The following is a 115,343-nucleotide window of genomic DNA, read 5'->3' on the forward strand; positions in this document are numbered from 1 at the left end:
TATCCGGTGGATCTCCTTCTCCGTGGGTACTCGCTAGAACAAGCAAGTTTTGAATCTTTTTCAAATTGTTAGGTTTGAAGTCAGCCATCGAGGAGAGTGTTACCTGAAAACCTTGCTCTTCTAGCTTTTTGGACATTTTCTTCGCTAATCCTTGAGCTTTACCCGTCTGTGATCCGAAGAGTACGGTCACCTCTTTAGAGATTACCGGCGCATTCGCCGCCAAAGTCGCTAAGGGAGCTACAGGAGCTGCACCAGAAGTCGTCACGACAGCCGATCCCTGAAGTGCTGCAAGATACCCGTTCAGCCAGATTCGTTGTGATTCCGTTAGTGTAGGAAGTAATCGATTAAGTAATTCTACTTGTTCCTGATTAAAAGGACTGTTTGTTACTTGAAGTACCAAGAATATCCACCTCTCATAGCCTGCAATGATATTATTTCCTATTATACATTTTCGCATTATTTTCACTCTCTTGAAACTATCATGTATGTCGAAATAGGTCAATTAGAATGATCTTATATGATCTATCAGTAATACTGATAAAGGGGTAAAACCCCAGAAAAGTACAGACCGATATAAACAGTCATAGACGAACAGTATAGGATACAGGACTTAAGCAAGGGAGCTTCGCTAATGAGATTTGTAACAGAAACGAGATTAAAACGATTGGAAGAACTGATCCAATTGATTCCTGAGTATGAAGAAAGAAGCCACGCTCTTCATCTACTGAATTCGATTCGTAGTGATATCGATGATAACTATGCGGAAATTGAAAAACCGATCAGCTTAAGCGGCTTGAATCGACGGCCAAACGACCGGAAATAAGCCAAAAAAATAGCAAAAAAACGAACCTCTAGAATTGCTTCTAACGTTCGTTTCGCATGTTATTATTAAGCCAAGATTCGCGATTACATGGCGTCCAGTATGATACCAGCCGTTTCCTCAATAGCTTTTTCTGTGACATCGATCACGGTACATCCAAGCTGCTTATACAAGCCGAATGCATACTCCAGCTCTTCCGCCACTCTTTCTAATGCCGAATATTTAGCGCCAAATGGCAGCCCAACTGCTTTCAGCCGTTCCGTACGGATCTTCACAAGCTGCTCAGCGCTCATCGTCAATCCGATCATTTTGCTTTTGTTAAGCGTAAACAACCCTTGAGGCGGCTTTACTTCCGGCACCAAAGGATAGTTGGCTACTTTGTATCCTTTATGCGCCAAATAAATACTTAGCGGTGTTTTCGACGTCCTTGAAACGCCCAACAAAACAATATGAGCTTGTTTTAGAGCGCTTGTGTCTTTTCCGTCATCGCTTTTGACAGCAAATTCGATCGCTTCGACGCGCTTATAATAATCTTCATCCATTTGGTGCAGCAACCCTGCTTTCCTTTTGGGAGAATCATTAAACGTATCAATGAAAGCTTGCATGACAGGACCTAGGACATCAATGCTAGTCACGTTTAGGCGAATCGCTTCTTGACGCATCATCTCTCTTAATTCCGGAAGAACGAGCGTATAAACAACAAAACTGCCAAGTCGCGAAGCTTCCTCCATCATACTTCGGATTTCTTCCTCCGTACGCATAGTTCCAAAACGCCTTACATGAACTTGACTGGCGTTAAACTGACGAATTGTCGCTTGAACAACCGTGTTTGCCGTTTCCCCAACCGAATCTGAGCAAACGAATATCGTATGGACTTTCTCCTCCACCCGTGAATACCTCCTAATTCGCAGCTAGTTCCAACATTAATTTGGTCATGGTTGTTTTCGTTATTCGTCCAATAACGCCATACTGGTCTTGTTCAGAGTCCAAACTCACAACGGGCAGACTGTCAACTTGATGATGAATCATTTTGCGCGCCGCATCAATGACGTGGTCCTCCGGACTTACGGTAACGATATTCGGGTGTCTCGTCATCACAAGACTTATCGGCATGGAAGGAGCACCCGCATTGCCTAACGTTACTTTTAACAAATCTTTTCTAGATACAATACCAACTAATGCCCGATTACCGCTCACAATCATCAGAGTACCCACATTCTCAAGAAACAGTGAGACGACGGCATCATTCACCGTAGCTGTTTCTTGAAGAACGACAGGTAAACCCATAACATCTTTAACATAAATGCCATCAAGTTTTTTGTATGATGATTCTTCACGCTCCAGCGTTTTACCGAGAAAATAACCAACCTTTGGCTTCGCATCCAAATAACCTAGCATAACAAGCAGGGCAAGGTCGGAACGAATGGTAGGACGGGCGATTCCGAGCATTTCTGCTAAGTTTTCTCCGGTAATCGGAGCATGTTTTTTTACACGTTCAATGATTTCCATTTGACGGGATGTAAGTTCTATCGCATTTCCCTCCCCGAACTTTCATGTTCATCCCTATTTTAACCGATTTTCTCGCGTTATCATATGGCTTGAGGGACCTTTTGTTCACCGATAACACCATGCAAGATGAACGCTTGTGCCGCAGCTATTCGAGCCAAAGGAATTCGGTAAGGAGAACAGCTAACATAATCCAATCCGGTCAAGTGGCAAAAGAAAATCGACTCTTTATCTCCGCCATGCTCCCCGCATATGCCCGTTTTGAGGGACGGCTTAACGAGCCTGCCCGCATTCACGGCCAAATCAATCAATTGTCCGACTCCTTCTGTGTCAAGCACTTGAAACGGATTATGCGGAAGAAGCTTCTGATCAACATAGTGGGTTAGAAATTTACCCTCCGCATCGTCACGGCTATAACCATACGTCATTTGCGTCAAATCATTGGTGCCAAAAGAGAAGAAATCGGCATATGCCACAATTTGGCGCGCAGTTAGAGCCGCTCGTGGAACCTCGATCATGGTCCCTACTTTGTACGGACAATCCCGAAGTTTGTCTTTCCCAAGCACCTGTTCCGCAACAAAATCAACAAGCTCTCGCAAAATTTTCAGTTCATTGGCATGGCCTACAAGCGGAATCATGATTTCGGGAAGAACTCGGATGCCTCTGTCGATACAGCCTGAAGCTGCCCGGAAGATAGCCTCTATCTGCATATCATAAATTTCCGGATATACAATTCCCAATCTGCAGCCCCGCTGTCCGAGCATAGGGTTAGCCTCATGGAGACCCTGCACTTTGCGGAGAAGGTGAGCGATCTCTTCTCTTTCTAAGTCTGAGACACTTTTATTGTAAGTCAGCTCCGTATATCTTTTTTGCAGATCTTCAAGGTTGGGTAAAAACTCATGCAAAGGTGGATCCAGCAACCGAATCGTTACCGGAAGGCCATCCATTTCCTCGAACATGCCTTCAAAATCTGACTGCTGCATGGGAAGCAGCTGTGAAAGAGCCTGCAAGCGATCTTCTTTATCATCAGCCAAAATCATTCGTTGAACAACAGGCAGACGAGTTGACGAGAAAAACATATGCTCTGTTCGGCATAAACCAATCCCTTCGGCTCCTAATTGTCTCGCAATTTTCGCATCTTCCGGATTGTCTGCATTCGCGTATACCTTCAGCGTACGAATCTCATCCGCCCACTTCAACATGACGAGAAGCTCATCCGTCATCCTGGCTTCTCGCAATGGCATAGCCCCGACAATTACGCGTCCGGTTGCACCGTCGAGCGTAATCCAATCGCCTTCTTCTACGACTCTGCTTCCCGCCAACATCCGCTTCTCATCAAGCACAATTCGCACTTCTTCGCAGCCGCATACGCATGGTTTGCCCATTCCCCTTGCCACAACAGCGGCATGGCTCGTCATTCCTCCGCGGCTCGTGAGCACTCCTTCCGATGCGATCACGCCATGAATATCTTCGGGTGTTGTTTCGTTTCTTGCTAGAATAACTGTCTTGCCGGCGCGGTTCCATTCTGCAGCCGTGTCTGCGTCAAACACAAGCTGTCCAACCGCAGCGCCTGGCGAAGCAGGAAGTCCTTTGGCCAACACATCCTTTACAGCCTCTTCATCAATACCTCTGTGCAGCAGCTGATCAAGATGCGACACTTCGATGCGCTCAACGGCTTCCTGCTTAGTCAATAAACCTTCTTGGACCAAATCGACAGCAATCTTGAGCGCAGCTTGGGCGTTTCGTTTCCCGTTTCGCGTTTGTAGCAGGTAAAGTTTATTATTTTCAACCGTAAACTCGATGTCCTGCATATCTTTGTAATGCTTCTCTAACTGCTTGGATGCCGTGAACAGCTGCTCATAAATCTGAGGCATTTCGTTTTTCAGCGCGGCAATCGCCAGCGGTGTTCTGATACCTGCAACCACATCTTCCCCTTGTGCATTAATCAGGTATTCACCAAAAAATGTATTCTCACCCGTGGATGGATTTCTCGTAAAGACAACACCTGTACCGCAGCTGCTGCCCATATTGCCAAATACCATGCTCTGAATGTTAACAGCTGTCCCCTGTTCATCTGGAATCCGATTTATTTTGCGGTAAATCTGGGCTCTTTGATTGTTCCATGACTTGAATACAGCCTCAACGGCTAATCGCAACTGCTCATAGACATGCTGAGGAAAAGCTTGACCTGTTTTTGAAATAATACACTTTTTGTAATCTTCGATAAGACCCTTCCAACCGTCAGCTGTAACATCCTGATCTTGTTGGACGCCTTCTTTCTCTTTCAAACGGTGCAGCAGCTGCTCGAAATGATAGCCTTCAATGCCAAGCACCACGTTTCCAAACATCTGCATCAAACGACGGTAGCAATCATAAGCGAACTTTTCATTGTTCGTAAGAGCAGCCAACCCTTGAACCGTTACGTCGTTGAGACCGAGATTCAAAATGGTATCCATCATACCCGGCATCGAAGAGACAGAACCGGACCGCACGGAAACAAGAAGTGGATTGTTCGCATCCCCGAACGTTTGTCCCTTCTGTTTCTCTAACTGCTTAAGAGCTGCTGCAATTTGTTCAAGCAGTTCCTCTGAGATCCGATTGCCAACCTTAAAAAAAGCTAAGCAGGCCTCAGTAGTAATGGTGAAACCCGGTGGTACGGGAAGGCCGGCTCTTGTCATCTCAGCGAGATTAGCCCCCTTTCCTCCCAGTAAAGCTTTCATTGAAGCATTTCCCTCCTGAAAGGGTACCACTTGTTTCTGAGTCATTATTTGTTAGCCTCCTTATTTTTATCGATACATAGGGTTGAATTGCACAAACTATAGAATTTTTTATATCCGTCCGTAGGTAACGTTGCAATCACTTCATTACATGATTTACAAATGATAACACCCAGATCATACCGATGAATGGCCGCCAATGTTACATGGTTTGTGTTAGACATTTCGTTTCCCCCTTTAGTTGTGTGCTTTCAGCACGTGACATATGAGCTACTAAATCAATGACTCGGTTTGTGTAACCCCATTCGTTGTCATACCAGGCCAGCAGCTTGATTTGGTTTTCGTGCGTCATAATGCTAAGACCGTCTATGATGGCAGATTTCTCATTACCTATATAATCCGCAGAAACAAGCGGCAATTCATTGTAGTCAACAAAGGTTCCTATTTGCCCTGCAATCGCTTTTTTAATGGCGAACTTCACATCATCAACGCTAACTTTACGGCCGACCACCACTTGGAGGTCTAACAGTGAAACATCTTGTGTCGGGACGCGGACGGACACGCCTTGAATTTGGGATGCGAGATGAGGAATCACATCGATAAGTGCTTTACCCACGCCAGTCGAAGTCGGAATAATAGAATTGGTGCATGCCCTCGCACGTCGAAGATCTTTATGCGGGTTATCCATATGATTTTGATCATTCGTAAAAGCATGAACCGTTGTCATCCAACCCTGTTTAACAGAAAAAGCTTCATCTAGGATATGTAGCACTGGTGCGATACAGTTGGTTGTACATGAAGCTGCAGATACCAAGCGATGTTGCTTAGGATCATACTTCTCTTCATTCACACCCATGACAACTGTGAGGTCCATGTTCGTCCCTGGTGCTGTAATCAAAACCTTCTTGGCTCCAGCAAATAAATGTCGTTCAGCACCATGCCGATGATTGAACTTTCCGGTTGCATCCACAACCAATTGGGCACCATAATCCTCCCACGGCAATAAATCCGGCTCTCTTTCACAAATGACGGTAATCAGCTTTCCGTTAATCCTCATTAAGTTATCATTTAACACATCAATTTTCGCGTCCCATGTGCCATGAACGGAATCATATTTCAACAAATGGGCCAATACTTGAATGGGGCTTGTTGAGTTGATCACGTTGATTTCAAACTCCTGCTGCTTCTCGGATAATGCTTTTCTCAAAAAAAGTCTTCCGATTCTACCTGTACCACTAATTCCAACTCGCATCTCCATCCTCCAATTCGTTAAATCGTTATTTAGTATGTCATAAATGTATCATAAGGTTATTTAATGTACAATATATATTTTTAAGTTCACAAAAATATCATTATTTATCACTATTCTTGGGATTTATTTTATATATGACGTCATATATAACGTCATATATAAAACACAAAAAAGACCTCGGCACTTAACGGTCGGCTTCTTTCATAATTTCCTATACAATAAAAAACCGCCTTACGATGGTTAGTCGTAAGGCGGTAGTTAATACAGCATCAATTAATCATTCTATGAATTCCTCCATCAAATCCATACTCACACCCACAGCTGCTTTGCTGCCATCGGCCGCGGCATAAATTAACTGCGAAGGCATGAAATACGACGCATCCCCGGCGGCATATAAACCCGTAACTGAACTTCTTCCAAACTCATCTGTCCTAATTCCACCTAATTCCGTCATCTCGCAGCCCAAACTTTCCCCAAATGAACTTTTTTGCACAAATTTAGGAGTAACGAAGCCACCGGCTCTAAGGATATGAGTACCATCTGTAAATCGTACCTGCTCAAGCAATCCATTTTGACCGATAAAGGCCGCAATGGGTTGTTCCATGACCTTAACTCCCTTCGAGTGAAGCCATACTTTTTGCTGCTCCGACAATGACGCTTGACCGTTCGTGCATAGTACCACATCCTTACTCCAATTCAGAAGAAGTTTCGCCGTATGGAAAGCAGTCGGATACCCGGAGACAACAATAAGCGGTTGATCCCGGAGCTCCCAGCCATCACAATAAGGACAATTAAATAAACTTTTCCCATATAACGGATAAAAGCCTTCGATCTCAGGAAAAACCTCCTTCACACCCGTAGCCAAAATCAGTTTTCGTGCTTGAACGCCAACACCTGTTGAAGTGAACATCTCAAAACCGTATTCGGTTTTGTTAACAGATGTAACTTCAGTCTGCCAATGATTAACTGACGGATAACGCAGCACTTCTTCATAGGCAATACGTCGGAACTCGGCCGGTGCTATGCCATCTCTCGTGATAAATCCATGGGATGCGTGTGTTACGGCATTTCTAGGTTGATTATTGTCAATCAAAGCTACGCTTCTCCTTGCTCTTCCTAGTACCAGTGCTGCATTCAAACCCGCTGGTCCTCCGCCAATAATGGCACAATCATAAATCATGATGATCATCTCCTATTTAGAATTAGAATTAAGGTTATAACAGACTCTCAATATCTATAATTACTTTTAAAAAAACGACTTAGCTAAACTGAAGTTAACTTTGTGAGCTAAATCAACGAAACTCTATTATAGACTTAATATATCTATAATATCCATTGAATTAAGATGTGTCAAGAATAGCCATCTTCTTAAGGACTTGATCAAATAGAATCGCCCGGAAAGGATATTGGGATACGAAAAAAGGTAAAAATAGAGAGACGGGGACTATGCTTGGCCATTTCCCGGGCAATAATTGAAAGTGACAATGCACATATTTATCACTCAATGATTGTGCTTTCTTGTTTAAGAGTAAAATATAATGTTTAATGTTTACAGAAACGACTATTTTCTGAATTCGAGGCGAGTGATAGCGATGCAAATGGAAAAACGCAAAGATAAATGGAACGACCTCTTCGAACTGGCCATGTATGCGACTGCCGCAGTCTGCTTCGTTTATTTTTGGGTGAAAGGTATCCCAGCAAAAATGTTTCAGGCCGTTTTGATTGTTGCTGTGCTGCTGATTATTCGTTTCGTGGTCAAAATCACAAAGACCACGATGTTTGCAGCATTGCGCTTTTCCGTCTTACTGTTCATTTTTATCACCATGTTTTTGGCAAACGAATTTGGGTTTTACAAAGTTATCCCTTACTTGGATAAAATTGAACATCTCTTTTCAGGCTTGATCCTTTGCTTCGTCGGTTTAATGATTTATATGAAAGCAAGTGAAGGCGAGAAAGCGGCCGTACCGAATGCGAAGGTTGCCGTGTGGTTTTGCCTGTTCTTTTCCATCGCCATGGCTGGCGTTTGGGAAATATATGAGTATACGACGGATAGTCTGTTCGGTCTTCATTCGCAAAACGGAAGCTTGGTCGACACGATGACGGATATCATATGTGGAACCATAAGTGCCATAGTAACCAGTATCTATCTTGCATTCAAGGCGAAGCAAAGAAAAATGCCCCTGATCGACGTTCAATCCTGACCCGTGAACGGGGTATGTATTCTAACAAAAATAGACCAATCTAAAGTCTGATTAACTTAGATTGGTCTATTTGGCATTATTCTTTACTGCTATGCTCAATTCGTTAGACGTACCTGCAAATGAGCCAGTTTGTGCTACTCTCTTGAGTCCCAAATCGCCAAAGTTCTTGTATTCAGTTTTCACTTTGTGAATTCGAAGCATGAATCCTACTTCCATTGGATTAACTCCAATGGAAGTGGGGATTTGACAGCTTGGAAGCCAATTTCATTGGAACTATTCCAATGAAATTGCGTTTTTTGAAGTCTGAGAGTCGATTCCATTGGAAAATTTCCAATGGATGTTTTAATGTTATCCTTGAATACGATTCGAATGTTCCAGCTAATCTTATCGCTGAATCCCGATGGTAACAATTTCGCAAGGACCTGTCGGCAAAGACATTTGGCCTTGGGCATCAGCATCAATACTCGACCCGTGTACTTCCATAATCGTACTCTTATAGAAGGAGTACAGAGGTAGGTTGGAACTTAGCTTGAGCTCAGTGTTTTGGGAGCTCATGTTGTACCAACGGAGCAGCACATCGCCAGTTCCTTCATTCATTTTCATGGAAGAAAAGGCCAACTTATCGCCTTCCCAACAGAATGGTGCATACGTAGGTGAGATGCGCCCAGTGTGAATGCCCGTTTGACATAACGTCCACGGAATTTGGAACTGGTAGGCTTGCTCGTAAGCGCCGAATTGTTCGCCTTCGCCGCTATACGGAATGATGGTCATTCGGACGGTATGCTCGCCCAGACACTGAGCTTCCGGCGTCGGGAACAAGCCCCAATCGCCAAGCTCGCCAACCGCGCGAAGCAGCGTCACGGCAATCGTATTGCGTCCGTCCCGCAGAACTTCGTATTCGTTCAATCCGAGGTTAGCAACAACAAGACCAGCCTCCGCATCACTTACATCAATAAATGCCTGTTGATGCTGCGTATTGCTTGGATTTTCCCACTCAGCAGTCGGCGTGTTGTCACGCTGCGGAATTTCAAACATGGAGTCGACACGGTGAACTTGTGTATTCAGATCCGACGGGAACAACATCCGCAGACGATGATCTTTGGCCTGATTGTTGAAGGTGGCCTCGATCTCTACTCCTTTGCCGCCGCGGTTCAGACTGACAATGGTACGGATCTGCATAGGTACCATGCGAGCTGATCGCTGTGCTTTTCTGTGCGGATAGTAGATCAAATCTCGCTGCTCTTCCTCCAGTAATTCGTCCGCCGACTCGGGAATTTCCCAGTCGTGTACAATCTCAATAGATGCCTGATAAGGCGTATCCTTTAACACACGGATATGTGCAGCTAGATCGCGTGTTGTAAGCGGCGTCTCGCCATCCGGTTGTTTGTACATATATTCGTTGCCGATATCCCCGGTATTCTCATATACGCCTAAATCCCGGTAAGTTCGGCCATTCTTCTTGTCTGTCAACGTGAATGAACCGTTATTCACGATTTCGATCTTCAGCGAGTCATTCTCCAGCACCCGGTCTCCCGCTAGCAGCGAGGAAGATGAAATCTCATCTTCTCTCTTCACACAAGCGTACGTCTTCAGCCCTAAAGCAGGAACCTTCTCCGCTTCAAAGGTCAGCTTCACTCTACGACACATATACGGCTGACGGAACTTGTCGTCCGGCAAATCGTAACCAAATTGCAGTCCGAGATCTTCGATTGTGCAAGGAATAGCGTTCCCTTGCGCATCCACGAGCGTACGGCCTGAAAGATCCGCCGCCTTCGCAAAACTGCTTGCTTCTTCAAGCGTGTAGCCATCACGGAAGTACAAACGCAAGGCATCGAGCTCGATACTCACTACGCCGGTACGCTCCCAACCGGAGGTATTGAAAACAACGACCGGCAGGGCGCTTTCGCCCGCTTGCGCAAAGCTCGATGTATCGATCGCATCAGCAATCGCACGTTTGCTGTCATCGACGATCGATTCCGCTACATGCCGGCTTTTCTCGAAGCGAGTCACCATTTCGCGGTGTACTTCGTCTACAGAGCAGCCGCAAATGCTATCGTGCGGATGATTCTGCATTAATGTTTTCCAAGCATACGTGAACAAATGATGCGGGTATTTCTCCCCAACTTCGAGGACGTGCGCGAAAGCAGCCAACGGTTCAGCCACTTTCTCCAGCATCGCTTGCCCCAGCTGATTCATCTGCTTCAAGTAAACACGAGCGGATGCGGTGTTCACGAGCGTAGACCAACCGTCTGTCCGTTGACTGCGAAGCTCACCTTTTACCGTAGATAGTTCATGCTTCAAGGAACGCTGAACAGCCTGCAAGTAATCGATAAAATTCGAATGAACAAAGGTCGTATCCGGATACAGATCGCGCGCAGCTTGAATCGCCTCAGGCAAGTCCAACTGAACCGGCTGATGGTCGCACCCATTCATAAAGAGCAGCTCGCCAGTCGATGCGTATTTCTCCGCGTCCGCTAGCTTCCGCTCCCAGTACGCTTTCGCTTCTTCCCGGTCTACTGGAATTTCATTGCCGTTCGAATACCAGTTGGCGAAAAGAATGCCTAGCACTTGGGAACCATCGGGTCCTTCCCAAAGCAGTTCCGAGAATGACGATTCATAATCACCGTCAGACACGGTATTGTTAAAGCCAGTCGGCTTCACGCCACGGCCAAATAAAGCATTCGTGATTCCGGACTGCTGCATCAATTGCGGCGTTTGTCCTACCAGTCCGAACGTATCGGGAAAATAACCGATCTTCGATACGTCGCCATATTTCTTCGCATCTTGATGCCCAATCTGCATATTTCGTACATTGGCTTCACCGCTGGTCAGAAATGCATCCTGCAAAATGTACCACGGACCTATTAAAATACGGCCGTCCTGAATAAATTTGGTCAGTCGATCCTTTTGATCCGGTCGAACTTGGAGGTAGTCCTCCAAAATGATCGTTTGTCCGTCCAAAAAGAAGCTGCGATAATTCGGATCCTGATCCATTTTATCCAGCAGCGTATCTACTAGCTTAACAAGACGAACATGATGCTTCTCATAGGGTAAATACCATTCCCGGTCCCAATGCGTATGGGAAATGATATGAGCGGTTCTCTTGGTACTCATCGTTTAACTCCTTTCAATATGGACTGCCTCCGGACGGTACACGGAGATGAGATTGCCTTGGGCATCAGCAGCAAAGAGAACGGAACGCTCTTTCTCTAGTGTAAATGCATAAGTTGCCTCGCTATCCGTATCCTTCACTTCGACATCCACGTTCCATGCAAATTCAGATACGAATACATACAGGAAGCCGTTCTTAAAGCTTAACTTCCTTCCGTATACACCTGCAATATCGCCGCCTTGCAGCCATTCCAATCCGCTTTCACAGCCCGCGGCATCGATGGCATAACGATACAGGCGGGCGACCGTATCCAAGCGTTCGTTCAATTCAACCGGCAGCGGACTCCAAATGAGTCGGCCTTTGCCCAGCGGAATATCGACAACCGCATCGCTTGCGCTAGCAGACCCTGTTCCCGCGCCTGAATGTCCAGTCCGCACTTCTTTCACGACTTCGGCTATTCGACGCTTATCAAAGGATACCGGGAGCGCTGCACCTTGCAGCCCAAGCATTTCTTCGCGGCGTACGTTGTGAAGCTCCGCTTCACCTAGTTCATCGATCAGACGCGGTGTTTGTTTCCAATACGCATCAATGCTGATTGGACCTGTCGCAAGCAGCGTTGCACCCGTACGCTGTACGATATCTACAAGCTTTAACCAAGCTTGATCATCCAAATTATGCGCGCTCGGCAGCAGGATCAGCTTCGCCGGTTGGTGCTCCAGCGCATCCAAATGATACTCCGATGCCGCACGGAACGGCATCTTCAATTGATAGGACAGCACGCGCGTCATACTAGTCGTAGCATCAAATGCCAATTTCCGGTTGGAAAAATCGTTCGAATAAGGGAAAATCGCTACGATATCCTCCAACGCCCGATCCTGGAACAAATCTCTGATTTCAGCCATAAACCGCCCGAAATCGTAAGAGACATTAGCTTCTGGCTTCTCTGTGCCGTCAGCACGAAGCGCACCAATATGCGATTCGTTCGCATTATCCATATAAAAGTTAGTATTCCAGATCCAATGAATAGCACCGGCGCCTCCGGTAGCAAATGCATAGGCATATTTCCGCTCCAACAGGCTGCGCAGTTCGTTCTCCGAACGTTTAGCGCGTCCATCCGGTGTCTCCACGTACATGATGCCTGTTTCTTGAATAACATTTGGCTTATTCGCTGTTTTGGCAAAAATGCCGTCCCAAACGAGGTTATCGTTCAGCCACCACGAGTGTACGGTTGTATAGTCCACTGCCTCCTCATAAAACAAAGGAGAAGGCCGCTGTGCGCCAAGCGCTTCATCTTGACCGACCACAACAAGATGATCAGGACTGATCTCTTTAATCGTATTGTAGAGCTCTTTGGCCCAACGGTTATGCATCTCCATAGAGAACAAACAGTAATCCAGCCAGCGAGTTCCTTTCTTGCCCTTGTGCATATCCTGTACGTCAAAATTGATTTCTCCAGCCTCGGGAATAGCCGCCGCTTCAAAAGTCGGAAGCTGTTCAGGCGACATATTCCATTTCTCCTGAAGAAGCTCGATGCTGTTATGACGCTGCTTAAGCCACTCTACAAAAGCCTCCCGTTCGTAGATATCCCGAGTGGAACGCGGTCCCGCGGAAAAAATCAGTGCAGGATCAAACATAGATGGCTCGTTAATCAGATCCCAATCCACATGCGTCGTCGCACGGTGACGCGAAACAATGGAGCGGATAAACCGCTTCTGTGCCTCTACGCTTTGCGGATCGAGATAAGGGTTAACCCCTTCCCAAGTTTCTGGCGTAAAGGAGAAGAAGGTGAACGTTACCTGAAGATTGTGCTTCTTAGCCGTTAAGAAGAAAGCATCGATAGCTCTCAGAACCTCTTCGGAAGCATGTCCATCCACCTGCATGATATTGCGGTAAGCCGTCCAAATCCCTGTTCGGATCCAATTGATGCCGGCTTTGGCCATTTGGGCCATATCTCGATCCCAGACATCGCTATTGGGCAGGAACAAGAATTTGCGAGCGACATCGGAGGTCATATATGTCATGCCGACAATCGGCAGCGGGCGTCCGTCTTTGATGAAATAGTCGCGACCGCTTGTCATCGGTTGTCCCTCCGCGAGCAGCAAAGGATCGTGTCCCCAGAAGCCTTGGCGAAGCACGCGAAGCTCGCCATCCTCAGACGTTGCCGTGCAAGTCACACGGTATAAACCACGTTGTATGTCTAGCGGTACCGGGATGCGGACCACATTGAATTCTTTATTCACTTGAGCTGTCAAACGATGGGTCCACACGTCTTGTGCGCCACCCTCATGCGCTACACGAAGATCAAACGTCCATTGCTTCGAGGCAGCTCCAGCTTGGAGCCCTCCGATAAGCTGAGTTTGAAGCGTCAGCATCGCATGCTCTCCCGGCTCGAAGCTGGCATAATTCGGCTTAATCCACAGCTCTGTAACGCCATTAGCACAAAATGCTGCCCATGCCATCAATGCTTCGGCACCGCCTTCGCTCCAAAACGAAGGACTAAGCGGTACATTGACAAACATCCAGCGCGAACCGATAAACGTGCCTCGCGAGTTTTCCCAAAGAACGACAGGCGCAGCAACTTCGCGGCCGTCCTTACTGATGCTTTTCAATAGCGGATAAATCTGTGTGCTCATGGTACCCGCAGCGCCCATTTGATCAGGCAGATCGCTGTTGCGTGTCGTATGCGGAACCAGATTCCACGTATCTGCAAGCGCGAACATCGCTTCCTGCCCCTTAAGCAGAGGCAAGGTTTCTAACGCTGTATAGGAGCGCATGGGAACGGCTTCAACACGAAGTATTTCATGAATGTACAACTGCTGATGATAGGCGGTCTGCTCCGATTCTATATGCCAGCCATCAGCTTCTCGGCGCACCGGACGCTTGAAGGCTGCGCCGCCAATACTTAGCAGCCCGCCGCCGCGTTTCAAGAATGCCAGGATTTCCGGCCATGCGGACTTAGGGAAATACGGGGCATGCAGATTAACGAAGCATCCATCAACCGTCGACCAGAGAGCTTCTCCAAGTGCATCGGCGCCTACAACAACAGCACCTTGCTCCGCGAGTAGATCAACTTTCACTTCACAGGAATTGCTGATCGGAAATGTAGCATCATAGAATATAATGACCGGTTGACTCATAGCAAACCATCCTTCATCGCTTTATACACCAACTGGGAGAATAAACTGTTCGACCAGGCGAACCATTTCCGCGTAAAAATCGTTGGATCATCGACATGAAAGCCCTCGTGCATAAACCCGGTGTCTGCATCTGTTGCTTCAAGCATCGCGATCATCGCCAGCTTCTCTTCATCAGTGGAAGCCGTCAAGCCCTGCATGGACAAGGCCATATGCCAAATGTAATCGTCCGGCGTATGCGGACTTCCGATGCCTCTGGCAACTTTGCCTTCGAAATAAAACGGATTCTCTTTGCTTAACGCGAATCGTCTTGTGTTCTGATAGATCGGATCATCGGCCGATACATAACCCAGATACGGAATCGACATCAGTCCAGGAGTGCCCGCATCATCCATCAAGCAGTAGTTGCCGAAGCCGTCTGTCTCATACGCATAAATCGGTCCAAACGCGGGATGGCGATAGATACCATACAGCTGGATGCCATGGTCAATATCCGCTTCAAGGACTTTCAGGTCATGGAGGAAATCCATATCCCTGAACACCCATTCCGCAAATTCTTGCATATGGCGAAGAGCCACAACCGCGAACATATTCGCTGGAATATTGTAATGAAAGTCGCAGGCATCGTCACTTGAACGAAAGCCTGACCATACCATGCCTGTGTAATTCACCGGCATCCCCATCCCGTTATTGCGCAGTGAATCCGTCGGAATTCCGTTATTGCGAGTGAAACGATAAGGTGACTTTTCAAAGTGGTATTGCTCCGTCTTAAACAATTCATAGATTTTAAACATCGCTGCTTTAAATCCCGCATCGAAAATATCCGTTAACTCCGTTTCCTTCCAATACGCATAAGCCAGCCGCATCGAGAAGCATAACGAATCCAGTTCAAATTTACGCTCCCATACCCATGGCGACATTTCCGTTTGATCCGCCTTATTCCAGTGCCAGTCGTTCGCTGATTCGTTAAACGCATTGGCATACGGATCGATATGAATATATTGGATATGACGCTTGATTAAACCGCTAATGATGTGCTGCAAATCGGAGTCCTGTTTGACAAATGGCACATAGTGCATCACTTGTTCCACAGAATCGCGCAGCCATGACGCAGGGATATCTCCGGTGATGACGAAGGTCGTGCCATCCTCCATCAATTTGGTCGTCGTCTCTAATGTATTAGGAAAACAATTTTTAAATAGCTGCAGCAGCTTCGGACGATGCGCCAGCTTCTCTTCGGCTTCCAGCAATACTTCTTGAATGGCCTTTGGCAGCTCCAGTTTCGGCATCGGAATTTTCGGCAGTCTGAATTGTTCCACGGTAAGTCCTCCAAATTTTTCTAGTTTCGAAGAATGCATTTTTACGTTACTCTTTCACGGCACCAATCGTCAAGCCTTGGATAAAGTACCGTTGGAAGAACGGGTAAGCAAAAATAATCGGCCCGGTTGCCAGAACAACCATCGCCATACGGGATGTATCCTGCGGCAGCGATTGCAGTAAGCTCACGCCAACAGAAGGGTTGCTTGTATTCTGGAGCAGGAATTGCATGCTGTTCTCAATACGCATCAACATCGATTGTAAAGGCACTAGTTTTGGTGTATCGATATAGAGCAATGCATTAAACCAATCGTTCCAGTATCCCAAAGTACTAAACAAACCTATAGTGGCTAGTCCCGGAAGCGAGAGCGGCAGCACTAGTTTGACGAAAATCCCAAATTCACCGGCCCCGTCGATTTTTCCAGATTCAATAATGGCGTCAGGAACAGATGTGACGAAGAAAGTACGCATAATCATAATATAAAATGCATTACCGGCCAAAGGCAAAATCAAAGCCCAGACTGAATCTTTAAGTCCCATCAGTTGTGTAACAACGATATATGTCGGTACAAGTCCACCGTTAAACAGCATCGTGAAGAAAGCAAAAAAACCGAAGGCATTGCGGAATTTAAAGCTTTTACGTGAAATCGCATAGGCAAACGTAGCTGTGATCAGCAAGCTTACAATCGTCCCAATCACAGTTACAAGAATGGTAACGCCATAGGAAAGCAGCAGCTGATCCCCCGCTTTGAAGAGATAGCGATAAGCCTCAAGGCTCCATTTTTCTGGGATAATGCGGTATCCATTCGTACTTAACGACTTCTCATCCGTAAATGAAATAATGGTTACAAACAAGAACGGAAAGATACAAGCGAGCGCAAACAGCCCCGCTACAAGATTAAAAATTATATTCAAAGCAGGCGGCAATTTATGAAAGTCACGGCTTTTCATTGGTTTAGCAATCATTTGAAAATCCTCCTTTCCATGAAAATAGTTTAGAACAACGCATTATCTTTATCGAATTTTCTAACGATATAGTTCGAGGTCATAACCAGGATGAAGCCGATAACCGATTGGTATAGACCAGCTGCGGTACTCATACCGATTTCTCCGGTAGATTTGAGGCCACGGTATACATACGTATCAATAACATTGGTTACAGAGTACAGTGTTCCTGAATCTCTTGGCACCTGCAGGAACAATCCGAAGTCTGCATAGAAAATGCGTCCGATAGCCAGCAATGTCAGAATTGTCATAAGAGGCTTCAGCATAGGGAACGTAATGTGCTTGATTTGCTGCCATTTGCTCGCTCCGTCAATCATTGCGGCTTCATACAACGATTTGTCGATCCCCATGATCGCGGCCAAATATACCACACTGCTGTAACCAACCGATTTCCACAGATAAACAAAAATGATAATAAGGGGCCAATACGTCTTGTCGTTATACCAACGAATCGGATCGATTCCAAACCCGGACAGAATGTGATTCAGCATACCTTTATCGACACTAAGAAAACTGAACACGAAGTAGCCGACGATTACCCACGATAGGAAATAAGGCAGGAACATTCCTGTTTGATAAAGCTTTGCCAGTTTTTTATTGACGATTTCTGATAAGACAATCGCTAAACCTACAGAAAGAACAAGCCCTGCAATAATGAACACAATATTATAGAGCAGTGTGTTCCTCGTAATGATGTAGGCGTCATTGGTGCTAAATAAAAATTTGAAATTTTGCAGTCCTACCCATTTGCTTTCCATAATACTTGCCCAAAAACCGTCGCGGCTATAGCGATACTGCTTAAAAGCAATCACCATACCCGCCATCGGCAAATAAGAGAAGAACAGGAACCAAAGCGTCGCCGGCAATGCCATTAGCAGCAGAACTCTACTTTGTTTAACATCTTTAAAAAATGCTCCTATTCCTTTCATAAAATCACCCCTCTAGATCATTGTAGTGAAAAAGATCAGGCGAATGTTGGACATTCGCCTAATCAACCATGTTGAATTATTTTTTGTTAGCTGCTTTCCAAGCATCAATCTGACTTTGCGCTTCAGCCATGATTTTATCCAAACCAGCCTTTTTGAATTTTTCGTTGGCTAGCGGAATGTATTTATCCGGGTCAACAGTACCCGTCATCAATGTTGCCCAGAACTCTTCTTTTACGTTTTGAACCGCGGCGATTTCATTGATTACTTTGGATGGATCGAAGTTGAAGCCAAGCAGAGGTGCAGGTTTGCCGGTATCGTTAAACTTTTTGAACTCTTCCCATTTGTTCGCAGGATCTTTAACATCTTTATACGTCAGCAGAACGTTTCCGAGTGAGAAAGTCGGCATATCGTAGTTTTTGGATTCTGGTAAATTTTCCATTTTGTCGTTGTCGACTTTTTTGTAGTGAACACCTTCAATACCGGAATCGACCATATTACGAAGCACTGGATCGGTATTCAGCAAGTTCAGGAATTCCATAGCTTTTTCCGGATATTTGGAATTAGCAGATATCGCTTGCATGGAGCCCATTACGGACCAGTTGTAAATCAAAGCAGGGCTTGCCGCTTTGGAAACGACTGGATAGCCATAACTAGCTGACCAAAGGTTGTCCGCAAACGGTTGATTCGTCGCTTTATCCGCGAACCATTTGCCAGTTACTTGTACATCGTTAAGCGAGGAAAGCGTCGATGCTTCCGTAGGAACATATCCTGCTTTGTAGTATTTGTTCATGGTTTTAAGTGCTTGCTTCATTTCTGGCGTATCAAAAATGTTGACAACTTTGAAATCCGCATTGTTTACACTCACGGCCATCGGCATTTTCTCGATAATGTAATCGTAAGGCACATATGGCATGTAATTTTTATCAACAGCTAATCCATAAATGTTCGGTTCTTTTTCTTTAATCGTTTTGAGCAGTGGCTCCAAGCTTTCAAGCGTGTTCACATTATCTAGGCTAAGGTTGTATTTATCAGCCAGGTTTTTGTTGAAACGCCATACGTCTTGAGCTGGCAGCTCTTTATTGGCAGGTACGCCGTAATTGTGCCCGTCCACTTTGGAACCGTTAAGAAAAGCAGGATCTAGCGCTTTCACGATACCTTGTCCATTTTTTTGAAGAAGCTCGTCAATCGGCTTAAATGCGCCTTTACGCACGTTTTGCACGTAATCAAAAGCCCATGAAGACGTAAACATAATGTCCATCGGTGTGCCGGATGCCGTCATGACTTGCATTTTTTGTGCGTAGTCGCCCCAGTCCGCCATGTTCATTTTCACGGTAACGCCGATTTTTTCCGCGGTGTATTTACTCACTTCAGCCATGACGCGGTCCACGTCTTTTTGTGGTGTTCCGATTGTGTACCAGATTAACTCAACCGGTTTATTTGTCGTTTCATTCCCTTTCGCACCGCCGGCATCTTTGGTGCTGCCGCACGCGCTAAGAGCCATGGAAACGGCTAGCGTCAATCCTAGTGTGGTGACCAAGCGTTTTTTCATTTTTGTATCCTCCCTGTTAAATGCTCTATTGTTTACGCCCCGTTGGGCTACCTTTACAGTACCTCATGAAAGCAGTTACAAATAGACGATAAACTAAATGAACCCTGTCTAAAGTTAAGAAAAAAGCAGCTATTTATCCTTTCCGGCAAAAAAAAGACTGCTCCTCAGTTTTCCCTAGAGCAATCCTCTGTAATCCGTTGGGGAGATTCCCACATACTTTTTAAATTGTTTATAAAAGTAACCCAATTCTGAGTAGCCCACCTCATTAGCAATGACATGAACCTTCGAATTCGTTGTCTTTAGCATTTCCTTTGCTTTCTCGATCCGGTACCGATTGATATATTCCGTAAACGTCTCATTGATTTCCTTATGGAACAATTGTCCCAAGTAAACGGGGTGAATATGATAGTGCGCCCCCAGCATTTTGAGCGAAAGCTCTTCCGCATAAGACTGATGGATATATTTTAAAACCTGCTGCACGATCGGACTTCGAACGTCAGAAATTAAGAATCCGATTGTCGTATGGGCAATTTCGAGGATGGCCGTTTCCAGCTGTTCCAGCGTAACCGCGCTCCTGATTTGGTGAAAAGCATGATTATACGCATCAAGTTCCTCAGTATGGCGAATCGCTTTGATCTCCAGCTTGAAATGGATGATCATCTCAAAAGCGATATTCTGAAAATCGTGCGGCGTAATGCCAGGGAGCGCTTGAATCCGTTTGAAATCGTTTTGAATTTGCTCGCGCAAATTCTCTTGATCTTTAGCAATAATTAATTTCGCGTAGACTGGCCAGTCAATAATGGAGAAATCGACCTTTCGATTGTCTTGATTCATAGCAAGCTCCGTATAATCAATCATGATCAGTTCTGGATATACCAAGAAATACTCCTGCGCTTTCTTCGCGGCCGTATAGCTTTGTCCAGCCTGTTCAGGTAGAGGCTCTACACTGCCGATAGATATGCGGAGAGGACGATCCTGAAGATCAGCTCGAAGCTGCTCAAGCAAAGCCGTCAAATCCGTTCTGCCGCGGCCAGCATCATCTACAGCTGCAAGCAGAACGATATCGCCATCCATATCGAAGAATGCGGTGATCCAATCATAGGCTTGTACCTTATTGGAGATACATTCGAAAACCTCATCTGCATCGGATGCCACTCGGAGTACAGCAGCTATCATATAGGCACGATCAAGGTTCATGCCCAGAAGGTCCGCGCGTTCATAAAATTCCAAAGGCGCAATCTGATGGGTTAACCAACGATGAAGCGTGTTGTCTTTCAACACTTGTTTGCTATAGGCCTGAACTTGCCGATTCTCTTCAAACGTATTCAGCTTCTCGACCGTATTATGAAGCGTTGCCTTCAGCTCTTGGATATTGATGGGCTTAAGCAGGTAATTTTCGATACCGAGCTGCATGCCTTCTTTTAAATAGGTAAACTCATCGAAACCGCTGAGCACAATGACTTTCAAATCGGGATGAACCGTTCGGGCTTGGCGAATCAGATCCAAACCGGTCATCACCGGCATGGAAATATCCGTCAACAAAATATCCACCGAGGTTTCCTGCAGGGCATCTAATGCCTTCTGCCCATTGCTGGCATGTCCGACAATTTCCAAACCCGCTTCGGCCCAATCAATAATGTCATACAACCCTTCAATAATGAAAGGCTCGTCGTCCACAAGAAAAACCCTAAACATCCTAACCCTCTTTTCCGTCGTCCATAGGCAGCCATATATCAACTACCGTTCCTTTACCAGGTTCACTATTTAATTGTAAGCCGAACCTGCTGCCGTAGAGCAGCTTTAGGCGTTGATTGATGCTCCGCAAGCCGAAGGATTCGCCTTCGGTTTCCTCTGCTTGTAAGAAGGACTCCAGCTCGCTCAAACGCTCTGGCGTAATACCATTTCCGTTGTCTTCCACTTGCACATGAAGGAAATCTTCCGTTTGTTTCACGCGAATATGAAGCTCATTATCGGTGCTTTCGCTTCGCAAGCCATGAACGATATAGTTCTCAATTACAGGCTGCAGCGACATTTTCATAATGCGTGTAGATGCCAGCTTCCGATCCCACTCGATCGAATACGTGAACTTGTCCTTATAGCGAATCTGGAACAGCTCGAGGTATAAGCGGCAAGCTTCAAGCTCATCCTTCAGTGTATAAATCTTTTTCTGCTGTACCAGGCTGCGGAATAACGCCGACAAGCTGTAAATCATTTCGCCAACGTCATGAGCCCCATGAGAGATAGCACGCATACGAATAACCTCGAGTGTATTGTATAAAAAGTGAGGATTGACGCGTGCTTGCAGAGCCGTTAACTCTGTATGCTTCTGCTTAATATCCGCCTTATACACCCTATCGATATATTGATTCAGCTCTTCGATCATCTCGTTGAAGCTGCGAGAAATTTGTCCCAGCTCGTCCTCTCGCACATCTGGAATCCGTACATTCAGATCACCTTGTTTGACCTTCCGCGTAAAGCGAATGATCTGATTGGTGCGTTTAGAGACATTCATCACAACAAGAGAAGGAATCAAGATCGCGAAAAAGATACAGACCGCACTAATCATAAAGATCGTGCTGCCGATTCGCCTTGAGGATGCTTCAAGTTCATTCTTCGGAATGATCCCGACGACAATAAAATCCCCTTTACTCTGCGTCAGCTTCGTCACATATCCGCTTTGATTCGAACCAATATTCTCGTATAACGAACTAACTTGATTCATATAAGGATAAGGCTTGCCGTAATATTGATCCGAAGAATCAAACAGGACGCCTCCATCCGGTGATAGAACGAGAATCGTTCCCTTTAACTCTTCCTTATCATTCAAGAGAATCTTCCAAATGCCGTCTGAGCTGAAGTACACAACCTGTTGTCCTATATTTTTCAAGGTTTGCTTGTCGTTGATGGGGGTCCTAATCGAGTACAGATGGTTATCCCATTGACCTGCGGCTTCACGGACCCATATATTCGGCAAGGTAACGCTCTTGTTATCAAGCGCCATGACTTCAGGAATGTAGGAGTGGGCTGCATTCGTAGGCACGATCTTCAATTGCCGGTTACGATCAAGCACATATAAGGTCATCTGATCCACACTGTAAAGCATCAGACTGCGAATATCTTCGTCATCTTCCACCCGATTTTTAAAATATTGCAGACCGGCATTCCACGTGCTGTTACCGCCTAAATTGTATTGCTCCAGACCATGCTGCACATACTCTTGGAAAGGGTGCTGCAGCATGAAAGAGATGCCCGCGGCAAGCGAGCTATCCCGATATAAGCCGAACACGATAGACTGCGCTGAATCGTATTTCCCCCCCAAATAATTGTTCACATTCGTCATTGCCTTCTTCTGTATATCCAGCTCTCGATTGATATTCGCTTGCGACATCGAATGGTACATGAAGTAAGAAAACGAAATAATCGTAATGACGGTAATCAATGAGAACAGGAGAAGCAGCTTCATAAACAAGTTATTTTTTAAGTAATTTCGGTACATCTTGCGGAACCCCATCCTGCCATCAACTCCTGCTGTTAATCGGGTACATTATAGCATATCAGCATCCACACATGAATTCGATCCGTTTTTGCGTGAATATCTCAAAAAACTACGACGGACCAAATTAGCGCACACAGCTAATGAAACGAAAATAGACGTTTAACGGATCTGGATGCCGTTAATTGCCTATTTGGGGCGATTATTCCGAACTAACGGACTTCAGCGCCGTTATTCGGTTTCAATTTATCCTATTTTCATCATTTGAAGGAGATTAAGGGCTGTTGAGTCCATTAGATGTTCAAATTCAATCATTTTCGTGGAATAACGTCGCTCCAGTCCTTTAGCCGGGAGAGAGGAATCTGACGTTGATTTCGTACCCACTTTTGCTCAACTGCTCCGAGAGTGTCTTGGGTCGAAGCTCGCGCATGTGCCCGAGAAGCTGGCAATATGCCTCTCAGCTGACCGGCCGTACTGTTTTAAGCGCGTTTTTCTCGCTTATTCGTACATCCTTGAACAATTAAGCGCGAAAAACGCGCTTACAGTTAGAGCTTCTCGGGTCGAAGCTCGCCCTCTTTGCCCGAGAAATTTTCTGCATTTCCATTACAATAAAAATGCCTAAACTGATAACTATCAGCCTAGGCATTGCATTTATTTACTTTGTTCGAGCTGCTTTACAGCATTACCGAAATGATCATTTACTTGAACAAGCGCATCCAAAGCTTTCTCGCGGCTTACGCCAAACATCAGCATCAGAATCGCGACTCTTGCATCTCCCTTAGCTTCCATTCCGACGCGGCGAGCCGTATCTTCATCTGTGCCAGTCGCCTCTTGAATAATCCGCACGGTACGATCCCTAAGTTTCTTATTCGTCGCCTGAACATTTACCATCAGATTGCCATAAACTTTGCCCATTTGAATCATCACAGTCGTCGAGATCATGTTGAGAACCATTTTTTGCGCTGTTCCCGCTTTTAATCTTGTCGACCCCGTAATAATCTCAGGTCCGACAGGCACCTCGATCGGATATTTCACAACAGCACTGAGCTGAGTATCCCGATTACAGCTTATGCCGATCGTCAATAGACCCAACCGGTTAGCCTCTCGTATAGCGCCGATTACATAGGGAGCGGTTCCACTTGCTGTAATACCGATGACTACGTCACCAGCACGTGCAACATCTGCTATCGCACGCACACCAGCTTCTTCATCATCTTCAGCGTTTTCTACAGCTGCACGAATGGCAATTTCTCCTCCAGCAATAATGCCGTTCACAAGCTCCGGCTCAACACCGAACGTAGGTGGGCATTCGGATGCATCTAGAACGCCGAGACGGCCACTGGTTCCAGCTCCAATGTAGAAAAGTCGGCCGCCGCGAGTCATTGCTTCGACCACCGCCTCAGCTGCATCAGAGATTTGCGGTAAAGCTCCGTTTACAGAGAGAGCTACCGTTTGGTCTTCTTCATTCATTAAAGTCACGATCTCCCGAACAGTAAGTCGGTCAAGGTGACTTGACTTTGCATTTCTCTGCTCGGTAACCGTTTGATTAACTTGTTGTACCATGTTACCTTGCCTCCTTTTTATCAATACGCTGCTTTGCGTCTATTTACGGAAGTTAAATGCTGCTATCCGTTGTTTCATTACTTCCGTTAATTCAAAGCCCCGTTCCTGCAAGGCAAGAAGGTAAGCTCCAATCACGGGTGGCCGTTCGAGCAGCCGGACATCGAACATGCCGGACTGTATCAACGGTGTTTGCATAAAGCGATGCTCGAACATTTGATCTGAAAATAAGCCGCCTGTTATCACAAGAGGGATTGTATTTTCCGCCAAATCATGGCTATCGCTTTCCTTCATTGGTTGTTGTTTCTCCATGGAAGTTATAACCGTATTTACGAGCTCTTCTAGCTCCTGAATCGCTTCTTCCACGAGCTTAACAGCAATCGGATCCTCATCGGCTGCAGCCTGCATGACGAGCTTGGATCCATCCGCAATCGCGGTCCGTACATTGTCATGGCCATAAATGGTGTTGATCAATTGCCCAGGATGCTGTAAGGACCAACGTTCAAGAACTAACCCTGTCAAAGCTGTAGGCTCTCCTCGGCCGTCATACGCCCGCATAACAGCCACAAGCGCTTTCCGCCCAAGATCAAACCCACTTCCTTCATCGCCGAGTAAATAGCCCCAGCCTCCGACTCTTACAAATCCGCCCGTCGCCGGATCGAATCCATACGCGATGGAGCCTGTGCCTGAAATGAGCGCAATGCCCTTCTGTCCCCATGTACCAGCAGCCAACGCGGTAACTGCATCATTGTGGACGGTGATCGGAACACCTTCCGGCAATTCGGTTTGGAGCCAGTCGCCGATCCGTTTCCGGTCTTCGGGGCGGTCACTCCCGGCCAACCCAAGGAAGATCCCACCTAATTGGGACATTTCTGTACCCGATTGGTCTAATACATCCCGGATGAGTGTGAGCAGAACACGCTGAACATCTTCCCATGGACGGGACTTCACACTGCTTGATTCACCGCGGCTTTCAGCCAAAATGTTACCTTCCGCATCGCCGAGAATACATACTGTTTTGGTCCCTCCGCCGTCAATCCCAATATAATTAGTTTCAGCCATATTATTTCACCGCTCCTGCCGTCATGCCTTCCATAAACTGTTTCGACGCTAGGAAAAACATGACAATCATTGGCACTGAAGCCAAGGTTAAGCCGGCAAATAGCATACTTAAATCTGTAGAGTACTGTCCGAACAGTGACAGCATGCCAACCGGTATCGTCTTTTTCATATCGTCTTGGATAAAAATCAGCGGGAAGAAGAAATCGTTCCACGCCATAATAAAATTCATAATCATGACCGTCCCCAGTGCAGGGCGAATAAGCGGCAGCAGAACGTGCCACATGACACCGAAATCCGAAGAACCATCAATGCGCGCTGCTTCCTCGAGCTCCTTCGGCAGCGTTCTAAAAAAGCCAGTTAAGATCAGGACAGCAAGCGGCATTCCGATCGCCGTATACACGCTAACAAGCGACCAAACGCTATTCAACAGGGCTAGCTTCTTCATTAATAGGAACAAGGGTACGATCCCAAGCTTAATTGGAATCATCATGCCTAAGAGGAAAAAGAAGAACAGCGCACCATTCCAACGGAACGGATATCGTGCAATATAAAATGAAGCCAAAACGCCAAACAGCAAGATCAAAGCTACGGAAACAACACTAACCACGACACTGTTCCAAAAATATGTTCCAAACGGAATTTGATGGATTAGCTTACTATATGCCGTAAACGATATAGAAGTCGGAAGCGACATCGGGTTTTTCAAAATCTGGATATTCGTCTTGAAAGAGGAGGTCAGCATCAGAAAGATCGGATACAAACTGACCAGTGCACCCAAGTACGCAGCAGCGTATTGGAGCCCCCGAACGGATTTGTTGGTTTTCATGGTGTGCCTCCTTTCTTAATGCTGTGACGATTGGTTCCTTGTGAAGTACAGGAACAACGCGGAAATGGTTGCGATAATGAAAAATAGTACGACTGCCAATGCCGAGCCCAGGCCTAATGCGACCGAATCGCCGCCAGACGAGCCGCCAAAAGCAATCCGATAAAAGAACACAGCAAGCGTGTCAGTGGAGTTGTAAGGTTCCCCTTGCGAACCTTCCATGGCATAGATAAGTTCGAACGCTTCGAATGCATGAATAAAGGTAAACACCGTAATGATGATTAATGACTGACTCATCATCGGCAGAATGATGGAACGGATCAGGCGGAAGCCTTTTACTCCGTCCAATCTCGCCGCTTCGATGACTTCTGTCGATATAGCGTGCAAACCTGCAAGAAATATCAACATGGAGAAGCCTATGCCAAACCAGCTGTTGACGATTGTAATGGATGTTAACGCATAAGCCGGATCCCCGAGCCAAGGCTTAGCCCACGAAACAAGACCGATCTTTTTGAGCAGCACATTGACAATACCATTGTTCGGGTTCAACATAAGTTTCCACAAAAAACCTACGACGATGACAGAAAGCAGCCTCGGTAAAAAGTAAGCCATTTTCAGAAAGTTCGAACCCTTAAGCTTGCTGTAAACCAGATAGGCAAGTACGAACGCAATCACGTTCTGAACAGCCATTTCAACAGCAAAATAATAAAGATTATGACCGAACGCATTCCAAAATAAATGGTTGAACGGTTCTTTTGTAAACAGGCTCACAAAGTTGCCCAGCCCCACAAACTCCCCGCGGGTGTGACCTTTCCAGTCATAAAAACTGTAACCGAAAGCCGAAAGGATCGGATAGATCACGAAGAGAATGTAAACGGCGAGGGCAGGAACCGGGAACAGATGAACTGCTCCCTTTTTCCACCAAGACGATTTTGCAAAGTTATTCATGTGCCCCCACCCCTCTTCTTAAACTGAATTATTTCTTAGGCTTGAACCATGTATCTGCACTCTTTTGAACTTCTTCCGCAACTTGCTCCGGAGTCAATTTGTTCAAATACATGCCTTGAATTGAGTTTTCTAAAGTGGCTTTGGTTGTAGGGTTGCCTGCATTGAAATAGACAACGGATGCGTAAGGCGTAGAAATCGTATCCGCATTCTTAGCAATTTTGGCTACAAGCGGATCTTTCGCCGCGACACCTGGGATTGTGCTTGGTTTCTGCAGTTCATTAACAGCTAGCGCTCCGAACTCTTTCGTTGTCAAAAACTCCATAAATTTCAGAGCTTCCGCCTTATGAGCAGATTTCGCATTCACTGAGAAAGATCCGTCTACCCAAGTTGTAACTGTTGCTTTGCCATCGGCTTTCATTGACGGTACTGGGAACACATCCATTTGCAGATCTGGATTCGTTTTCTTCATAACAGCATATTCCCAATCGCCCATGACCATCATGGCTGCTTGCTCGGAAACAAACATGTTTCTCATATCGTCCATCCCGATCCCTACATAATTATCAGGGAAGTACGGAGTCAAATCTTTGAGCATTTTAATCGAGCTTACATATTCCGGGCTTTTGAAATTCGCTTCGCCGGCAAGAATCTTCTTAATGAAATCAGTCCCGTAAACGGACGGTGCAAGTGTACCTTGGGTCAGGGATAGAATCCAACCTTCTTTTGAGCCGAAAGCAAATGGAGTCACTTTATTTTTCTTTAAAGTATCCGCCGTTTTCAACAACTCATCCCACGTTTTAGGCTCTGTGAGATTATACTTTTGGAAGATTTTCTTGTTGTAAAATACTTGTGTCGAACTGAATACAGTTGGAACGCCGTAGACTTTACCATCTGATCCTGTAGCAGCCAACAAAGTATCTTTCGAGAATACGTCCATTCCCTTGAGGCTTGTCAACGGCTCTAAATAACCGGCATCTGCTAACACAGCACCTGCCGCATAAGGACGAAGATGAATAATATCAGGGCCATTCCCACTTTGCAGACCTGTGTTAAGGGCAGTGTTATATTCCGTATTTTTTATCGGCTTGAAATCAATATCAATGTTCGGGTTGCTTTTCTTGAATTCAGCAATGATTTTAGCGTAAGCATCCGCATCTTCCGTACGCCAGCTTCCCATTGTCAACTTCACTTTTTCCTGAGGTGCTGCCGATGGTGTTGTACTAGCTCCACCAGGTGTCGTGCTAGGAGTTGCGGTATTGCTGTTGCTGCAAGCGACAAGCATGGAAGAAGCAGCGACCATAGTTAATAATGCCCCACTGAATAAACGTTTCATTTAGAAAGCCTCCCTTTAATGTTTACTTATATATTTTAACCTCATGATTGAAATGAGGACAAAACCGTTTCATGCAAAATTGGACGCAGCTCCCGGATCATGTTGTTTCGACCCAAATGAACCGCATTGGTAAGAAATATGACGCTGATGCCCTGTTCGGGGGCAACCCACAAGCTCGTTCCGGTAAAACCAGTATGACCGAAGCTACCCGTAGGCCAGCTTTCTCCGCAGCTCAGAACATTGGCGGGATCATGCTTGACTTCCCAGCCAAGTCCTCGGTCGCCTACGGGAGCAGCTGTGGTTTCTCGCATCAGCGATGGTGGAACAATATCCCAGCGTTCCGGTTGCAACCACCATGCCGCATAGCGGGCTAGGTCGTCCGCTGTTGCGAATAATCCCGCACTGCCGGTAACACCGCCGAGGTGGAAACTCTTTTCATCATGAACTTCGCCGATGATGTAAGCTCCATCTACCTGTTCGGTTGCAGCAATACGATCTTGAAGTTCGGGCCTGGGGTTAAAAACCGTATTCTGCATCTCAAGTGGATCGAATATTTGCTGCTTAACAAAACGATCCAACGGCTCGCCAGACACTCGTTCTACAATAATCCCTAGGAGGATCATACCGAGATCACTATACAGCTTTTCCTTACCTGGCTGAAATAAAAGCTCTTGCGCCAAAATTTCCTCGATTAGGTTAGGCCGAGCTGCTTTGCGCGGAAAATATGGCAAATCCGGCGGCAGCCCGGACGCATGCATCAAGAGATGACGCAGTGTGACTTGCGAATGGCGGAATGCAGGCAAGTAAGCCTGCACGGAGCTATCCATCGACAGTTTCCCTTTGGCCACTAGTACAAGAATTGCCGGAAGTGTAACGGTTACCTTCGTAAGGGATGCGATGTCAAACATTGTGTTCAAACGAATCGGATGTTCCTTTGTGCCGTCGGAGAATGATCCATATGCTTTTTGAAATCGCAAGCGGTTCGATACAGTAATGTCGAGCACAGCGCCGGGTAAGAGCCCCTCTCGCACCCATCCTTCTACCAAGCGGTCCACTTTATCCATTGCGTTTCCCCACCATGACGGCTTGTCTCGTCTTTTCTAGAGATTTGATACTTTCCTCATAATGGCGGCCAGCAATTCCGGCGTACAAAATATCGATCACATTCAGTTGAGAAATCCTCGAGGCCATCGCCCCGCTGCGAATGCTCTTCTCTAAGGTGCTTATAAACAACTGTATATCCGCAAGCTCCGCTACTGGATTAGCTCCAAACCGGGTCAGTGTAATGACAGAGGCACCGTTATTCTTAGCTACAGCGAGAGCACGAATCATGTCTTCGGTTTGGCCTGAATAGGAAATACCGAAAACTACGTCACCGGGAATTAGATTTGCTGCAATGGTTGCTTGAGCATCAAACCCGGTGCCAATTTCACACCAGCGATTAATACGCGTTAGCTTTTGCATGAAATCCTTCGCGATAACCGCCGATGCGCCTACACCGAAGACACCAACTTTTCTTGCGCTGCTCAGCGAATGAATGGCTTTTTCCACACTTTCCGGAGAAAGTACCGTTAATGTATCTTGGATAGAAACAATATTGTTATTGGAAACCGATTTAATGAGATCTACGATAGATCCGTCAGTGCGGATTTCTTGGTACGATTCTGCAGGTAGGGACGATTGTGATAAATCACCTGCGATCCTCAGCTTCAACTCTTGAAATCCTTTACAGTGAAGGGAGCGTGATAGCCTAACAATCGTCGCTTCACTTACGTCAGCAAACTCTGCCAGCTTCTGCACAGAAAGGCTGACTACCTGTTCAGGATGCTCCAAAATATATTGTGCAGCCCTGCGCTCCATCGGCTTTAAGCTCCCTATAGCCGCTTCTATACTTACTAATCCACCTTTTAACATGGGAGTCACCCTCTACGGTTCATCTATAGTTTTGAACTTGCATATCCTTATTATAGAGTTTTATTTCACTTTGTCTATATGTTTCTGAAATTTTATTTCACATTTTGCGTTAGGTTAGGTCCTGATCAATCAACCTGATAACTAAAAAAAAGATCAAGTCTCATTTGATTGAGGGCTTGATCTTATCTTTATCCGTTCACCATTGATACCGTCGATTTATTCTTCCAATCTTGCTATAGATTGAGGTGTCTTAAATCGGGATCCATCGTCATATATGCTAAATTGAGGTCATTCTATCCATAAGTTGGTGCAATAACACCCAGATCGGCAGCTCGCTTTTTCATCTCATGACCTTCAACCATATCGATCCATTCATTTCCTTTCACAGCAACTTGCCATTCGCGCCCTTCATACGAAATAACTCCTTCTACCGTTCGAACAGTCATACCGATAAACGACTTCAATTTTCCTTCACGGTCGGTTACAGCTCTTAAGCCATTTGGAAATTGAAGAGTTACCACACCGTTCCTATAAACCACTGATTCATCCTTCGTATTGACCAGTTCAAATGTAATACCGTCGATAACCCGACTGTAAGCAGTCCCATTCGCAATCTCTTCACCATGATCAACCGCATAAGGCAGCAGTCCTGTAAACCAAAGCTCATCATCTGGTCTAGGCATGATACCGCTCAAACGTTCAACGTAGTCCAACATACACAAAATCGCCGGTGAATAAGTCTCCGTGAAACCTTCCTCTCCTGTCCACGGACTTAGCGCTTGAGCGAATCGTGTCATTTTGTGAAATGCAGCCATTAACGGATATAACACATAGGTGAGTTCTACAAACCTTCCATGATGCTCAAAAGCATGCGGTGCACGGATTAAGCTAAGGAAATTGGATGGCCCTGCCCAGCTGTTATAACTGGAAAAAGGGTCAAATCTCGGATCGTCCATAGCCATCGACGTAAATGGGTATTTGGCAAAAAACTTTCGCGTATTCAACAAGTATTTGCGCAAAGCTTGATCAAAGAAGGCTCGATCTCCCACTTCACATGCGAGCACACGCAGAAGGACATCAGACTGTACACGAACATGCACATCATTTTTATCCAGATCATAAAAGAACTGATCCTTCTCATCAAAACAAAACTGGAACAAGCTGTTTAAGCTCATTTCCGCCTTTTCCCGCCAAAGCTCCCCACTCTCCTCGAGTTCTTCCGCAATTCTCGCTAGGTAGAGTCGCTGACAGTATACATTGGCCGTTAAGTCAGGCGCAACGAATGGCAAGATTGGGGAGTCCGGATTACAAATTCTTGCGTCATTACCATGGGGCGTATCCGGAACATGCCAAAAACGGGGGGATAAATCATGTCCCGTATCAAATGTGCAAAAGGCTTCCACTCCATTCGTTCCGCGTGTATTGCGATAGGTGTACAGCCAATCATCGTAACTCTGCATAGCTGTATACATTTTTCGTAAAAACGTCTTATCCTGCCCATTCAACTGATAGTGATTCCATACACTTCTAGCAAGCGGCGTCACCAACTGAATTTGTCTGTAAGAAGGACCTGAATCCGTGAGTTTATAAGGCATTAGACCATCTTCACGCTGGTAATCAGCAAATAATTCATAAGTCGATTGCGAAACAGAAGGAATGAAACGCGATAACAATTCAGCGTTAATCGTCCCCGTGCTTTCCAACCAGCATCCTAGATAAATACCACCTTCATGCAATATAGGCTTCTCTCCACCCGTCGGTACGACACAGTCCAATAGTTTACGCAGAGCCTCGTAGTACACGCCCTCCAATTTATCGGAAGATGCCGCAAACTTCACTCCCGACTGGTTCCATTCTGCAAGAACGGGGCCATCTGATTCCTTTTTTAAAGGGCCCATCCGCTCCTCCGTATGAATCCCACGCAGCTTGCTTAACAATGCTTCTTTCATATATCCGCCTCTTCTCTCTAGTTAGGAATACGTCTTTTGTCATCCAATTGAAAAGAAATAGACTGCCAATGGCAGCCTATTTCTCCCGACAAGCGGCTTTGTTATTAATTATTTTTATTTATTATTCGTTATTTGTTATTGTTGAAAATTTTTACGGTTCCGTTATAGAAATCCTCAACGCCCTTTTTCACATCTTTTTTACCAAAGCCAATTTCTTGCACAGTTGTTTCAATCAGTTTCGTATATTCCGTATTGCCTGGAGGGTTATAACTGATCGCAAACGGCTCTTTATTCGTCGCTGCCGAGACGCGGCTTGTGTAATCATAGATGATCTGCTCAACCGGGTTGGCATCCTTCTTCAGAAGATCACGCATTTTGGAAGTCACAGGAACACCACGATCATTACCCAAAATTTTCGCCGCGTCGGGATCATTGATCCAATAGTTCATGAGCATCGCAACCTCCTTTGGATGCTTTGTTTTCGCATAACCGGATAATCCTTGGCTCGATTCGAAAACAACACCGGTCCCTTTCGGTCCGCGAGGCAGTTGAACAAGTGCCAGTTTGTCTGGAATCAGGTTTTGATGAGCGCCCAACTGATTGGATGCGAGTAAGCTCATCGCTACTTTTCCGGTTACAACGAGTGATTTACTCGTATCTGACGGCGGATTGGATACTTGCAAAGCTGGTGTTACAACGCCGCCTGTTTTTGTCATCGTATTCCATAAATTGAACCACTCTTCCGCATCCTTCTGTTCAAAGCCTAGCTTAGCATTATCCATATCGTAGAGCTGCTTGCCTCTTTGTTTCAAATAAATATCCATGCCATCGACTGTAAAATTGTATGTCCCGAACACATCTTTACCGAGCTTATCCGTAATTTCTTTGCTGATTCGTCCATAATCGTCCCATGACCAACCATCTTGCGGAACAGGAATACCTGCTTTTTTGAACAACTCCGTATTAACGACAATACCACGTGCATTAGCTCCGGCGGAGACGTGTAGCAGCTTTCCTTTGAAGGTACCGTATTGGATCATCGATTTGTCCATATCGTTTAAATCAAGCTCTTTCCCCACGAATGGATCCAGTTCAAGCAGCACGTTTTTATTCGCATAATCGACTACGTTCCCTCCGAGGAAAAACGCATCTGGCGCAGTACCCGAAGCCAACTGCGTATTTAGTTTATCGAAATAACCTGAACTCGGGGCAAATTCACCGACAATTTTGATATTTGGGTTTTTCTCCTCGAACTTGCGAAGCGCTTCATTGGTACGATCTGCCCGTTTCTGGTCACCCCACCACATAATTCTTAGCTCTACCGGCTCTGCCTTTGCTACTTCTTTAGCTGTACCTGCAGCTGTTGCGTTTGGAGCGCTGCTGTTTCCCGTGCCGGTCCCTGAAGAACAAGCGGTTGTAATGGCCATCAACATGGCTAGTGTTGTTATCGCAAAACGTTTTTTCATCTGAAATCTCCCCCTGAACAAATATTAGAATTATTTAAGACCTGTGGTCGCAATACCTTCTAAAAAATACTTTTGGAAAGAAAGAAAAATCGTCATGATCGGAACTAGTGAAAGAACGGACATTGCGAGCAGCGCACCCCAATCGGATTCTCCCGAAGGATCAAATAACGAGCGAATACCGAGCTGAACGGTAAACAGCTTGATATTGTTGAGGTAAATCATTTGCGAAAAAAAGTCGTCCCATGTCCAGATGAACGTGAAAATAGCGGTTGTGATTAAAGCAGGAACAAGAAGCGGTAAAATGATGCGAAAATAAATCTGGCCTTGCCCGCAGCCATCAATGGTTGCGCTTTCGTCCAATTCCTTCGGAATTCCTCGAATGAACTGAACCATAAGTAAGATGAAGAACGAATCGTGTGCTAACCATTTCGGTACAATCAGCGGTAAATACGTGTTGATCCATTCAATCTTGTTATAAATAATGTATTGAGGAACCAAAGTGACATGGTACGGAAGCATAATGGTGACCAGCATAAGGCTAAACCAAAGCTTTTTGAATCTAAATTCTAGCCGTGCAAACGCATAGGCGGCAAAGGAGCATGTGATAATATTGCCTAGGACAGAGAGCACCGAGATTTGAGCTGAATTCAGGAAGAAACGCCCAAACGTTGTGCCCTGCAGCCCTTTCCAACCATTCATGTAATTGTCAAACGTCACTTTCTTGGGCCAAAGACTTGTATCTGAGAAAATCAATTGATTCGGCTTAAAGGAACTGCTAAGCAGCCATAAGACTGGATAGAGCATCAGCAAGCCAAAGGCGATAATCAACAGATGCTTCAGCAGCTTGGTGTAGTTCGTATTCGCAATCATCTGGTCATCCCCTTTCATCCTTGCCGTCCCCATAGAATACCCAATACTTCGATGTCACGAATACAATGGCTGTTAGCACACCGATTACGACCAGCATAATCCATGCAAGCGCTGAGGCGTATCCCATATCGAAAAAGGAAAACCCTTTCAGATACAAATACAAGGTGTAGAATAAGGTCGAGTTCACCGGTCCTCCGCGTCCATCTCCAATGACATAACCGGGTGTAAACACTTGGAACGAATTAATAATGCTCATCACTAGGTTGAAGAAAATGACCGGGGATAGCAGCGGAAGCGTAATTTGAAAAAACTGTCGTACTTTCCCTGCTCCATCTACTTGTGATGCTTCATAAAGATCAGCCGGCACCTGCTTAAGTCCTGCCAGAAAGATGACCATGGCCGATCCAAACTGCCATACAGACAAGGTAATGATCGTGGACATTATGTAATCAGGGTGAGCTACCCAAGCTGGGCCCTGAAGACCAAACCAACTTAAGAATTGATTGAATAATCCATCCCCATCGAATATTTTCCTCCAAACGATAGCAATCGCAACGCTCCCCCCAAGTAGGGATGGGATGTAATAAACCGTTCGATAAACCCCGAGTGCACGAATCCCTTTATTAAGCGCCAAGGCCACTATTAAAGCAAAAATAAGTCTTAGGGGCACAGATAATAGGGCATATTGAAAGGTAATCCCCATTGAGTGATAAAAGGAGTCATCTTCGTTAAAGATTTGCACATAATTGTCTAGTCCTAACCATCTGGGGGCATTTAACAAATTAAATTTCGTAAAGGATAGATACAGCGACCCCATCATAGGGCCCAATGTTAAGCAGAAAAAACCAACTAACCAAGGTAATAAAAATAAATAAGCTGTGCGATTTTGCCGCGAAAGGGCGGTTTTACTTAATGATGACATGAGAGCGCCCTCCTCCTTCGTGATCGATAGCGATGAATACTCATCACTCGTAAGATCATCATAAGGATTATAGGCGCTCCTTTGAATGCTATTTCTTCGGCTCTTGATTATCAATTTTTTCAGGTACTGTGAGACGCAGACGATAATCAGATGGCGGCATCCCATACATGCGTTTAAATTTAGAACTGAAGTAGCTGGCATTCGAAAAGCCTGTCAGTTCAGCGATATCCCATAAGCTCAGCATCGTTTCTTCAAGCAGTTGTACAGCTTTTGCCATTCGCACATCCGTGATGTATTGAATGAACGTTTTTCCGGCTTTGGCTTTGAACATTTCGGAAAAATACGAAGAATTATAATTAAAACGTTCGGCCAGCATAGTCAAATTAATATCGTACATATAGTTTTCATGAATGAATTGCTCTGCGGCTTGTATCATGGAAAGTTCATCTCCAACAGGATCATTGGCCGAGCTGACAATTTTATATGCCAGGTTATATAGAAATTGCTGTGCTTTAGCTGCCGTATCGAACCCCCATACTTGCTCGGGACGAATCCACAGCTGTTCTCCGTTATCCAAGTCAATACGGGTCGTATAAGCCAGCGTGTCCAGCATGAGATATAGCTGAAAAATAAGTTTAACGAATCTAGCCTGCGATGCTGCGAAAGCTTCATTCAATTCTTTGTGAATCGCCTGTTCGAAAGCAGCAAGCTCGCCACGAGCCAAATAACGCTGCATGACCTTATTCGTTTCCTCCGAGAGTGCAGCCTCCGGCGTTGATAGATTGTGCAGGGTTTGTGAATCTTTATTGCCCTTCAAGTTCCACTCCAAAAGTGAAGACAGATAACCATCCTTCCACTGATTAAGCCCAATAACCATTTTGCCGATGCTAATCACTGGCTGGTATCCCAAATGATCGGTCACGGCAATGCGAAGCGTATCGACCAAGTGATCTAGGTTTGTATGGGACGCCACAGCTATAAAATGCATTAATCCTGCATAGTTCGCATCGCGGAAGACTTGAATTTGACCCGGGATCATCTCTGCAACTTCCCTGCAAACCATTTCAAACGGCAGCCGCAGCTTGTCCGGCGAACGCTCCAATCGCCCCGCGCCACCAGTGCGTTCCATAAAACCAGCTGTAAGGAAACAAACACGGAATTCCTCCCAGGTATCCAATTGAAACAGCTTCGCCTTCTCCCTAATCGTTGCTTCCCGTGCCAATTCCTCTTTAACTAGGTGAACGATAAAATGCTCTTTCATTTCTTTATAATATTGCGAAAGCCGCCACGCCATCATAGCTTGCTGATCACGCTCGTTTCGCTGCGCATCGAGCTCATAAATTACCTTCAGCATAGCCTCTCTGAGTTCATCTTGCGTCACCGGCTTCAGCAAATAATCCCTTGCCTGATGACGAATAGCTGCCTTGGCATAATGAAAATCTTCATAGCCTGTAATGACGATCAGCCGTAAAGACGGATAGTGCTCATGACAAGCTTCCAAAAAGGATACCCCATCCATCAATGGCATGTTCATATCTGTAATCACGATGTCTACCGGATGATTCGTCAACCATGCAACAGCCTCTGCCCCGTTTCCCGCTTCCCCTACAATGGAAAGCCCGAGGCTTTCCCACTCTACTTTGAGCCTAAGTCCTTGCCGAATTTCAGGTTCATCATCGACTATGAGTACACTATACATCTATCATTCCTCCTTGCAGCGGCAAAATAAGTGCTATCTGGGTCCCATACTGCTTTGTGGAATCGATCTCAAAAGCAAACAACGGCCCATAATAAAGTTGGCATCTAGCTAAAACATTGCGTAATCCGATCTGCTGTGATCGGCTGTTCAATATTTGCTCAAACTGCGAGGTTAACGATTCCGTTCTCAGCTGCTGTACCAGCTCCTCTGGAATCCCGGGACCGTTATCCGCAACGGAAAGGATGAGTCGGTTATGTTCATGCCGTACCCGTATAATCACGTTAGCCTCAGCTTGTTCCCTAAAGCTGTACTTCACGGCATTTTCAATTAAAGGCTGCAAAATAAATTTAGGTATGACGCATTGACGCATATTATCGTCTTCTTCGACCGCAATTTGAAGCCGATCGGCAAATCGGATTTGCAAGATAGACACATAATGGCGAACATATTTCAGCTCTTCTTCCAGCGGTATCAGGTCGTCATTTATTTTCAATGAGAAGCGCATCATTTTCCCTAGAGATTCAATCACTCTCACCGTATCTTGTATGCGCTGCTGCATCGCCAGACTACTTAGCAATTCTAATGTATTAAATAGAAAATGAGGATTAATTTGCATCAATAATGCTTTATACTCTGCTTGCTGCCTAAGCAGCTTTAGTTCAAATTCCGTCGTAATATGGTGTCTTAACTGACTCACCATGTTCCTGAACGTTGTCGTCACATAGCCGACTTCATTCCGAACTCTTGCCTCGGCCGGAATCCGATTCTCAGCGGCGTGGAAATCGCCCATCTGCACATAACGCATCGCTGATGCGAGCCGAGAGAGCGGTTTGGAAATCCCATGCGAAAGCCATATAGCAGTAGCAATGGCTGCAACAAGTAATACGGATGCGAAGATAAGGATGTTCGTTCGAAGCTTGTACAGCTTTCCGTATAAATCAGCTTCAGGCACGATGCCAACCAGCAGCCAGTTATTGAGCTTCAGCTTTTTATAAACGAGAATGTCTTTGGCGCCATGCTCATTCTCTACATAGACCACCCCATTCTGGAGATGGTTCGCGCGGATCGCTTCCATTTGTTTCGCTGCCTCCGGATGGGAGGATGCATATTCCTGTTGACCCAAAACGGAATCTCCCTGCCCATCCAACAGGAAAATAGTGCCTTTCTCTCCAAGATGAATCCGACTTAGCGGTTCGAGAAAGAATTCGGATTTCACATTAACTTTCATCATGTTTTTGGATTTTGAGGGCTCAAACGTGCCAATGGGCAGCAATAAACTCAGCACGTCAAATGGCTTCGAACGTCTTACCTCAATCGGATCTTGATGAGCGGATACCCACTGGACTCCTCTTGTTTTAAAATGCTCATACCACTGCTCACTCTTGAACGATGTATCATTCATGATCTGATTATCCGCGGAGATCCACATCCCTTCTTGCCGATACACGGTGACCGACGATACAATCGAATAATTGTTCGTCGTCTGTGTCAAAAATTGGCTTAAATTAATGTTCGCGAGCATCTTTTCCCCGGCGGGCAAAGCAGGATCAGAGAGCGCAATGTCCCAACTTTTCGTTGTACTGCTGTTAAACACAATTGAGGAAACATCGTAGATTTGCACTAGTGCCATGTTGACGAAGGACCCATACTCGTCCATCTTTTCATAGGCTGACGACTCAATGTAGGAGCGAATAATTGAGCGGGATTCCGTAAAAAAAAGGTAAGACATTGTCCCGGTAGAAACGAGCAGTAAAACCACAAAACAAACAATCAATCGGTTTTTGAGCGAATAGAACATCGTGGACCCCCTCAGTCTGCACAACCATCGCTAGTTAATTACATCCATATAACGCCTAGAAGCTAGGGTTTGTCAACAAAAAACACATCCAATGAGGTGTCGAAGTTAATGTTCAAATTGTTATTTGCATAATCCTAGGAATAAAAGCGAATAATTCCTTTATTATGAAATGTTTCCGATTTGGCCTTAGATCATTTTACATTGAGGGGATTGGAAAATGGAACTAAAACAGGAACCCATCAGTACTTCCGTTTCCCAAAATCTAGAGAAATTATTGCAATATTTTAGTCAAAATGAATATCTGGTTGTCAGAAACATCACTACAAATGACGGTCAATCGTTAGCGTCTATTATTTACTTGAATATCCTTGTTGACGAAAACATCTTAAATCAACAAATCATCCGTAAAATGTCCGAAGATCTTCTTTACTGGAAGGGACCCGTTGATGATGCGATTACAGGATCGTTATACTCGTTAGGCGCAGTTAGACTTTTGCCAAATTTAGATGCGGTCGTGAGCATGATTACGGATGCAGGCTTCGTTATATTTGTTGAAGGTCGTTCAGAATCATACGGAATGATGTTGCCCGGATATGAAACACGCGCGATAGACGAACCAAAGCTTGAAGTCAACGTACGTGGGCCACGTGAGGGGTTCACCGAAGATTTGCAAATTAATTTGGGGATGGTTTATAGAAGACTGAAGACATCGGATTTGAAATCTAAATCCTATATTATTGGACGACGGAGTCAAACAAAAGTATCCGTCTTGTATCTCGATACTCAGGTTGATCATACCGTTCTAGAAAAATTGATGAGTAGACTCGATGCTATTGACTTGAATGTTCTAGGAGATAGCGCCCAAATAGAGGAATGGATTCAAGATAATACGTTCTCACCATTCCCGCAAATTCTAAATACGGAACGCCCCGATCGGATTGTTACCGCCTTGAACAGAGGGAAAATTGCGATCATCACCGATGGGACTCCGATAGCTTTAATTGCCCCCAGCTCATTTTTTGAAATGATGCATCCCAGCGAGGATCTTTACGAAAGGTTTTATTTTGCTAATTTTTTACGCTTAATACGGTTGATCACTCTGTTCACATCCTTGTTTGGGCCTTCTTTATATATCGCCTTAACTACCTTCCATCTGGAAATGGTCCCTACACCGCTAATGATGGCCTTCCTTTCTGCCAAAGCGGGGATCCCTTTTCCGAGTTTTATCGAAGCTTTCATCATGGAGGTGGCATTCGAGGTGCTGCGCGAAGCCAGCTTGCGGTTGCCTCGCGCTGTCGGCCAATCTGTCAGTATCGTAGGTGCACTCATCATCGGAGAAGCAGCGGTACAGTCGGGAATCGTTTCCCGTCCGGTTGTGATTGTAGTTGCCATGACAGGAATTGCTTCCTTTACAATTCCGTCTTTTAGTACAGCCATCGCTTTGCGAATGTTACGGTTTCCTCTCATGCTTCTTGCAGCTTCTACAGGTGTCTTTGGGCTCTCTTTGGGATTGTTCGCAATCCTTTTGCATCTATGTTCCTTACGGTTCTGTGGAGTACCGTTCTTAGAACCGGTCGATTCTGAAAGCTTAAGAAATACATTTAAGAAATTCATCCTCCTTCCGGCCCGATATCGAAGTTCCTCATCGTATAAGAGGAAATAAGATTATAAGGCAAAGGTGAAGGGGAAATTTATTTTTGGAATTGAAGGCGAGGGGTATGAAGAACGTTAAATGGTTTCTGGCTATGTGTTCAATCTTGTCACTATTAGTGGGCTGTTCACCTGATAATAAGGAAATCAGCGATATTGATTTAGTTATGGCAACTGGTATTGATTATGACAAGGAAAGCAATAAATATGTAATTACTATTTATTGTGTTTTACCCACATCGACAAGTACGGAGAAAACAGGTAAACAGTCGGAGTTGGTTGATAGTGCAGTTGGAGATTCGATAATGGACGCTGCAAGAAATATGCGTAACCGTGTAGGTAAATCCTTGGTATGGCAGCATAATAAATTCTTTATTATAGGTGAAGCTGCAGCACGTCATTCCCTCTATGATATCGTAGATTTCCTAACAAGGAACCGTCAAATCCGCATAACAGGTCACCTACTTGTTAGTGAGGGGAAAGCGGAGGATTTACTGAAAAGAAAATCCAATATTAGCGAACTAACTTCGAATGTGCTGCTAGGGATCGTCCGAAATGAAAAAGAGTGGGGCAAGAGCTACAGTCTAATGATACATAAAGTGGCCGACCGCTACAGTAATCCATACAGGGGCTTTGTTTTAGGCAAAATAATGACGTCACCAAAGACTGTTTCCTCTCCATCATCGCTGCTTTTAAATGGCGGAGCTGTTATTAACAAAGGGAAATTCGTTGACTGGCTGGATGGAAATGATGTGCGGGTTGTCCATTGGTTATCTGAGAAAAGTAAATGGAAAAACTATGAATTTACAGAATCATTGGAATTCAAATCCACGAAAGTGTCCTATTTTCTTCGAATCTCAAAAAGAGAAATTCACAGCGATTACGTCAATGGCAAACCAAAATTAGATGTCCAGTTGAATTTCAAAGCGACTTTGGGTGAAATGAATCAATATCTTGCACTGAGCGATCCGGTTATATTGGCTCAATTGGAACAAGTTACCTCCAAGCATTTGGAGAAAATCATTCATGATAGCTTAAAACATTTTCAACAAGATCTGAAAGTAGACCTACTTGGGGTTTCTGAATATTTCATCCAGCATCATCCAAAGGAATGGAAAAAGCTAAAAAAGGATTGGGATCATGTATATCCGACAATGTCAATTCCTGTTCATGTCAATGTAGAAATTGAAAAACTGGGCATGTCCCAAATCATAGGTGGCCGATAAATGCTTCTTAATAACTCGCTCTGCTTAATAGCTATTTGTTTGGGGCTGAAAGGATCTATTCGCTTATGGAAACAACAGACTAAAACAGATGCTATAGTTCTCCTGTTCTATTATCTCGTTATAATCGTCTATTTGAATCCCTTCATGGGTTTTTCAAAGCTTACCTTGGAGTCCTTAAACAAGATTATTTATGGTCCTGTCTCCGATTACATGATAGACCTATTAAAAGTACGAGTGGAGGAATGAAGATGACCGATTCTGAAAAAATCAATCATGGTCAATTGGGATTTCTCTGTTTTAGTTTTTTGTCTGGATTCTCAACCTTGTTTTTAATTGAGGCCAAGCTGGTCAAGCAGGATGTCTGGATTTCAAATCTTCTAGCTATTGTTTTTTCAATAGGAATATTATGGCTTCTATCCTATGTTCAATCGCAGCATCCTCAATTAAGTATGACGGAAGCTTGCGAAAAATTGTTGGGAAAATGGCTTGCCAAACTCGTACTTGTCATCTATCTTATCTATTTCCTTGATACAGGTGTGTTGGCTTATCGCGCAATATCTTGGTTCTATACGACGGCTATCCTTCCACACACCACCCCTAACTTTTTAATTTTACTCATTGTGTTGGTTAGTTCCTATTCCGTTTATTTAGGTTTAGGTACTTTAGTACGCACGGTTCAATTTATCCTACCGTTTTTCATTCTGTCCATCTGCATCGTCAGTTTGTTTATTCTGCGTGAAGTGGAAATTAATCCTTTCCTGCCCATGTTTCAAAGCAAATTATCCACAATCATTTACGGTGGGATGCTGTCTTTCGGTTTTCCATTTGGAAAATGCGTTGTCTTCGGTTTTCTTCTATCACGGGTAAAAAATACAAAAAAAACGTTCTCAAGTTTAACAACTGCAGTAGTTTTATCAGGTATTTATTTGTTACTGGCAAGTTATTTAACATTCGGTGCGCTTGGCATACATTTAACCAAATTGTCGGCGTTTCCCTATTTCACTTCCATACAATTAGTTAAATTCGGAGAATATATGGAAAGGATAGAAATTCTTATCATCGCAATTTGGACCATTTTCACTTTATTTGAACTTATTGTGCTTCACTACGTTTTTTTACTCGTGATCAAACAAATTTTCAAGATCAAAGAGACGAAACCTTTTATTTTACCTACTGGACTATTGTTCTATGTTTTGGCTCAGATTAGTTATACAAAGATGATGGATTTGGGAGCCTATGACTTTGAAATTCTTCCCTTCTCCTCACTAATCCCAACCTTAATCATACCTGTCCTTTTAGCTATTATAACTTGGGTAAGAACGCGGCAGGGTGCCGTGCAAGATCAAATGAGCCGAATATAGTACAGCAGATGGTCAAAATCATGCAAGTGGCAACTTATACATGGTTTTATCAAATAAACAATGAGATGGATAGTCAAAATTAACTTCAATGATCTATATCTTGTGATGCTGATCTACAGCAAAATCGATGCGGATATCCTCCTCTATTCACATTTGTATCTCTGTCTGTAACGATGTATTCATTCTTACAAACGAGTAAAAAGCAGTTTTATACGCTGAGCAAAGCTGTAATGATGTTTATCATCGTTGCAGATGCGAGGGGATGTGAAATCGTGTCTCTAACGATGTTTTTCATTCTTACAAACGAGTAAAATTGCAATTTGATACGCTGAGCGAAGCTGTAATGATGTTTTACATTCTTACAAACGAGTAAAAAGCAGTTTTATACGTTGAGCAAAGGCTGTAATGATGTTTTTCATCGTTACAGATGCGAGGGGATGTGAAATCGTGTCTGTAACGATGTTTTACATTATTACAAACGAGTAAAAAGCAGTTTTATACGCTGAGCAAAGCTGTAATGATGTTTTTCATCGTTACAGCTGCGAGGGGATGTGAAATCGTGTCTCTAACGATGTTTTACATTCTTACAAACGAGTAAAAAGCCGTTTTATACGCTGAGCAAAGGCTGTAATGATGTTTTTCATCGTTACAGATGCGAGGGGATGTGAAATCGTGTCTCTAACGATGTTTTACATTCTTACAAACGAGTAAAAAACAGTTTTATACGCTGAGCAAAGCTGTAATGATGTTTTTCATCGTTACAGATGCGCGGGGATGTGAAATCGTGTCTCTAACGATGTTTTTCATTCTTACAAACGAATAAAAAGCAGTTTTATACGCTGAGCAAAGCTGTAATGATGTTTTTCATCGTTACAGGCGCGAGGGAGAAGTGAAATCGTGTCTCTAACGATGTTTTACATTCTTCTATATTTTCTACACAAAAAGGATCTCCCAACTTCAAATTAAAATGAGCCTTCGCTAGCACACAACTAGCGAGGACTCATCCTTTCATTTGAAGCGATTCATTGAAAATAACGAAATGTCATACTCACTTTTGCCTGTCGTAATAAGTTGGGATAAGATTTCGCCGACTACACTACTGAATTTAAACCCATGTCCGGAAAATCCAGCGGCAAAGACAATATGCGGATACTCTGGATGTGCATCAATAATGAAATTTTCATCGGGAGTGAGGGTGTATGTACAGGTTTTACCCATGCGCAGTTCCGTATTGGCAAGAGGCATAAACCGGCTTAAAAACATTCGTAAGTCTTCTTCATCCTCCTGAAGTGCCCCAAACTCGGGAATGGCTTCATCCGGATGGATCCGAAGTCCCCCATCATGACGTCCTACCTTAAGACCAGCTCCCCCCATGCTGGGAAAACCGTAATAATGTCCCAAGGAGGTTTCAAACGTAAACGCAGGAAAGCGTTTCTCCCCGAATAAAAAGTCATCTGCTTCAAACCAGGCAAACGTCTTTCTTTTCGTAACAAGCGGTGGATGGATATTCATAAGAGGAAGCAGCTTAGAAGACCATGCCCCCGCTGTAACGATTAGAGCGCGTCCCTTATAACTTTCGTCGGCTGTTTGGACCGTCACCCCGTCAGAATCGATAGACAACTCTTGGACGGATGAATTCGTTAAAATGGTAACTTGATGACGTTCCAACAGTTCCCGATAAGCACGAATACATTCCTCGCTTTTAAGCACGCCTGAATTCGATTCGAAGCAGCCCACGTAGCCCTCTGGAAGCGAAATTCCAGGCCATAATGTATGGATTTTACTGGAATCCACGGTTTGCAGCGGAAGTGAATAGGCTTCGGAGCTAGAAACAACTTGTTGGATAAAGGTTGAATCACGAGTACCTACATTCAGCACCCCGGTTTGGTAGAACAGTTTTCTTCCCGACTCTCGCTCCAGATCGAACCAAAGCTTTTGTGCTCTGAGGGCTAACGGGACATAGCTCGTCCCTTCTCCATAGGCATGCCTGATGATACGGGTATCGCCATGATGTGCCCCGCGATCGTGCGGAGGGTTAAATGAATCCAGCAGTAAAACGCTCTTCCCTTCAAGGGTCAAATAATAGCCTGCAGCCATCCCCATCGAACCGGCACCAACAATAATTACGTCATAGTTCATCATTCCATCAATTCCCTCCAAATAAAGGTTCAACTCACAATACGGGCTCGAATGACATATGCTGCAGATTCATTGCCAGAATGGCTTATTTTTATATTCACTTTGTCCAATGAAGCTCTCCATGATAGTACGCAGAAGTCGCCCTTCTCTATCCATAGAGACTGATCTTCATTTATACTAAATCTAACTCGGCCCTCGGTACAATAAAAAGCTTCTGTCACTAGTGTAAATTCCACATCATTCTTGTGACAATCGATCTCCTGAGAAGTTCCTTCTTTGATCCATAAAGCTTCTAATTCTCCCCGGCATCCCGCCGCTGTGATGAGATTGAAGTCCGTTACCTTCCCCATACTCCGGGTGACCCATCCACCGCTGAAGCTCTCCTGCTCGTAAGGCTTTAATCCCACTTGATGTAATCCCTCATATTCTAGAATCACCTCTCCTTCAATAACCATTAGCTTTCTCCAAAAATCAGGAAGGCAGGTAAACAAAGAATGCTCATCTTGAATGCTGGCCGTGCTGATTCTCCATAAAAAATTCCGTTGATTATACTCCGCGTTTTCAGGATATATGGCTAGCTGCGTTGTCGTTCCACCTGACCAAGCGGACGTTATTTGCATATTCTTTTTAACGACTTTGATCGAATAAGACATATAGGCATCTCCTTGAAAATATTCCATAAGCGAATGAAAAAAAGGACCCGGAAATGCCAAGTCCCACCTACTAATCTGAACTATGCCTACTCTTACTTTATCATGTCAGCGTACCAAGAAAAATACGATCCTACCGCGTCGTTTTTGCGGATCAGCTTCTTTGTTCTATCCTTAACCTCTTCCGCATTGATGTATAAACGTGCGTACCCCGTATCCATGGCTGCTTGAGCAACGGCAGCCGCCACATTCGGAGCAATCATTGGATCAAATGGATTCGGAATCACATACTCCCGATTTAACTTATGGGCTGGAACCAAACCGGCAATGGCATAAACAGCGGCTAGTTTCATGGCCTCATTAATCTCTCTAGCACGCACATCTAATACGCCGCGAAAAATGCCCGGAAACGCCAATACATTGTTGATCTGGTTGGGAAAATCGGAGCGTCCCGTGCCAACGATCGCAGCTCCAGCAGCTTTCGCTTCTTCCGGCATAATCTCCGGAACTGGATTCGCCAAGGCAAATATAATAGAATCACGGTTCATGGAGCTGACCATCTCTTTCGTAAGTGCCCCCGCAGCAGAAACTCCAATGAAAACATCGGCTCCTCTCACTGCATCGGTGAGCTTACCTGTTAGATGATCTTTATTCGTCATCCGTGCTATTTCCAGCTTGAACGGATTCATGCCTTCTTGTCTTTCTTCATGGATAATACCCTTCGTATCGCAAACGATGATATCCTTAGCACCCATATGGCCCAGAAGCTTCATGGCCGCTATGCCAGCTGCGCCTGCCCCGTTAATAACCACACGAATTTGGTCCATCGTTTTGTCGACTAATTGGAGAGCATTGATTAATCCGGCCGCAATGACAATAGCTGTACCATGCTGGTCATCATGGAAAACAGGAATAGCACATTCCTTTTTCAACCTCTCTTCAATTTCAAAACAATCCGGTGCAGCGATGTCTTCTAAATTAATACCGCCGAACGAAGGAGAAAGCTGTTTGACCGTTTCAATCACTTTCTCCTTTTCCAACGCATCTAAACAGATCGGAATCGCATCGACACCGGCAAATACTTTGAAAAGCAAAGCCTTTCCCTCCATCACCGGCATAGCCGCATGAGGACCGATATTTCCCAAACCGAGCACAGCCGTTCCATTGGTAACGACGGCAACCAGGTTTCCTTTCATCGTATAATCGTATACTTTATCTTCTTCCATACAAATGTCTTTACAAGGCTCTGCAACTCCCGGGGAGTAGGCAAGGCTCAAATCACGGACAGTGCCTACCGGAACCTTGGCAATAACCTCAAGCTTTCCGGCATACTTTTTATGCATGTGAAGTGCATCTTCACGTAAATTGTTCATGATTCATCACCTTCCAAGGCATTTTGATCAGAGCATTGATTAAATCCATCCGCGCCATTTTATCGCTTCCACCATTCGCTTTAAACCAACGATGTAGGCTGCCAATCTCATATCTACTTGCTTCTGCAAGGATAATTGATAGACGTTGTAAAAAGATTTTTTCAATATTTGTTGAAGCTTTTCATTCACTTCTTCTTCATTCCAATAATATCCCTGATTGTTTTGGACCCATTCAAAGTAAGATACGATTACCCCGCCTGAGCTAGCAAGCACGTCTGGAACGATCAGAACACCTTTATTTGTCAAAATTTCAGTAGCCTTCAACGTTGTCGGTCCGTTGGCCGCTTCTACCAAAATCTTCGCCTTAATATCGGAGGCATTGTCTTCGGTGATCTGGTTTTCAATCGCAGCTGGAACTAAAATATCACAATCTTGGATTAACAGCTCTTGGTTCGAGATGGCATTCGGGAACAAATTCGTCACCGTTCCGAAAGAATCACGCCGATCTAATAAATACTGCACGTCCAAGCCTTCAGGATCGTAGAGAGCCCCTTGAGCATCCGAAATGCCTACCACTTTGGCACCAGCCTCATGAAGGAACTGAGCAAGAAAGCTGCCTGCATTGCCAAAGCCTTGGATTATGACTCGTGCGCCCTCAATCGGAATCCCTGCGACATGAGCCGCTTCTCTTAGCAATAGCACCACGCCCATGGCAGTTGACGATTCTCTTCCAATCGATCCGCCTAAGACGAGCGGCTTGCCGGTAATAAAACCTGGCGAATCGAATTCCCGAATCCGGCTGTATTCATCCATCATCCACGCCATGATTTGTGAATTCGTGAACACGTCCGGCGCCGGAATATCCTTGGTCGGCCCGACCAGCTGGCTAATTGCCCGCACGTAACCACGGCTTAACCGTTCCAGCTCGCCGAAGGACAGCGTGCGCGGATCGCATTGGATTCCGCCTTTGCCTCCGCCGTACGGAAGATCGGCAATGCCGCATTTAATGGTCATCCACATGGAAAGAGCCTTCACTTCATCTTCGGTGACCCCGGGATGGAAGCGAATTCCGCCCTTGGTCGGTCCGACCGCATCATTATGCTGCGCACGATACCCTGTAAACACTTTCACAGAACCGTCGTCCATTTTCACAGGAATGCGTACAGTTAGCAACCGAAGTGGTTCCTTTAACAATTCGTATAAGGATTCTGCGCATCCCATTTTGTCGAGAGCAGCTTGGATAACAAGCTGCGTTCTGCTCAAAACATTCAAGCTTTCCGCCTGCATAGGCTTCTCTTTTACTTCCGTCGGAGCTTCCATGATGATCCCCCTTGAGTCTTCATACAGATTGTAACCCTTTAATGAATCCGTTTGCCGTCCGCGACTACCATTTTTCCTTGCTTGAATACGGAATGAACATGGTTGATCCCAAAGTGATATGGCAGATATGCCAAGTTATCAGCATTGAAAATAACAAGATCGGCCTGTTTACCCGCTTCCAAACTGCCAATTTCATCCGCTTTTCCGATCGCGTGAGCCGCATTGATGGTCACAGCCGTCAGAACTTCCTCCGGCGTCATCCCTAAATTCAAACAGCCCAGCGTCATGACGAGCTGCATAGATTCCGTTGGCGAGCTTCCCGGGTTATAATCCGTGGATAAAGCAACGGGAAGTCCCATTTCAATCATCCTACGCGCACGGGCGTGATGCTTTAGCCTTAAATTAAAGGAGGTAGCCGGCAGACAGACAGCAATGACGCCCGCCCGCTGCATCGCTTCCAATCCTTCATCTGATGCGGCGATCAAATGCTCGGCGGAGATACAACCCAGTTTGCCAGCAAGCTGCGCGCCACCCATTGGTTCGATTTCGTCCGCATGGATTTTCAAGCCGAAGCCCATCGCTTTTGCGGCCAACAGAATTTGCTCCGATTCTTCCACAGAAAATACGCCGTGCTCACAAAATACATCGCAAAATTCAGCAAGTCCCTGACGTTTCACTTCGGGGAGCATTTCTTCAATGATAAGCTGAACGAATTCTTGAGACCGGCCCTTATATTCTTCTGGCACCATATGAGCACCCATGAACGTAGACACCAAATCAACCGGATGTTCCTGATTGAGTTTGCGAGTGACCCTGAGCTGCTTAAGCTCATCATCCAGCGTTAGACCATATCCGCTCTTGGCTTCTGCTGTGGTAACCCCATAAGAAAGCATGGTATCCAAGCTTTTTTTCGCTTTTACGTACAACTCTTCTTCCGAAGCCTGACGGGTTGAACGGACTGTGCTGAGTATACCGCCGCCTTGAGCTAAAATTTCTAAATAAGAAGCACCTTTCAGCTTTAAGGCTAGTTCATTCTCACGAGAGCCGCCGTGAACCAAATGGGTATGAGGATCAATAAGTCCAGGGGTAACAAGCTTACCCTCAGCATCATGCTTCTGAGTTACCGGCCATTCACCGATTTGAGCCAAAACTTCTTCTTCCGTTCCCGCTGCAACAATGATACCGTCTTTGATTGCCACAGCTCCGCTTCGGACTGCTGCAACCTCAGACATTTCACCGCCTCGGCGCGGTTCCTGAGTTCCTTGCATGGTAATCAATGTACCAATATTGTGGATCAGCAGGTCAATTCGATTGTTCTCCATCGTTTCTCCCCCTCGAAATACAGCAAGCCCGAACGGGCTTGCTGCGAGTTATCATCATTCTTTTATATATTCAGAAACTTAGATACCCATCATCGGTACGCGAACGCCGCGTTCCTTCGCCGTTTGAATGGCAATGTCATAACCGGCATCTGCATGACGGATGACGCCCATTCCAGGGTCCGTGTTCAAAACGCGAGCTAATCTTTCGTCCGCTTCTTCGGAACCGTCCGCAACGACAACCATACCTGCGTGCAGGGAGTATCCCATGCCTACGCCGCCGCCATGATGGACGGAAACCCAGCTCGCACCGGATGCCGTATTCACTAGCGCATTTAATATCGCCCAGTCGCCAACAACATCGCTGCCGTCCTTCATCGACTCGGTCTCACGGTTTGGAGAAGCCACGGAACCGCAATCCAGATGATCACGTCCGATAACGATTGGCGCGGACAGTTCGCCATTGCGCACCATTTCGTTAATAGCCAGACCCATCTTGGCCCGTTCCCCGTAACCCAACCAGCAAATACGCGCTGGTAGACCTTGGAAAGCAACTTTCTCTCTTGCCAATTCGATCCATTTACGCAGATGCGCATTGTCTGGGAACAATTTCAAAGCAAGTTCATCGGTTTTATAGATATCCTCCGGATTACCGGACAGTGCCGCCCAACGAAACGGTCCTTTTCCTTCGCAGAAGAGCGGACGGATGTAAGCCGGAACAAATCCAGGGAAGTTAAAAGCGTCCTTAACCCCTTCATCAAGAGCTACTTGACGGATGTTGTTGCCATAATCAAATACGGTTGACCCCAGTTTTTGAAGATCAAGCATGGCCTGAACATGAGCAGCCATCGACTTTTTGGACAGCTTCACATACTGCGTCGGATCGTTTTTACGCAAGTCAGCCGCAGCTTCCAATGAATAACCGACCGGTATATAGCCGTTAAGCGGATCGTGAGCCGAGGTTTGATCGGTTACGAAATCAGGCACAATTCCCCGTTTCACAAATTCCGCGAAAACCTCTGCAGCGTTTCCTACTAGCCCAATAGCGAGCGCTTTTCCCTCAGCTTTCGCTTCGTTCGCAAGCTTCAACGCTTCATCCAGATCGTATACCATGACGTCGCAATAACGTGTGTCGATTCTGCGTTTAATACGGGTCGGATCTACATCTACACCAATAACGACGCCATCGTTCATCGTTACTGCGAGAGGTTGAGCGCCGCCCATACCGCCAAGTCCGGCCGTTAAAGTCAAAGTACCTCTTAATGTGCCTCCCGAATGCTGCCTAGCTGCCTCCGCGAAGGTCTCATAGGTTCCTTGCAAAATGCCTTGCGTACCGATATAAATCCAGCTGCCAGCCGTCATCTGGCCGTACATCATAAGACCCTGCTTATCGAGTTCATGGAACGTCTCCCAGTTGGCATAGGCCGGAACAATGACCGAGTTGGAGATGAGAACCCGCGGCGCATGCGAATGCGTTCTGAATACGCCAACCGGTTTCCCGGATTGTACAAGAAGCGTTTCATCCGCTTCCAGGTTCGTTAGACATTCTACGATCTTGTCATAAGACTCCCAGTTCCGCGCAGCCTTGCCGATTCCGCCATAGACGACGAGATCTTCCGGACGTTCGGCTACGTCAGGGTCCAGATTGTTCATCAACATACGCAGGACAGCTTCCTGCTGCCAACCTTTTGCCGTTAGCTTCGTTCCGTGTGCTGCTCGAATCGTACGTTTGACTTTTTGTTCCATGAATAGTCACTCCTCTATGTTGTGTTCGAATTAATCTCGTTTCATATAGCCCGTTAAGAAAGTCAAGATGACATGCAAAGCGGTCCTGACCGTCGCTCTGCGGGGATCTTGCATGGGATCCACACAAACAATATCAAAGCCTCGCACCTTGGGATGCTGTCCTAATAGGAATACCGCTTCCAACAACTGCCATGAGGTCATTCCGGCTGGAACGAGCGCTGGCACACCTGGTGCATAAGCTTGATCCAGTACATCCATATCAACGGTTACATAAATGGCATCTGTCCCGTCACCGGCAACCTCTAGCGCCTTTTCCACCAAAGCATCGATTCCTTCTTTGGCTACCTGACGTGCCGTATATTGGGTAATTCCTTGCGCCATGGCGTATTCATGATACGCTCTTGAATTGGCGAAGCTGTGAAGACCGATTTGCGCAATATGGCGACCTTCAACCGTGCCCGATTCGATCAACCCGCGGATTGGCGTTCCGTTGGAAGGACCTCCGTCCTCCAGATTCCGGACATCCATGTGGGAGTCAAGCTGAACGATACCCACCTTACCACCGACATGGTGTTTAAATGCTTTCACAGAGGGGCAAGTGATGGAATGATCGCCGCCAGCAATAATCGGGAACAAATGAGGCATTGCTGCATAAACGTTCTTCAGCCCTTGTTCGATATTGGCATGACAGCGCAGCAGATCCGTCACATGCATCTGAATATCTCCAAGATCACGTGCTTGCAATTCCTGCAAATCGACACCATGGTCGATACTGTACGTTGTCACATTTGCAAATAATTCCCGCAAGGCATTCGGTGTCATCGAAGCGCCTGAAATACTGATCGACGTCTTAGAAAGCGGAACTCCGATGAAACCGACTTGGACTTCTTCCACGCCTTCCCAACGGGTCAACCACTGGGATACCTTGGTCTCGAATCGATCCCGCCAATTGGAGTTTCGTACGAATTCCGGCGGATTCAGCAGTTCAATTTGTCTCAAAGCTGCTTCCCTCCTGTAGGTTGATGAAACAAAGATTGTTTGTTTCTATGACTCCATCATACTGAAAAATGGATCATCTGAATCTAGCCGAATTTGCGGAAAGGTAGCACAATATTACGGTTTACCCCGAAATTGAACATTTCGATGAAAACGCTTAAAAGCCAACCCCTGAGCGGATTGGCTTAAAGTGATTATATCTATAACACTAGCACTGGGCTGATGACCGATAGTCCGTCGGGCTGCACCCCATAATCATTTTGAATTTCCTTGCAAAATAGTTCGCATCCTGAAAGCCGACTCGCGCGGCAATCTCTTGCATGGTCAATTCCGTTTTCTCTAATAGATAAACGGCCTTCTCAATACGAACTTTATTTAGAAAATCGACAAAGCTTACACCCGCTTCTTTTTTGAATACATGGGCAAAATAATGGGTGCTTAAGTAACAATGCTGGGCAATTTCTTTTAATAGCATTTTGTCTTGATGATGCTCTCTTATATAGACAATAGCGGATCTCACAATGGGGGACACCTCTAAGGCATGATCGTCCGATACCTGCTTGGCCAGCTTCCTCCAGTATGCGCACAGCTTTTTAACAAATTTGTCATATCGAATGGTACTGTACAAGTCTTGAAGCATTCTCGCGTTTTCAGATAAAATTTCAGAAGCATTACCTCCTAAGTCGACAACCATTCTTGACAAAGAGAGTACTAGATCATAGGCTTCCGACTTAAATAGATCAATATTATGCTTATACGATTGGGAGAGACTTTCTAATAACTCGACCAAATAAGTGATTGAGCCTTCTTCATCACCAATCCGGACACGTGACAGCAATTCGATTTTCTCTTCATGGGTCACCGGCTTTGCGCGTTCTTCCTGAATGCTTCTTTGTCCTTCATATTGAAAAATCATCCGGTTTCCTTGAAAGAAACGGTCGATCAATGATTCTTTGGCTTCGCTGTAGGAAAGATGAAGCTTGTAAGGATCTTCATAATAAGTGCCTATCCCAGCTGAAACGGAAAAGCCCTTCGTATCGACGAAGTTTTGAATTTTCCGGACCATGCCATACGTAACTTGTTTATAAGACGCTTCTACAGGTTGAACCGATTGGAGATCCAATAATACGGCCAGTACACCTTCTCCAACCCATACCCACAGGAATGGTAAGGTGACACTCTCAAAAATGGCATTCACCAACACCTGCCCGATCTCAATACTCCATTGCAATGACTTGTCCAAGGCCAAATCAGTATAACGGTCGATGGACAAAACGATAACGACTTGGGGCCGCGGTTCGATGCCAAGCCGCTCACGCATTTCTTCATAATCCGCTTCATGGATTAACGTCCCGGAAATGAGAAGTTGCGAAAAGGAGGCTTGGGCCGTATCCAATTTCATTGTCTAATCACCTCCCCTATCTTAAAAAAGGAAGCCGTTTTGCTCTTAAACTTCAGAGAAAACTGCTTCCATGTTATTTTATTCTATTTCACCTATCATGTCTTCAACAACCTTTACGATGTCGCCCTCATGAATTTGATGATAGATCGTCACAATGTCCGGATAGAGAAATCGGTCTTCCTCCACCGTCGGCACTTTCGATCGTATCAGATTATATACTGCCGCAATTACCGGAGAAGGTTTCAACGGACGATGAAAATCAAGAGCTTGTACGGCCGTCATTAATTCAATCGCCAAAATATATGTCAATTTCTTCGAAATTTGATAGGCTTTCCTTGAAGCAGCATAGGCGAAGCTGACAACATCCTCTTGATTGGCGCAAGTGGGAACATTATCTACGGAGGCTGGGTGAGAAAGAATTCTAATCTCTCCCAACAGTCCTACAGCCGTATATTGCGGGATCATATATCCGCTGTTTAATCCTGGATTCTTCACTAAAAAACTAGGCAGCTCGCTCAGGTGATAGTTCACTAATCGGTCAATTCTTCTCTCTGCTATTTTTGCCAGATTAGCCATGGCTATACACATAATATCTGCCTGAATGCCAACATAGGTACCGTCGAAATTACCTCCCATTAGAGCAATTCCGTCATTGTCTTCGGGATAAATAACAGGATTATCGCTTACGGAGTTCAGCTCATTATGGATTGTAAAGGCTGCATCCTTCAGATTTTTTTTGGAAGCTCCATGTACTTGAGGAATGCATCGTAAACTTAACGCATCTTGCAATCGATAATCTTTATAGGTTTCAACAATTTCACTGCCTTTAAGGATTCGGATTATATTTTGTGCCGTCTTAGCCTGTTCCTCATGTTTTTTTAAAGAATGAAGTCTTGGATCAAAGGCGTGAATCGTTCCTTTCAAAGCTTCAAGTGACATGGCGCCAGCAATATCCGCGGTTTTTACCGCTTGAATGGCATTATATAGGGTTAGAATGGCCATTGCAGTAACGGAGGATGTCCCGCTGGTCAGTGCCAGTCCTTCTTTACAGCTTAAAGTCGTAGGTTTTAATCCTGCTCTTTCAAGCGCCTCACTGCCTGAGATGAGTTCTTCCTTGTACCATGCTTTGCCCTCCCCAATAAGCACCAATGCCATATGAGCTTCCGGAGAAAGATATCCAACGGATCCATCACCTGGAGCAAAAGGGGTGATTCCTTGATTCAATAGCGAAGCCACAAGCTCTAGCAGTTCCAACCGAACCCCGGAATAACCATGACCCAAATGAATGAGAATCATCAGTTGAATGGCTCTTACAACTTCTTTCTCTAGTGGATCCCCTACGGAAACGGCATGCGATCTAATAATGTTGCGCTGCAGGGTTTCGGCGTCTTCGGTTGAGATGATCTCTGTCACATTACTCCCAAAGCCAGTCGTAACGCCATAAATGATGCGGTTTTCGTTTAAAAATTTCTCAATAAGGTGTCTGGATTGCTTGACGCGATCGCAGAAGCTTTGTGAAAAGGATATTTTGGCCCCAAAACGGGCTACTGCGACAAATTCGGAAATTGAGATCGGATGATCGCCAAGAATCACTGTATTTATGTCTTTGGGATGAATGGGGGCAGTTGCAATTTCCATGAAAAACATCTCCTTTAAAACCAATACATACTATGCAATAGTTGTCGGTTAAATATGCATACAAGAGATGTCCGAAAGACATCTCTTGTCAAAGTTTGATTAATGATAATGGATGTCATCATCCAGAGCAAGTGATTTCGTCTCCGGCGCCCAAGCGATAGAAACGATAGTTCCGATTAGCAGAACTACGCTCATACCAATCATTGATGGGGTCAATCCCATGGAACTAACACTTACCGGTAATAGAAAAGTTCCGATGGCCGAACCGATTCGGCTTATTGCGGTAACAACACCAACACCAGATCCCCGAATTTCGGTGGGAAAGAGCTCGGCTGGATATACTAAGGTAAGATTGGAAGCGGCAGACATAACAAAAGTAAATAAACAAAATATTGAAATTGCCACGATATGTGAACCTGCTGGTAAAAGAGTAAGCGCAAGCAAGGAGACTGTAAGGATAATAAATGTGCTAATCGTAAAACTCCTACGTGTATATTTCTCTGTAAACCACAGACCGGCAACCGAACCGACAAGCAGGAATAAATTCAGAATGGTGTCCATCAAGAACGTCTCTTCAAATCCCATTTTAGCTAAAATATCCGGCAGGAACGTATAAATGGCGAAGTACGGAATGACTTGACATACATAAAAGAGACCGCCAAAAGCCGTACGTTTCCAAAGCTGTTTTTTGAAAAGATCTTGAAAGCGGTACGTTTTAGAGGTATGCTCCAAACGCGTTTCATCAAGCTCCGCAAGTGGTCCGATATGCTTCTTCACGATTTCCCTTGCTTCCTCCACACGTCCCATGCTAATGAGCCATCTAGGGGATTCAGGTGTTCCGATCCGCAACAGAAGAACGATTACTGCCGGGATAGCCGCACTAGCTAGCATCCACCGCCAGGAATCCGGGCCTGTCTTAAGCAGATAATAACCAACAATGTTGGAGACTACATAACCGACGGTCCACATGACATTTAAGAAAGAAAGTAAAAAGCCTCGATGCTTTCTAGGCGCGAACTCGGCAAGCAGCGTCGACCCGATTGCGTAATCGCCACCCAAAGCAAAACCGATCAATATACGCAGGATGAACAGAATCGTAGGATCTTGTACAAAAAATTGTAAGAAAGATGCTAAAGCAATGACTACGAAGTTACCAAGGAAGATTTTCTGTCTACCTATACGGTCAGATAATCCTCCGAGGAGCAGACTGCCGAAAAAAAGTCCGATCAACGCTGAACTTCCTATTAATCCGCTCCAAATCGGGCTAAGGTTCATTTGAGGTCCAATCAAAGTCAGAGCCATTCCTATAATACCAAGAGCATATCCATCAGAAAAATTAGAACCAAACGTAAGTGCTGTAATTTTCAGATGAAACTTATTAAGTGGCGCGTCATCAATCTTATAAGGTTTCATGGATAGTTGTACGGACATAGCAGTAACCCCCGTTTATGAAAATCGATTTTATAAATATCTTGACTACGCCCTCCGGAGGCAAGTAACCACTTTTAAACATGAATAAATGGTACATCCTTTCCTGCAATTTTATCAGGTTAAGTGTCAAGGCTCCTCCTTCTAAATGTCAATTAACTTAACAAAAAATGAATAAAATCATTAAATTGAATATTTATGTTAAGTTTATTAACACTAGAATACCTTCAAACCAGATGAATGGAACTAAACAATATTGCCAAACACTAGCACGATTTTACTTTCCAATTTAGAACCAAACTGATCTCATTATTTTTGATTGTGACTAATAATGTGATACATTCCATTCTCTTTCTTCGTTCCAAAGCGATTTGAAGCGATTTAAAGCGTTTTCAAATTACCGATTTTCCTTTGAAATCCGCTGTAGTAAATAAAGTATAATCGTTCATTATGGATTGCGCTCTAGATAATAATTCGGATTACTAGCACAATATTGCTGGAAAGAACTGCTACTGGAAAGGTATATGAAATGACTTGGAACTGCCATAATTCATTCAGCATACCCAATTTCACAATAAAAATAACCATACAGCAGTTGCTGAATGGTTATTTTTAAAACTTCAAATCACATTATCCCTTCTATTATCGGGATGACGAAGTCGCCGCTTGACGGGGAATCTCCAAGCTTGACTGCTCTTTTTTATTGCCAATGATAAGATGGAGCAGCATCATAAGCACGACTACTATAACCATTCCGCCAAATGCCGGAACGAAGCTGCCTGTAGCATCATGTATCCAACCAACAAAGATTGGACCCAAAGAGCCAATCACATACCCACCAGACTGATTCATCGCTGCCCAAGCACTCGCGGTTTCCGCATCACCTGTTTCTTCCAGCGGCAGCATCAAAACGATCGGAAACAGTCCGCCTGCACCAATCCCGAGTAGGCTGGCACAGAACCAGGGATTACCGTTTATCATGAAAAGAAGCAATCCTGCAAGCTGTAAAATAGCGCAGCCCAATAACCAGTACATCCGTTTAGGAAAGCGCGCAATAAGGATCGGCAGCACAAAACTGACCGGTATTTGAATAACCGTGAATAACGTCAGCATTCCCCCGGCAAATGCTTTATCGTACCCCATACTTTCAATTGCTGGAGCTAGCCAGGCTGTTAACGAATAAAAAATGACCGCCATAAAGCCAAAGAGCAGCGTTATGTTCCACGCTTTCTTATTTCTCCATGGGAGTTTAACCCCTTCTGACGTATTCTTTATTGCTGTTGAATTCGAATTAGAACGTGATGCATGTGCAGCCAGCCGCCACCATACTGGAAGTGCAACAATGGCGAATAAAGCCCATGATGCTAAGGAAGCGCGCCACGAATCTTGCATAAGATTCTGAATCGGCACGGATAATCCTGAGCTGAGAGCAGCCCCAATGACCATTGCTGAGGAATAAATGCCAACTAAGGATGATGCACGATCAGCGAAATATCGTTTAATAAATCCAGATAGCAAGGGTCCCGTTATCGCAATGCCTACCCCCGCCAGAAAAGCGGTAATCAACAGCAGCAACGAGGAAGCCGCGAAATAGCGAAGAATGGTGCCAACACCTATGAGCAAAAGAGACCAAGTCAATGTCCTCTCCAACCCCCACCGATTACTTATCTTAACAGCTGTAGGCGAGAATAGACCCATGCATAGTACCGGAATTGAGGTAAGAAGGCTGGCCAATGCCCCGTTGATTCCAAGATCTTTCCGCATCGTTTCCAACAATGGCGCAATCGATGAAATAGCCGGACGTAAATTAATGGAAGCAAGAAACAGTGCACAAACTAAATATCCAAATCTTAATTTCATCTTGTATTTCCCCTTACACTTTCATTTTGTACGTTCGAGCTGCGCTCAGTTACACTAGTGTAAAAGAAAACGAATAATTGATCAATATTATCATCCCTATTATAATCATAAGCAATACTTATGATATGTAGAGGTGAAAGGCTTGGAATTTCGTCAATTAGAATATTTTATCGCCGTATGCGAGGAATTGCACTTCACCAGGGCTGCAGAAAAAATAGGAATTTCACAGCCCGCATTAAGTCAACAAATACGCTCGCTAGAAGATGAATTAAACATTCCTTTGTTTGACCGTATTGGCAAGAAAATCGCGATTACGGAGGCAGGCTCCATTCTTCTTGAGCAAAGCCGTGATGTTTTGAGAAGTCTGAAAAACGTCAATGAGTTTATCGGTGAACTTCATAATTTACAGAGAGGCACATTAATCGTAGGTGTCTTACCCTCGGATTTGGATTACAGAATATCAAAGATGTTAATTGATTTTTACCACGAATTCCCTAAAATTAAGCTCAGAATCGTGTCTTCCGTTGAGATTGTTGAACAAGTACTGTCAAATGAAGTCGATATAGGCATTGGAATCATGCCTCAACCGGATGACCGATTGGTACGAATTCCTCTGTGCCGTGAAGAATATGTGCTAGCGGTTTCCGAGAACCACGTTTTGGCCGGTAGACCTTCTATTGATATCGACGAACTACGTCATATTGAAACCGTAATGCCTCCTAAAGGCATGATTGGCAGAGAGCTCGTAGACGATTTTTGCCGTGAGTATGGGTTTGAATTAACCACTATTATGGAAACCACCTCACCGACTTCCATTATTAATCTAATAAGGGCAAGCATTGGGGCGACCATCCTCCCACGTCCTTTAATCCAATCCATAAATGCACCGGATCTGAGATGCATTCACATTTCTAAAAAAGCGCCAAGCCGTAATATTGGGGTCATCCACCGGTCCGATCGGTTTCTTGGTCAAGCGGCTAAAGCCTTTATTCAGAAAGTGACTGAGCATTTTAGGCAGGAATAAACGGCTCCTATTCATACCGACATTATTTGGGTGTCTCATTGATATCCAAATGGAGCAGCCTTATGAATCCTTGTAAACATGTTGTGTGGCTTTTGTCACACTTTCGCTCCATTTTATACCTCAAATGTTCTGACCTTCCAGTGTCTTCTTTCCTCATAGACCTTCTCTGTTCTCTTCTCGGAACTCCCGTGGTGATAGACCGTTTATCTTGCGGAACAGCTTCGAAAAATAATGCAAAGACGAAAATCCGTGTTTGTCTGCGATCTCGGTGATGCTCAGATTCGTAAAGAGGAGATCATCCTTTGCCCGATTGATCCTGAATTGGATGACATACTGGGTTGGCGGCAATCCAGTTGCATCTTTGAACAAATCAAAAAAGTATCCACGGCTTATGTGCAGCTCTTTGTAATAGATTTCCAAAGGCTGCAGATTGCCTTGTACCAGATCCTGATCCAATCGTTCAAGCAACTTGGACATGCGGAGATTGGGAATATGCTCCTCTTTCAGGGCAAAAGTTAGAAAAAACTCGATAAACTGCTGGAAGCTGCTCTGAACCTTTAAACTGCGAACGTACGTCCGCCCATTTGTATAGTGATTTTCGGTATAAAACTTCTCGAATAAATCCATCCACAGCCGCAGCTTCTCCACCTTCACATGCTCAGGTAATGAATAAGGAAATGCAGGTCCGATCAGAGTAGGAACCAGCGTGGCTGGATCATAACAGATCATGCTTGGGTGGGTGAACTCGGCCCGACGGTCTACGTAGGACCAATCGAAATAACAGCAGATGTGCACCATCGGGTCTTTGCTATCCGCAACCCAATGGTGAGACTGCCCTGCTGGTATGTACACGAGAGATCCGGCTACCGTTTCATAAGTGCGACCTTCGGTGTGAATGACACCTCTTCCCTCGCTAATCAAATATAGGGAGGACGCATAACAGATCCGATTGTTGCTAGTCTGTCCTTTAGAGAATGGGTACCGGGTTGCATAGTACACATAAGGATGTAAGTCGGCGAAATCCATCCATGATCACCACCTTATTCGAAAAAAATAAAATGTAATTGATATGACGATTGTACAAATAATTGACGATTTTGCAAATACAAAATAAACCGAATACTGTAGTATTTCTAAGTAAGGACGAAGATTTCTAAGGAGGATTTAACATGTTAGATACTAAGTATTTGTTGACAGATGAGCAAATGATGCAATTTATTACCAAAGGATATCTGGTGCTTCAGAACGACATGCCTCATCAACTTCATTTGAGCATCATGAACCAGATCAATCACGTTATGCATAATGAAGGAAACCCTGGAAACAACATTCTGCCTCGTGTCCCGGACATTCAGCAGCTGTTCGATACGCCGATTGTCAAGGGAGCGTTAAGCAGTGTACTTGGCCCAGACTTTTACATGCATCCACATCGACACTGTCATTACAATCAACCGGGAAATCAGACGCCGGGCGGCGGAAAATGGCACAAAGACGGCTATTGGTCTTCCATGCGCAGTCATCGACCGTGGTGGGCGATGATTTTCTATTACACCCATGATATTACCGAAGATTTAGGGCCTACTGCGATCATGCCAGGCACCCAATACTACGAGAAATTTCTTGGCGACCAAGGTGAGACGCTGCTGCCCACAGGTAAAGCGGGTACTATGGTACTCGTTCATTTCGACTTGTGGCATAGAGCTTCGCTTAATGTATCAGAGCTAGATCGTTATATGCTTAAGTTTCAATTTCTCAGATTGAGCGCACCGGAGTTCCCAAGCTGGAATCATCAAAGCAGGGAGATGATTGTTCCGGAAGGAACGCCCGCTATCCATATGAATTTATGGCAAGACGTATGGAATTGGCTTCGCGGAGAACCTACGTCCAAGCAGGTTGTCACGACAACGACCGAGGAGCGATTGTTGGCATTACGGCAAGAGCTTGATTCAGAGAACCCGACCGATCGCGCGCGGGCGTCTGATGAATTGGGACGAATCGGTGTAGAAGCGGCATCTTGCGCTCCCTCGCTAGGGCTTCTATTAAAAGACCCGGTGGAAACGACCGCTTTGAATGCAGCCTATGCGCTTGGACAACTTGGAACTCAAGGGATCGAGATGCTGATCAAGCAAATAACGGAGGGGTCGAGCCTGACAGCGGAACGGGCCGCATACGGATTGCAAGGAGCAGGCACTGAGGCGATTCCTGCCCTTCTCCGCGTTATGAAACATGAGGATGAAAAACGCAGAGCATTGGCGGTTTTCGTACTTGGGATGATAGGTTCCTCCGAAGGTGAAGTGGTACCCTCACTGATCTCAAGCTTGCAGGATCAGAGCGAGTGGGTTCGCCGAAATGCGGTAGAATCATTAGGTATGCTCAAGAATGCTGGTGAACAGGTTGTTGCGGCATTAGCGAAAGTATTGAAGGATTCTATACGATGTGAAGCTGACGATGCTTCAGAATCAAATCTTACGGAATCAATAAAGTCGTATGTAGGCGATCAGCCATACATTACCAATAAGGTCGGATATACTGCAGCACTTTCACTGCTGCGCACTGGTAAGACTGGCGACGTGAAAGATGCTGTCCAATCCTTGGAGCAAGCGCTTTACAGCAAGGACCGTTACGTTAGAGCTTATGCAGCGGAAGCACTCACCCATCTGAGAACGGACGAAGCGGTTGATATCTTGATCCGATATTACCGCACTTCCCGCTGGTGTCCGGATACAAGTAAAGTTAGCACTTTTTAAGGGCCCGATTACTAACTGAATACGAAAGCGCGGCTGTCCTATAAGTGGGTAAATCTACTTGAGGACAGCCCTTTAAGTTCTTGGCCTGCCATTTGACGAAATGCAGTTTATGCTGGATGATATTCTCATTTCAACAAGAGGTATTAACCCTACATAATTGTGCACCAAATGTCGGATTCACACATTCAATTCCTGCTATTCTTTTGATAAAGGAGGTCAGATAAATGGATTTGCTTACAAACATGAATGGTGCTTTAAGGTACATTGAGGAAAACCTTGCGAACGATATTGATTTTAAAGAAGTAGCAAGAAGGGCTTTCTGTTCCGAGTACCATTTTAAAAGGATGTTTTCCTTCCTTGCAGGTATTTCGCTATCGGAATACATCCGCCGCAGACGTCTTACTCTTGCAGCATTTGAGCTTAAAGGCAGCAGCGTTAAGGTCATAGACATTGCTGTGAAATACGGGTACAACTCACCAGATTCTTTTGCAAGAGCTTTTCAAAATTTGCATGGTATTGCACCGTCAGAAGCCAGAAATAATGGCCATTCACTTAAAGCTTACCCGCCAATGACCTTCCAGTTATCCATCAAAGGAGGAAATGAAATGATCTATCGAATTGAAGAAAAAGAGGCATTTCGCATTGTTGGAATTAAGAAAAGAGTTCCTATCCAATTCAACGGGGTTAATCCGGAGATTGCTTCGATGTGGAAAAGCTTAGACAGCGAAACGATCAATAACCTTAAGAACCTTTCTAATGTCGAACCTATGGGACTCCTTAGTGCATCCACAAACTTTTCTGAGGTCAGAATGGAGGAAAAAGGGGAGCTTGATCACTATATTGGCGTTGCAACAACGAAGGAGTGTCCAGATAACCTAACACAGCTTAATGTTTCTGCCTCAACATGGGCTGTATTCGAAGCAATCGGACCATTTCCTGATACGCTGCAAAATATATGGGGACGCATTTATTCCGAGTGGTTTCCATCCTCAAACTATGAAGCAATTGAAGGACCAGAAATCCTTTGGAATGAGAATAAAGATGTAACCTCACTAACTTTTAAAAGTGAAATATGGATACCGATTTTGAAAAAGTAATTACGGATTGAAGCAATGAAGGAAGGTTCATTTTGAACCTAGCAACTAAGGAATTGCGTAGTTTCATAAATAAATGTAAAACGGAGCCCGCAACCCGCGTGGCTCCGTTTATTTTGAGCCCCCTACTATTCTCAAGACTGTTGAAAATAACCGCTTCGGACCCTAGCGCATTGATTTTTATAAAGGCTTTTATTCAATTATTATTGCATATACAATACCTGGACCATGAACACCGATGGTTAAATCATTCTCAATATCAGCGGAACGACTGGGACCAGAGATAAATTGAATACCTGCGGGCAGAGTACCATTTCCTATTTTCAATTGGTTTCCTTCTATTTTTTAATTAAGCCTGCTCTAATGAGAAATGAAGCTTGATTTCCTTCTGAGCATCCTTGCTACTCCATTGCGCGAGACGATAGTTGCCATTTCGATTCGGCATCAACCCAGGAAGAAGCTCTAGTTCCACTTCATCCGATTCAACTTCAGGCTGAATAGTATAGACAGCATTCGAATATAAGACGAAAAGCTTATTCCCATCCACACGGATGACCGTCCCATCGGTTCCATTCGTCACGAGCACCGGAACCGTTACACCAATTGCGGATAATTCCGTATCCTCTGCAGCCTCCACCGACCATGCCGTTGTCACGCCTTCGCGTGCAATGCGATAAGATTCCGTGATCGCCGCTATGCCTTCGATGCCAGGCCTTGGCAGCATATCAGCGACGGCTCGCAAATAGGTTGGGTGCAGTTCATCATCCGGTGAACGCAAATCCATGTCATTTAAAAGCTGAAGCCCCGTAGACTCGTAACGTATTTTGAATGAAAGCGCATCGCCATCTTCATCCCCACTTACAAGCAAGGCATTCCAATGCAGCTTTTCAGGATGGGTTGGCGCCCCTTCTTCATTCAAGGAATGAAACGTTTCGTGCTTTCTTCTGCCATAGTTAGCTAATCTGTGCCAGACTCCGTACGCATCCCTCCATGACAGGCCGATAGCTGCCGGCGTATGGGGACGCGGAATGATTTGTTTGGCCACAAAATAATTCAAGTGAATATTGCCGCTCAGCCCAGCTATCCCCATCGAGAGCGCCGTTTCCTCCAGATAATCCGCTTTGTGGAGCCGCACCCATCCGGTTGCGTCATGCCCCATTTGCGCAGCAGTATCCATTACGAGATGATAAGCTCCTTGCTGAGGCCTCGAAGTGGCATAGATCCGATTGAAGGATTTAATTAGCACCACATATCCGCCCAAATCCGCCGGTGTTGCCTTCTCGGAAATGCTATCGTCAGCACTTTCAAAGCACGAAGCAGCAATTTGAGCGGCATACAAGCTGTATGTCGAATAATAGGCATAGAACTCCCAACCGTTACGGAGACCGCTATCGAACCGATTTTTCAACAACCTAAATTGGGTGGGATCCTCTATCCAGCGCAGAATGGATTGTAGTGCTTTGCGTGCAGCTCGTTTAAAGATACCTGCCCATTCTTGATCTCCTTCTTTAGCATAAAGCGAAGCTTCCCGTTCACACAGATTGGCAAAGGTCAGTTCATTCCAAATAATCTGGTTACTCCTGCCTCCGCAGCTCGTTCCCCCGGTGGTAGACTGCATAAACAGCATCGTTTGAGCACCTTTGCGAAGCTGCCTTTCTAGAAATGTCTTCCATTCGCCGTTATAACCGGCATCTATTAACCCGCTAAGCTGTTGACGCGCAGCCAAATCATAGGCGACCGGAATATTCGGATCACGGTATAGCCCTTCACGCGTAAAACGCGGCATTTGCGGTTTCAAATACTTATCAATGAAAGCCATAGAGTCCGTGAACCCTTCATTTAACCTCATCATTTCGCCATGCATGGCATATGTAGCCCAATTACGGATAGTACGGATGTCTGGAAAACTTCGTTGCGTTTGGCAATACGTGACCTCAGGCTCAACGTTGGACAAACTCGCTTTCCATGTATCTTTCCGTTCCGCAGTTACCATCGGCGCCAGTATCTGATAAGCCCGAACCACCATGTTCGTAGTGAAATCCGCATGGTCATCAGGGACTTTATTCTCACCCAAACAGGTACTTGCCCAATCCATCGCGAGCAAAATCTGTTCTTTGAGATCCTTGCAGCGATCGTTGGCTAGCAGAATAGCTCCGGCTTTGACAAATGCAGCGGTTGCATATTCGTGTTCTTTCCCATCGCCTGGATCCAGAACCCCCCCGTATTCACTTAAAAATGGGGCGAATTGATGAACTCGCGCTTCGGCAAAGTCCAAATATTTGTCACGAGTTATTCCGGTTTCTTCGAGATCATCTAACATGCCTTTTTGTTTAAACGCGTCGATGTCTTGCTGAATCGGGTTTACCCCGGATAAGCTTTCTAAATAGTCCAGTTCGTTGGCTGTAAACATGCTGTTCCTCCGATAATATGTCCTGTCATCTTAACTATCTCAATAGTCACCGGCAAAAAAGTTCTTCGTTTCCTTACCTTCTATTAAGCCATCTCACTCATTTCAAAACGAAACTCGGAAATGATCTCCCGTTCTACCTGGGTGCGATTCAACACGATTCGGTAAAATGGAGCTCCAGTTTTATATTGCGAATCCACGAAAATGTGCTCAATTTCCAATTCCCACTGCTCCGGATCGTATACCAACGTCACAGAATTCATCTGTAAACGCCCAGAACCTGTTTCCTGAGGCTGCACGGAGCTTATGAAAACCTCCTGAAAGGATTCAGGTCTATTAGTAAAAATGGCTTTATCCGTAATAATCAACTGCGGAGTCTCATTGATCGGACGCTTCCATATAAATTCACGTGTGAGGCCTTCCAATGAAAGGCACGCATAGGCTTTGGTTAAATCCATGACAATTTGAACGTTATCTTCAGATATTTGGCTGTATACAATCTCAGACCGATATGATTTTCCAAACCCTTGTCTACAGCCGTCAATAATCGGAACCGAATGTCCATGAGAACCTGCATTGATCATCTCGTATCGATAGCTTGGTTGGAAATACTGCTTGGTATACAGCCCTAACCCTAGATCCGCCAGTATGTTTTGACCATCGACATGTATAATAAAATGTCCCAAATCATTATGATTGTGTGGCTCTTCATTATGTCCGCCCTTGGCAGCAAAAGCAGTGGTTCCACCTCTCGAATCCCTTACTTTGGAGATTACCCATTGATTACCGGTAAAAATTTGCTCTTGAACCCTCTCATCACTACCCGTTGAGGCTAACGATTCCGTTTGTGATGACGACCAAAGCATCAGTCTTGTTGAATCTAGCCAATTGCCCGGAACTGGCTTCAAATGGTACTCTTCATTAGGAAGCTGTAAAGATGGTACATACTGTTTTAACCGTTGAATAAGGCCTGTATTTAAGGTTACTTCGTCAGGTGAATCGGAGAAATTGACCACCTTGCCCCCAGTTAACATGCAAAATTGCGGGAACTGCGCGATTCGTTCGACCTTCTCTTCCGAAAGGAGAGAGATTTGCCCATGTGTTCGTTCTTTCAACAATTCTGCAAAATAGACAAAGTAAGAAAAACCAAACTGCCAATAAGCTGGTCCTTCTGGTGTCGCTCCTTGCTCGTCGAAGCCTGAGAAGTAATTTCTCAGTACCCCAATCACACGCCAAAGCATTCCTGCCAGCTTCTCACTATCTTCGATCATATAGATAGCTGTTGCCCCTATACTTGCTGAGCAAACTGCCGGCCAATTGTTTGTTTTCAATTCCCAGTTTTGCGGAGTTGGATTATTGAAATACACTTGAAATATACGCTTATCGATCTCTTCTTTCACTCGATGAACCACCCAGGGATGTAATCTTTCTTTGAGCAAATACACAGTTTCCGCTAAAGTGAATGCGGTCATACCTGACAAAAGGTCTACCGTTTCACGAGGTGGTACTGGTTGATCCCAGATGCCGTTCGGGTAATCATTATGGTAAAGTCCAACATGCGCTGGTAAAACCCATGTATATTCGTTACATACGTTCCATATGGCATTATCTAATCCTGACTTCCATTCTTGCTTATCCTCTGTCATCGCAAGCATGCTGAACGCATGGATTCCTGCATACAAATGATCTCGCTGTGTCTGAAATACCGCTCTGTTTCCTGTATCACCAAATAAAGTAAACTCCGTAAAAAGCGGTGATCGGACAGGACTTTCAATCAATTCTGCTGCTTGCTTCTCCAGAGCACGCCAGAATTCCGAGTAGTTCACATCTTCCCTGATTCGTCTCCAATTATCAGAAGAAGTTGCTTCTGAATAAAGTGTACGGGGGAGATGTTGCGTCTCCTCCAACGCATTCTTAAGTTGCCGAAAAGTTAATTGCTGTAGCATCTCATTCATCCTTCCCGTAGAACAAGTAATGGGGGAAACTACATCATGCTATCCTCCATTTGTCATTGTACTTTACAAGGTCACCGCAAAGTTTTCCTAAACTGCACTAAATTGTTGTTTTTTCGCACATCTTGATAATCATGGATTAATTAATGAGACGGGGCTACCCAAAGTTCGGATAGCCCAAATTCTCATGAGTGATTCAGTTATGAACGGATTTAGTTAAGGCTATTTTGTAGAAAACTTGCATCCCTAAGCAAATAGGCTGCTGCTTCACTTGAAATATGCTTGCCGCTTTGCGCCTGCACTTCATTTATGAAGCTCTCCAAGTTACCTTTTTCCAGTTCTTTCTGTAAGCTATTCGCAATTCCCCCGTTATCTATCCAATTGTTATCGCTGAAGCGAGTTACCAATGCTTTTAAGGAATCGATCGTAGTGATGGTCTGGAATGTCACCGTCTCTTGGTGCGTATTCCCCGCTAGGTCACTCGATGTTACTGTAATCGTGTGTGAGCCAAGCGCTAACGAATAGAGCGGAATCGTTGTTCCATGCTGTAAAGTCTGTCCATCTAGTGTAACGGTTGTCTTGCTGTTATCCACGCCAGAAATATCATCGGTCACGGTTAATTGCAGCCTTAAATCCCCGGAATCACTGTAGCTATTGCCATCAATAGGCGAAGAGATGGTAACGCTAGGCGTATGTGCGTCCAGATTGAAAGAGATGCTCCGTGCTGTTTCTACGTTCCCCGCGTTGTCAACCGATCGAAACATGATGATATAGCTGCCGTCTTGATTGATGGTTACAGGTGCCTGGTAATCTTGCCAGTTAGCCCCTCCGTCAACACTGTATTCAATTGCGGCCACGCCTGACAAATGATCTTCCGCAGTAAGGCTTACAGTTACCTCATCTACATACCATCCGTTCTGTCCGCCAGGCTGTACTGCGTAGACTGCTGCTGTAATGACAGGTGCGGTTCTATCAATTTTGATAATAGTTGATTTCTGAGTTTCCTGATTGCCTGCAGCATCGATGCTGTAGTACGTGAGCTCATTCAAGCCCTCTTCATCAATTTGAACTGTATTTCCTTCTGCGAACGAACTACCATTTAGGCTGAAAAAGGTTTGCGTAACGCCACTACTTACATCCGTTGCTGTTAACTGAATCGTCTGTGCAGCTTGATGCCAACCGCTCTGCGCATCATCGGTCGTCACAGGCGAAGTAATATCCAGTATGCGAACCGTCACTGTGGAGACATCTGAATTTACAACTCCATCGTTTACGATGAAACTAAATGTATCGGTGCCAATCACGTCAGGGTTTGGCGTATACGTAAACTCTCCAGTTGACGGATTCGTAACCACGGCAGTTCCTTTTGTGCCATTGCTCACAATGCTGTAAGTCAGGGGATCACCGTTTGCATCGCTCGCAGATAAAGTGCCGCTAAACATGCTAGTTTGCGGCGTAGTCAACTCTGTACTTACGGCTACAGGTTTGATGTTAGCATCTTTGATACTGATATCATCAAAGTACACTGTATTCGTATTACCAGACCACTGATCTCCTAAAATAATCCGCTTAAAACTAGTCACGCCAGTTGGTGATGCAACGAGCTTGCCATCGATGTACATATCTACTTTTGTGCCTGATGTATAGTCCCATTTGAACTCATGCCAACCTGTGGTTCTCGTTACATTTGTTGCCGTATGAGTACCATCTAAACGAATTGCGTATTTCGTTGATGAAGTCGGGGTATTGACTTCAATGGCTCTAGCCGATACGTTATCATCCACAAATCCTGCAACTTGCATATTCGTCGCACTGGCATTGTCATAAAACCACATAGTCACTATTTTGTTGTAGCTGGTGTTGAATATTTGTTGAATCGCATCCATATCCTCATTAACGATAAAGCTATTGCTGCCGGAATGCTTAACAGCCGTACTGGTCGATGGTGTCCCCTTGCCTGGTACCACTACCCAATTATCCAATCCGTTTTCAAAACCTTCAAATGCGTTTAAGGATTGATAAACAGGAGCAGGAGTCGAGTTCTCTGCCAAACCAAACTCATCCACATAACCAGTCAATCCGCCGCCACCTGATTTTTTGGCATATATGGTCACACTAGTATCGCTTGGTCCTGTAGTAAAGGAAAAGTTGCTAGGACGGCTTGCTGTGCCCTTCGTAAAGGTTGTTGTAGTAATCATACTTGTCACTGCACCACTCGTAAGTCCACTAGCTCCAAGTTCAATGTAATCCGTAACTGGATTAACGGTAGAATCAAACAATGTAAAATCAGCAAAATAGCAATTTAGAGGAACCGTAGTATTTGTATTTGAAAACACTAAGTAAACATCTTGAACCCCTGTCACGTTAGCGAGTGCAATGGCATTTCTATAATGCCATTGACCTTTTTGTCCCGAAGTTGCGTCATCGGAAAGAGGATCCGTTGCGACCAGAGTACCACCGTTCAATGGGTCACCAATGTACATCTCAATCTTACCAGTACCAGAGGCAGCAACTGTACCAAAATATACTTTGTCGTACAAGGCCGCTCCGAAATCAACACCAGTAAACTTGAGGGTAGTTTTCGTTCCCGGAATCATGTAACCATTCATGCTGCGATATTTAACAGGAGTAACAGGATCACTTCCAGCAGCCAACGTAGTTGCTGCAACTCGTTTTCCCAACACTTTACCCCAAACACTTACATCATAGGTGGTGTTTGGTTTCAAACCTGTAACCGTTTGAGAAATCCCATCGCCTTCATTCAAAGCAACACCATAAACGCCGTCTCTTATCAAACCGCTAGCTCTGAAATCCCATCCATTATGTTCTACGATTTCTGGTGTATTCGTAGTAGTCCAACCAGTCAGATCACCAGTAGGAAAACCGGCATTTATCAACAACTGCTTATAAGGAATATTGTTTAGCTTGAAAGTCGGGTTGATGTTTGCCGCATTGTCAAAATCGTGGCCCGATTGCCATGTTACGCCGGGTTGAACCGCACCTCTTACAGGTGTAGCAGAAGTAAATCCGTCGGTAACACCGGGAATCACGACACTTCGTTGACTGTCTGGGTTTTTCAGTGCAAAATTTTTGTTGTCTGGATCTACAAACATAGCTTGAAGATTGGTTCTTGTATCTATGGTGTTGCCTTGTTCATAAGCACCACCTGAAGCCTGAGATTCAAATCCAGTATTCTCCAGTATATTGCCCATAAGTACGCTTCCATATGAGCCGATTCCATCCGCAGCGGAATCCCCCCACGTACCATAAGACTGACTATTCGTTTTGTATACTGTATTATTTAACAAAATCATCCGTTCATTGGGTGTGTTGATGAGCATACCTACTGAAACATTCCAAATGATGTTGTTATAAACCACGGCATCGAAACTCAAGTTATCAAAATAAATACCTTCTCCTGGACTATCATGCACGGTATTGTGATGAATCTCTGAACTGCCAAAATTGCTGTTCACAACATAAAAAATACCACCGTCATAGGAGATCTTCATCACGTCATAGATGTCGTTATACGCAATGACTGAGCTAGTGAACGCGCCGCCAATAGCAGCACGACCTCCCGCATGAATACTATTGTGGCTAATCAGATGATTGTACCCATTGACATTGATACCATCGGCATAGAGTCCATAACGGTTAAAATCATGAATATGATTGTTAATCACATTGTTGTCGTGGCCTTTGATAACGATTCCAAAGCCAAACATATTTTTCACTTCACTATCACGAATCGTGTTATGGTCACCATCCAATACTAAACCGGATACAAATCCCGCCAACGTTGTATCAACAGCAAAAGGCTTGTTGTAAGAATCCACCATTTCAACGGTCGCACCCTTGAGCATGTTGTTGCTGGAGTTTGCAAAGTTGACACCAGCAGTCCGTATATTAATTCCGCTGATGGTAATACCTGTTCGACCGGCTAAGTCAAAAGCAAACTCTCTTTTCTTCGCCTCAATCTTACCGGTATTTGGATCCGCTCCGCCCGGAACAGCAACATACAATTTTTGGTTAGCAACGTCCTTATACCACGCTGCTACTCCCGGTACACCAGCTACGCCGGTAATCGGATTTGCCACATCGTAGAGCAGTGCCTGATAGGAGTTTGTGAGGTATAGACCAAACCCGGGAGATGCGGTTTTGGGAAGGTAACCGGTGGTGTAAGGCCACTCAAAATTCAAGGTAGTACTACTGCCTGTAACCTTTCCGGTATAGATGACGAACCCATTGGCCGCTGTTGCAACAAGCAGAGCATCTTTCCAAGCATCTGCTGATGTGCTATTAGGCAATGGATTTGCAGCGGCAAGAGCGACATTGTCCATCTGCAGATTGGCTCCCCCGTTGCTAATAGAACCGGAAATAGCCCCCGTTGATGAAAATTTGGCATACTTTGTTTTGTCGAACATCAGGCTGTCAGGAATATTGGGCCATCTAGCTTGACTCAGCGATGTATCATTTCCCGCTGAATCCGTGTAATAGACAATATTGCCATAACCGTTTTGGTAATCCCAAGACATTGGTGCCGAATAGATACCAGCATCTGTTGTAGGCGTCCATCCAGTGACCAAATCACCTCCGGACAAGGTAACTTTGTCACCATTGTAGCTCTGAAACGTCACCCCATCACTTTTAGGTATGACTGTTTCACGGTAAACACCTTCCATAATTTCGACCTTGTCGCCAGATACTGCAACTTCGGCAGCCTTTTGGATGGTCTTGAAAGCTGCTCCTGTAGTCAAACCGTTGTTGGCATCACTACCGTTTGTTCCATCAACGTAGTAGCTTGTTACAGCTGCTGCAAAAGTCTTTACCGGCATTGATAAAATGGGTGCGCAACTCAATAGTAAAGCCAACGATAAGGCAATCTTTTTGTGCATTTTCATTGCAGTCCACTGATGCATAAATTTTACCTCCATTCGATTTAAATTACGGACTCACTTTTAAACACTTCTCAATAAATGTTAACGCTTTCAAAAAAGCTGTTTAAAAGAAGCCATTGCGTGCTGTAGAAACAAGCAATGACTCCCTTCTATGCATTTGGCCTTTCTTTTACTTCAAACTATTTCTTCGTCTTCAAGAATTCGTCAACTTGCTTTTGTAATTCAGCTGCTATTTTCTCTGAACCCGCTTTTTTCATTTTCTCAATAAATTCCTTGTATTTCGCGTCAGTATCAGTAACAGCTCCTGTTTCAATGATTTGCGTTGCTCCAGAACCCGCATACTCTTTCACAACGGCTTGAATCTGTGCAAGCTCCGTTTTGATTGAATCCAGATTAGGTTTATATCCTAGTAATGGAGAAATCGTTGCACCTGCATTCGTATCTTGCCAAATTTTCGTGAAATTCTCAGGGTTGGCTTGTGTTTCGAAACTATTTGCTGTATTACCAGAAGCCCAGTTCCATTGACCATATTTGGCATCTGAAGTCCCTTGGCCTGAGTAGCCAATTGTTTCAATTTTATTCTCGGAAATCTTCTTGTAATGCTTGCCTTCAATCCCCCATACAAGAAGGTTATACAGATCTTTCCCTTTCTTCGAATCTAATAAATTAAGAAGCTGCATCGCACGCTCTGGATTTTTGGAAGTTCTAGGGATAGCTAAATTGGTGGCATCGGACAAGTTGGAGATCACATACTTCTCTTCCATTGGAATGACCTGAACCGGGAAGCCATATCTTGTACTATCAATCTTCGATTGATCTTCAATGCTGCCAACCATTGTATGGAACCAAGCAATATTTCCGTCTGGCTTGCCTTCATCTTGACGTTGATTTTGCATGCTCAAAATATCTTTACGTATGTAACCTTTGGCATACCAATCTGCCATCGTTTTGATAAACAGCTGCTCTTGCTCGGTTTCATACACATTGACTACCTTTAAGCTTTTCGGATCTTTCAAATCACCAACCAACTTGAATGGTGTAGATAACATGTTGTGATGCTGCATACCTGGAAGATTAGCCGGGCTAAAGCCTTTGCGTAATTGGTTGTTCTGCTTCAACTTCTCTAGGTAACCTTCGATGACAGCGAAAGACTCTTTGGAAACGGGACCATTCTTATAAAAGGTTTCCTGTGCTAGTTTCGGATCGATGTATCCTTTATCGATAAACTCTTTCGGTACACGCATTGTTGGACGATTATCTACCGCTTGTTGATAGTTTGGAATTGCATACAATTTGCCGTTAACACGAGCACGGTCTAATACCCAAGCAGGAATCTCTTTTTTGATATCAGGTGCAAATTTATCAACTAGAGCATCCAACTCCATGTAAGATCCTTTGTTAACCTCACCAGGATAATCCAATGCATATCCTGTCCATGCAATGTCAATCGGCTCAGCCGCCGCTGCCATAAGCTTCCATTTATTAGCAAATTCCGATCCCGTAATCGGTTCGAATTCTACCTTCGTATTCGGTAATAACGTAGCTAAACGCTTATTAAACTCATCCCAAACCTCTTGAGAATCTGCTTGTTTGCCTGCACCGAATGTTACAACCTTCAATGTTACCGGCTTTGTTGCTTCTGTTGCTGCAGCACTTGATGTCGCATTAGTCGTTGAGGTTGGATTGTCAGTACTCGTTTTACCACATCCGGATAATATTAACGCGGTTGTCATACTAAGAACAATCGTCTTGCTAAAAACACTTTTAAGCGTTTTCATTTTTCTTTATCCCCTTTCAATCTGCTCAAATAGTATATTATACAACTCCGAAGCCAAGCAACAACTCCGGAATTGGTATAAGCAGGTAATTACCCTTTTACAGCTCCAACTGTAAGACCTTTAGAGAAATATTTTTGGAAAAACGGGAAAACCATCAGAAGTGGTCCTGCAGCCACTATGGCCATTGCAAACCGTAGTGTTTCAGAAGGCAGCTTATATAGATTAATGTTGTCAATATTCGTGTCATACGTCATTGAATTTTTCAAGAAATCTATTTCAAGCAAGATTTTTTGCAACAGAAATTGTAGAGAGTAAAGCTTTGTATCGCGAATATAAATTAAGGATGTAAACCAATCATTCCATCGATCCAGTAGAACGAATAATCCGATGGTTGCAAGCGCTGGCTTAGACAGCGGCAAAATAATTTGCCAATATACTCGGAATTCACTGGCTCCATCCATTTTCGCTGATTCAACCAGCGCATCTGGCAAGCCTTGAAAGAATGTACGTAGAATAATGATATAAAAGGCATTCGCAAGGAACGGTAGAATATACACAAAAATCGTATTATTGATGTGTAAATACTGCGTAATTAGGATGTAGCTCGGTATCAATCCGCCTCCAAACAACATCGTGAAGAAAATGAACAAGACGATTGGTCTGCGAAGCTTAAAACTTTTTCGTGACAGCGCATAAGCGCAAGTCGACATGACGAGCAATCCAAGAACCATGCCAGCTACCGCTTGAACGGAAGTGGTTAAGTAGGCATATAAGATTTGCTGAGGATTCCCGAATATTAAACCATAGGCGGTTAGATCCCAGTCTTTAGGAATTAATTTGTAACCATACTTCAATACGGATTCCTCATTGGAGAAAGATACGGCGATAACCAGTAGAAAAGGAATGATAAACGCTAGACTAAATAATATCATGAACATGTGTATGAGCTTATTGCCTATATTGGCAGTGAATGACTTAGGCATTCTTTAACCGCCTCCTTCTTACTCTTTTGTATACGATTAGAATAAAGCATTTTCTGGCTTCAATTTGGTTACAATCCAGTTACTCATGAGAATCAAGATGAGTCCAACCACCGATTGGAACAACCCCACTGCAGCTGAGATCCCGAAATCTCCATTACGTAATCCACGATATACATAAGTGTCGATCACATCTGTTGTTGGATATAACACACCGATATCTCTTGGTATTTGATAAAACAATCCAAAGTCTCCTCTGAAAATATTACCGACAGCCAGAATGACAATGATGGTCAATACTGGGGTAAGTGAAGGAAGCGAGATGGCGAATATTTGCCTGAATTTACCTGCTCCATCAATTTTGGCCGCTTCAAACAATTCCGGATCGACACTCATTAAAGCCGCATAATAGATAATAGAGCTTAATCCAACTGTCTTCCAAATCTCGGCAGATACGATAATATAAGGCCAGTATTTCGCATTCGAGTACACATCAATCGGCTCAAAACCAAAAAATTGAAGCATTTGATTAAAATAACCTAATGTTGGATTGAATATCGCATAGGTCATGTACCCAATTAAGACCCAAGATAAAAATCGCGGCATGATCATCGATGTTTGATAAAATTTCAAGGCTATTTTCCCGCGAATTTCAAACAGCAATAGTGCAACCGTTACTGCCGCCATATTACCCAAAACGATGAAAATTGCACCATATCCTACTGTATTCCTAGTAATTCGCCAAGCATCCAAGGATGTAAAAAAGAACTCGAAATTTTTAAACCCGATCCATGCGCTCCCGAAAATTCCATCACTATATTTATAGTCTTTAAATGCCAGAATCACCCCAACCATTGGTGTATAGTGAAAGACTAGGAAATATAGAATAGCCGGTAAGGTTAGGGCAAATAGGGCTATATTCTCTCTAACTAATCGTTTAAATGAATTACTCCCAAGTGACTTCGCAATTACTTTGCTTTTCATTTGATCTGGCGTGTTATGAATGACGGTGTCTTTCATCCTTCGTTCCCCCTTTGCTTAATTTAATTCTACGAAATAGGGGTATAACTGAATAGGGAGCCAAATTAAAGATACGGTTACGAAGTTGCGTAAATCGATAGGATGAAGGCACTAAAAGCAAGTAAAGTAACTTTTTTCAACCAATCCTTAGAATCCCCTAGAAAGACTCCTATAATGACGTATCATTGCGCTATAATGAAGTGACAACAGCGAGAGGATGGCGAATCATGTACAAGCTTATTCTGGTTGACGACGAAGAGATTGTACGCAGAGGGTTGAGATATTTCCTAGATTGGGAATCACTTGGGTTTCAGATCATTGCTGATTTCGAGGACGGTAAAGAGACGATTGAATATTTAAAAACCCATGAGGTTGACATCGTGCTAACCGATATTCGAATGGCTGAGATTAATGGTATCCAGTTAGCCAAGCATATTTATGAGAACTATCCGCAGATTCGAGTCATTATCATTAGTGGTTACAAAGATTTCGAATATGCCCAACAAGCCATTGCGTATAATGTAGAGAATTATTTGTTAAAACCGACGAAATACGACATAATCACAGATGTATTCCAGAACCTGAAGCTTAAGCTAGATCAACAGAAAAACGCTCATATCCACCAGCAACAGCAGTCTGTTCGCTTTGATGAGCTTCTCCCTCTATTGAAAGAGCAATTTTATACCGATCTGGTTATGGGCGCCTTACGGAATACGAATGAGCTTCATAAACGAATACAGTTATTATCCCTTTCCATAGATCCTGCCCATTGCTCTTGCGCTTTAATTGAATTGGAGCTATGTGAGCCGGAGAAGCTGACCATTAAGCCAGAAAAGTTAACCTATTCATTAAAAAGCATTTTCCTTGCTGAGAATGCAAATTTCTTGTATAAAGCCGTTTTCAATGAATATCAGGGGATGAAATTACTTGCTTTCCCAAACCATAATGCAGGCCAAGAGGAGCTTGGAAAGCAACTCGTTGTAGAGCTAAATCAAATTATCTCCCGAATCCGAAACAATTTTGACATCAAGATTCGTTATCACGTGACAGCCACATTCCATAACTTGGTTGAATTAGCACAATTTAGCGTACCTTTAAAACTGGTCTATGAAGAGACGCGAGGTAAAGAGCGGTTGGAGCCGATCGAATATGATAATCTCCTGGAGAAGTATAAGCTATTCATGGCGAATATAACGGACGGCCAAACAGAGGAAACCTTGAGCTTGCTTGACCGATTTATGGACGAGTTTCGTAATTTGCCAATCTCATTTGTGCATCGATTGATCATGGATCTGTTCGCTTTGGTATTTCGATACTATGCTGATCGCGGGCTGATAGGTAAAATACCTCATGAGACCGCTCACAATTACCATGCTGTCATTGAAATCAATAATTTGGAAGAAGTACGCAGGTGGGCCAAGCAATTCATCCGAGAGCTGATGGTGCTCAATGTAAATCCGAAAGAAACGAATGCGAATCTGATCGTCGAGGCAGCGCAGAAGTATATTTTACAGAACTTTCATCGGGATTTATCACTCGAAGAGGTGGCTAATCACGTATTCTTAAATCATATTTATTTTAGCCGAATCTTCAAGCAAGCCTTAGGTATCAATTATATTGATTATTTAACCCAATTGCGCATTCAAAAAGCGATTGATTTGTTAGAATCCCGTCAATATAAAATTCATGAGATTACTGAAAAAGTTGGCTATCTCAATAGTAAATACTTTACCCGCTTGTTCAAACAAACAACTGGTGTCAGTCCTAAGGATTATATTAGGCAAAAAAGCTTGCTTTCAAAAGGTGCTGAGCATGAAAACAAACCGTAATTTAATACAAGCTGTCCGAATGTACAAGTTTCAAAGTCTCTTTATCAAAAGTTTAATCCTGATATTTCTCTTAGTGATCGTTCCATTTACAGGTTTAAGCGTTGTGATGTATGTTCAAATGAATAAAGCCATTGAGACGGAAATAAGCGGCGTTAACATGAACGCCCTTTATCGCGTAAAGGACAGCATCGACACCATATTTAAACAGATGGATCGTGTTTCGCTAGAAATGATTTATCAAGATGATGTCGGATCCTTCATGTTATCTCCTTCAGACTATAACAATAACAATCTTGCTGCCAAAATGCAGACAATCCATGACAAGATTTCGATGTACACACGTTCCTTTAAATACATGGATTCCCTTTACGTGTTTTCGGAGAAAAATACGTACATGCTTTCCAATCGATTTGACTCTCTTTTAACTGAATTTGATGACAAAACTTGGTATAACACCGTCTATCAGAAAATAGACAGCAATCGCTCTTATTTGGATCTACGTAAACGGAATGATACGTATCCATTCTACATTTCATTTACACGACCTGCTTATCTCTATGAGAATAAAATTGGGGCTGTCACCGCTAACATTGATATTGAAGAGCTTCGTAAATTTTTAAATCAAACCGGTGAGCAATTTGAAAACACATACATCTTGAGTGGAGATGTCGTCGTGTACAGCAATAATCGAAATGAATTTATGTCCAAGATCCATGACGTCGATCTCCTGAATCGTGCTGATGTCCTGTCGGATATTACTGCTCCTACTTCATTGATTAAAACCATTCATAACCAGAAATACATCATTTCTGTGCTCCCCTCAGGGGATAAACATTTGACCTATATCTCGTTGTTGCCTCTCAATAATTACGAGCAAAAGATGAAAGACTTACGTACATTTATGTATTTGTTCTTTGTAATCGGTGGTATCATCGTCTTGGCTGTTTCTTTATTGATCTCCATTAAAACGTTCTCACCCGTTAATCAAATCATGTCTATGATTGAGGACCAGGAAAAGTTAGAGCCTCTCATGGACTCCAATGAGAAAAGCAAATGGAACGAGGTACGAACCATCACCAGTTCGATCTTTCGAACCCTAGATGCGAAGAAAGGTCTCGAACAAGAGCTTCAGCTTCGTATGCATTCCTTACGGAAGGCTCAAACGATTGCCTTGCAAAATCAGACGACACCGCATTTCCTATACAATACCTTGGAAACGATTAAATACCTGGCCATCGAATTAACCAAAGGACACAACCCTGTTTCCAATATGGTAACAGCACTTTCGGATCTCTTACGTCGAAGTCTGGATACTGACCATCCATTGACCGATATTCGCGATGAAATCCAGCATGCCAAACAGTACGTGGAAATTATGCAAGCCAGATATCCGAACAAATTTGACGTCATATGGCAGATTCAAGAAAGTCTTCTTACTTGCCAAATCTTAAAAATTTCTATTCAACCATTATTGGAAAATGCTTTTCTGCACGGTATTATTCCTACCCGTATACCAGGACAGATTATTATTACGGGACTGCGTACGTCGGACGGGATCGTCATCACCGTTTCCGATAACGGGCAAGGGATTCCTGACACTCAGCTCGTTAGTCTTCAGCAAAAACTGGCCAGCGGGGTTAATTTAGAGGAAAAGCATATTGGTCTAAAAAACTTAAATCAACGGATTAAATTACTATTTGGCGATGAATACGGGGTGTTCGTTACAAGAAATCTACACAAAGGCACGGCGGTGTTCATTGTTATTCCGGAAAATAAAGACTTGCACGAAATCGTGTAAGTCGCTGAAACAGCAACAGCCGGTTAAGAGTCATTTGACTCCTAACCGGCTGTTGTCACATCATTCGCTCCATTTTTCGCCACAGCTGCTGCCCCTCTGGTGCTTCTTCCCATAGATCAAAATGAGGGTACATCACCTCATGCCAATTATCCGGTGAATGCTTTGTAGTCAACAAGACATGACGTTGTATTGGGCTCACCCTAGCAGGTAACTCATGATAAGAGAATAATAGTCGACCATGCATACCAATCATATACGTTTGATTAAAGCTGTTTGGTGACTCTGCTTGCTTCTGATAATGGTAATAGACATAGCTCGACACCATCTCTGGTTTCAATCTGGCTATCGAGCCTACTCGATCATCAATAGCATAATTTCCGCGCCAAGATTCGGCGTCTTCAGGTATTCCATCATGAAACACGTCGATCATGGGGATAGCCAATCTATGCAGCGTCTCACTTGCGTTGAAATTTGCATCAGGTTCAGTTGGCCACTTCTCCAGATATCGATCGAAGGAAACGGGCCAATCCCATGTTGAAGCACTCTGACCGCATACTGCCTCGGCATAGACACAAACATACATATCGCAGGTGAACACCGCGACATGCCTTAGACCTGCTGCGGCCCATTCTTCATGAAGTGTAGTTGCATTTTCCTTCACGATTTGCTTGAATTCTTTTGCCGTTCCTCTACGCGCTTGTGAGTAGAACAGTAGTCTTTGCACGCTGCTCCACTCTCCTAAATGCCCAAATAAAATACTTTAGTATTGTGCATGCGTACGTTCGCACGCTCCTTGTCGCTCCATTGATCAGGCAGCAGTAGTTCGAATAATTGAACAACATCGTGATAAGTGCCGGCCATTAAAGCTACAGGCCAGTCGCTGCCAAACATGATGCGGTTGGGACCGAATCGTTCTGCCGTGTGACGAATATATGGCACCAATCGCACGGGATTCATTCCATCTGCGGAAGTAATCATACCAGACCATTTACAATACACATTAAGAAATTCGGATAACTCATCGATGTATGCCGACCAAGGCTCGATTTCACCTGTACGAATAGGCGGACCACCTTGATGGTTAATAACCGCCTTTAAGTTAGGTACGGACTTTAAGCATTTAATTACATTTGGCATCTGATCTGGTCCGATGAGCAGGTCGATAGGAAAACCATCTTCTTCCAACATGCGAAGATGCACTATTAAACGATTTGGTACTTCCTCTTTGCACGGTTCGAAGACGGAACGGTCCAGCCTAATCCCAACAAATTTTGGGTTGTTACGTAAACGTCTATATTCGTCAACGAATGAATCTGCAAAAGGATCAAGCCAACCAACGACACCGAGGATTCGCTCATTTTTACCAGACAGTTCAAGTAAATACTCCGTCTCTGCCACTGTCGGTGCCGCCTGTACGGCGATAATTCCACGTAGACCATTAGCATCTGCAAGACCAAACAGATCCGATGGTACATAATTTTGATAAAGAACCGGATTACTCGGCTTAAGCCAATGATAATCGCCGCGCTCCAGCTTCCAGAAGTGGACATGGCTATCGATATAGGCATGGCTAACATCACTAGTAAATGATTGATGAATAGATGTCATGAATAACATACTCTCCTCATTCTTACTATTGTTGATTACGGCCTCGGATAAGCTTCGCCGTTCCCCCTGCCACTTCTGCACTCCACGGTGTCTCATAGGTCGGTTGATTCACATAACGCTTCATATGAAGTTTCAATTGAATTCCTGCTCCTGGAGCAAGGGTAACCGGTAACCATTTCCCATCGAGCTCTCCCTCGTCAACCTTCTGGCCGCTTTGATTAAAACTCTCCATATAGGTAAACTGGTGCTCACCGAAGCTGCCAGCTTGTACGATCAATTCACGTTCCTTGAACGCCGATAGGTTCACAAGCGTTAAGGTGACAAACTCATCACCAAGCGCTTCAACCAAAGCACCGATGTCCTCTGGAAGTCCACATCGTTTACGGTCAGCATCGAAATAACGCACTCTAGCATGTTGTAATCCACCGTGAGAAATGTGCATAGGAGCGCCAAGCATCATTTGCAGTAAACCTTCGAAATAGACAGGAGAATACTCCTGCCACTCATGAATACTGTAGGGATGATCCCAATCCCAGCTGGTTGGATCCCCCTTAGGAGAGCGAAGCTTCTCCAATTGAATCGCGATTAGCTCCAGATTTTGCTGTAAAATACGCTCTGGATAATCAGGAAATTGCCCTCGCATATATAAGTACCAAGGTACTGTATTTGCAATGTAATGCTTGGTTTCCTTGCGTGTAGCCGGATTTCTACCAGAAATCGTGGGCATATCAATCAACCGGAAATGATCTTCATAGGGAATCCGGTCTACACGTGCCGCATCTTCCTCAGCCATCGATATCGTCCATAAATAAATCGGGTAGGTTGGAACTTGGATTCGGTAGTCTGTCCAGCCGGAATCAAAATGCTTATTCGGAACATGCCATTTCCCATTAATTTCTTTGCCTAGATCCCAATTTCGGTCCAATTGCGAACGTGCCAAATCTAATTTGCTCCGATCACCAGAAAGAAGCACAGCGTTCATACCAGCATTGGTTAGCGGTTCGATGATGGACATGAATCCGTGCGGCCAACGGTAGCCGTAGTAACCTCCCCACCATTTACCATCGTTGTACTCACCTATGATATCGCTTAATCCGACGTTGTCTGGAATTAATCCGCCGTTACGAAGCGTACGCTCTTCCCACGCGGTCAAATAGTCCAATACCCACTGCCGATAAGATTCATCACCCGTATACATAAACGCATTGGTGATCAAGCCGGTTGCGTTCAAATTCAGCGGGACATCTCCCTTCGCTTTCCGTTCGTTCATTCTGGTAATGATTTCACCATAAATAGCATCGTCTGACCACTTGCACTTACCGCTGGCGAAGTCCACACCAGGAATATCCTCGAACGGTGCCAAATAATCATCGAGCACGCCTCTATGTGTTACCCAGTCCTCTTCCGTCATTTGGAAGCGCGGGCCTTTACTACCCGTAATTGGCGAGCGCATTAACTTTCGTTCTGCATCATAGTTCAGCACTTCCGGATTCTTTCCTGTATATAACTCGGCAAACTTGACCGCTCGCTGACTATTCTTCAGCAAATGCGGATCAGACAAGCCAAGGAAATAGAGATATAAGGAGCCCTCGCCATGGTGCATCCAGTCATAATAAGCATCAAATTCGTTATGAATCTGACCATATTCCGTCCATTGCCAAGTAATCGCATCATACATAAGGCGGGACAAGCGTAGAATCTCCTCATTGCCCCCGAGTGCATAAAGCAGGGATAAATTCATGAACGCTTCATAAGGATCATCCGACCCGTCCATCCCTGGCCAATCTTCACGCCAAACGATCGTTCCATCTTCCCGCGTATAACGACGTACATATTCAACCGCCGCCTCGTTCAGTGTATCAATTAACTTCCGCTCCGTAAGCGCCCAAGTTGGCGCTGTCCACGAATCTCGCGCATAGATGGCAGCGGAAGTAGACTTGGATTTGTTAATTGGTGTCATTGGATGCTCCCTCCTACCAGAATGTATCATGTACGCCGCGCAGCTTGCAGACTGCTTCAGCGAAGAAATAGTCGCCATAGATCATTGGGTTGTTAACATGTGCTTGTTTAGGACGGTTGGCAGTTCCCATCCGTAGAATCGCTTCCTCGTTCGGATCATCCCAGGCTGTGTATTTTTCATTTAATTTAAAAATCAGCTTCTCAGCAGCATTTCGATATAGCTCAGACTCGCACTTCGGCACCAACAAACTCAACTCCAGCATGCCGCTGGCTGCGCAAGCTGTCGCGCTTGAGTCCATTGCCATTCCTTCTTCCCAAGGGGCTCGGAAATCCCATGGCGGTAAACCATCTTTGGGAACATTGGCCAGGAAAAAATGCGCTGATCGCTTAGCTGCATCGATATAACGTTGATCTCCCGTGTAGCGTGCGCTTAGTGCCATGCCGTATAACGCCCATGCGGTTCCGCGGGACCATGCCGAATCCGGCGAATAGCCTTGTCCCCCTAGCGCTTCTTGTCTCTCTCCAGTCTCAGGATCGAAGCACACAATATGGTGAGAAGAGCCATCCGGACGAAGAAATTCACGTAACGTCGTATCCGCATGAAGAGCCGCCACGTGTTTAAAACGTGGATCGCCAGACTCCTCACTAGCCCAATATAGCAGCGGCAGATTCATCATGCAGTCAATGATCGCCCAACCAACCCGCTCCGGCTGGTTCCAGGCGCGAATAAACTGGCCTTTCGCATTGTAACGCCCAACCAGATGACTGGCTGCCGTCATGGCTCTCCGCTTCGAAATTTCACAACCAACCAGCTTATACTGCGCCACGGAAGATAAGCTCCACATAAACCCTACGTCATGATGCAGTGGGTAATAGTCGGTAAGTACCGGGTCCATTAAGGCCTCGATCTGTGCAGCTGTATCTTTGAGTTCTTCAACCTTATTCTCACGATACACCAGCCACATCAAGCCCGGCCAGAACCCATTCGTCCACCAATCTGCTTCTTCACTTTCATATTTTCCATTATATGATATATATGGAAATCCAACGCCAACTGACTGGCTCATTCGTTCCACTTTGCCGATGATTTTATCCCAAATTTCGTCTACCCACGGTGCACGTGATGCATCCGTTCCAATGCTTGCATTTACGTTAGACATTCTTCAACATCCCCCTATTACCATGTCATTGGCTGACCTGGAAATAAAATAAGCAGCCGATCCAATTCATCCTGAGGTAAGCCAACTCCATCACTATAGCTTGCATTAAGGGAAAGAGAGCGTAACGAAGTCGTTCCAGTTAATGTTACTGTAATGTCTGGACTAGAAAGGCTAAACCGCATAGCAGGCTCAATCAACCCTTTGGGCTCCGTCTTCCGTAAGAAGGCTATCTCTTGAATTCGACGCTCCGCTTCTTTCACTAGAGGCGAATCTTTCTTAATAAATGGCGCTGGATTATCCGCAAGAAGCCCCATTCCGAGAACGCTTCCATTAATAACGGATACGCCATGCTCTCGGGCAGTCGGCAGAAGCTCATCCATGGCCGAATAATCGATAAGCATGTAACGACAGAATGTCTGTACCGAGTCGATATGTCCTGAACGAACAAAGGGCAGCAGCAGCGCTGGATTAAAAGCATTTACTCCTATGGCTCGAACCTTCCCCTGCTCCTTCAGCTTCAGAAAGGCGGGAATGGTTTCGTTCATTCCTATTTCCGTGTTCAACTCCGAAAGTTCGTGCATTTGAATGAGATCCAGATAATCCGTCCCTAGGCGCTTAAGACTCTCCTCCACAGAACGAATCGTATTGTCGTACGAATAGGACTCCCCCCGCATAACAGCTTTGCTCGCAAGAAATACTTTCTCCCTCTTGCCTTGCAGCGCTTTCCCAATACGGCGTTCGCTTTCTCCTCTTCCATATAACGGTGCTGTATCGATAAAATTGATCCCTAGATCCAAGGCCCGATCGATCACCTCTGTTACTTGCTCATCTGTGACTGGACCGTAATCTCCGCCAAGCGGAGCACCCCCGAGACCTAGCTTTGATACCCGAGCTCCCGTTTTGCCAAATTTGGTGTATTCCACTATGTTCACATCCTTATTGTCTTAGTTAACAGATACCGATATTCCTATTATAATGCACAAAGTCATTATTTAGTTTTGCTGTATGACACCGAAATGTTGTTATTTTGCACAACCCATTGATGTTACATGGATTACGCATAGTAAAAAAACCTCTTTATTCACAAAAAGAGACATCGTCTCCTATTGTAATGAAGAGGTTAACTAATCAATGCAATTCGTTTCTTAACTTGCTTGGATTTACTCCGAAACGCGAATGAAATAATTTTGCGAAATGGTTGTAATTCTGAAAACCAACGTCTAATGAAACCTCTGAAGAAGATAATAGCAGCATTTCTACAACTAAATAGTAGACGATTTATTTTATTTAAACAATCAGCACCAAAAATAATCTTCGTAATAGCAGGATTACATGATAAATTAGCAAGATTATTACTTCATTCTACTTAAAATTCAACTTACACTATAGATTGTGAGATGGATGTCACTTACCATCCTATGACTTCGAGATAAGGGGTGAGAAACATGAACAATCAATTAGAAGTTCAAATGTCGTGGTGGGCGATGGATAATCTGGATATTTTTGAAGGAAATATATTGTCCGACGAAGAGAAAATAGCCTTAATCGCTAGCAATGGTTATGACGGCATTAATGGATTCCTTCCTTCACCCGAGAAAGCTGATTATTGGAAGCATCTTTTAGACAAGTATCACCTTTCGTTTAGTGTAAACGCTTACCCGAAATCGGTTGAAGATTTAGCTGATTTCCTATTAAGAGCAAAAGCCTTTGATGGTATTGGATTTATTAATGCACAAGTCATGCAACCATTCATGACAGGTCAATCTGCCATTCAGCTCTTGAAGGGGATTGAGCAACTGTCTAAAGATGCGGGAATTCCTGTTTTCATTGAAACACATAGGGGTACTATTACCCAAGATTTGATACGTACCGTTGAATACGTTAGAGAACTAAAGTCTCTACCTTTAACAATCGACTTTTCCCATTACATCGTCGCTGGGGAACTGCATACTGTTTCTCAAGAAGCGGACGAGTTACTTCTTTCATTACTTTCGAACACTTCTAGCATACATACACGAATATCGAACGGAGAGCAAATACAAATTGACCCTGGTGAGGAACAAAATCATCCCATGTTCTCCCATTTTATGAAATGGTGGCAATTGGGAATGAAAAATTGGCTGCTTCAGGCTAGTACAAATGATGTATTCCCGGTCGTAATTGAACTAGGTCCTCCCCCTTATGCAATGACAACGAATGAAGCAAGCGGGAGAAACAAAGAGATTAGTGACCGATGGCAGCAGTCTCTGTACTTGCAGCGTGTAGTAAGAGATCTATGGAACACGATCACACCCTGATTTTGAAGAAAAATCGATAATAGGAGGTTAATGAAAATGTCAGGAAACAGAGCTGTTGTCTACAGTAAGCCAGGTAGTGTAGAGGTTAGAAATACGGAATATCCAGATTTGGTTCTTAAGGACGGCCCAGGCGTTAATCCATTGAATGTGGGTCGCAAATGTGAGCATGGCGTTATTCTTAAAGTCGTGACAACTAATATTTGCGGTAGTGACCAACACATGGTTAGAGGTAGAACGACTGCACCATCAGGCCTCATTTTAGGTCATGAAATTACTGGTGAGGTTATTGAGGTTGGACGCGATGTGGAATTTATTAAAAAAGGGGATCTCGTCTCCGTTCCTTTCAATATTGCCTGCGGTCGTTGCCGGAGCTGTAAAGAACGGAATACAAACGTATGTCTAAATGTCAATCCGGATCGTCCAGGTTCCGCATATGGTTATGTCGATATGGGCGGTTGGGTTGGAGGACAATCGGAATATGTGATGGTGCCATATGCAGATTTCCAATTATTAAAGTTTCCGAATAAAGAGCAAGCGATGGAGAAAATCCTTGATCTAACCATGCTTTCTGATATTTTCCCAACGGGTTATCATGGTGCTGTTAGTGCAGGTGTGCGTCCTGGATCAACCGTATATGTTGCCGGCGCGGGTCCAGTAGGTCTTGCAGCGGCTCACTCTGCTCAGTTACTGGGAGCGGCCGTTGTTATTGTCGGTGATTTAAATGCGGAACGACTTGCTCAGGCGAAAAGTTTTGGTTGTGAAACAGTTAATCTACGTGAAAATGGAGACTTAGCTGGGCAAATCGATCAAATATTGGGCTCACCTGAAGTGGATTCAGCTATTGATTGTGTAGGTTTTGAAGCTCATGGACATGGGAAATCTCATGGTGAAGCGCCAGCTACCGTGCTGAATTCAATTATGGAAGTAACACGCGCAGGGGGAAGCTTGGGAATTCCAGGGCTTTATGTGACTGGCGATCCAGGTGCTATTGACGAAGATTCAAAAATAGGTACACTAAAAATTCGTTTCGGACTGGGTTGGGCTAAATCCCATACCTTCGTTACTGGTCAGACACCTGTCATGAAATACCATAGAGATTTGATGATGGCTATTCTTAGCGGCAAAGCGCAAATTGCTAAAGCTGTAAATGCAACACTTATTTCATTGAATGATGCTCCCAAAGCCTATCAAGATTTTGATCGAGGCGTTTCGCGGAAATTTGTTATTGATCCACATGGCCTTGTTAAATAATTAATCCCAATGAACAAAGTGGGCAGGTATAATGGAAACTACCTTGCTGCACTTTGTTCATTTTTTTACTGTCTTCCACAATGAGTTTCAGCCTCTTCTGGTCTTATACATTTGCTATATGTTGGCTCATTTACATACCGTTCCACCGATACTGGTTCACCGTACGGAATCCAAATGGCACCAGCGTCCACACTATACTCCGTATCTGGCTCCATCTTACAAACTAGTCCAAAATACGAAAACGCTTTCCGTTTGAATGTTATGTGTGTATGCTTGCTGTACACTCATCCATTATTATCACCTCCTTTATCTTTGCTTATCGAAAATCCTGCTTTTTCAATTCACTAATATAATCTTTCATCCGTATTACTTTGCTCTCCAAACGCGACTTCTCCGCGGCGAATGCAATAAGATGGCTTTTAACGGAAACATCTGCACCGGTAAGTCCTTTTTCTTTACCCTCACTTTGAACTAGGCGTACGAAGTCTCGCATAATACCCGTATCTCCACCCCCATGCCCTTCCATGTCCACGTCAAGATTAATGACTTCTGTCTCCCGAGTTACGAAGCTAGTCACTTCAATGATGTTCTTCTCCATATCGCCTCTGATTTGGCCGTGTGTGCCCATCAGCTTCACCGATCTGCCACCTTCATAGGTAAAGGCACTCATCGTAAATGCGACTGTCACTTCATTAGCGAATTCCAAATTGACTACTTGGTGATCTACAACATTGTTATCGCAATGATAGACACATCTTCCATACGGGCCTTCCTTCAATTCACGAAGTACACCCTCGTCGCTCGTGTTATTACTGACAACCGTACGCAATACTTCTCCCACCCAATCATCTCGTTCAATATACATTTTGGGCGCATAATACGGGCATTCATCTTTCACGGGACAGCCGTCCAAGCAATACTTAGGCGCCCCCTCTGGCGCATTTTCTTTACGGAAATAGGTCAATGAGCCGAATGAAGAAACTTTCGTACAGTCCGAGTCGACAATCCATTGTAGAATATCCATGTCATGACAACTTTTTGCTAGAATCATCGGGCTCGAAACTTCCGAATCCCTCCAGTTGCCTCGTACAAAGCTGTGGGCTTGGTGACGATGCTCCACATTTTCCGTATGTTGAATCGAAATGAGTTTACCTATTTTTCCATCTGTAATCATTTTTTTAATCCTTGCAAAAAAATCCGTATAGCGAAGCACATGACAAATTGAAAATACACGTTGATATTTCTCAGCGTATTCACCCATGATGATGCATTCCAATGGATCCGGTGACATCGGTTTCTCTAAGAGAACATGATATCCTTTCTCCAATGCCTTCTTCGCAGGCTCGAAATGCATGTTATCCTGGGTGCAAATCAGAATGGCATCAGCCAGCTTTGGGCCTTCAAGGAGTTCTTCCCAGTTTGAAAAACAGTTGGCGTCTTGAATACAATGTGCTTTTTGAAAAAGCTCCCTTCGTTCAGGATCAGCTTCTGCAAAAGCAACGAATTGAAGTTCTTCCGGATTTTTTAATGCATAAGGAGCATACGCACCTGCCCCTCTTTGCCCAGCTCCAATTAATGCAGCAGTAACTTTCTTAATTTGATTTTTCTCCTTTTGCATAATGTAAGCGTTACCAAATTGATTTTTGAATCTCTTATTCCATATCATGCAGCTTCTCATTAGGTTGCAGGCTTCCTACGCCAAATAAGAAGGAAGCCTGCACTGGTGTAAATTATTTGTTTGTAGCTTTCCAAGCATCGAGTTGTTTTTGCTTTTCAGCGATAATCTTGTCTGAGCCAGCCTGTTTTAATTTATCAAGGAATTGCGGTAAGTACTTGTCAGGATCGATGGAACCAGAAGCTAAAGAATAATAAAGCTCAGCAATGACTGCATCGGTGTTCGCCTTCTCTGCCTTCACAGGTGTAAAGTCAAATACAAATCCTAACGCATTGGAAGGTGTGGCGTTTTTATTAAGATCTATCCACATTTGGGTAAACTTAGTATCGTTTCCTTTAGGATCACCTTCTGATAAATAAGAGAGTGTCATGTTACCGAATTCCCAAGGAGCGAAGATTTGGTAGCCCCCGTCTTTGTTCGTTTCAATTCGGTTATCAGCAACTTTCTTATAATGTTTACCGTCAACGCCCCAAACAAGCGTGTTGTAGACTTCTTTATCGGTGTTAAGCAGATTGAGGAACATCATGGCTCTCTCTTTGTTTGGCGAATTTGCAGAGATAGCAGTAATCGTCGCTGAAGCTTTGTCGGTTGTAAGCAGCGGCTTCACGAACTGGAAGTCATAGGACTGTATAGCTGGATTGAAGTTGGACATTCTTCCTGATGCTTCCATGCCAGCTTGCGCGAAAGCTACGGAGTCACTATCGATCTGACCCAATTCAAGCGCATATTTTCCAGCCTTCCGATCCGCTGAGGTTTCTTTTAATGTTGCAGCGTCTTTCTTTAAATATCCTTTGGTATACCAGTCTCTCATCATCGTTACATAGGCTTTGAATTCTGGCGTCTCATATTGATTAACAACCTTGCCTCCATCTTTTAAATAAAGATTTCCGGGAGTCTTAGGATCTCCTAAAGTCTCCATGCCAAACATTGGAGGTGCAGTAAGGAATGGATCGATCTGTTGGCTATATTCCCAAGGTATAAGATTAGGCTCGTTCTTCTTGACTGTTTCTAGGAAAGGTGTTAGGTCCGATAACTTGGTGACCGATTTCCAGTCAATTTTATATTTATCCGCTACTGACTTCTGTATTAAATAACCATACCCTGCCGTTGACTGTTGGAAGACAGGTACGCCATAAATATGTCCTTTTACTTTTACAGCATTCCAAAACATATCAGGAATCCCGCTCTTCATGGCGGGGTATTTAACAATCAAATCTTCTAATGGGGCATAAGCTCCATTTGCTACATTTTGAAAATAATTATTGAAATTACCTGCCGTCCAGACAAGATCGTATGGCTCGCCAGAAGCCATGGTGACTTTCATTTTCTCTTCGTAAGCACCCCAATCAATTAGCTTCAGGTGAACCTTGGCATTAATTTTCGGCTGGATAAGTTTATTTACGGCATCTTCTACGGTCTGCAAATCCTTCTGAGGTGAGTTAGGGAAGTAATAAGTAAGCTCAACTGGCGCTAATGGGGTTGCTGTTTGTTGAACCGCCGATTCCGTTGTTTTCGGTGCTGGAGTTGCAGATGTTGTTGTAGTATCCGTTTGTTTACCACATCCAACGAGTGCGATCGTGAAACCAAGACTTAGTACACCAAGTGTCTTTGCCTTCTTCTTCGTTCTGTTCATTGTCAGACCTCCATATTTGTTTATATATGCTAAATGGGCCCACGCCCAATAAAGCCACGCCTTAAGATTTCACTGCACCCAATGTAAGGCCCTTAACGAAATATTTCTGCAAATAAGGATATGCGAGAACGATCGGCCCCACTGAAATGATGCATGTTGCCATTCTGGCCGTCTCGTCGGGTTGGGCGGCTGCGGCTTTCGCAGTCAAAGCATTCCCTTGGAGGAACGCGATGTTGTTCATAATGGACTGAAGAAGAAACTGCAACGTATACAGCTTGCCGTTCTCAATGAATAATGCGGCAGTAAACCAATCATTCCAAAGAAAAACTGCTGTAAAAAGACCGATGGTTGCGAGCACTGGCGTCGATAAAGGAACGACGAGCTTGATAAAAGTATGAAACTCACCCGAACCATCAATTCTTGCAGACTCTATTATTGATTCTGGAATTGAGGCTTTAAAAAAATTCCTCATGATAAGAACATTGACCGATGAAACTAAGTAAGGTACGAAGAGCACATATAGCGAATCTTTCAGGTGAAGGTACTTTGAGAGCAGGATATACCAAGGTACTAATCCTCCGTTGAACAATAAGCAGAATACAACCAAGAAGGACACGATATGCCTATACTTCACTTCATTTCTTGAAAGGCTATATGCAAATAAAGACGAAATAATAAGATGCAATAGTGTACCTACGAGTGTAACGATGACGGTAACAAGGAAGGCTCTGATAATGGGTGAGTTTCCATTAAGTATGAATTGGTAAGCATTCAGACTAAGTTTCAAGGGAATGAGATGGTAGCCGAACTGGAATATAGACTGCTCATCGGATAACGAAATGGAAAGTACAACAAAGAGCGGGATCAGACATAGGGCGCAATACACCATAAAACATAAATTTATTATCGTGCTGGATACTGTAAATCGTTTGTTCATGCAATCATCCTCCTAAAACAGTGCGCTGTCACGATCATAGAGTCTGATCAAAAAGTTAGATGCAAGAACCAGGACAAATCCAACGCATGATTGGTACAATCCTACAGCGGAAGACATCCCGAAATCGCTCATACTTTTCAGAGATCTGTAAACATAGGTGTCGATTACATTTGTGGCACTGAACAGCACGCCTGACTCCTTGGGCAGGTTATAAAACAATCCCCAATCCCCAAATGCAGCGTAAAAGATTTTTCCAGCCTGAAGAAGCAGTAAAGTGAGCGTGATCGGTACTAGCATTGGAATGGTAATCTTGATGGCTTGTTGAAACTTGCTTGCCCCATCCATTTTCGCAGCTTCATAATACTCTCCGGAAATCCCTGCAATTCCTGCCGCAAAAATAACCGAGAAGTAGCCGATGTTCTTCCATACATAAGCCGCAGGTATAATAAACCGCCAATAGCTGGGTTCTGAATACCACAGAACAGGCTCAATCCCAAATACATTCAGAAAACTGTTTATTATTCCTTTGTCCATGCTTAGAAAAGAAAATAATAAATATTCTGCTACCACCCAAGACAAGAGATATGGAAGCAATATGATGCTTTTATAAGCTCCTGCAAGAAAGCGATTGCCTATTTCGTTTATCAGAATGGCAATGATGAGTGATAAACCAATTCCTAATATAATGAAGATTAAGTTATAGAAGATCGTATTGAATGTAATTTGAAAAATAGCATCCGATTTGAATAGAAACTTAAAATTCGTAAATCCAATCCATTTACTCTTGAAAATCCCTTTAATCGGATTATACTCTTCAAAAGCGATGACAACGCCGAACATAGGCAGGTAATACATGACAAGAATGTAGATCAGTCCGGGAAGCATCATAAAGTAAAATGTCTTATTCTTAACAAGTTCTCCTATTACAGGTATAGAGTGACGAACTTTTCCTCGTTTTTTGAATTTGTGTTGCAATGTAACATTACTCATTGGCATTCTCCTTAGGTAGGCAATCTAAATTATTTTGGTACCCCCATCATAAGTCTCGTCTATCCAAATTGAATACAATAAAAAGAGATAAAACTACAATTTTTAAATTTTGGATGGCTACAAAAATTAACAAAACTCTAAATAATAAACCTTTAACGGCTTTTTTATTGAGATATTTAGGTGGATATAATACATTTAATGTACGTAAGAGAACGAAAATACGAGACGAGGGTGGTCAGCATGAATAGCGTGGTCTCTAGAAGAAAGATAAGTATCTATAAAAAATTATTAATCTCATTTATTGCTATTATCACGTCTTTGATTTTGGCGCTCTCTTCATTGCTGTACTACAACTACACCACCTCAACCAGTGCTATGGTTAAAGGCATGAACGAAAACATCTTGTCCAAGATCAGCTACAGCTCGGTTTATATGGACAATCTCGCTAAGAATTTTTGCAAATCGCTGTCCCTCAACAACTACATCATTGCTTTTGCAAACAGTAACAATGAAGATATTCTAACTTTTGGCAACGCCATCAGGACTCTGGATGCGCTCACGATCCCCAACACGTACATTCATTCCGCTTATATCTATAATAGGAAGCTTGACACTTTCATTTCAGCGCCAGGCACATTTTATTACAGTTCCGAATTCTTTGACCAAGAAATTGTTCAAGCTTTACATGTGGCCGAGCAAAAGAAGCTACCGATTCTTTATCCCATTCCACGTAAAATCACAAATCCAAATGGCACCCAGACGAAACTCACAAATGTCTATACGTATATTTTGTTAGACACGAGTGACAATCAAGCAAACTTTAATAATGCAATCGTACTAAATGTTGATGCGGACTGGTTGAGATTGACGATCACTTCCTTGGATAATAAAATGAGCAGCGATGGCAATGAAATTATGGTTGTAGATGATAAAGGGGTCGTCATTAGCGAGTCGTCCCCAGATATGTTCATGGAAAATATTGCAGATCAAAACTACATGCATCAAATCCTTTCTTCAACAGCTCCTTCCGGCACGATCATTGATCAGCTTCATCAAAAAAAAGTGCTTGTCTCCTATGTATCTTCCGAGATATTAAGGTGGAAGTTTCTGAGTATTACACCGTATGAGACTGTTTTTTCCGCAGTGAGAAGAAACACCTATATCACCTTATTATTCTGTCTTATCGTACTACTCTTAGGCGTGTTCTTTGCCTTTCTCGCTTCAAGAAAGCTTTACCAGCCCATTGGTGCTCTCATCAATAAAACGAATGATTTGGAAACTATGCAGCGTGACAACACTCCCGTCCTAAAGAACGATTTCCTAAAAAAAGTGATAAACGGGCACGTTATTCTTTCCTCAGAGCGCATGGCTGCGAAAGAACAAGAGCTTCTTATTAATTTGAATTTTAGAAATAAGCTGTTTCTGTATCTATTAAAAATTGATTACTATCAAGATTTTGTAGCGAAGTACACGGATAAGGACCGATCGATTTACAAGTATGCTATTGCAAATGTAGCTGGAGAAGTTACTTCACAGCATTATAGTAATGAAGTGATCGATATTGGGGCCGACCAACTTGTCGTTCTGGTAGACCTTACCGATTCACCTGATCCTCCAGACATCTTGTATGAAACTTTTGAGAGCATCGTGGCTGACATTCAGAGCCATAGCCATCAGTACTTTGACTTATCCTTATCGGCATCGCTTGGCTATGTTGTAGATTCAGCAGAACATATCAAGCAGGTCTATGAAGAAACATTGGGCCTTTCCATGTACAGATTGAAATATGGGCACTCTAGCATTTTGACTCCAACACTATTGCATGAAGTAAATGATGTTGCCTTTATGTTTCCGGCTGCAAAGGAAAAACAGCTTATAGACGCTCTTAAGCTAGGAAATGGTGAAACCGCAAAGGAATTATACCGAGACATGATTAGAACTATGGAGCATGCTTCTTACGGCAACATTATCAATTCTATTATTTATCTGAGTTACTCCCTCCACACTTCCATGAATCAGATCGTCGAAGGGTCACAATCGAAGCTTAATTCAATCTCCATTGATTTTCTTAAACATGTTACGGGGCTGGAGACATTGGATGAGCTCGAGCGATCATTTTTCAGTTTGTTCGATGACATTATTCATTTAAAAGAAGGTGCCAAAGACAAAAAGAAGAATGAGATCGTCAGCACAGTGGTAGACATGATTCAGAATATGTTTCCCAATAAGAATCTTTCCCTAAGTAGCTGCGCAGATGCGTTGTCCATCTCTTCTGTGTACCTCGGCAAGCTATTTCGGACTTCAACTGGTAAATCGGTAGCCGAATATATAACAACTGTACGTATGGAACATATGAAGCATTATTTAGAGCAGACTAACCTGCCTATTAACGATATTTTAGAGAAATGCGGCATTGAGAAGTCGAATTATTTTTATACGACCTTTAAAAAGCACTTCGGGGTTTCGCTGACAGAATACAGATTAAAGGATGTTAAAGTAAACCAAGACAGAAACACTTCCATTTAGTCGGTAAAGAGAACCAAAGAGCCATTGCTAACTCACACGTTAGGCAATGGCTCTCTTGCATTATATTAAATCTGTCTGCTTTATAGTTACACTGTATTACATGGAATTGTTGTTTTCTTGTCATGATTGATTAGGACATGTTACACTATTCTGAGCTAATCATCAGGAGGCAGCAGACGATGAAATTCTTACAAGATGTAGAATTACACGAAATCCCCTATCGCTTTAGCTATCGCAAGATAACGACAGAGAATTATAAAGGATTCTACCATTGCCATCAGGGGATGGAATTTTTATATGTGTATCAAGGCACTGGGCAAATTGTGGTGAATAGCAAAGTCTACACGATTCAGTCTGGCACCTTCCTCTACCTGCAACCATATCAATTACATCACATTCAAGTTGAAGTTCATCCGGATGCCCCATTCGAACGAACGATTATCTCCTTAGAGCCCTCTATATTTGAACCCTATTTTGCTTCATTTCCACACTTGAATGCTTATTTTCAGCATTTATGGAAAAAGGAACTCGAAGAGCAGGTGCTCCAACAAATTGATAATAATAGCTTTATCAGCCAATTATTTCAGCATCATCATGCAGGATTTTCCATATATCAGCACGATGCCAAACAGCAAAATTTCGCTTTACTCCTGCTGCAGATTTTTCAATTTCTCTATGCAAAAGGATTTGGAAATCCAATTGAAAATGGAAATGGATTTAATCCACATAGACAGCTTCGTTATTCTGAAAAAATCATGAATTGGCTAGAGGGGCATTATTCAGAAGAAATTTCACTCGATACGTTAGCGGATCATCTGCATATATCCAAATATTATGTTTCACGTATCTTTAAACAAGAAACCGGCGCTACGTTGATGGATTATATTCTCGCGAGACGAATCAGACAAGCCTGTCTATTTTTAATAACTAGCAACAAAGGGATTGAACAGATCAGCATTGAGGTGGGGATGAACAATTTCCCGTATTTCTGCCAGGCTTTCAAAAAGCTTGTAGGCACGACACCGATGAAATATAGAAAAAAACTACAACAGCATGATTGACGGACAACAATTCATATTTCTTTAGTCGTTTTTCAGAAAGCATTTCCAATCGACGTAATCGGTATAAAAATTTGATAAAGTGGAAAACTATTCCTTGTTGTTATTTTTAATAAAGGAGGTGTCACATGCCCAATCAAGATAATCAAGCAACAAAGGCAGAAGTACAGTCTACGGAGTTAAACAAAATGCCTGTCCCAGGTAAAGATGATACGGAATTTTCCGCAGAGGAAGCAGCAGAGGCATTTAAAGAAAATCAATCCTCCAGCAGCAGCTCACAAAATCAATGATCTTACTATGTCATGCGAAAAAAGCCCGGTTCCACTTGGACCGGGCTTTTCGTTTTCTATAAAATTATTTTTCGCAACAAATTGTCAGATTAATGACCAACCATTATTGGAATTTCTGCACCGTCCGTGGACTCGCCTTCCGACTTCTTGGGCTTTTGCAGCATAAGACCTAGCAATCCGCCGACAACCGCGATACCCAGCAGAACTAAGAACGTGTATCCAAAGGAAGAAGCATACAAGTCTAAATCCGGCTTCTGCTTACCTGATTCAACCATTAAATTTTTCATCTTCGTTGTAAAGATCGTCATCAAAATGGCGATAGCGAAGGACATCATAACTTGCTGTGCGGCGTTCGTTAGCGACGTTACACGCCCAACCAAATTCTGAGGTGCTGATTGGATCAAATGATTATTGAGAGGCATCATAAACAGTCCCATTCCCGCACCTAGCAGTGCAAGCGGCAGGATCACTGTACCTACACCTGAATCGCCAGAAATATTGGATAGTAACAAGGCTGAAATCGTTGTAAGAGCCATTCCCGCCAAGACAAGCGGACGCGCTCCGAAACGATCTGACAGTTTACCGCCAATTGGCATAAATAAACCGGAAGCCAGAGCTTGCGGAAGCATGATGAGCCCTGTCTTCAAAGGACTATAACCATGGGCCTGTTGTAAATATAGAGGGACAAGGAACATAGTTCCGAACATCGCAATCTGTGAAATCCATTGCACGATGATCCCTTTTGTAAAATTACCTGAGCGGAAAACGCGAAGCTCGAGCAGCGGATTCTCACGTCTTAACTCCACAATAACGAATAAAATAAGCGCTACAATACCGATTCCTGAGCCAATCAGCGTATCAGCATCCATCCAAGTGGATTTCCCGGTAATCGGGTCAATACCGCCATTAGAAACACCGTACACTAGCGCTGCAAAAGCAATTGGACCTAACAGCATGCCAAGTAAATCCAAGGATGCAACCGACTGCCGCCCAATATTCGGTAATGTACGGATTCCGAGGATAATACCGATGACACCGATAGGCAGGTTAATCAGGAAGATCCACTGCCAGCTGTGATATTCAACCAACCAGCCTGCAACGACAGGTCCTAGTGCCGGACCTAGCAAGATTGGAATCCCCATCATGCCCATAACTGCCCCTACTTTTCCCGGCGGCGACAGACGATAGATGAATGCCATAGCAATCGGTACCACAACACCGCCACCCAGGCCTTGGATGATACGGAAAGTAATCAGCATTTCAACCGAATTAGCCAGCGCACATAGGCCAGAACCGATCGTGAATAGACCTACCGAGATCAAGAAAATTTTCTTAGCGCCAAATCTGTCGGATAGCCAGCCCGCTAAAGGAATGACCGCGGCTTGTGCCAGTGCATATCCGATCACGGTCCATTGTACTAAGGACAAGTTCAATAGTTTAAATTCTTCCTGCAGCTTGGGAAGAGCAACGTTTACCGCCGTTCCGTCCAATATGACCATGAAAATCCCAACCACAATTGCTACCAAAGGCCCTAGTATGCTTCGCATTGAAAACGGGGCTTCTGTTGCTGCATTGTTATTACCTGAAGACATGTATTCCCTCCATCCGATTCAGCATCCTCTGCTGATCTCTCTTGTCTAATGCTAAATTTACGGACAATTGTCCGTTTCACAAATGATGCTATCGAAATATAGTTTATTTGTCAATAGGCTGGGAGATGTTCTCGGCACGGAGATAGCCTACGCGCTGATTCGGAACTTAGAAGATGATTTTCAGGCAACTTCGGTTTGGTTTGGCCTTCATTCTTGCTTCTATTATCTTTCCCGTCACCATTGTTGATGCAAACCAAATTACTCTCAAAACGTATATGCTTACATTCATTTGCTTATCCGTGAAATGTTGTATTTTGGAGACTGTCGATTGATTCACAACGGGTATTCACAACTCCAAAATGTGATTTTAGAGTCATTCAGCTTTCGTGAGGGCAGATGGGCAATAGTGATTACCAATGTTGTATTTTCTACAACAATTCACACGCCAAAAGGCTATTTTGCAACTTGAAGTTGCATTTCGTACAACATTTTGAGCAACATTTGTTGTGAAATGGTCTATATTGGGCCAAATTGTTGTACAATCTGCAACATCGAGGGGTGAAAGGCTGGATCTAGGCATTCAATTGTTGCACTTTTTAGTCAATTTCATAATAAAAGTCCGATTTTTCCAAGTATGGATTCGGGAGAAAAGCAGTTGAATAAGAGCCTTTAGAGACTGCTATTTCTTCATTTCCAGCGTATTTTGTAAAAATAAGAGTCTGTAGAGGCTCTTATCCGTCAAGTAAAGTGTGAACTCGGGAGAAAAGCAATCGGATAAGAGCCTTTAGAGACTGCTATCTCTTCATTTTCACCGTATTATGTAAAAATAGAAGTCCCTAAAGACTCTTAACGTTCATAAGAGCCTTTAGAGACTGCTATCTCTTCATTTTCACCGTATTATGTAAAAATAGAAGTCCCTAAAGACTCTTAACGTTCAAATGAAGTGTGGATTCGATAGAAATATCATCGGATAAACCTTAAGGAGCTAATTTCACTATTAAAGCACTATTTTCCCACAAGGCGCCATAAACATCGTACGAGCTATTGACATTCAAACCGATTACAGAATTCAGAAAGGGATTTAACCACTTAAATGCCCTGATTTCTAGTACTAAAACGGAGAATAACATGAAATTCTTGGCACCCAATGGATATCTTGGGTAGGTGACTGTTTTTGAATGCGCTATAAGTCCTTATGTAGCAAGGGTTGGAATTATGAAATTGATTCCTTTTTACAACATTATTCTACCGCGAATGAATGAATCGACGGTCTCTTTTGCACAACTTTAGGCAAGGTAATCCGCACTTTCCACAGAACTGTTTCAAAAAATACAACAATTCCAGCCAAAAGCAGCTCTAAAGCATGAAAAAAGGCTAAATTGGGGTAAGCTTAGACTTACCCCTTAATCACTCTAGCGCGCAAAAAAGGAGCTGCCGAAGCAGCTCCTTCCCGCTAAAGAATCAACTTAATAATCTTCGACTCCGCCGGTTCCAAGCGAACGCTTATGTCTCCTGATGACTGATTGGCGGTTCCCTCCCATAGATCATGCAGCTCATAAGTCGCATTTTTGGGCAGACCCATACGCTCGATGGATATACGTTTCTCAACCGTTTCATCTTTATTATAGTTAAACACAGCTATATAACAGTCGTCATCTGCCATTTGGAAAAAAACATCATCAGACGCCGCATCGGTATTTCCCTCAAGCGGAACAAAACTTCTTCCTGTCTTTGCAATTTTTATAAGCTCCGCCCGGGTTAACCAGTCCTCTGCCCTGATTCTTGCTTCCTCCTTACGGAAATCGTCCCCCATCAGAAGAACCGTTCCGGCAATAAGGGAAGCGTTTAGACGACTCCTGCCTTCCTGAACCATCGTAGGTTCTTGGTTAAAGCTTTTGTACAGAACCGTATGGTCAGGATCATTGAAAGGATAGATGGTCCCATTCATCCACCAACCATATGTTAGTGAATTCAACATATACTCCGTATCTTTCAGTGTACCGAAAGCATCACATGAGATGCGCCTGCTATGGGCGTATTGATGTGGAAACATCGGCGCGATGGACAAGTTGATAAAGAATGGACGTCCGATAACCTTGGGATCAAGCCTATTCTTGATCAACGCCATGCCAAGGTTGTACGCTTGAAGCCCTGTACGCACTTCTTTATCGAAGTGCACGCCTTCCAAAGCACCGTGTCCAAGGAAGTCGAGTTTAATGTACTCGAACCCCCACCTGACAAACCGTTCAAGATGCCACTCCGTCCGCATCAGATTGCCAGGGTGCGTAGGATCAATCGCAAGTCCGCCGTCTAAATCGGGCAAAATTTGCCTTTGCTCATCACGCAGCAGGAGATCACGGTATGTATACTTACCGTCCGTGCCTTCCACAACCCGATCGAAATCGTTCCCCCAGAAGGCAAAAGGCGTCCAATAAATACCGGGCTTTTGTCCATTGTCGCGAACGTAACGCACAGCGTCTTCGAGCTGCTGCTGTGTTAAGTTCGTCCAGAAGGAATCAAAGTTAATATAAACTGTCCCCTGATGATGAAACCCGCCATCGTGCAAGCTTTTTAAGAAGTCCGACGTATGGGTGTAAAGCTCGTAATCGAGCTCTCCCCCTGCCGCCGACCAGCTATTCCATCCAAATGGAACGCCGTGTTCCCATTGAAGAGGTGGAGCTATCACAGCATTGGCTTTTCCGTATTCTTCTAGTCCGGTTCTGTAATCCGCATACATACCCACAAAGATACGCGGTGAAGCAATCGTTTTGCCGATCAGCGTACCGTGAGGAATGCTATCGCGCGTATACTCGCCTGCTGCTCCACCGTATACCTCCAGATGATGAATAGCCGCTCCTTCATGTCCGATCACTTTCAGACCGGTTTTCCATGTATCATGGGTAACCGAACCAACAACTAGCCCTTTTCTCGATGCAGGTTCGAAAATAGCCGTTACCTCATAGCTTTCCAGCTGGTTCGGCATGGCGGTTGATTCGTAACGTACCCACTTATCGTTATCGAAAGGCACCAACAACGCGCGCAGTTCCTCTGCCGCTATTTCCAAAGAAATCGCCGATGATCCCTTAGCTGCGTCCGCTGTCAATGGAGACATATAGTTTGTCTCCAATGCTTCCGATACACCCTCCATCTCAACCCGAACGAAAAAGTATGGCACTTTTTCATAAAGCCAAAACGTCTGCGTCATGACCGGAAGCAATTCAGCCGAATGAATCACAGAGAAGCGGCAGCCTGTACCGAAATCATCATGGATCATTTGAGTGCTGCTAGCGGCCAGTTTGTGCTCCGAATATTCGGTCGAAGCAACGTATTTGCCTCCTTCGATCCGCGCTGCGCTGTAAGCGCCGCTCAAGCAGCTACCGGAATCCCATTCATAATCGGTTAATCCGCTCGCCAGATCGACGATTATTCGGCATATCCCATTTTCTCCAACCACTTGCCCATTTAACTCTTGAATGGTAATCGTACTGGTTGTCATCATAATCCTGCTCCCTTCATGCCTATAGACATTTAAATGAAGAAGGAAGCCGGAACGGTGCCTCGGCTTCCTGATCTGCATCCTCTCTTATTTCCAAAGATCCATGCGTTTCTTGTAGTTGTCGTTAATGATTTTCTCCACTTTCTCATCGCCAGCTGCCTTCATATCGGCAAGCATTTTATCGAATAGAGCGGCTGCATCCGTATCGGACTTGGAGATGATGACTTTCGTAATCGTTTGGCTCATAATATCTGAAACCTTCTGGCTGACGAGCGCATCCGGGGTGCCGCCGGCAGGGCCGAGGTTATCATATACCGTTGTATCCCACGTCGAATCGGACAAGTTCTTCAGCGCCATTTGGTCGATCTCGCCGCGCTGGTAACGGACCGGCATATCGTACACCGTACCGTCGGAGCCTTTGCCGCTCTTGATGAACCAAGTCCATTTGCGAATACCGGTTTTCTTCACGTAGTTATCCCAGTCGTCTTTAAAGCCTTGGAGCACTTCCGGACGCGGCACATGCTTGCCGTCCTTCATATCCCAGTGCACGCCCTCTATGCCCCACATGAGCAGATATTGGCCTTCTTCGCTAGCCAAGAAATCGATGAGCTTCATTGTTCTTTCTGGATTTTTGTTCGTCTTCGTGATCGCAATCGCATCCCAACCGAGCGTGCTACTCGGCCCTAATGTCGTCTTGGCCGGATCAACGCCTGGTCCTACAAGCTTATAAGAGTACAGCTGCTTTTCAGGTCCGCCTGCCTTCTTGAGCACGCCGTTAGAAGTCCCGAGATCCCAGTAAGCGCCTGGCGTTGCAAATACGAGCCCATTAGAAATCTTTTGCTCCCACGTTTGCTTCTTATTGACCGGCCATTCCGGATCGATCAAGCCCTCACGGTACAGCTTGTTCAAGTACATCAGCATATCCTTGTATTTCGGGTCCTTCACATCGTACTTCAGCGTTCCGTTATCTTCAAAGAAGGACTTCATCCCCCACATGCCTTTGAATGTTCCGAGCACAGCGCCGATATTTTCACCATTGAAAGTCATCGGAAATACGTCTTTGCCGTCCGCTTTGCCAAACTTTGCTTTGAAGTCCTTCAGCAGCGCTTCGAATTCATCTGCTGAGAACGGCTTTCCGCCTTCAACTTTGTCCGGAGCAAGCTGTTTAAGCCAATCCATGCGCATATTCATGCCGAATACGGGTTCGTTCCCAGGGCCGTACCAGTTAGAAAGATAGTAGTTTTTCCCGTCGGTGTACCGTGTCTTTTTCAGAGTGTCCCCGTACATTTTCTTCACATTGGGACCATATTTCGCAATCAGATCATCCAGCGGAATAATCGCCCCTGCAGCGATGTACTTGTTGACGATATCTCCCCCGCGGTCCATTAGCACAATATCCGGTAGATCGCTGCTGGCGAGCATCAGATTCAACTTTTCTGAAGGATTGCCCGTTGGTTGCTGAATTTCAATCGTAACGCCTGTCCGTTTCGTAATTTCCTTGGCAACCTCGTTCGTGAAGGCATCACCTGTATTTTTATCAAAGAACGTCATTTTAATAGGAGTCATATCGTTAGCTTTGCTATCGGTTGTAGCAGCCGGCTTATCGCTTGGCGAAGCCGTATTTTCCTTCGTAGAGCAACCGGCGATGACGGAACCCATAAGAACCGTTGAAAGCAACACCTTGAACGTTTTCTTGGTCGTGAACATGGCATACATTCCCCCTTGACTAATTGTATGGATAACAGCTGATTGCATTGCTTGATGTGATATCGTCCTATCCGCTGTGGATTGTGCTCCTACCACCGCCTTTCAAGAATGAGAATACTGGACTAGGATTTAACTGCTCCCACGGTCATGCCTTTGACAAAATACTTTTGCAGGAACGGATACACAATGACAATAGGCAGCGTTGCGACGATCGTTGCAGCCATGCGGATCGAATCCGACGATACGGCGAGTCGTTTGGCAGAATTCGCCATCTGCTGCGCATCTGACACCATATTTGACGTCTGATACTGATTCAAAATTTTGACGAGAACGGCCTGCAGCGTCTTAAGTTCAGGCTTATAGGTGAATACATAGGAATCGAACCAAGAATTCCAATGGCCGATCGCCGTAAACAACCCAATCGTAGCAAGTACCGGAGTCGTCAGCGGCAATACGATCTTGATGAAAATTTGCAGATCGTTCGCGCCGTCCATCTTTGCAGATTCATCTAATTCCCCAGGAAGTTGCTGAATAAATGTACGTACCAATATCATAAAAAACACATTCATAAGACCTGGCGCAATATACACCCAGAAGGTATCTATCAGGTGAAGACTCTTTAAGATCATATAGTAAGGGATTAAGCCGCCGCCGAAATACATCGTAAAGATGAAGAAAAGTGTGATGAACTTCCCGCCGACCAAATCACGCTTGCTGAGCGGGTAAGAAAGCAGACTGATTACCAGAACGGCGAGGGGGGTGCCGATCAGTGTGCGTGCTAATGTCACTTTGACCCCATTGAGGATTTCTTGATCGGATAATATTTGCGTATAGCTTGTAAAGGAAAACTCCCTCGGCCAGAAATAAATGCCACCACGGATCGTATCATCTGCACTGTTTACAGACAGCACGAGAATGTTCCAGAAGGGGTAGAACGTTGCGATAAATACCAGAAGGAGGAACACATAAACGAACCCGGCGAAGACGATATCGCCACGCGATCTTGTTCTCATTCATACCCACCCTTTCCTATCTTTTCGTTTTAGAACAATGATTGTTGATTCATTCGCTTGGACAATGTATTAACGCTGATAACCAAAATGAAGGCAATGACCGATTTGAACAACCCAACCGCAGCGCCATAAGAGAACATGCCGTTCTGCAGTCCGTAGCGGTACGTATAGGTATCGATAACGTCAGAATATTTCAAGATGGTGTTGTTTTGCAACAAATACTGCTGATCGAAACCCGCGTTCAAGATACCGCCAATTGACAAAATAGCCAGAATTACGATCGTTGGGCGTAAAGACGGAAGTGTGACGTGAAACATTTGGCGCAATCGGCTGGCACCGTCAACTCTTGCTGCTTCATATAGTTCGGGATTAATAGCGGCAATTGCAGCCAAATACATGATTGCGTTAAATCCCATATCCTTCCACATATTGGAGACAGCAATGATCCCCCAGAAGTAATGGCCATTTTGGAAAAATTGTACCGGTTCCTCCGTGATGTGCAAAAGCATCAGTAACTTGTTGATCAGCCCCTGTGAGGATAGCAGCGTTATGATGATGTTTGCTGCTATGACCCAAGATATAAAGTGAGGCAGATACGATACCGTTTGTACCACTTTTTTGAATAAGCCGCTCTTCACCTCATTAATCATTAAGGCCAGCACAATCGGAGCCGGAAATCCAATCAACAGCGATAAGAAGCTCTGCGCAATCGTATTGCGCATGATGATATAAAAATCACCACTGGTAAAGAAGTATCGAAACCACTCGAAACCGACAAACTTGCTCGCAAAAAATTGGTGGATAAAGGAACCACCGCCGGGCGAGTAATTGATGAACGCCATGTACAAGCCGAACATCGGACCATATGAAAATAAGATGGTAGAGATGAAGGCGGGCAGGATCATTAAGTATAAATATTTTTGTCCTTTCATCCTTTTCAGTCGCGCTTCCATACGTATAACCCGCCTTTTCCAGGCTGCGGCGGCTTGTGCCGCTCAGTCACAACCAATCATTTTGTATACTCTCATTATAGGAATGAGCAGAAAACAATTCCATACAAGCATCTTCAGAAACGTATTCCAAATGAACGATCCTTTTGAGAAGTCATTGTTTATTTGAGTTATACGTTTTACAATAAATTTGAGTAATATCAGCGTTTGGAAAGGTGGGAACGCTTTCAATGTACAGTATACTGCTTGTAGACGATGAAAAAATGGAGCTCGAGATGCTGGCCGATTACGTTCGTTGGGGAGATATGGGCATTCGTGTTGCTGGAACGGCGAAGAACGGCAGAGAAGCGCTTCAGCGCATGGAAGAACTTCGACCTGATATCATATTAACGGACGTTCGTATGCCGATTATGGATGGACTGGAATTTAGCAGGCGGGCCAAACAAATCAATCGCAATGTCCAGATCGTATTCCTAAGTGGACACGATGAGTTTCAATATATTAAAGCAGCACTTTCCGTGGAAGCGATCGGCTATTTGTTGAAGCCCCTTGATATGGGAGAGCTACAGCAATTAATGGAGAAAGTCAAACAGAAATGCAAGGAATTCCGGATTTCTTCCCAAACCTCTGAAGTACTAAAAGAGACCTATCTGAAGGAGCTGGTCTTGGAAAGTAGTCCCATAGTTAGATCCCAATGGATTGATAAAATGTTACTACTGCCATCTATGATACCTTCGAGCGGTTTTTTTCAAATATTATATATAACAGTTGACCCATCCAGCAATTATGGTGTGGAGCTCGTGTCACTTATCCGCAATTTCACACAGGCGGAAATCCCCCGCTCCTTTCTCTGTCAAATCAAGGAAGGAACATTCGTACTTATCTGCAATAAGCTTGATACCTCGTCATTAGAACTTTGCCATGCTGCGGAGCAACTGATTCGGTATGTAAACGACAGCAACGACGCTATCCTTTCAATCGGCGTATCCGACGTTGGTATGGGTCTCGAAAGCCTATACGATTTATGTGCAGGCGCTAAACGAGCGAATGAAAGCAAATTTTATTACGGCTTGGGATCGTGTACAAAGGCCAATCAAGCTGTCGAGCCAGTCTTCAAAGAGGTGAACACTGAACCGGCAATTGTATCACTTTGTCATGCTATTTCACATTTGCAGGAATCTGCGGCTATCACCGTGATTCAAGACTTCTTTGATACTATGCGCACCTCGAAGGTCGACCGGGACCTGGTATGTTCAAGCTCGTTGCGGCTTATTACGGCCATTGAGCAGCATTTTGCCAATTTACTCGGGGGTGACTCCGTCAATTCGATGTATGTCGACGATTGGAAGCGTATCGCCAATTACTCCACCATAAATGAAATCGAAAATCACATCTTGGAGGTCTGCCATTTCATCCTTTCCCTAATGAAGGAAAAGGACAAGGACAAGAATCTTCATATCATTCATCAAATCGCAAACCTCATCGACCGCAGCTTCAGCAGACAGTTGACCATCGAGGATATCGCTAAACAGGTGTATCTGTCACCCAATTACGTGCGAACCATATTTAAAGATAAAACAGGAGAAACAATATTGGAATATTTGACCCGTGTACGGATTCATCATGCTGCTGAACTGCTTAAAGACAAATCCAAAAAAATCCATGAGATTGCTGCATCCGTTGGCTACGAAAACGTCTCTTATTTTTGCTCTGTGTTTCAGAAGTTCAAAGGAACGACACCCAACGAATACAGGAAAAAACTTTTATGATACAAGCACGATTGCCAATGCCACTCCGGTTTGTAGCCAAAACATTTCTTAATCTCAGTTTGCGCAGCAAGTTGTTCGCCGTCTTTTGCATCGTTTCGATCTTACCCTTATTGTTTTTCGTCAAATATTCCTATGACACGACCAAACGGGAACTAACGACGCAAATCTATACCAATATGATTGCAACGACAGATCAGCTTAACGCCAACTTGGAAACGAAGCTAGATTCCTATTCAAAAATATCCGCATCCATTTATTTGGATAATACGCTGCGGTTGCTGCTGACCAAAGATTACACCGAAAACAGTACTGACTACTTGGATTCGTACATTTACTTCAATAATGTGATTAATAATGTACTGGCAACTAATCCCGACATCCGTGCGGTATCCATCTACACGAGCAATACGACATTTCCTGCGGACAGCGTATATATTAAGCGAATTGATGCTGCGGCAAAAGCAACCAATTGGTACGAGTCAATCTCCCATTCTTACGGGAATGTGACTTACAGCGTATCCGCAACAACTACTGGCATTGAACCTGTATTCAAGCTGGCGCGTTTGCTCAATAATAACAGCCTTAACTTTCCTTACGGTATCCTTACCTTCGATATTGCCGAAGCCGACATTTATCGGCTTATGGAAAAGGAAGATAAACAAAAAGACATTTATATCGTTAACGAAAACGGAAATATCTTATCTAACCGCAACAAAGCGCTTCTGAACCAAAATATCGGCACACTAATCCCCGGTACTTTCGGTGAGAAAAACTCAGGAAGCTTCGATAGTATGTACAATGGAGAGAAATCGCTCGTCGTTTACAATACGATCAAGAATGGCTGGAAAACGATTTCTGTCATCCCTTACAAAAGCTTTATTACCAACGCTCAAATCGCCTCCAAGCGAATTCTAATCATTGCTTTGAGCAGCATAGCGATCTCCGTTGTTTTGATTTATATAACCGCACGGTTCTTCACCAAACGGATTGAATCCCTGCTTCAAGTTATCCGGCGGGTAGAACGGGAAGATTTCAATGTCAACATGACGTTTATGGGGCATGACGAAATTGGCCAGTTATCCTTTGCATTCCAAAAAATGACAGGTCGCCTGAAAGAACTGATTAATGAAGTCTACAAGAAGGAAATTTCGAAGAAAGAAGCGGAAATGAACATGCTGCAAGCCCAAATCAATCCGCACTTTTTATACAATACGCTGGCGTCTATCTCAGCATTAGCCGTTAAGCACAGAGATAACACCATTAATGAAATGGTCTCACACCTTGCCAAGTTTTACCGGATCTCTTTAAATAAAGGAAAAATGATATTGCCCATCAGTGAAGAAATCAAACTCACCAAGTATTACATCGCCATCCAACAGATTAGGTTCGAGGGACTGCTTCGGCTCCATTATGCGATTGACGATTCCGTACTTGTTTATCAGACGGTTAAGTTGGCGTTACAGCCATTTGTCGAAAATGCCATCAATCATGCCGTGTGGGACGATGAAGTTGGAATTAATATCATCATCAAGGTGTACAAGGATGATCGTGATATTTATCTGGAAGTGATCGACGACGGTATGGGCATGCGGACTGAAACAATGGAACGTGCTCTGAGTAAAATCGACAACGTCTCGGGTTATGGGATTACCAATGTTGACCAGCGAATCAAATTAGCATTTGGCGACGAATACGGTGTTACGCTTTATAGTAAGTTCGGCATCGGGACGAAAGCGCAAATTCGTATTCCGCTGCACGGTATTAGTTCGTAAGCATGATCAGATAAACGGCTTAAATCGGAATCCATTGAACGATTTGCTCACTTGAGGTTGCCGGATGTATGAATGAACGAATGTTTGTTTGTTTGTTTGTTTGTTTGTTTATTTGTATGGGTGTATGGGTCGGATGTATATGTATGTACGGAAGTATGGATGGATGCATGGATGCATGGATGGATAGATGGACGGGTACCAATGCACGGTTTGTTGATGTTGCAGAAAGTGCAACAATTCAGCCTAGATCCGCCGCTCACCTCCTCGTTGTTGCATAATGTACAACAATTTGGTCCTCGTAGAGGCGATTTCGCAAGAAATGGGTTAGAAATGTTGTACAAACTACAACTTCCACTTGCAAAATAGCCTTTTGACGAGTGAATTGTTACAGAAAATACAACATTGATAACTCCAATGGCCTTTCTACCTTCACAAAGCTGCCGAACCCCCTAGCTCAATTTGGAATCGCCATACCCTAACCCAATAAAAATAGGTAACTAAGGGTTGTCCCATAAGTAGAAATCTACTTGCGATAGCCCCTTTTGCTCGATTGACCTTCTAGGACACTCGAATCGGTATTCAGAACGAAATTCATATGTAAAAAGAACCTCCATCTCACCACCTTTATTAGTGGAATTGGAGGTTCTTTTGTGTACATTTGGGACATGCTCAATCATGCGAACACTTTTGGGAAGGCCCCCTTTCCTTACAGCTATTTACTGGCATTTTGGATCAAGTAATCGATATCAGCGATGAGGATCGCAGAGAATTCTTTGGTGATCTTTTTGCCGGTTAAAGCTTCAACAAAGATGCGCAGCGCCTTTAATTGGCGGACAGTCACTTCTTTATTGTTGCTGCGAATAATCGTTTCCACTTTGGCAAGCAATTCCTTGCCTTTGTCTGAAATCGTGATCGAACCGTTCGCAACACCGATGTTGATGAGATCAATGAAATGATTGGCATCGATCTGTACCTGTAGCGTATACGTATTCGCTGTAACGTTGCCGGCCAGATCCGTCCCGGTAATCTCGATCACATGGTTTCCAACGGCTAAAGCTGCAGGGGCAGCATTGATTGGATTGCTCGTGATTTTCTTATCCAGTTGAACGGTGCTATTACTTATGCCGCTTAACGCATCCGTGATCTGAACAGTCAGGCTCAATGGATCTGTTTGCCAGACGGTTAATGGACCGGTTATTCGGACAACGGGTGCTGTGTGATCGATGCCGACAGTCACTTGCTTGGCTTCCTCCACATTGCCGTATCGATCCTTCGAACGATAATGAATGCTGTTAACGCCTTCCTCGGATAGTGTTACAGGTCCGTTAACCGTTATCCAATTTCCCCCGTTCAACTGATATTCAGTCAACAGGAGGCCGGTGCCTCCCGGTTGATCCGCTGCGTTGAATGTCATAATGATGTCTTTGTTGCTAAAAGTTCCGGAACCGCTGATCCCATCCAAGACGACGCTCGTCGTAGGAGGAATAGTATCAAGCTGAAGCTTAAACAGTTTAGACTCGGCCGGCTTCAGGGTTACGTTCAGCTTACCGCTCACCTTATCCTCGGCTCCTGACCATAAGTCTGTTCGCAGATAGTTACTGGTGCCATTCAATCCCGCACGGGTCAGATCGACGGACTTTGTCGAAGAGGAAGTACCGTTGTAATTGAAGACAGCCACATAATAAGTTCCATTGTCATTTAGTACGAACGTATCGGCCGCGCCCGCACCGGTGTTTCCTTCGACCGTTTGGAAAGCTTTGCCCAGTAACGCGACACGGTTGACTTCTTTGTTCGTCAACAGTTCGTTCATGTAAGCTTGAGCGGTCACATTGTGAATGTCATCGGAATTCAAAAAGACTGTGCCGGAAATAACGGCAGAAGTTACTCTGCTGCGCGCTTCGTCCAAGGAACTGGCCCTCGACAACGCCATATGATCTGGGTCGGTGTAAGGGTAAATCGTACCATTCTGCCACCAGCCATAGGTGAGCGCGTTCAGCTCATATTCTGTCTCACTGATTTTGCCGTACACATCGCAAGAGATTCGACGGCTGTGTGCATATTGGCTGGGGAATAACGGCGCAATCGATTCGCTAATGAACATGCTGCCGCCTATGACACTGTTCACGTAGGCCATCCCTTGATTATAAGCTTGAATACCGGTGGTCACGGTTGGGTCGGCATGCTTCCCTTCCAAAGAACCGTGTGTTAAGAAATCTAATTTGATATAAGTGAAGCCTAAGGCCTTAAATTTGCCCAAATAGTAGTCCATTCGTGCTTTCGTTCCTGGATGAGTCAGATCAAGCGCATAGGCGCCGTCCAGAGTAGGTAATATTTTCCCAGTGCTATCCTTCAATACAATATCTCCGTACGTATATTGATTGTTTGTACCCTCAACAGTCTGACTCATATTATTGCCCCAGTAAACGAAAGGCGCCCAATAAATACCAGCTTGCTGACCATTTTGACGGATTGTTGCCACCGCATTCTGCAGCTGGGTATCCGTTAAATTGTCCCAATAAGAATCCAAGTTAATGTAGAGTGCACCTTTGTTGTTAAAATTATTGTTTTGAAGGTGCGTCTTGAAGTAATTCGACGTATCTATTACATCTTGGTAGGTGAGATTGCTGCCGTAGGCCCCCCAACTGTTCCAGCCTACCGGAACTTCTTGGGCAACAGAGCCGTGGAAGCTTAAAGGCGGAGTGAACACGGCGTTCGCACGTCCGTATTCCTCGAGACCGGCGCGGTAATCCGCAAAATAGCCGACAAACACGGTTGGTGATGTTAATTCAGTACCAGAAATGCTTCCGTGAGCCTCGGCGTCGTGCGTTATGTTGGAGGATGCTCCGCCATACACCGTGAGGTTGTTCAATTTATTATTAAATCCTTTCCATGCAATACCCGTCTTCCAAGTATCATGAGTGACGGAGCCGATCACGAGACCATTCCGATTCGTGTTATCGTAAATAGCCGTTACTTCATACCCCGTGTTCGAAGTGTTGATCGATTGGGCCTTATACCGAATCCAGTTATCATTATCAAACGGGACGAATAGCGCTCTATTATCCGCATTGCTTCCAATATCCACACCGCCACTATTGCTCACAATGATAGGTGCTATGTTATTCGTCGTCATGGATGAAGTGTTAACCGCTTTTAACTGAGTCAGGAAGAAGTTCTTTCCTTCATACACAGTATAAATCTGATGAAGCGCAGGTTTACCGGGCGATTCATTGATGACGGTAAAACGAAGTCCTGTACCAAAGCCGTCATGAACCGGGACAATTGCAGCATCCGATAAGGTATGACTGGTATAACTCTTGCTGGTGACGAGCTCGCCCAATTGTAAGCTGCCGTATACGCCTTTTACAATTTTGGCGTCCTTCCAGGAATAATCCGCCAGACCGCTGTCAGTATGGTACGAAATGGTCGTCTCACCGTTCGAAAAAGTCGCGCCATACGTATAATGCGTTACGGTGATGGAACCGTACTGTTTCGACTCGCCGGGGTCGCCAAGGCTGCCGCCGACGTTATCGTCCTCGCCAGGATTCGATTCAATCTTCGGACCGACCACGATTTTATCCAAATCCGGGGAGTAGCCGTTGCCGTCAGCAAACTGGATCGTATTGCTGCCAGCCACTAACGCTAAAGGAATAACGAACGTATTCACCGTGTTCCAGTCGGGTGTTTTCGGAAAATCATACGTTTCAGCGGCTCCTCCGTTAACACTGACTTGTACAGAACGAGGATCGCCGGAAATATAAGAAACGGTTACTTGATAATTTCCGGTTGAACCCACCTCAACCCCATTAAATTGCAGGGAGCTGCCTTGATATAAATTGCCGACTTTTTTGCCTTCGGAACAGCTGCTGCAGTTCGAAATGCTTGCTTTGCCTGCAAGTGTATTAGCTGAAGCTTCTGCTTCATAGGTAACGATTTTGGGCGACACTGCGATCTTATCGATATCAGGGGAGTACGCATTGCCGTCAGACAAGAGGATCGTGTTGCTGCCCGCCGCTAAAGAAAGATCAACGTCAAACGTGCCGACCGTATTCCAATCCGTCGTTTTCGGCAGATCATACAGTTCGGCCGCCCCTCCGTTCGCACTGACTTGAACGGATCTGGGATCGCCGGAAATATAGTACAGTTTCACCGTGTAGACACCAGGAGCATTCACTTGGATTTGATTGAATTGCAACGAGCTTCCTTGATACAAATTGCCGACTTTCTTGCCTCCTGAACACATGCCGCAATTGGACACGGAAGCTTTGCCAGCAAGCATATTTACAGCAGACTCAGCCTCGTAATTTTGTGCGAATGTCGGGGGCGTTTCGCTTCCGCCACCTCCTCCGGGATTCGGAGTTACTGTAGGAGCTATTACGATCTTGTCAATGTCCGGAGAATACCAATTTCCGTCGTCGAACACGATTGTATTCGTACCGGCATTTAATTGAAGCGTGACATCAAAGGTGCCGACCGTGCTCCAATCAGCCGTTTTGGGAAAATCGAAATTTTCCGCACTCCCTCCATTTACACGGATGTTCACCGAACGAGGATCGCCGGATATGTAAGAAACCGACACCTTGTAGCTTCCAGCTTCGCTTACGGTAATTCCGTTGAATTGCAGCGAGCTTCCTTGATAGAGG

At 44.4% G+C, this 115,343-nt stretch carries 79 protein-coding genes and 1 pseudogene (2 of these 80 only partly in view); 18 read left to right on the forward strand and 62 right to left on the reverse strand.

Going from position 1 to position 115,343, the window contains the following annotated elements:
• Positions 1-400, reverse strand: the 5' end (the start) of a protein-coding gene (locus ASD40_RS29275) for an assimilatory sulfite reductase (NADPH) flavoprotein subunit (RefSeq protein WP_057306660.1). It extends 1,433 nt beyond the left edge of the window; only the first 400 of its 1,833 coding nucleotides appear in the window; its start codon is at positions 398-400; its stop codon lies off the left edge, out of view.
• 231 nt (positions 401-631) lie between these two features.
• Here ASD40_RS29275 and ASD40_RS29280 point away from each other — a divergent pair, with 231 nt between their 5' ends.
• Positions 632-823, forward strand: a complete 192-nt coding sequence (locus tag ASD40_RS29280) for a hypothetical protein (protein WP_057306661.1) — start codon at positions 632-634, stop codon at positions 821-823.
• A gap of 83 nt (positions 824-906) precedes the next feature.
• Here the strand turns inward: ASD40_RS29280 and ASD40_RS29285 are convergent, their stop codons facing one another.
• From ASD40_RS29285 to ASD40_RS29305, 6 genes are all read right to left on the reverse strand, one after another.
• Complete coding sequence (locus ASD40_RS29285) at positions 907-1,707, reverse strand: pyruvate, water dikinase regulatory protein (protein WP_057306662.1); 801 nt, start codon at positions 1,705-1,707, stop codon at positions 907-909.
• 13 nt (positions 1,708-1,720) lie between these two features.
• A complete protein-coding gene (locus ASD40_RS29290) occupies positions 1,721-2,329 on the reverse strand; it encodes a helix-turn-helix transcriptional regulator (RefSeq protein ID WP_057306663.1) in 609 nt (202 codons plus the stop codon).
• Positions 2,330-2,409: 80 nt separating this feature from the next.
• Positions 2,410-5,091 carry a pyruvate, phosphate dikinase gene (gene ppdK / locus ASD40_RS29295; protein ID WP_057306664.1) on the reverse strand — a complete coding sequence of 894 codons (2,682 nt, stop codon included), beginning with the start codon at positions 5,089-5,091 and terminating at the stop codon, positions 2,410-2,412.
• Positions 5,091-5,267, reverse strand: a complete 177-nt coding sequence (locus tag ASD40_RS37565; protein WP_156390228.1) for a GapA-binding peptide SR1P — start codon at positions 5,265-5,267, stop codon at positions 5,091-5,093. Before ASD40_RS37565 ends, ppdK begins: the two co-directional genes overlap by 1 nt.
• Entirely contained in the window at positions 5,246-6,301 is a 1,056-nt protein-coding gene (gap, locus tag ASD40_RS29300) for a type I glyceraldehyde-3-phosphate dehydrogenase (protein ID WP_057306665.1), read from the reverse strand. Before gap ends, ASD40_RS37565 begins: the two co-directional genes overlap by 22 nt.
• A gap of 271 nt (positions 6,302-6,572) precedes the next feature.
• On the reverse strand, positions 6,573-7,475 hold the full coding sequence (locus ASD40_RS29305; RefSeq protein WP_057306666.1) for an NAD(P)/FAD-dependent oxidoreductase: 903 nt from the start codon (positions 7,473-7,475) through the stop codon (positions 6,573-6,575).
• A 412-nt stretch (positions 7,476-7,887) separates the two neighbouring features.
• On the opposite strand from ASD40_RS29305, the gene ASD40_RS29310 reads away from it, so the two are divergent.
• Positions 7,888-8,496 carry a hypothetical protein gene (locus ASD40_RS29310; protein WP_156390229.1) on the forward strand — a complete coding sequence of 203 codons (609 nt, stop codon included), beginning with the start codon at positions 7,888-7,890 and terminating at the stop codon, positions 8,494-8,496.
• Positions 8,497-8,880: 384 nt separating this feature from the next.
• On the opposite strand, the gene ASD40_RS29315 is transcribed toward ASD40_RS29310, so the two are convergent.
• From ASD40_RS29315 to ASD40_RS29415, 21 genes are all read right to left on the reverse strand, one after another.
• Positions 8,881-11,610, reverse strand: coding sequence for an alpha-mannosidase (locus ASD40_RS29315; protein ID WP_057306668.1), 2,730 nt, complete (start codon positions 11,608-11,610; stop codon positions 8,881-8,883).
• A gap of 3 nt (positions 11,611-11,613) precedes the next feature.
• Complete coding sequence (locus ASD40_RS29320; RefSeq protein WP_057306669.1) at positions 11,614-14,745, reverse strand: beta-galactosidase; 3,132 nt, start codon at positions 14,743-14,745, stop codon at positions 11,614-11,616.
• Entirely contained in the window at positions 14,742-16,061 is a 1,320-nt protein-coding gene (locus tag ASD40_RS29325) for a glycoside hydrolase family 125 protein (protein WP_057307078.1), read from the reverse strand. Before ASD40_RS29325 ends, ASD40_RS29320 begins: the two co-directional genes overlap by 4 nt.
• Positions 16,062-16,107: 46 nt before the next feature.
• Positions 16,108-17,025, reverse strand: a complete 918-nt coding sequence (locus ASD40_RS29330) for a carbohydrate ABC transporter permease (protein WP_057306670.1) — start codon at positions 17,023-17,025, stop codon at positions 16,108-16,110.
• A 29-nt stretch (positions 17,026-17,054) separates the two neighbouring features.
• A complete protein-coding gene (locus ASD40_RS29335; RefSeq protein WP_029199042.1) occupies positions 17,055-17,993 on the reverse strand; it encodes an ABC transporter permease in 939 nt (312 codons plus the stop codon).
• Positions 17,994-18,069: 76 nt separating this feature from the next.
• Positions 18,070-19,542, reverse strand: coding sequence for an ABC transporter substrate-binding protein (locus tag ASD40_RS29340; RefSeq protein WP_057306671.1), 1,473 nt, complete (start codon positions 19,540-19,542; stop codon positions 18,070-18,072).
• A 174-nt stretch (positions 19,543-19,716) separates the two neighbouring features.
• On the reverse strand, positions 19,717-21,237 hold the full coding sequence (locus ASD40_RS29345; RefSeq protein ID WP_057306672.1) for a response regulator transcription factor: 1,521 nt from the start codon (positions 21,235-21,237) through the stop codon (positions 19,717-19,719).
• A gap of 1 nt (position 21,238) precedes the next feature.
• Complete coding sequence (locus ASD40_RS29350; protein WP_057306673.1) at positions 21,239-23,053, reverse strand: sensor histidine kinase; 1,815 nt, start codon at positions 23,051-23,053, stop codon at positions 21,239-21,241.
• 633 nt (positions 23,054-23,686) lie between these two features.
• Positions 23,687-24,598: an N-acetylmuramic acid 6-phosphate etherase gene (gene murQ / locus ASD40_RS29355; protein ID WP_057306674.1), complete on the reverse strand. Its 912-nt coding sequence runs from the start codon at positions 24,596-24,598 to the stop codon at positions 23,687-23,689.
• A 39-nt stretch (positions 24,599-24,637) separates the two neighbouring features.
• Positions 24,638-25,657 (reverse strand): N-acetylglucosamine kinase, encoded by a 1,020-nt coding sequence (locus ASD40_RS29360; protein ID WP_057306675.1) that lies wholly within the window; start codon positions 25,655-25,657, stop codon positions 24,638-24,640.
• 1 nt (position 25,658) lies between these two features.
• Positions 25,659-26,483, reverse strand: coding sequence for a carbohydrate ABC transporter permease (locus tag ASD40_RS29365; protein ID WP_057306676.1), 825 nt, complete (start codon positions 26,481-26,483; stop codon positions 25,659-25,661).
• A gap of 15 nt (positions 26,484-26,498) precedes the next feature.
• Positions 26,499-27,428, reverse strand: a complete 930-nt coding sequence (locus ASD40_RS29370; protein ID WP_057306677.1) for a carbohydrate ABC transporter permease — start codon at positions 27,426-27,428, stop codon at positions 26,499-26,501.
• A gap of 28 nt (positions 27,429-27,456) precedes the next feature.
• Positions 27,457-28,761 carry an ABC transporter substrate-binding protein gene (locus tag ASD40_RS29375; RefSeq protein ID WP_057306678.1) on the reverse strand — a complete coding sequence of 435 codons (1,305 nt, stop codon included), beginning with the start codon at positions 28,759-28,761 and terminating at the stop codon, positions 27,457-27,459.
• A 41-nt stretch (positions 28,762-28,802) separates the two neighbouring features.
• On the reverse strand, positions 28,803-29,825 hold the full coding sequence (locus tag ASD40_RS29380) for a serine hydrolase domain-containing protein (RefSeq protein WP_063860441.1): 1,023 nt from the start codon (positions 29,823-29,825) through the stop codon (positions 28,803-28,805).
• Positions 29,818-30,675 carry a MurR/RpiR family transcriptional regulator gene (locus tag ASD40_RS29385; protein WP_057306679.1) on the reverse strand — a complete coding sequence of 286 codons (858 nt, stop codon included), beginning with the start codon at positions 30,673-30,675 and terminating at the stop codon, positions 29,818-29,820. Before ASD40_RS29385 ends, ASD40_RS29380 begins: the two co-directional genes overlap by 8 nt.
• 293 nt (positions 30,676-30,968) lie before the next feature.
• A complete protein-coding gene (locus tag ASD40_RS29390) occupies positions 30,969-32,624 on the reverse strand; it encodes an MGH1-like glycoside hydrolase domain-containing protein (RefSeq protein ID WP_057306680.1) in 1,656 nt (551 codons plus the stop codon).
• Between the two features lie 128 nt (positions 32,625-32,752).
• Positions 32,753-34,090 (reverse strand): ABC transporter substrate-binding protein, encoded by a 1,338-nt coding sequence (locus ASD40_RS29395; RefSeq protein WP_057306681.1) that lies wholly within the window; start codon positions 34,088-34,090, stop codon positions 32,753-32,755.
• 30 nt (positions 34,091-34,120) lie between these two features.
• Positions 34,121-34,960, reverse strand: coding sequence for a carbohydrate ABC transporter permease (locus ASD40_RS29400; protein WP_057307080.1), 840 nt, complete (start codon positions 34,958-34,960; stop codon positions 34,121-34,123).
• Between the two features lie 4 nt (positions 34,961-34,964).
• On the reverse strand, positions 34,965-35,882 hold the full coding sequence (locus ASD40_RS29405) for a carbohydrate ABC transporter permease (RefSeq protein ID WP_057306682.1): 918 nt from the start codon (positions 35,880-35,882) through the stop codon (positions 34,965-34,967).
• Positions 35,883-35,970: 88 nt separating this feature from the next.
• Entirely contained in the window at positions 35,971-37,581 is a 1,611-nt protein-coding gene (locus ASD40_RS29410) for a response regulator transcription factor (protein WP_057306683.1), read from the reverse strand.
• A complete protein-coding gene (locus ASD40_RS29415) occupies positions 37,574-39,379 on the reverse strand; it encodes a sensor histidine kinase (RefSeq protein WP_057306684.1) in 1,806 nt (601 codons plus the stop codon). The genes ASD40_RS29410 and ASD40_RS29415 overlap by 8 nt, the downstream gene beginning before the upstream one ends.
• A gap of 217 nt (positions 39,380-39,596) precedes the next feature.
• Between ASD40_RS29415 and ASD40_RS29420 the strand changes: the two genes are divergently transcribed.
• The 3 genes from ASD40_RS29420 to ASD40_RS29435 all read left to right on the forward strand — a co-directional run bounded on the left by ASD40_RS29420 (position 39,597) and on the right by ASD40_RS29435 (position 43,616).
• A complete protein-coding gene (locus tag ASD40_RS29420) occupies positions 39,597-41,042 on the forward strand; it encodes a spore germination protein (protein WP_057306685.1) in 1,446 nt (481 codons plus the stop codon).
• A gap of 55 nt (positions 41,043-41,097) precedes the next feature.
• On the forward strand, positions 41,098-42,255 hold the full coding sequence (locus tag ASD40_RS29425) for a Ger(x)C family spore germination protein (protein ID WP_156390230.1): 1,158 nt from the start codon (positions 41,098-41,100) through the stop codon (positions 42,253-42,255).
• A 248-nt stretch (positions 42,256-42,503) separates the two neighbouring features.
• On the forward strand, positions 42,504-43,616 hold the full coding sequence (locus tag ASD40_RS29435) for a GerAB/ArcD/ProY family transporter (protein ID WP_057306688.1): 1,113 nt from the start codon (positions 42,504-42,506) through the stop codon (positions 43,614-43,616).
• 1,008 nt (positions 43,617-44,624) lie between these two features.
• Here ASD40_RS29435 and solA read toward each other — a convergent pair.
• The 11 genes from solA to ASD40_RS29490 all read right to left on the reverse strand — a co-directional run bounded on the left by solA (position 44,625) and on the right by ASD40_RS29490 (position 59,487).
• Positions 44,625-45,758 carry an N-methyl-L-tryptophan oxidase gene (gene solA / locus ASD40_RS29440; RefSeq protein WP_057306689.1) on the reverse strand — a complete coding sequence of 378 codons (1,134 nt, stop codon included), beginning with the start codon at positions 45,756-45,758 and terminating at the stop codon, positions 44,625-44,627.
• Positions 45,759-45,784: 26 nt separating this feature from the next.
• A complete protein-coding gene (locus ASD40_RS29445) occupies positions 45,785-46,408 on the reverse strand; it encodes a HutD/Ves family protein (RefSeq protein WP_162251333.1) in 624 nt (207 codons plus the stop codon).
• 92 nt (positions 46,409-46,500) lie between these two features.
• The gene (locus ASD40_RS29450; protein ID WP_057306691.1) at positions 46,501-47,778 is read right to left on the reverse strand and encodes an NAD(P)-dependent malic enzyme; all 1,278 of its coding nucleotides are present in this window, start codon (positions 47,776-47,778) and stop codon (positions 46,501-46,503) included.
• 39 nt (positions 47,779-47,817) lie between these two features.
• The gene (locus tag ASD40_RS29455) at positions 47,818-49,098 is read right to left on the reverse strand and encodes a Glu/Leu/Phe/Val family dehydrogenase (protein ID WP_057306692.1); all 1,281 of its coding nucleotides are present in this window, start codon (positions 49,096-49,098) and stop codon (positions 47,818-47,820) included.
• A gap of 38 nt (positions 49,099-49,136) precedes the next feature.
• Entirely contained in the window at positions 49,137-50,420 is a 1,284-nt protein-coding gene (hutI, locus tag ASD40_RS29460) for an imidazolonepropionase (RefSeq protein WP_057306693.1), read from the reverse strand.
• Between the two features lie 78 nt (positions 50,421-50,498).
• Positions 50,499-52,163: a urocanate hydratase gene (hutU, locus tag ASD40_RS29465; protein ID WP_057306694.1), complete on the reverse strand. Its 1,665-nt coding sequence runs from the start codon at positions 52,161-52,163 to the stop codon at positions 50,499-50,501.
• A gap of 30 nt (positions 52,164-52,193) precedes the next feature.
• Positions 52,194-53,162 carry an agmatinase family protein gene (locus tag ASD40_RS29470; RefSeq protein ID WP_057306695.1) on the reverse strand — a complete coding sequence of 323 codons (969 nt, stop codon included), beginning with the start codon at positions 53,160-53,162 and terminating at the stop codon, positions 52,194-52,196.
• 205 nt (positions 53,163-53,367) lie between these two features.
• On the reverse strand, positions 53,368-54,561 hold the full coding sequence (locus ASD40_RS29475; protein ID WP_057306696.1) for a helix-turn-helix domain-containing protein: 1,194 nt from the start codon (positions 54,559-54,561) through the stop codon (positions 53,368-53,370).
• A 78-nt stretch (positions 54,562-54,639) separates the two neighbouring features.
• Complete coding sequence (hutH, locus tag ASD40_RS29480) at positions 54,640-56,199, reverse strand: histidine ammonia-lyase (RefSeq protein ID WP_057306697.1); 1,560 nt, start codon at positions 56,197-56,199, stop codon at positions 54,640-54,642.
• A gap of 99 nt (positions 56,200-56,298) precedes the next feature.
• The gene (locus ASD40_RS29485; RefSeq protein WP_057306698.1) at positions 56,299-57,630 is read right to left on the reverse strand and encodes an MFS transporter; all 1,332 of its coding nucleotides are present in this window, start codon (positions 57,628-57,630) and stop codon (positions 56,299-56,301) included.
• A gap of 639 nt (positions 57,631-58,269) precedes the next feature.
• On the reverse strand, positions 58,270-59,487 hold the full coding sequence (locus ASD40_RS29490) for an MFS transporter (protein ID WP_057306699.1): 1,218 nt from the start codon (positions 59,485-59,487) through the stop codon (positions 58,270-58,272).
• Positions 59,488-59,620: 133 nt separating this feature from the next.
• Here ASD40_RS29490 and ASD40_RS29495 point away from each other — a divergent pair, with 133 nt between their 5' ends.
• A complete protein-coding gene (locus ASD40_RS29495; RefSeq protein ID WP_235549430.1) occupies positions 59,621-60,511 on the forward strand; it encodes a LysR family transcriptional regulator in 891 nt (296 codons plus the stop codon).
• 153 nt (positions 60,512-60,664) lie between these two features.
• Here the strand turns inward: ASD40_RS29495 and ASD40_RS29500 are convergent, their stop codons facing one another.
• Positions 60,665-61,537 (reverse strand): AraC family transcriptional regulator, encoded by an 873-nt coding sequence (locus tag ASD40_RS29500; protein WP_057306701.1) that lies wholly within the window; start codon positions 61,535-61,537, stop codon positions 60,665-60,667.
• Positions 61,538-61,680: 143 nt separating this feature from the next.
• Here ASD40_RS29500 and ASD40_RS29505 point away from each other — a divergent pair, with 143 nt between their 5' ends.
• Positions 61,681-63,258: a HEAT repeat domain-containing protein gene (locus ASD40_RS29505; protein ID WP_057306702.1), complete on the forward strand. Its 1,578-nt coding sequence runs from the start codon at positions 61,681-61,683 to the stop codon at positions 63,256-63,258.
• 224 nt (positions 63,259-63,482) lie between these two features.
• Positions 63,483-64,355, forward strand: coding sequence for an AraC family transcriptional regulator (locus ASD40_RS29510; RefSeq protein ID WP_057306703.1), 873 nt, complete (start codon positions 63,483-63,485; stop codon positions 64,353-64,355).
• A gap of 189 nt (positions 64,356-64,544) precedes the next feature.
• Here the strand turns inward: ASD40_RS29510 and ASD40_RS36750 are convergent.
• The 7 genes and pseudogenes from ASD40_RS36750 to ASD40_RS29540 all read right to left on the reverse strand — a co-directional run.
• Positions 64,545-64,670: pseudogene (locus tag ASD40_RS36750) on the reverse strand (LUD domain-containing protein); the annotation flags it as partial.
• A 31-nt stretch (positions 64,671-64,701) separates the two neighbouring features.
• Complete coding sequence (locus ASD40_RS29515) at positions 64,702-66,762, reverse strand: hypothetical protein (RefSeq protein ID WP_057306704.1); 2,061 nt, start codon at positions 66,760-66,762, stop codon at positions 64,702-64,704.
• An 83-nt stretch (positions 66,763-66,845) separates the two neighbouring features.
• Complete coding sequence (locus ASD40_RS29520) at positions 66,846-68,705, reverse strand: heparinase II/III family protein (RefSeq protein ID WP_057306705.1); 1,860 nt, start codon at positions 68,703-68,705, stop codon at positions 66,846-66,848.
• A 218-nt stretch (positions 68,706-68,923) separates the two neighbouring features.
• Positions 68,924-73,633: an OmpL47-type beta-barrel domain-containing protein gene (locus ASD40_RS29525; RefSeq protein ID WP_057306706.1), complete on the reverse strand. Its 4,710-nt coding sequence runs from the start codon at positions 73,631-73,633 to the stop codon at positions 68,924-68,926.
• 158 nt (positions 73,634-73,791) lie between these two features.
• Positions 73,792-75,390 (reverse strand): ABC transporter substrate-binding protein, encoded by a 1,599-nt coding sequence (locus tag ASD40_RS29530; RefSeq protein ID WP_057306707.1) that lies wholly within the window; start codon positions 75,388-75,390, stop codon positions 73,792-73,794.
• An 89-nt stretch (positions 75,391-75,479) separates the two neighbouring features.
• Positions 75,480-76,373, reverse strand: coding sequence for a carbohydrate ABC transporter permease (locus ASD40_RS29535; RefSeq protein WP_057306708.1), 894 nt, complete (start codon positions 76,371-76,373; stop codon positions 75,480-75,482).
• A gap of 36 nt (positions 76,374-76,409) precedes the next feature.
• Positions 76,410-77,390 (reverse strand): ABC transporter permease, encoded by a 981-nt coding sequence (locus tag ASD40_RS29540; protein ID WP_235549431.1) that lies wholly within the window; start codon positions 77,388-77,390, stop codon positions 76,410-76,412.
• Positions 77,391-77,617: 227 nt separating this feature from the next.
• On the opposite strand from ASD40_RS29540, the gene ASD40_RS29545 reads away from it, so the two are divergent.
• Positions 77,618-79,219, forward strand: coding sequence for a response regulator (locus tag ASD40_RS29545; protein ID WP_057306709.1), 1,602 nt, complete (start codon positions 77,618-77,620; stop codon positions 79,217-79,219).
• Positions 79,203-81,017, forward strand: coding sequence for a sensor histidine kinase (locus tag ASD40_RS29550; protein ID WP_057306710.1), 1,815 nt, complete (start codon positions 79,203-79,205; stop codon positions 81,015-81,017). Before ASD40_RS29545 ends, ASD40_RS29550 begins: the two co-directional genes overlap by 17 nt.
• Before the next feature lie 55 nt (positions 81,018-81,072).
• Here ASD40_RS29550 and ASD40_RS29555 read toward each other — a convergent pair whose 3' ends face one another.
• From ASD40_RS29555 to ASD40_RS29575, 5 genes are read right to left on the reverse strand one after another with little or no spacing between them, the layout of a single operon-like run.
• Positions 81,073-81,741, reverse strand: a complete 669-nt coding sequence (locus ASD40_RS29555) for a hypothetical protein (RefSeq protein ID WP_057306711.1) — start codon at positions 81,739-81,741, stop codon at positions 81,073-81,075.
• Between the two features lie 14 nt (positions 81,742-81,755).
• Positions 81,756-82,625 (reverse strand): amidohydrolase family protein, encoded by an 870-nt coding sequence (locus ASD40_RS29560; RefSeq protein WP_057306712.1) that lies wholly within the window; start codon positions 82,623-82,625, stop codon positions 81,756-81,758.
• Positions 82,626-82,650: 25 nt separating this feature from the next.
• Positions 82,651-84,585, reverse strand: a complete 1,935-nt coding sequence (locus ASD40_RS29565) for a hypothetical protein (protein ID WP_057306713.1) — start codon at positions 84,583-84,585, stop codon at positions 82,651-82,653.
• A gap of 13 nt (positions 84,586-84,598) precedes the next feature.
• Positions 84,599-85,744, reverse strand: coding sequence for a glycoside hydrolase family 88 protein (locus ASD40_RS29570; protein WP_057306714.1), 1,146 nt, complete (start codon positions 85,742-85,744; stop codon positions 84,599-84,601).
• Positions 85,745-85,761: 17 nt separating this feature from the next.
• A complete protein-coding gene (locus ASD40_RS29575; RefSeq protein ID WP_057306715.1) occupies positions 85,762-86,667 on the reverse strand; it encodes an aldo/keto reductase in 906 nt (301 codons plus the stop codon).
• Between the two features lie 522 nt (positions 86,668-87,189).
• Between ASD40_RS29575 and ASD40_RS29580 the strand changes: the two genes are divergently transcribed.
• The gene (locus ASD40_RS29580; protein ID WP_235549432.1) at positions 87,190-88,041 is read left to right on the forward strand and encodes a sugar phosphate isomerase/epimerase family protein; all 852 of its coding nucleotides are present in this window, start codon (positions 87,190-87,192) and stop codon (positions 88,039-88,041) included.
• 36 nt (positions 88,042-88,077) lie between these two features.
• Positions 88,078-89,292, forward strand: a complete 1,215-nt coding sequence (gene fdhA, locus ASD40_RS29585) for a formaldehyde dehydrogenase, glutathione-independent (protein WP_057306716.1) — start codon at positions 88,078-88,080, stop codon at positions 89,290-89,292.
• Between the two features lie 316 nt (positions 89,293-89,608).
• Here the strand turns inward: fdhA and ASD40_RS29590 are convergent, their stop codons facing one another.
• The 4 genes from ASD40_RS29590 to ASD40_RS29605 form a co-directional block, all read right to left on the reverse strand.
• The gene (locus ASD40_RS29590; protein ID WP_321166619.1) at positions 89,609-90,958 is read right to left on the reverse strand and encodes a Gfo/Idh/MocA family protein; all 1,350 of its coding nucleotides are present in this window, start codon (positions 90,956-90,958) and stop codon (positions 89,609-89,611) included.
• Positions 90,959-91,022: 64 nt separating this feature from the next.
• Positions 91,023-92,600: an ABC transporter substrate-binding protein gene (locus ASD40_RS29595; protein ID WP_057306717.1), complete on the reverse strand. Its 1,578-nt coding sequence runs from the start codon at positions 92,598-92,600 to the stop codon at positions 91,023-91,025.
• A gap of 61 nt (positions 92,601-92,661) precedes the next feature.
• Complete coding sequence (locus tag ASD40_RS29600) at positions 92,662-93,537, reverse strand: carbohydrate ABC transporter permease (protein ID WP_057306718.1); 876 nt, start codon at positions 93,535-93,537, stop codon at positions 92,662-92,664.
• A 12-nt stretch (positions 93,538-93,549) separates the two neighbouring features.
• Positions 93,550-94,527, reverse strand: a complete 978-nt coding sequence (locus ASD40_RS29605) for an ABC transporter permease (protein ID WP_082562538.1) — start codon at positions 94,525-94,527, stop codon at positions 93,550-93,552.
• Between the two features lie 240 nt (positions 94,528-94,767).
• Between ASD40_RS29605 and ASD40_RS29610 the strand changes: the two genes are divergently transcribed.
• The 3 genes from ASD40_RS29610 (at position 94,768) to ASD40_RS38325 (ending at position 98,401) form a co-directional block, all read left to right on the forward strand.
• Positions 94,768-97,053, forward strand: coding sequence for a helix-turn-helix domain-containing protein (locus tag ASD40_RS29610; protein ID WP_057306719.1), 2,286 nt, complete (start codon positions 94,768-94,770; stop codon positions 97,051-97,053).
• A 179-nt stretch (positions 97,054-97,232) separates the two neighbouring features.
• Entirely contained in the window at positions 97,233-98,114 is an 882-nt protein-coding gene (locus ASD40_RS29615) for an AraC family transcriptional regulator (protein WP_057306720.1), read from the forward strand.
• A gap of 125 nt (positions 98,115-98,239) precedes the next feature.
• Positions 98,240-98,401 (forward strand): hypothetical protein, encoded by a 162-nt coding sequence (locus tag ASD40_RS38325; RefSeq protein ID WP_164484193.1) that lies wholly within the window; start codon positions 98,240-98,242, stop codon positions 98,399-98,401.
• An 89-nt stretch (positions 98,402-98,490) separates the two neighbouring features.
• On the opposite strand, the gene ASD40_RS29620 is transcribed toward ASD40_RS38325, so the two are convergent.
• The 5 genes from ASD40_RS29620 to ASD40_RS29640 all read right to left on the reverse strand — a co-directional run bounded on the left by ASD40_RS29620 (position 98,491) and on the right by ASD40_RS29640 (position 107,162).
• The gene (locus tag ASD40_RS29620) at positions 98,491-99,993 is read right to left on the reverse strand and encodes an MDR family MFS transporter (RefSeq protein WP_057306721.1); all 1,503 of its coding nucleotides are present in this window, start codon (positions 99,991-99,993) and stop codon (positions 98,491-98,493) included.
• Between the two features lie 1,453 nt (positions 99,994-101,446).
• Positions 101,447-103,492 (reverse strand): alpha-galactosidase, encoded by a 2,046-nt coding sequence (locus tag ASD40_RS29625; RefSeq protein WP_057306722.1) that lies wholly within the window; start codon positions 103,490-103,492, stop codon positions 101,447-101,449.
• A gap of 84 nt (positions 103,493-103,576) precedes the next feature.
• Entirely contained in the window at positions 103,577-105,196 is a 1,620-nt protein-coding gene (locus tag ASD40_RS29630) for an extracellular solute-binding protein (protein WP_057306723.1), read from the reverse strand.
• Between the two features lie 122 nt (positions 105,197-105,318).
• Positions 105,319-106,209 (reverse strand): carbohydrate ABC transporter permease, encoded by an 891-nt coding sequence (locus ASD40_RS29635; RefSeq protein WP_057306724.1) that lies wholly within the window; start codon positions 106,207-106,209, stop codon positions 105,319-105,321.
• 29 nt (positions 106,210-106,238) lie between these two features.
• Positions 106,239-107,162 (reverse strand): ABC transporter permease, encoded by a 924-nt coding sequence (locus tag ASD40_RS29640; RefSeq protein ID WP_057306725.1) that lies wholly within the window; start codon positions 107,160-107,162, stop codon positions 106,239-106,241.
• A gap of 227 nt (positions 107,163-107,389) precedes the next feature.
• Here ASD40_RS29640 and ASD40_RS29645 point away from each other — a divergent pair, with 227 nt between their 5' ends.
• From ASD40_RS29645 to ASD40_RS37575, 3 genes are all read left to right on the forward strand, one after another.
• Positions 107,390-108,928 carry a response regulator transcription factor gene (locus ASD40_RS29645; RefSeq protein ID WP_057306726.1) on the forward strand — a complete coding sequence of 513 codons (1,539 nt, stop codon included), beginning with the start codon at positions 107,390-107,392 and terminating at the stop codon, positions 108,926-108,928.
• On the forward strand, positions 108,925-110,700 hold the full coding sequence (locus tag ASD40_RS29650; RefSeq protein ID WP_057306727.1) for a sensor histidine kinase: 1,776 nt from the start codon (positions 108,925-108,927) through the stop codon (positions 110,698-110,700). The genes ASD40_RS29645 and ASD40_RS29650 overlap by 4 nt, the downstream gene beginning before the upstream one ends.
• Before the next feature lie 68 nt (positions 110,701-110,768).
• A complete protein-coding gene (locus ASD40_RS37575) occupies positions 110,769-110,978 on the forward strand; it encodes a hypothetical protein (RefSeq protein ID WP_156390233.1) in 210 nt (69 codons plus the stop codon).
• A gap of 434 nt (positions 110,979-111,412) precedes the next feature.
• Here the strand turns inward: ASD40_RS37575 and ASD40_RS29660 are convergent, their stop codons facing one another.
• On the reverse strand, positions 111,413-115,343 hold the 3' portion of the coding sequence (locus tag ASD40_RS29660) for an OmpL47-type beta-barrel domain-containing protein (RefSeq protein ID WP_057306729.1). It continues 197 nt past the right edge of the window; only the last 3,931 of its 4,128 coding nucleotides appear in the window; the start codon falls outside the window, past its right edge; the stop codon is at positions 111,413-111,415.

The organism is Paenibacillus sp. Root444D2 (genome assembly GCF_001426375.1).
In the GTDB taxonomy this organism is placed as follows: domain Bacteria; phylum Bacillota; class Bacilli; order Paenibacillales; family NBRC-103111; genus Paenibacillus_E.

Excerpts from the sequence above, each read along its gene's own strand:
- ASD40_RS29635 (WP_057306724.1), bottom strand. The coding sequence starts at position 106,209 with ATGAGAACAAGATCGCGTGGCGATATCGTCTTCGCCGGGTTCGTTTAT.
- ASD40_RS29620 (WP_057306721.1), bottom strand. The coding sequence starts at position 99,993 with ATGTCTTCAGGTAATAACAATGCAGCAACAGAAGCCCCGTTTTCAATG.
- ASD40_RS29515 (WP_057306704.1), bottom strand. The coding sequence starts at position 66,762 with ATGTTTACAGCCAACGAACTGGACTATTTAGAAAGCTTATCCGGGGTA.
- ASD40_RS29490 (WP_057306699.1), bottom strand. The coding sequence starts at position 59,487 with ATGAAATTAAGATTTGGATATTTAGTTTGTGCACTGTTTCTTGCTTCC.
- ppdK (WP_057306664.1), bottom strand. The coding sequence starts at position 5,091 with ATGACTCAGAAACAAGTGGTACCCTTTCAGGAGGGAAATGCTTCAATG.
- ASD40_RS29600 (WP_057306718.1), bottom strand. The coding sequence starts at position 93,537 with ATGAACAAACGATTTACAGTATCCAGCACGATAATAAATTTATGTTTT.
- ASD40_RS29400 (WP_057307080.1), bottom strand. The coding sequence starts at position 34,960 with ATGATTGCGAATACGAACTACACCAAGCTGCTGAAGCATCTGTTGATT.
- fdhA (WP_057306716.1), top strand. The coding sequence starts at position 88,078 with ATGTCAGGAAACAGAGCTGTTGTCTACAGTAAGCCAGGTAGTGTAGAG.
- ASD40_RS29455 (WP_057306692.1), bottom strand. The coding sequence starts at position 49,098 with ATGGAAGCTCCGACGGAAGTAAAAGAGAAGCCTATGCAGGCGGAAAGC.
- ASD40_RS29475 (WP_057306696.1), bottom strand. The coding sequence starts at position 54,561 with ATGAAATTGGATACGGCCCAAGCCTCCTTTTCGCAACTTCTCATTTCC.
- ASD40_RS37575 (WP_156390233.1), top strand. The coding sequence starts at position 110,769 with ATGAATGAACGAATGTTTGTTTGTTTGTTTGTTTGTTTGTTTATTTGT.
- ASD40_RS29390 (WP_057306680.1), bottom strand. The coding sequence starts at position 32,624 with ATGAAAGAAGCATTGTTAAGCAAGCTGCGTGGGATTCATACGGAGGAG.
- ASD40_RS29605 (WP_082562538.1), bottom strand. The coding sequence starts at position 94,527 with ATGAGTAATGTTACATTGCAACACAAATTCAAAAAACGAGGAAAAGTT.
- ASD40_RS29315 (WP_057306668.1), bottom strand. The coding sequence starts at position 11,610 with ATGAGTACCAAGAGAACCGCTCATATCATTTCCCATACGCATTGGGAC.
- hutU (WP_057306694.1), bottom strand. The coding sequence starts at position 52,163 with ATGGAACAAAAAGTCAAACGTACGATTCGAGCAGCACACGGAACGAAG.
- hutH (WP_057306697.1), bottom strand. The coding sequence starts at position 56,199 with ATGGAAATTGCAACTGCCCCCATTCATCCCAAAGACATAAATACAGTG.
- ASD40_RS29425 (WP_156390230.1), top strand. The coding sequence starts at position 41,098 with ATGAAGAACGTTAAATGGTTTCTGGCTATGTGTTCAATCTTGTCACTA.
- ASD40_RS29520 (WP_057306705.1), bottom strand. The coding sequence starts at position 68,705 with ATGCTACAGCAATTAACTTTTCGGCAACTTAAGAATGCGTTGGAGGAG.
- ASD40_RS29370 (WP_057306677.1), bottom strand. The coding sequence starts at position 27,428 with ATGAATAACTTTGCAAAATCGTCTTGGTGGAAAAAGGGAGCAGTTCAT.
- ASD40_RS29375 (WP_057306678.1), bottom strand. The coding sequence starts at position 28,761 with ATGAAACGTTTATTCAGTGGGGCATTATTAACTATGGTCGCTGCTTCT.
- ASD40_RS29310 (WP_156390229.1), top strand. The coding sequence starts at position 7,888 with ATGCAAATGGAAAAACGCAAAGATAAATGGAACGACCTCTTCGAACTG.
- ASD40_RS29565 (WP_057306713.1), bottom strand. The coding sequence starts at position 84,585 with ATGACACCAATTAACAAATCCAAGTCTACTTCCGCTGCCATCTATGCG.
- ASD40_RS29540 (WP_235549431.1), bottom strand. The coding sequence starts at position 77,390 with ATGAAAGACACCGTCATTCATAACACGCCAGATCAAATGAAAAGCAAA.
- ASD40_RS29615 (WP_057306720.1), top strand. The coding sequence starts at position 97,233 with ATGAAATTCTTACAAGATGTAGAATTACACGAAATCCCCTATCGCTTT.
- ASD40_RS29505 (WP_057306702.1), top strand. The coding sequence starts at position 61,681 with ATGTTAGATACTAAGTATTTGTTGACAGATGAGCAAATGATGCAATTT.
- ASD40_RS29290 (WP_057306663.1), bottom strand. The coding sequence starts at position 2,329 with ATGGAAATCATTGAACGTGTAAAAAAACATGCTCCGATTACCGGAGAA.
- ASD40_RS29550 (WP_057306710.1), top strand. The coding sequence starts at position 79,203 with ATGAAAACAAACCGTAATTTAATACAAGCTGTCCGAATGTACAAGTTT.
- ASD40_RS29610 (WP_057306719.1), top strand. The coding sequence starts at position 94,768 with ATGAATAGCGTGGTCTCTAGAAGAAAGATAAGTATCTATAAAAAATTA.
- ASD40_RS29500 (WP_057306701.1), bottom strand. The coding sequence starts at position 61,537 with ATGGATTTCGCCGACTTACATCCTTATGTGTACTATGCAACCCGGTAC.
- ASD40_RS29485 (WP_057306698.1), bottom strand. The coding sequence starts at position 57,630 with ATGTCCGTACAACTATCCATGAAACCTTATAAGATTGATGACGCGCCA.
- ASD40_RS29595 (WP_057306717.1), bottom strand. The coding sequence starts at position 92,600 with ATGAACAGAACGAAGAAGAAGGCAAAGACACTTGGTGTACTAAGTCTT.
- ASD40_RS29435 (WP_057306688.1), top strand. The coding sequence starts at position 42,504 with ATGACCGATTCTGAAAAAATCAATCATGGTCAATTGGGATTTCTCTGT.
- ASD40_RS29590 (WP_321166619.1), bottom strand. The coding sequence starts at position 90,958 with ATGATATGGAATAAGAGATTCAAAAATCAATTTGGTAACGCTTACATT.
- hutI (WP_057306693.1), bottom strand. The coding sequence starts at position 50,420 with ATGGAGAACAATCGAATTGACCTGCTGATCCACAATATTGGTACATTG.
- ASD40_RS29420 (WP_057306685.1), top strand. The coding sequence starts at position 39,597 with ATGGAACTAAAACAGGAACCCATCAGTACTTCCGTTTCCCAAAATCTA.
- ASD40_RS29385 (WP_057306679.1), bottom strand. The coding sequence starts at position 30,675 with ATGTTAAAAGGTGGATTAGTAAGTATAGAAGCGGCTATAGGGAGCTTA.
- ASD40_RS29630 (WP_057306723.1), bottom strand. The coding sequence starts at position 105,196 with ATGTTCACGACCAAGAAAACGTTCAAGGTGTTGCTTTCAACGGTTCTT.
- ASD40_RS29305 (WP_057306666.1), bottom strand. The coding sequence starts at position 7,475 with ATGATTTATGATTGTGCCATTATTGGCGGAGGACCAGCGGGTTTGAAT.
- ASD40_RS29415 (WP_057306684.1), bottom strand. The coding sequence starts at position 39,379 with ATGTTCTATTCGCTCAAAAACCGATTGATTGTTTGTTTTGTGGTTTTA.
- ASD40_RS29395 (WP_057306681.1), bottom strand. The coding sequence starts at position 34,090 with ATGAAAAAACGTTTTGCGATAACAACACTAGCCATGTTGATGGCCATT.
- ASD40_RS29445 (WP_162251333.1), bottom strand. The coding sequence starts at position 46,408 with ATGTCTTATTCGATCAAAGTCGTTAAAAAGAATATGCAAATAACGTCC.
- ASD40_RS29340 (WP_057306671.1), bottom strand. The coding sequence starts at position 19,542 with ATGAAAAAACGCTTGGTCACCACACTAGGATTGACGCTAGCCGTTTCC.
- ASD40_RS29360 (WP_057306675.1), bottom strand. The coding sequence starts at position 25,657 with ATGGCTGAAACTAATTATATTGGGATTGACGGCGGAGGGACCAAAACA.
- ASD40_RS29625 (WP_057306722.1), bottom strand. The coding sequence starts at position 103,492 with ATGATGACAACCAGTACGATTACCATTCAAGAGTTAAATGGGCAAGTG.
- ASD40_RS29570 (WP_057306714.1), bottom strand. The coding sequence starts at position 85,744 with ATGTCTAACGTAAATGCAAGCATTGGAACGGATGCATCACGTGCACCG.
- ASD40_RS29280 (WP_057306661.1), top strand. The coding sequence starts at position 632 with ATGAGATTTGTAACAGAAACGAGATTAAAACGATTGGAAGAACTGATC.
- ASD40_RS29335 (WP_029199042.1), bottom strand. The coding sequence starts at position 17,993 with ATGAAAGGAATAGGAGCATTTTTTAAAGATGTTAAACAAAGTAGAGTT.
- murQ (WP_057306674.1), bottom strand. The coding sequence starts at position 24,598 with ATGGTACAACAAGTTAATCAAACGGTTACCGAGCAGAGAAATGCAAAG.
- ASD40_RS37565 (WP_156390228.1), bottom strand. The coding sequence starts at position 5,267 with ATGTCTAACACAAACCATGTAACATTGGCGGCCATTCATCGGTATGAT.
- ASD40_RS29645 (WP_057306726.1), top strand. The coding sequence starts at position 107,390 with ATGTACAGTATACTGCTTGTAGACGATGAAAAAATGGAGCTCGAGATG.
- ASD40_RS29330 (WP_057306670.1), bottom strand. The coding sequence starts at position 17,025 with ATGATTGCTAAACCAATGAAAAGCCGTGACTTTCATAAATTGCCGCCT.
- ASD40_RS29345 (WP_057306672.1), bottom strand. The coding sequence starts at position 21,237 with ATGTTTAGGGTTTTTCTTGTGGACGACGAGCCTTTCATTATTGAAGGG.
- ASD40_RS29510 (WP_057306703.1), top strand. The coding sequence starts at position 63,483 with ATGGATTTGCTTACAAACATGAATGGTGCTTTAAGGTACATTGAGGAA.
- ASD40_RS29640 (WP_057306725.1), bottom strand. The coding sequence starts at position 107,162 with ATGGAAGCGCGACTGAAAAGGATGAAAGGACAAAAATATTTATACTTA.
- ASD40_RS29525 (WP_057306706.1), bottom strand. The coding sequence starts at position 73,633 with ATGCATCAGTGGACTGCAATGAAAATGCACAAAAAGATTGCCTTATCG.
- ASD40_RS29365 (WP_057306676.1), bottom strand. The coding sequence starts at position 26,483 with ATGAAAACCAACAAATCCGTTCGGGGGCTCCAATACGCTGCTGCGTAC.
- ASD40_RS29410 (WP_057306683.1), bottom strand. The coding sequence starts at position 37,581 with ATGTATAGTGTACTCATAGTCGATGATGAACCTGAAATTCGGCAAGGA.
- ASD40_RS29320 (WP_057306669.1), bottom strand. The coding sequence starts at position 14,745 with ATGAGTCAACCGGTCATTATATTCTATGATGCTACATTTCCGATCAGC.
- gap (WP_057306665.1), bottom strand. The coding sequence starts at position 6,301 with ATGGAGATGCGAGTTGGAATTAGTGGTACAGGTAGAATCGGAAGACTT.
- ASD40_RS29650 (WP_057306727.1), top strand. The coding sequence starts at position 108,925 with ATGATACAAGCACGATTGCCAATGCCACTCCGGTTTGTAGCCAAAACA.
- solA (WP_057306689.1), bottom strand. The coding sequence starts at position 45,758 with ATGATGAACTATGACGTAATTATTGTTGGTGCCGGTTCGATGGGGATG.
- ASD40_RS29580 (WP_235549432.1), top strand. The coding sequence starts at position 87,190 with ATGAACAATCAATTAGAAGTTCAAATGTCGTGGTGGGCGATGGATAAT.
- ASD40_RS29350 (WP_057306673.1), bottom strand. The coding sequence starts at position 23,053 with ATGGGGTTCCGCAAGATGTACCGAAATTACTTAAAAAATAACTTGTTT.
- ASD40_RS29560 (WP_057306712.1), bottom strand. The coding sequence starts at position 82,625 with ATGACATCTATTCATCAATCATTTACTAGTGATGTTAGCCATGCCTAT.
- ASD40_RS29545 (WP_057306709.1), top strand. The coding sequence starts at position 77,618 with ATGTACAAGCTTATTCTGGTTGACGACGAAGAGATTGTACGCAGAGGG.
- ASD40_RS29380 (WP_063860441.1), bottom strand. The coding sequence starts at position 29,825 with ATGGATAAAGTGGACCGCTTGGTAGAAGGATGGGTGCGAGAGGGGCTC.
- ASD40_RS29530 (WP_057306707.1), bottom strand. The coding sequence starts at position 75,390 with ATGAAAACGCTTAAAAGTGTTTTTAGCAAGACGATTGTTCTTAGTATG.
- ASD40_RS38325 (WP_164484193.1), top strand. The coding sequence starts at position 98,240 with ATGCCCAATCAAGATAATCAAGCAACAAAGGCAGAAGTACAGTCTACG.
- ASD40_RS29535 (WP_057306708.1), bottom strand. The coding sequence starts at position 76,373 with ATGCCTAAGTCATTCACTGCCAATATAGGCAATAAGCTCATACACATG.
- ASD40_RS29405 (WP_057306682.1), bottom strand. The coding sequence starts at position 35,882 with ATGTCATCATTAAGTAAAACCGCCCTTTCGCGGCAAAATCGCACAGCT.
- ASD40_RS29450 (WP_057306691.1), bottom strand. The coding sequence starts at position 47,778 with ATGAACAATTTACGTGAAGATGCACTTCACATGCATAAAAAGTATGCC.